General features: G+C 44.2%; 91 protein-coding genes and 1 tRNA gene. 39 read left to right on the forward strand and 53 right to left on the reverse strand.

Annotated features, from left to right (window positions below):
* The 8 genes from L2729_RS05005 to L2729_RS05040 all read right to left on the reverse strand — a co-directional run.
* On the reverse strand, positions 1-745 hold a 745-nt coding region (locus L2729_RS05005; RefSeq protein ID WP_248987265.1), incomplete at its 3' end, for a hypothetical protein.
* 14 nt (positions 746-759) lie between these two features.
* Positions 760-2,085, reverse strand: coding sequence for an HlyD family type I secretion periplasmic adaptor subunit (locus L2729_RS05010; protein WP_248987266.1), 1,326 nt, complete (start codon positions 2,083-2,085; stop codon positions 760-762).
* A complete protein-coding gene (locus L2729_RS05015; protein WP_248987267.1) occupies positions 2,078-4,195 on the reverse strand; it encodes a peptidase domain-containing ABC transporter in 2,118 nt (705 codons plus the stop codon). The genes L2729_RS05010 and L2729_RS05015 overlap by 8 nt, the downstream gene beginning before the upstream one ends.
* A complete protein-coding gene (locus L2729_RS05020; RefSeq protein ID WP_248987268.1) occupies positions 4,192-5,850 on the reverse strand; it encodes an ABC transporter transmembrane domain-containing protein in 1,659 nt (552 codons plus the stop codon). The genes L2729_RS05015 and L2729_RS05020 overlap by 4 nt, the downstream gene beginning before the upstream one ends.
* A gap of 307 nt (positions 5,851-6,157) precedes the next feature.
* Positions 6,158-7,531 carry a tetrathionate reductase family octaheme c-type cytochrome gene (locus tag L2729_RS05025; protein WP_428848225.1) on the reverse strand — a complete coding sequence of 458 codons (1,374 nt, stop codon included), beginning with the start codon at positions 7,529-7,531 and terminating at the stop codon, positions 6,158-6,160.
* Positions 7,532-7,599: 68 nt separating this feature from the next.
* Positions 7,600-9,312, reverse strand: a complete 1,713-nt coding sequence (locus tag L2729_RS05030; RefSeq protein WP_248987270.1) for a DUF3373 domain-containing protein — start codon at positions 9,310-9,312, stop codon at positions 7,600-7,602.
* Between the two features lie 174 nt (positions 9,313-9,486).
* Entirely contained in the window at positions 9,487-9,816 is a 330-nt protein-coding gene (locus tag L2729_RS05035) for a c-type cytochrome (protein WP_101089459.1), read from the reverse strand.
* Positions 9,817-10,272: 456 nt separating this feature from the next.
* Positions 10,273-10,992, reverse strand: coding sequence for an SDR family oxidoreductase (locus L2729_RS05040; protein ID WP_248987271.1), 720 nt, complete (start codon positions 10,990-10,992; stop codon positions 10,273-10,275).
* A gap of 173 nt (positions 10,993-11,165) precedes the next feature.
* Here L2729_RS05040 and L2729_RS05045 point away from each other — a divergent pair, with 173 nt between their 5' ends.
* A complete protein-coding gene (locus L2729_RS05045) occupies positions 11,166-12,065 on the forward strand; it encodes a LysR family transcriptional regulator (RefSeq protein WP_248987272.1) in 900 nt (299 codons plus the stop codon).
* Positions 12,066-12,077: 12 nt separating this feature from the next.
* On the opposite strand, the gene L2729_RS05050 is transcribed toward L2729_RS05045, so the two are convergent.
* Positions 12,078-12,284 (reverse strand): hypothetical protein, encoded by a 207-nt coding sequence (locus L2729_RS05050; RefSeq protein ID WP_102043917.1) that lies wholly within the window; start codon positions 12,282-12,284, stop codon positions 12,078-12,080.
* Between the two features lie 634 nt (positions 12,285-12,918).
* On the opposite strand from L2729_RS05050, the gene L2729_RS05055 reads away from it, so the two are divergent.
* On the forward strand, positions 12,919-14,112 hold the full coding sequence (locus L2729_RS05055) for a conjugal transfer protein TraF (RefSeq protein ID WP_248987273.1): 1,194 nt from the start codon (positions 12,919-12,921) through the stop codon (positions 14,110-14,112).
* Between the two features lie 30 nt (positions 14,113-14,142).
* Here the strand turns inward: L2729_RS05055 and L2729_RS05060 are convergent, their stop codons facing one another.
* Both L2729_RS05060 and metJ read right to left on the reverse strand, forming a co-directional pair.
* Entirely contained in the window at positions 14,143-14,871 is a 729-nt protein-coding gene (locus L2729_RS05060; protein ID WP_248987274.1) for a sulfite exporter TauE/SafE family protein, read from the reverse strand.
* Between the two features lie 241 nt (positions 14,872-15,112).
* Positions 15,113-15,427 (reverse strand): met regulon transcriptional regulator MetJ, encoded by a 315-nt coding sequence (gene metJ, locus L2729_RS05065; RefSeq protein ID WP_248987275.1) that lies wholly within the window; start codon positions 15,425-15,427, stop codon positions 15,113-15,115.
* Between the two features lie 211 nt (positions 15,428-15,638).
* Here metJ and metB point away from each other — a divergent pair, with 211 nt between their 5' ends.
* The 8 genes from metB (at position 15,639) to L2729_RS05105 (ending at position 23,438) form a co-directional block, all read left to right on the forward strand.
* Complete coding sequence (metB, locus tag L2729_RS05070) at positions 15,639-16,799, forward strand: cystathionine gamma-synthase (RefSeq protein WP_248987276.1); 1,161 nt, start codon at positions 15,639-15,641, stop codon at positions 16,797-16,799.
* Between the two features lie 15 nt (positions 16,800-16,814).
* Positions 16,815-19,208 carry a bifunctional aspartate kinase/homoserine dehydrogenase II gene (locus tag L2729_RS05075; RefSeq protein WP_248987277.1) on the forward strand — a complete coding sequence of 798 codons (2,394 nt, stop codon included), beginning with the start codon at positions 16,815-16,817 and terminating at the stop codon, positions 19,206-19,208.
* A 410-nt stretch (positions 19,209-19,618) separates the two neighbouring features.
* Positions 19,619-20,509 carry a methylenetetrahydrofolate reductase gene (gene metF, locus L2729_RS05080; protein ID WP_248987278.1) on the forward strand — a complete coding sequence of 297 codons (891 nt, stop codon included), beginning with the start codon at positions 19,619-19,621 and terminating at the stop codon, positions 20,507-20,509.
* A gap of 43 nt (positions 20,510-20,552) precedes the next feature.
* Entirely contained in the window at positions 20,553-20,666 is a 114-nt protein-coding gene (locus L2729_RS05085) for a methylenetetrahydrofolate reductase (protein WP_374702359.1), read from the forward strand.
* A gap of 352 nt (positions 20,667-21,018) precedes the next feature.
* Positions 21,019-21,612, forward strand: a complete 594-nt coding sequence (locus L2729_RS05090) for a c-type cytochrome (RefSeq protein WP_248987279.1) — start codon at positions 21,019-21,021, stop codon at positions 21,610-21,612.
* Between the two features lie 10 nt (positions 21,613-21,622).
* A complete protein-coding gene (locus tag L2729_RS05095; RefSeq protein ID WP_248987280.1) occupies positions 21,623-22,681 on the forward strand; it encodes a c-type cytochrome in 1,059 nt (352 codons plus the stop codon).
* Between the two features lie 119 nt (positions 22,682-22,800).
* Positions 22,801-23,178: a GFA family protein gene (locus tag L2729_RS05100; protein WP_248987281.1), complete on the forward strand. Its 378-nt coding sequence runs from the start codon at positions 22,801-22,803 to the stop codon at positions 23,176-23,178.
* A gap of 14 nt (positions 23,179-23,192) precedes the next feature.
* On the forward strand, positions 23,193-23,438 hold the full coding sequence (locus L2729_RS05105; protein ID WP_248987282.1) for a cysteine-rich CWC family protein: 246 nt from the start codon (positions 23,193-23,195) through the stop codon (positions 23,436-23,438).
* A 204-nt stretch (positions 23,439-23,642) separates the two neighbouring features.
* Here the strand turns inward: L2729_RS05105 and L2729_RS05110 are convergent, their stop codons facing one another.
* From L2729_RS05110 to uvrA, 4 genes are all read right to left on the reverse strand, one after another.
* A complete protein-coding gene (locus L2729_RS05110) occupies positions 23,643-25,517 on the reverse strand; it encodes a DEAD/DEAH box helicase (RefSeq protein WP_248987283.1) in 1,875 nt (624 codons plus the stop codon).
* Between the two features lie 228 nt (positions 25,518-25,745).
* Positions 25,746-26,702 (reverse strand): M28 family peptidase, encoded by a 957-nt coding sequence (locus tag L2729_RS05115; RefSeq protein WP_248987284.1) that lies wholly within the window; start codon positions 26,700-26,702, stop codon positions 25,746-25,748.
* Positions 26,703-26,766: 64 nt separating this feature from the next.
* Positions 26,767-27,084: a hypothetical protein gene (locus L2729_RS05120; protein WP_248987285.1), complete on the reverse strand. Its 318-nt coding sequence runs from the start codon at positions 27,082-27,084 to the stop codon at positions 26,767-26,769.
* Between the two features lie 18 nt (positions 27,085-27,102).
* Positions 27,103-29,943: an excinuclease ABC subunit UvrA gene (gene uvrA / locus L2729_RS05125; RefSeq protein ID WP_248987286.1), complete on the reverse strand. Its 2,841-nt coding sequence runs from the start codon at positions 29,941-29,943 to the stop codon at positions 27,103-27,105.
* Positions 29,944-30,208: 265 nt separating this feature from the next.
* Between uvrA and L2729_RS05130 the strand changes: the two genes are divergently transcribed.
* The 6 genes from L2729_RS05130 (at position 30,209) to L2729_RS05155 (ending at position 35,158) form a co-directional block, all read left to right on the forward strand.
* Complete coding sequence (locus L2729_RS05130; protein ID WP_248987287.1) at positions 30,209-31,576, forward strand: MFS transporter; 1,368 nt, start codon at positions 30,209-30,211, stop codon at positions 31,574-31,576.
* Positions 31,577-31,607: 31 nt separating this feature from the next.
* Complete coding sequence (gene ssb / locus L2729_RS05135) at positions 31,608-32,300, forward strand: single-stranded DNA-binding protein (RefSeq protein ID WP_248987288.1); 693 nt, start codon at positions 31,608-31,610, stop codon at positions 32,298-32,300.
* A gap of 351 nt (positions 32,301-32,651) precedes the next feature.
* Positions 32,652-32,993: a curli production assembly/transport protein CsgE gene (locus tag L2729_RS05140; RefSeq protein ID WP_248987458.1), complete on the forward strand. Its 342-nt coding sequence runs from the start codon at positions 32,652-32,654 to the stop codon at positions 32,991-32,993.
* A gap of 10 nt (positions 32,994-33,003) precedes the next feature.
* Positions 33,004-33,390 (forward strand): curli assembly protein CsgF, encoded by a 387-nt coding sequence (locus tag L2729_RS05145; protein ID WP_248987289.1) that lies wholly within the window; start codon positions 33,004-33,006, stop codon positions 33,388-33,390.
* A 3-nt stretch (positions 33,391-33,393) separates the two neighbouring features.
* Positions 33,394-34,191, forward strand: coding sequence for a CsgG/HfaB family protein (locus L2729_RS05150; protein ID WP_248987290.1), 798 nt, complete (start codon positions 33,394-33,396; stop codon positions 34,189-34,191).
* A 295-nt stretch (positions 34,192-34,486) separates the two neighbouring features.
* Entirely contained in the window at positions 34,487-35,158 is a 672-nt protein-coding gene (locus tag L2729_RS05155) for a helix-turn-helix transcriptional regulator (protein ID WP_248987291.1), read from the forward strand.
* 54 nt (positions 35,159-35,212) lie between these two features.
* On the opposite strand, the gene L2729_RS05160 is transcribed toward L2729_RS05155, so the two are convergent.
* Both L2729_RS05160 and L2729_RS05165 read right to left on the reverse strand, forming a co-directional pair.
* Positions 35,213-36,724: a curlin gene (locus tag L2729_RS05160; protein WP_248987292.1), complete on the reverse strand. Its 1,512-nt coding sequence runs from the start codon at positions 36,722-36,724 to the stop codon at positions 35,213-35,215.
* Positions 36,725-36,738: 14 nt separating this feature from the next.
* Entirely contained in the window at positions 36,739-37,164 is a 426-nt protein-coding gene (locus tag L2729_RS05165) for a curlin (protein WP_101092442.1), read from the reverse strand.
* A gap of 479 nt (positions 37,165-37,643) precedes the next feature.
* Between L2729_RS05165 and L2729_RS05170 the strand changes: the two genes are divergently transcribed.
* Positions 37,644-40,157 (forward strand): S8 family serine peptidase, encoded by a 2,514-nt coding sequence (locus tag L2729_RS05170; RefSeq protein ID WP_248987293.1) that lies wholly within the window; start codon positions 37,644-37,646, stop codon positions 40,155-40,157.
* A gap of 374 nt (positions 40,158-40,531) precedes the next feature.
* On the opposite strand, the gene L2729_RS05175 is transcribed toward L2729_RS05170, so the two are convergent.
* A complete protein-coding gene (locus L2729_RS05175) occupies positions 40,532-41,266 on the reverse strand; it encodes a substrate-binding periplasmic protein (protein WP_248987294.1) in 735 nt (244 codons plus the stop codon).
* A 541-nt stretch (positions 41,267-41,807) separates the two neighbouring features.
* Between L2729_RS05175 and L2729_RS05180 the strand changes: the two genes are divergently transcribed.
* Entirely contained in the window at positions 41,808-42,227 is a 420-nt protein-coding gene (locus tag L2729_RS05180; RefSeq protein ID WP_248987295.1) for a hypothetical protein, read from the forward strand.
* A gap of 41 nt (positions 42,228-42,268) precedes the next feature.
* On the opposite strand, the gene L2729_RS05185 is transcribed toward L2729_RS05180, so the two are convergent.
* The 8 genes from L2729_RS05185 to cutA all read right to left on the reverse strand — a co-directional run bounded on the left by L2729_RS05185 (position 42,269) and on the right by cutA (position 54,793).
* Positions 42,269-43,300, reverse strand: coding sequence for an aldose epimerase family protein (locus L2729_RS05185; protein WP_248987296.1), 1,032 nt, complete (start codon positions 43,298-43,300; stop codon positions 42,269-42,271).
* Between the two features lie 138 nt (positions 43,301-43,438).
* Positions 43,439-44,596: a galactokinase gene (gene galK, locus L2729_RS05190; protein WP_248987297.1), complete on the reverse strand. Its 1,158-nt coding sequence runs from the start codon at positions 44,594-44,596 to the stop codon at positions 43,439-43,441.
* A gap of 235 nt (positions 44,597-44,831) precedes the next feature.
* Positions 44,832-45,863: a UDP-glucose--hexose-1-phosphate uridylyltransferase gene (locus L2729_RS05195; RefSeq protein WP_248987298.1), complete on the reverse strand. Its 1,032-nt coding sequence runs from the start codon at positions 45,861-45,863 to the stop codon at positions 44,832-44,834.
* A gap of 67 nt (positions 45,864-45,930) precedes the next feature.
* Positions 45,931-47,355 (reverse strand): solute:sodium symporter family transporter, encoded by a 1,425-nt coding sequence (locus L2729_RS05200; RefSeq protein ID WP_248987299.1) that lies wholly within the window; start codon positions 47,353-47,355, stop codon positions 45,931-45,933.
* A 76-nt stretch (positions 47,356-47,431) separates the two neighbouring features.
* Positions 47,432-50,662 (reverse strand): glycoside hydrolase family 2 TIM barrel-domain containing protein, encoded by a 3,231-nt coding sequence (locus tag L2729_RS05205; protein WP_248987300.1) that lies wholly within the window; start codon positions 50,660-50,662, stop codon positions 47,432-47,434.
* Positions 50,663-50,769: 107 nt separating this feature from the next.
* The gene (locus tag L2729_RS05210) at positions 50,770-52,404 is read right to left on the reverse strand and encodes a cation:proton antiporter family protein (protein ID WP_248987301.1); all 1,635 of its coding nucleotides are present in this window, start codon (positions 52,402-52,404) and stop codon (positions 50,770-50,772) included.
* A 257-nt stretch (positions 52,405-52,661) separates the two neighbouring features.
* Entirely contained in the window at positions 52,662-54,473 is a 1,812-nt protein-coding gene (locus L2729_RS05215) for a protein-disulfide reductase DsbD (protein WP_248987302.1), read from the reverse strand.
* Positions 54,470-54,793 carry a divalent-cation tolerance protein CutA gene (gene cutA, locus L2729_RS05220; RefSeq protein ID WP_101092422.1) on the reverse strand — a complete coding sequence of 108 codons (324 nt, stop codon included), beginning with the start codon at positions 54,791-54,793 and terminating at the stop codon, positions 54,470-54,472. The genes L2729_RS05215 and cutA overlap by 4 nt, the downstream gene beginning before the upstream one ends.
* 329 nt (positions 54,794-55,122) lie before the next feature.
* On the opposite strand from cutA, the gene L2729_RS05225 reads away from it, so the two are divergent.
* On the forward strand, positions 55,123-55,740 hold the full coding sequence (locus L2729_RS05225) for an FxsA family protein (protein ID WP_248987459.1): 618 nt from the start codon (positions 55,123-55,125) through the stop codon (positions 55,738-55,740).
* 2 nt (positions 55,741-55,742) lie between these two features.
* On the opposite strand, the gene L2729_RS05230 is transcribed toward L2729_RS05225, so the two are convergent.
* Positions 55,743-57,545, reverse strand: coding sequence for a serine/threonine protein kinase (locus L2729_RS05230; protein WP_248987303.1), 1,803 nt, complete (start codon positions 57,543-57,545; stop codon positions 55,743-55,745).
* A 291-nt stretch (positions 57,546-57,836) separates the two neighbouring features.
* Here L2729_RS05230 and L2729_RS05235 point away from each other — a divergent pair, with 291 nt between their 5' ends.
* Positions 57,837-58,187 carry a hypothetical protein gene (locus L2729_RS05235; RefSeq protein WP_248987304.1) on the forward strand — a complete coding sequence of 117 codons (351 nt, stop codon included), beginning with the start codon at positions 57,837-57,839 and terminating at the stop codon, positions 58,185-58,187.
* A 164-nt stretch (positions 58,188-58,351) separates the two neighbouring features.
* A complete protein-coding gene (locus L2729_RS05240) occupies positions 58,352-59,011 on the forward strand; it encodes a thiopurine S-methyltransferase (protein ID WP_248987305.1) in 660 nt (219 codons plus the stop codon).
* 396 nt (positions 59,012-59,407) lie between these two features.
* Here the strand turns inward: L2729_RS05240 and L2729_RS05245 are convergent, their stop codons facing one another.
* Together L2729_RS05245 and L2729_RS05250 are read right to left on the reverse strand one after the other, a co-directional pair.
* A complete protein-coding gene (locus L2729_RS05245) occupies positions 59,408-60,436 on the reverse strand; it encodes a porin (protein ID WP_248987306.1) in 1,029 nt (342 codons plus the stop codon).
* Between the two features lie 492 nt (positions 60,437-60,928).
* On the reverse strand, positions 60,929-61,990 hold the full coding sequence (locus L2729_RS05250) for a porin (protein WP_248987307.1): 1,062 nt from the start codon (positions 61,988-61,990) through the stop codon (positions 60,929-60,931).
* 384 nt (positions 61,991-62,374) lie between these two features.
* Between L2729_RS05250 and tcdA the strand changes: the two genes are divergently transcribed.
* Positions 62,375-63,190 (forward strand): tRNA cyclic N6-threonylcarbamoyladenosine(37) synthase TcdA, encoded by an 816-nt coding sequence (gene tcdA, locus L2729_RS05255; RefSeq protein ID WP_102039606.1) that lies wholly within the window; start codon positions 62,375-62,377, stop codon positions 63,188-63,190.
* 187 nt (positions 63,191-63,377) lie between these two features.
* Positions 63,378-63,995: a superinfection exclusion B family protein gene (locus tag L2729_RS05260; protein WP_248987308.1), complete on the forward strand. Its 618-nt coding sequence runs from the start codon at positions 63,378-63,380 to the stop codon at positions 63,993-63,995.
* Between the two features lie 127 nt (positions 63,996-64,122).
* Here the strand turns inward: L2729_RS05260 and L2729_RS05265 are convergent, their stop codons facing one another.
* A complete protein-coding gene (locus L2729_RS05265) occupies positions 64,123-64,257 on the reverse strand; it encodes a DUF3149 domain-containing protein (RefSeq protein WP_248987309.1) in 135 nt (44 codons plus the stop codon).
* Between the two features lie 320 nt (positions 64,258-64,577).
* Between L2729_RS05265 and L2729_RS05270 the strand changes: the two genes are divergently transcribed.
* Positions 64,578-64,662: transfer RNA gene (locus tag L2729_RS05270), tRNA-Leu, on the forward strand.
* Between the two features lie 631 nt (positions 64,663-65,293).
* Here L2729_RS05270 and L2729_RS05275 read toward each other — a convergent pair.
* A complete protein-coding gene (locus L2729_RS05275) occupies positions 65,294-65,971 on the reverse strand; it encodes a TorF family putative porin (protein WP_248987310.1) in 678 nt (225 codons plus the stop codon).
* Positions 65,972-66,570: 599 nt separating this feature from the next.
* Here L2729_RS05275 and nrfD point away from each other — a divergent pair.
* The 3 genes from nrfD to L2729_RS05290 are packed head-to-tail and all read left to right on the forward strand — an operon-like array spanning position 66,571 to position 71,278.
* Entirely contained in the window at positions 66,571-67,467 is an 897-nt protein-coding gene (gene nrfD / locus L2729_RS05280; protein ID WP_248987311.1) for an NrfD/PsrC family molybdoenzyme membrane anchor subunit, read from the forward strand.
* Between the two features lie 9 nt (positions 67,468-67,476).
* The gene (gene dsrO / locus L2729_RS05285) at positions 67,477-68,193 is read left to right on the forward strand and encodes a sulfate reduction electron transfer complex DsrMKJOP subunit DsrO (RefSeq protein ID WP_248987312.1); all 717 of its coding nucleotides are present in this window, start codon (positions 67,477-67,479) and stop codon (positions 68,191-68,193) included.
* 4 nt (positions 68,194-68,197) lie between these two features.
* Positions 68,198-71,278 (forward strand): molybdopterin-dependent oxidoreductase, encoded by a 3,081-nt coding sequence (locus L2729_RS05290; protein ID WP_248987313.1) that lies wholly within the window; start codon positions 68,198-68,200, stop codon positions 71,276-71,278.
* Positions 71,279-71,512: 234 nt separating this feature from the next.
* Here the strand turns inward: L2729_RS05290 and L2729_RS05295 are convergent, their stop codons facing one another.
* The 10 genes from L2729_RS05295 to L2729_RS05340 form a co-directional block, all read right to left on the reverse strand.
* Positions 71,513-72,475, reverse strand: a complete 963-nt coding sequence (locus L2729_RS05295; RefSeq protein ID WP_248987314.1) for a LysR family transcriptional regulator — start codon at positions 72,473-72,475, stop codon at positions 71,513-71,515.
* Positions 72,476-72,762: 287 nt separating this feature from the next.
* Positions 72,763-73,881 (reverse strand): site-2 protease family protein, encoded by a 1,119-nt coding sequence (locus tag L2729_RS05300; RefSeq protein ID WP_428848223.1) that lies wholly within the window; start codon positions 73,879-73,881, stop codon positions 72,763-72,765.
* Positions 73,882-74,243: 362 nt separating this feature from the next.
* Complete coding sequence (locus L2729_RS05305) at positions 74,244-75,914, reverse strand: flagellar assembly protein A (RefSeq protein ID WP_248987316.1); 1,671 nt, start codon at positions 75,912-75,914, stop codon at positions 74,244-74,246.
* Between the two features lie 182 nt (positions 75,915-76,096).
* Positions 76,097-77,125, reverse strand: coding sequence for a methyltransferase (locus tag L2729_RS05310; RefSeq protein WP_248987317.1), 1,029 nt, complete (start codon positions 77,123-77,125; stop codon positions 76,097-76,099).
* A gap of 143 nt (positions 77,126-77,268) precedes the next feature.
* Entirely contained in the window at positions 77,269-78,573 is a 1,305-nt protein-coding gene (locus L2729_RS05315; protein ID WP_428848224.1) for an alkaline phosphatase, read from the reverse strand.
* Between the two features lie 18 nt (positions 78,574-78,591).
* Complete coding sequence (gene gshB, locus L2729_RS05320) at positions 78,592-79,539, reverse strand: glutathione synthase (RefSeq protein WP_101092404.1); 948 nt, start codon at positions 79,537-79,539, stop codon at positions 78,592-78,594.
* A 119-nt stretch (positions 79,540-79,658) separates the two neighbouring features.
* Positions 79,659-80,390 (reverse strand): 16S rRNA (uracil(1498)-N(3))-methyltransferase, encoded by a 732-nt coding sequence (rsmE, locus tag L2729_RS05325; protein WP_248987318.1) that lies wholly within the window; start codon positions 80,388-80,390, stop codon positions 79,659-79,661.
* Positions 80,391-80,404: 14 nt separating this feature from the next.
* Entirely contained in the window at positions 80,405-81,148 is a 744-nt protein-coding gene (locus L2729_RS05330; protein WP_346347753.1) for an endonuclease, read from the reverse strand.
* Positions 81,149-81,256: 108 nt separating this feature from the next.
* Positions 81,257-81,823, reverse strand: coding sequence for a SprT family zinc-dependent metalloprotease (locus L2729_RS05335; RefSeq protein ID WP_248987319.1), 567 nt, complete (start codon positions 81,821-81,823; stop codon positions 81,257-81,259).
* 84 nt (positions 81,824-81,907) lie between these two features.
* Positions 81,908-83,068 (reverse strand): pyroglutamyl-peptidase I, encoded by a 1,161-nt coding sequence (locus tag L2729_RS05340; protein ID WP_248987320.1) that lies wholly within the window; start codon positions 83,066-83,068, stop codon positions 81,908-81,910.
* A gap of 301 nt (positions 83,069-83,369) precedes the next feature.
* Between L2729_RS05340 and blaOXA the strand changes: the two genes are divergently transcribed.
* The 7 genes from blaOXA (at position 83,370) to L2729_RS05375 (ending at position 90,913) form a co-directional block, all read left to right on the forward strand.
* On the forward strand, positions 83,370-84,206 hold the full coding sequence (gene blaOXA / locus L2729_RS05345) for a class D beta-lactamase (protein WP_248987321.1): 837 nt from the start codon (positions 83,370-83,372) through the stop codon (positions 84,204-84,206).
* A 641-nt stretch (positions 84,207-84,847) separates the two neighbouring features.
* Positions 84,848-86,161 carry a sigma-54 dependent transcriptional regulator gene (locus L2729_RS05350; protein WP_248987322.1) on the forward strand — a complete coding sequence of 438 codons (1,314 nt, stop codon included), beginning with the start codon at positions 84,848-84,850 and terminating at the stop codon, positions 86,159-86,161.
* 204 nt (positions 86,162-86,365) lie between these two features.
* Complete coding sequence (locus L2729_RS05355) at positions 86,366-86,980, forward strand: hypothetical protein (protein WP_248987323.1); 615 nt, start codon at positions 86,366-86,368, stop codon at positions 86,978-86,980.
* A 28-nt stretch (positions 86,981-87,008) separates the two neighbouring features.
* Entirely contained in the window at positions 87,009-88,103 is a 1,095-nt protein-coding gene (locus L2729_RS05360) for a hypothetical protein (RefSeq protein WP_248987324.1), read from the forward strand.
* Positions 88,104-88,166: 63 nt separating this feature from the next.
* Positions 88,167-88,853, forward strand: a complete 687-nt coding sequence (locus tag L2729_RS05365; RefSeq protein WP_248987325.1) for a C39 family peptidase — start codon at positions 88,167-88,169, stop codon at positions 88,851-88,853.
* 8 nt (positions 88,854-88,861) lie between these two features.
* A complete protein-coding gene (locus L2729_RS05370) occupies positions 88,862-89,572 on the forward strand; it encodes a hypothetical protein (RefSeq protein WP_248987326.1) in 711 nt (236 codons plus the stop codon).
* Positions 89,573-89,602: 30 nt separating this feature from the next.
* Positions 89,603-90,913, forward strand: coding sequence for a transporter family protein (locus L2729_RS05375; protein ID WP_248987327.1), 1,311 nt, complete (start codon positions 89,603-89,605; stop codon positions 90,911-90,913).
* Between the two features lie 42 nt (positions 90,914-90,955).
* On the opposite strand, the gene L2729_RS05380 is transcribed toward L2729_RS05375, so the two are convergent.
* Positions 90,956-91,867, reverse strand: coding sequence for a LysR family transcriptional regulator (locus L2729_RS05380; protein ID WP_248987328.1), 912 nt, complete (start codon positions 91,865-91,867; stop codon positions 90,956-90,958).
* Between the two features lie 122 nt (positions 91,868-91,989).
* Between L2729_RS05380 and L2729_RS05385 the strand changes: the two genes are divergently transcribed.
* The 3 genes from L2729_RS05385 (at position 91,990) to L2729_RS05395 (ending at position 99,239) form a co-directional block, all read left to right on the forward strand.
* The gene (locus L2729_RS05385) at positions 91,990-96,543 is read left to right on the forward strand and encodes an ATP-binding protein (protein WP_248987329.1); all 4,554 of its coding nucleotides are present in this window, start codon (positions 91,990-91,992) and stop codon (positions 96,541-96,543) included.
* Between the two features lie 236 nt (positions 96,544-96,779).
* Positions 96,780-97,766: a sensor domain-containing diguanylate cyclase gene (locus L2729_RS05390; protein WP_248987330.1), complete on the forward strand. Its 987-nt coding sequence runs from the start codon at positions 96,780-96,782 to the stop codon at positions 97,764-97,766.
* 414 nt (positions 97,767-98,180) lie between these two features.
* Positions 98,181-99,239, forward strand: coding sequence for a hypothetical protein (locus L2729_RS05395; RefSeq protein ID WP_248987331.1), 1,059 nt, complete (start codon positions 98,181-98,183; stop codon positions 99,237-99,239).
* 317 nt (positions 99,240-99,556) lie between these two features.
* Here L2729_RS05395 and L2729_RS05400 read toward each other — a convergent pair whose 3' ends face one another.
* Positions 99,557-100,444, reverse strand: a complete 888-nt coding sequence (locus L2729_RS05400; protein WP_248987332.1) for a LysR family transcriptional regulator — start codon at positions 100,442-100,444, stop codon at positions 99,557-99,559.
* Positions 100,445-100,464: 20 nt separating this feature from the next.
* Between L2729_RS05400 and L2729_RS05405 the strand changes: the two genes are divergently transcribed.
* Positions 100,465-100,698 (forward strand): hypothetical protein, encoded by a 234-nt coding sequence (locus L2729_RS05405; RefSeq protein WP_248987333.1) that lies wholly within the window; start codon positions 100,465-100,467, stop codon positions 100,696-100,698.
* 24 nt (positions 100,699-100,722) lie between these two features.
* Here the strand turns inward: L2729_RS05405 and L2729_RS05410 are convergent, their stop codons facing one another.
* The 3 genes from L2729_RS05410 to L2729_RS05420 form a co-directional block, all read right to left on the reverse strand.
* A complete protein-coding gene (locus L2729_RS05410; RefSeq protein WP_248987334.1) occupies positions 100,723-100,938 on the reverse strand; it encodes a TIGR02450 family Trp-rich protein in 216 nt (71 codons plus the stop codon).
* Between the two features lie 133 nt (positions 100,939-101,071).
* Entirely contained in the window at positions 101,072-101,332 is a 261-nt protein-coding gene (locus L2729_RS05415; RefSeq protein ID WP_101092386.1) for a DUF5062 family protein, read from the reverse strand.
* Between the two features lie 587 nt (positions 101,333-101,919).
* Positions 101,920-103,122 (reverse strand): cation:proton antiporter, encoded by a 1,203-nt coding sequence (locus L2729_RS05420; protein ID WP_248987335.1) that lies wholly within the window; start codon positions 103,120-103,122, stop codon positions 101,920-101,922.
* A 122-nt stretch (positions 103,123-103,244) separates the two neighbouring features.
* Between L2729_RS05420 and L2729_RS05425 the strand changes: the two genes are divergently transcribed.
* Positions 103,245-104,135 (forward strand): universal stress protein, encoded by an 891-nt coding sequence (locus tag L2729_RS05425; RefSeq protein WP_248987336.1) that lies wholly within the window; start codon positions 103,245-103,247, stop codon positions 104,133-104,135.
* Here L2729_RS05425 and L2729_RS05430 read toward each other — a convergent pair.
* The 7 genes from L2729_RS05430 to L2729_RS05460 all read right to left on the reverse strand — a co-directional run bounded on the left by L2729_RS05430 (position 104,083) and on the right by L2729_RS05460 (position 114,822).
* The gene (locus tag L2729_RS05430; protein ID WP_248987337.1) at positions 104,083-106,671 is read right to left on the reverse strand and encodes a cation-translocating P-type ATPase; all 2,589 of its coding nucleotides are present in this window, start codon (positions 106,669-106,671) and stop codon (positions 104,083-104,085) included. The genes L2729_RS05425 and L2729_RS05430 overlap by 53 nt on opposite strands.
* A gap of 277 nt (positions 106,672-106,948) precedes the next feature.
* A complete protein-coding gene (locus L2729_RS05435; RefSeq protein ID WP_248987338.1) occupies positions 106,949-107,374 on the reverse strand; it encodes a nitrate reductase cytochrome c-type subunit in 426 nt (141 codons plus the stop codon).
* 25 nt (positions 107,375-107,399) lie between these two features.
* Positions 107,400-109,883: a nitrate reductase catalytic subunit NapA gene (napA, locus tag L2729_RS05440; RefSeq protein WP_248987339.1), complete on the reverse strand. Its 2,484-nt coding sequence runs from the start codon at positions 109,881-109,883 to the stop codon at positions 107,400-107,402.
* The gene (locus tag L2729_RS05445) at positions 109,873-110,157 is read right to left on the reverse strand and encodes a chaperone NapD (protein WP_101092376.1); all 285 of its coding nucleotides are present in this window, start codon (positions 110,155-110,157) and stop codon (positions 109,873-109,875) included. The genes napA and L2729_RS05445 overlap by 11 nt, the downstream gene beginning before the upstream one ends.
* Before the next feature lie 354 nt (positions 110,158-110,511).
* The gene (locus L2729_RS05450) at positions 110,512-111,642 is read right to left on the reverse strand and encodes a lipocalin-like domain-containing protein (RefSeq protein WP_248987340.1); all 1,131 of its coding nucleotides are present in this window, start codon (positions 111,640-111,642) and stop codon (positions 110,512-110,514) included.
* Complete coding sequence (locus L2729_RS05455) at positions 111,639-114,161, reverse strand: ABC transporter permease (protein ID WP_248987341.1); 2,523 nt, start codon at positions 114,159-114,161, stop codon at positions 111,639-111,641. The genes L2729_RS05450 and L2729_RS05455 overlap by 4 nt, the downstream gene beginning before the upstream one ends.
* A complete protein-coding gene (locus tag L2729_RS05460) occupies positions 114,154-114,822 on the reverse strand; it encodes an ABC transporter ATP-binding protein (RefSeq protein ID WP_248987342.1) in 669 nt (222 codons plus the stop codon). The genes L2729_RS05455 and L2729_RS05460 overlap by 8 nt, the downstream gene beginning before the upstream one ends.
* Positions 114,823-115,343: the final 521 nt, after the last annotated feature.

Raw genomic sequence — 115,343 nt, forward strand, 5'->3', positions numbered from 1 at the left:
TGCCAGTGCCAGTGCCAGTGCCAGTGCCAGTGCCAGTGCCAGTGCCAGTGCCAGTGCCAGTGCCAGTGCCAGTGCCAGTGCCAGTGCCAGTGCCAGTGCCAGTGCCAGTGCTAGTGGGAGCACCAGATGGGGTACCTAAGCTGTGTGGTTTATTTTGCAACGGGGTAACTTGATGTGTTGCAGAACCTGTTGTCATGGCAACGGTAAAATGAGGCTGGTTATGTTCATTGGCAGTAAACGTCAGTGACTGAGCAATGGTACTTAGTTCAGGGCCTTTGTTAGTGCTGGCATGAAAATGCGCTCCAGCGGCCAAGCCTGTTGTTTCACTCGAGCCATGAGGGCGTGTACTTGCAGATTGTGGTTGGCTATTAGCTAATGCTTCCGCTGCAGATGGTTGCTCTTCGTGAGTTTGAGCGTTTGATGGCTGATCGGGTAAATCGTCATGAGGTGAAACATTTGATACCAGCGACTCCTCTATTGTTGAGGGCTCATTGTCTGAAGCGCTTGCATCCTCTTTTGCTATGGAGTTTGTAATGCCCCAAGATTTATCCGCGACCAGATCTTTATTACCGATAGTGCTCGTTTTCCCACCGCTATCTCTGAACTCTTTGGCTTTTAAGCTCGCGACATCCTTATCGATTTGTTTAGCCTTTTGTTTGGCTTGCTGTTGCCGCTGTTTTTTCTCAGCTTCAATGGCTTCTGGTGTCTTAGCACTTGATGTGGATTTTTTATCGTCATGACTCATTATCTACTTCCTTTTTAGCGCTCACCAAAAGCTTCAGTTACGTTGGTAAATACAGGTTTCCATAAATACTGGAATACTGTTTTCTCGCCCGTCACGATGTCGGCTTCACCTGTCATCCCTGGAATGAGGGCAAACTGTCCTGGTTTATCGGAGAAGTAGGGTTTGTCGATGGCGATTTGTACTTTATAAAATACCCCTCCTTTTTCATCAGCATCGGTGCTTGGGGATATGCGTTTTACAATGCCATCGAGTGCGCCATAACGGCTGTAATCAAAGGCATCAATTTTTATTCTTACCGGTTGTCCTACTTTGACAAAGCCAATGTCTCTAGGCGACAACTTAGCTTCCATTAAGCCGGTCTTCGTCATGGGGACAATGACAGCAACAGTGCCACCAGGCTGAATAACATTGCCTGAAGAGGTTGAGGGGATTGACTGAATGATGCCATCAACAGGCGCCGTTATCGTCGTTTGCGAAACAAGAGAACCCGATGATTTCAACCGAGCAATGACCCCTAGTAACTCTGCTTGAGTTTCGGTGCGCTTCTCGCCCACCTCTTTGAGCAGTGTGGCTTGTCTCTGTATTAACTGTTGTTCAAGATTAAGTAGGTTCTTTGCCAGCACCTCTTCTTTACTTTCCATGCCCCTTAATTCACGAACATAGGCGTCGAGCTTTTGTTGCGATTCTAATATTCTTAATTTTGAAACAGCCTGCTCTGCGGTAACGGATAACATCATTTTTAGGGTTTGTTCGGCTGTTTTTATCTGGTCGGCAAGTGGTGGGATTTCCGTTTTTAGGCCATTAAGTTCGGCCTGACTTTTTGCAACTTCTGATTGTGATAATTGTTCTACTGAAACGCGCTCTTCATTCATACGTCGCAAAGAGGAGTTATGCCGTTTTACGAGCTGAGGGTATTCAGAGGCAAATTCATTAAAATCAGCTTCTCGCCTATCGATGAAAGCATCATAGCGCTCAATTCGTAGCAGTAAGTTGGCGCGTTTACTGGCAAGCTCCTCTTCTGCAGACTGGCTGTCGATGGCAATAAACCTCGCGAGTACATCGCCTTTTTTAACCACATCCCCCTCTTCTACTACCACGGAGGCAATAGTTCCTCCGGCGCGACTTTGAATAATTTGACGATGCCCAAGTGGTACGACTTGCCCTTTAGATTTAGAGATCTCTTCGACTTGCGCAAACACTGACCATAGCAACATGATCAATATCGAACCTGTGATCAAAAAGATGATGCGTTTGATTAACTTTCTTTCTGCTGGGGCTTCAATCGCATCAGTAAATTCATGCTCAGGCCATACTCGATTCGCTAGTTGACGTTTATCCATTAGGGAGGTTCTCCTGAAATGATGCTTGCGGCTGAGCTGGTTGTTCTGGAATAGGTCCAGTGTAAACAACGGCACCCTTATCTAAAATGACGACCTTGTCAGCTTGCTGGATCAACTCCTGGTCATGACTAGTGAATATCACGGTGCTTTTACCTTTGAGGGCACTAAATGTTTTTAGCAGTTGTGCTTTAGCTGCTGGATTTCGATTGGCGATGGGTTCGTCGAGAATGATTAAGCTTGATTGCTTCAGCAGTGCTCGCGCTAAACTGATATAGCTTCCTTCAACCGCAGATAACAGCGTATGGCCACGATTAAACAGATCAACATTGAGGTCGTTACCCAGTGCATTGAATAGCGACTCTCCACCCGCCGCTTTTATAGCTGTGAGCAGCTCTTCATCTGTCGCGTCCAATTTTGCTATACGCAGGTTGTCAGCTAAGGTGCCGGGAAAGAGATCGGGCTCCGCGGGACAAAACGCGGCCCACTGTCTAAAGGCTTCTGGGTCATATTGCTTGAGGTTTTTATCGTTAACCGTGACATATCCCGCTTGTGCTTCTGCCACTCCCATGGCAGCCAGCAGCATCGAGGTTTTACCGCAAGCGTTAGGCCCAATGATGGCCACATTTTCGCCGGGTTCTATATCAACGCTAACCCCTGATAATGAAGGCTCAACCTCTGCTGCATAACGCAAGGTGACGTGTTGAAAGCTTATCTTAGGTGCGGTGTGGGTGGCCGGAGTGTCGAGCCTTAGCTCGTTGTGTTCCGTGCCGGCTTGCATAAAACGGTCAAACTGTTTTATTGCCATATCCATCATGGTAATTTTCTGGCTTGATGAAAATGCTAACTGTGAGGGCCCTGTAATGCGCCAAATAAGCATGACGCAGGCTATGAGTGCACCAGGGCTAATACTCTGGTTGAGTACTAAAAAGATGCCAGTAAAAACGGTAACTAACGCGGTAAGTAAACTCATGGCGTGGGCGACGGCGGCGTTTAAGCCATTGCGCTTGGCGTAGAGGAAGTTTTGCCGACAGTTTTCTTTGCATTGCCTGGCAAACTTGGTAGTCCAGCCATCGGTCTCGCCGCTGGTTTTTAGTTGTAGCAGGTTCTTAGCGAGTTCATTAATCGAGTTTTGATAATCTCCACTAATGGTAGGCGCAGCTGATTGCGCATATTTATTGACAGCTTTCATCACTAAATAAAACAACAATAGCATTATGATAGGAACCATAACTAACCAACCACTAAGCAGTGCGATGGTGACAAAGGCGATAAGGGTAAAGGGTAAATCGACTAAACCTGCACCGCCAGGACCTGATAGCAAGGTACGTACTTTTTCCGCATTGCGCATGCGGGCCATATGGTTAGATATTCCGACTCGAGACAACACCATCAACGGCATACTCAATAACCGTCTAAAGGTGATATCTGAAAGGTCGCGTGCAAAACGGTTGCTGGTGGTGGCTAGCAGGTTGGCTCGAGTGAGGCGTGTGAACACTAAAATGGCCAAAGCCAGTGCCGAACCAAGGGCGATGGTGGGAAGTACATCTGGTGCTTGTCCGCCAATGACACGATCATAAACCGCCATGGTAAAGAGGGGCACCGCGAGTCCGGTAATACTGGAAAGTAAACTTAGCCAAAACACCGGACGGTACCACTTAGTGCGTTTGCTCATATGCGCTGCAAAGGCGCGAATATTCTGTTTGCTTGCCGGTAGACTTTCAATCACAAAAATATGCCCGACGAGGGGGAACTCTTGAGCACTTATTGCTTGCCATTGATCCCTTGGCTGATTAAACATTTCGTATTGCTCACCTCTGCGCCTTAACATGACTGCAGGTGCATTATCAGGGACAATAATAAAAGGGTGAATGGCCTGTGAAATAGCACTTTTGTGCGTCTTATAGACTGAGAAACCAATGTGATGTTTTTTTAATAGGTTAGCGAATTTTACCGTGTCGATACTCTGAATTGCTTCATCATTGAGCAGATTGTTCGCCTGAGAAAATAACCCTAGCTGCTGCAAAAGTGCCACTAAGATATCTTTTAATTCAGTCGATGCTAGTGTGCTTTCAGTCTTTTCTAGTGGCTGCGCTTGGCTCATTGAGTTCATGCTTGAACCTCCTGCGTCGCGGATAGAATTTGGCATTCGCCATGTTCAGTAATATTGATGCGTAGATCACTGTTACTAGCGAGTTCACTAAAGTGAGAAGCACATAGAATGGTCGTCTGGCCTTTATAACTATTAAGCATATTAATCAGCCGCGTTTGTGAATCAACATCGAGTGAAATCATCGGTTCATCGAGTAATAAAATAGAGGGAGATTGTACAAAGGCTCTCACGAGTGCAATAAGCTTAATGGCACCTTTGTTAAGCATTTGGCTATCGTTTACTCCAACTTCTGTTTGATATCCAGAGGGCAGCTGAGCGATGCTACGGGTGAGTCCCAGAGCCTCGGCAACTTCCATTGCGAGTGATTCTCGCTCTGGCCTAAACAGGGTCATGTTCTCCAATAAACTGCCAGCAAAAAGTGTTGGCCAAGGTGCAACGTAGGTGACTGATTGGCGATATTCGTTACTACTGTGTTCATCTTGAGCGATGCCAGCGATGGTAATTCGACCTTTTTCAGTGTGGTGAAAGGCGCCGATCACACTGAGTAATAGACTGGCGTGAGTCAGTGGGTCAGAGGTCACCGTGACGAGATTTCCTGCCGGAATAGTCAGGTTGAATTGATGTAGCTTAGCGCCGACTTGGCTGCTAGAAACGTCTTCGAATGTAATCGGTCCTAACGGCAGCTTCTGTTGATATTGCGTGGTGCCTTTAAACACTTCTTGGGGGAGTTCAGCCAGATCGTTAACGTGATTCATGGCTGTGTTGGCACTAGCAAGTCGTGATCGCAGACTAATAATGGCACTCAATGGCGCAATGGCTCTGCCCGCTAGAATCGAGCAAGCCGCCAACCCACCCGTGGTGAGATCACCGTTGAGCACTTCGAGGCAACCGATAAGTACAATTAATAATGTAGTGCCTTGAGACGCGCCCTGAATAAGCTCTTGTAACTTAGATGACAGCCAATCAACTTGTTGCTGTTGGGCAAGACGACGATAGTTAATTTCACTGTAGATGGATGATAGGCGGGACTCCATCGCGAGTGCTTTTGTGGTGGTTAATCCAGATAGCACCAATATCAACATGCGTGAGCGTTCGCTATCGGTTAATGCTAAATCTTGTGTGGCGCTAGTTAACTTTTTACCAATGAGGAAAACTAGTCCACCGATCACCGCCCAAACTGTGATGGGAATGAATACTAATGGGCCGCCGATATAAGCCACCAATGCCAAAAATATGAGTACAAAGGGAAAATCCATCAGTGCTACGAGCGCTTGGCCGGAATATAGCTCGCGCATCGCCGCAATACTGGCCAGTCCGTTGGATACTTTTCCCGTGCCGAGGCTTTCGACATGGTGATAGTCAGATTGCATCAAAGCATTAACGACTTTAGTGGTGGTTTGTAGTTCAAAATTGGCAGCTGATGAGGCCAACAACCAACTGCGGGCATAGCGTAAAAGCAGCTCTAGCAGTATCGCAACGGCGACAGCGGATACGAGCACACTGGCGGTGCCATAACCTTGGTTTGGCAATATACGGTCGTATATTTGTAGCATGGTGAAAGGCAGTGCTAAAGACAACAGGTTGATGAAAGTCGAGGAGAGCAGTAACTCAGCCTTAGCGCGATTATTGTTTAGTAAACTGAAGTTGTCTCTCATCGTTTATCACATCCTTGGACAGTCAGAAAAGGGTGTATAAATAATAGTATAGCTTTAACTAGTCAGTTCAATTTAACAGGGTATTTACATTTTTGTGTGAAAATAATGCATATTTTGTTGGTTTTTTGTTAATGATATAATTGTTGAATGGATTGAGCGAAGTCGATGTGAGTTTAACGATGGGAATGAGGTTGAATATTGTGTCGTTCAATTAAAGGGTGTCAGCCGGCAAATTTGCAGGGAACCGGCTGACGAGTAACGTCTCTATTGGGGCAATAGAGACATTAAATTTTATGATGCATGGACACTATTTAGCGTGCCTTACCCCTCCTTTGTTTTTCATCGGGTCGCCATCGTAACCTAGTGCCTTCCAATTCATGCGGGTCCCTTTTTTATGGCAATCGCTACAGTTTAGCGCTTCTGATTTTGGTGAGACCATATGGTTGATGCGCCACCACATTTCGGTTGCTGCAAAGCCATGTTCTCCACTGTAGGTTATGCCCTTTTCCGCTAGGCCTTTATTCGCTTCCATGCCTAACTTGGCCGCTTTGTCCCAATCAAAGTCTGTCCAATATCCACCTTTGCCGTAAACTTTAGCCGTGACAAATATGTTTTGTTTACTGTCATAGATCTGCTTGCCGCGGTGGACTTTAAAGGGATAGATCTTGGCCGTGCTATCGCTAATGTCACCTAATGGGCTAGTCAGTTTAGTGATTTTACTTGGATCCATTTTGTCACCAAGCATATAGGCGTCAGCGCTACCGTTGTACCAAGCGTATTCCGGTTCAACCATCTTGCCCCAGACGAAGTTACCTTTCTTCTTCTGGTAATTTTTCTTACCGTATTGATCTTTCGTTTCTTCAAGATCGCTACCGGCAGTGGACCAGTCCCAGCTCATTTTAGTCGGTTCATTACGCGCAAAAAACGGAATATGGCAAGTTTGACAGGCGACACTTGCAGCATGAGTATTGAGCTTTTTACTTTTATGCGGCGTAGCGTCATGGCAATTGACACAACCAATCGGATTCTGACCACCAGGCGAAACGCCCATTGCATTGCCGGTGATCTGATGAGCTTCGGTGGTATGGCAATCTTGGCATTGGAAGTCGTTGCCATCAGTGTCCATATGTACGTCGGTTGCGTTATCGGGATAAGACATCGATGAGTCTAAATCGCCGTGCTTAACAGCATCTCCGCCGCCACCAAAGAAGTGACAAGTACCGCAGTTATCGCGCACAGGAGCGCCGACATTTTGTGCCACTCGCTCAAGGTTTACGCTTGCTAATACTTCGCCAGCGCCTACCGGATCTTTGATGTAAGTGCCGGTGGTGTCATGGCAGACAAGGCAATCCACTTTGGTCATGTCGGTAAAGTCAAAGTTATTGTCTTTCCAACCGTAACCCGCATGACAGCTGGTACATTTTGGCTCGTTGCCTGATATTGAGGTACAAAAGTTATTGATGGCATTTTTCTTACCACGTTTAACCGTGCGTCCTGGTAGTTTTTGTTCTAACTCCCAAGTCCAGTGTGATGATTTCATAAAGTCTTTGGCATGATCTTCATGACATTCAATACATTGAGTTGTGACTTCAGAGCCTTGTGAAAAAGGCCCCTGCACATATTCACTGTGAGGATTGGCTGCCATGGCGAATTGAGTGCTGACAAGCAGCCCCAATAACATGGTTTGAATAATTATTTTTTTCATTTTTATACTCCTACCCCGGCTAATGCCGGGGGGATTATCCCTGTTTAGAATTTAACGGTGAGAGAGGCGTTGATGTCGTAAGCGGTGTCGACCACTGGTAGCATTGAGTAAGAAGTGCCCGCGATAACATCATCGACTTCTTGTGGTGCACCAACCGGGGTGCCGCTGCCAGTGTATTCAAAATCGTAATAAATCCCTGCAAGTTTGATAAACATATTAGGGTTGATATCGAACATGTAGTAAGCCTCAGCAACATGGCCACGGGTGGCTAACTTACTGCCGATAGGGTCATCTTGTGCTTGGGTAAATGGTGTCCAATATTTAGAACCGTAGTTGTACTCAAAACCGACTTTTCCGTAAGGGGCTGGGATCTGTATACCGGCGTAGATGCTGTAGCCATCTTTTGCGCCACTGTCATCGGCAGCACTTGGCATCATGATAATCTCAGTGCCATCAGAATTGAGCTTAGCTTCAAATACAGCATCACTTAACATGCCGCCAAACATACCGGCGTTACCGTTGCCATCGGCGCGAGTCCAACCACCAGAGACAAACCATTTTACGTCGTTATCTTCTTCACGAGAGAAGCCGATACCGCCGAGGAATAGGTCGCCGATGACGCCACTAGGTTGAACCCTAGTGACAAAATTAAAGTTGTCGAATTTTTGCATATCTTGGTACATGGTGGGTGCAAAAATACTGGCAAGTTGGGTTGGGAATGCCATGGTGCCTTTAAAGCCATCATTGACATCCATCGCCCCAAATAGGGTGAACTGGAGAAAGTTTTTACCATCGTTAATGGCATCAATATTAAATCCGCCGAGGTGAGTATCTTTAGTGACGATGTCACCGAATAGCTCGCCATTACCCCATTGCGACTCAAATCCTTGACCATAGCAAAAACGCACCACTTGACCTTCAACACCGGTGATATCGCCAAGGTGATAACCTATGGTGGCACCATCAAAATTGAAATTGACGAGATGACCCGACGGCGTACCACCGCGCTTTTCATTTTCACGATACTGGGTTGGCGGGCCGTAGGTTGATGGGCGGCGACCAATTGACAGGTAAAGCGGAGAGCCATTGATATTTTTCCAATCAAAGTAAGCGCGCTCAACTCTAAGCCAGTCACCACTTGGGCTACCGCTACTGGTGCCATCCATGGTAAATGAGTTCCAAGAATCAAATACTTTAACGCCGGTGGAATCGCCCCAGTTTTTAAACATCGATAAGCGACCCGCAAAACTAACGTTATCCCAAACTTTGGCTTTTAGATTAAGTCTAAGGCGAGTGGTGTAGTAGATGTCATTGTCGATGTCTTGCGTGGTTTTTTGTGCCAACGAATAGGGCATAACACCTTGCAGTTGACCGCTTTGGAAGGCTGCGGCGAGATTAGGATCTGCGGCCATCATCTTGCCTAGCGGTGAATTACCATCGGTCGGAGAGCCAAATACGCCAGACATAGCTTTGGCGCCAAAGTCACTAAAGTTGACTTTTATTGCGGGGTTCCAAGTGACATTTTGATAGTGCAGTGTATGAGCTTTAGTACGGAAATCACCAGTGATCAGCAGTCTATCTAATGCTGTATGGCGTTCGTTGCCATCGACACGATCATTAAGATCATCTAATTCGCTAGTGATGTCTTCAAGTTGTTGTTTAAGATCTGCCATTTTTTGAGCATCGTTTTCTGCAGCATAAACGCTACCAGATAAAGCAAGCGCATTGGCAACAAGCAGTGAAATTAGAGTACGCATAACATCTCTCCTTTCGAGTTTTTAACCACTTTTTATATGGTTAACCTCGATTGATGTTGAGGAACGGCCTCGGATTAGCTGATTTTTGGCAGCATTAGGCCCTGAGGCATTCCCCATTTATTTAATTTAATGTTTGGTTCTAACTTGGTTAGAAGGACTTAATCCTTCATGCGGCTAGCCACAGGTTTGTGGTTGGTCGGAATCGGCTGCATGGTCATATAGGAATTGCTGAATGTCCTTAATGTCCTTCTTTGATAGCGCATTGAACGCTTCTTGATCACCCTTGTGCTTCATGCGCTTGAAGAAGCGATCCCACTGACTCATGGTTTTTGTCATCGGGGTCATCTCTCCACCGATATCACCTTGGCTATGGCAGGCTTTACACTCTTTTTTATACAGATGTTTACCTTTTTTAGGGTTACCGCCATCAGCGGCTTGGGCTTGAAGACCTAAAGACAGAGCTAGAGCAAAACCTATTCCGATTTTTGTGATTGTTTTCATCATCATTTCCTTACTATTTTTATATTTTTACGCTGTCCTTCGCGTGGTTAACAGAATGCTTCCAAGATGCGCCTGTGTTGTTGCTTAATTTAGCAGGGAGGTGTTACTGAATAGTTGAGCTTGATCACTTTCATGATAAAAATCTAATTGATAAAAATATCATTGAAATAAATCTAATATATGGGGCTGTATTTTATTTTGTTATTGTTTTATAAGTATTTTTATATTTTTATGTAGTAGATTAATTTAAATTCAGTCATTTATATCGATTTTTTGCAACCGATTAAGATCACATTTCTGTTTTTCAGCTATCTCTAAAGTGATATTAATTCGTTAATACACGGTAAAAATAAAGCCCTGCTAACTTTCGTTAACAGGGCTTTATTTGATAGCTTAGGATGTCTGACGGTGAGGACTGTATTCACCTCTTAACAAGCATGATTACCACAGCGATAATGATTAAGGCTGTTGGCGGGTGGGGGCTAATACGATTTCACGAACACACACATTTTGTGGTTGTTCAAAGGCAAATACCGCAGCGTCTGCAACTGCTGATGGCTCAATGACACCACCCATGAACTCTTTCCACTCTTCATAGCCTGCTTTAATGTCTTCATTCGTCGTGTGGCTAAGCAGAGCTGTTTCAACGGCACCTGGTGCGATAGTAATCATGCGTACATCGTCCATTGCTACTTCTTCACGGATGTTTTCTGTTAGTGCATGAACAGCAAATTTACTTGCACAGTAAGCGGCATGGTTAGGGAACGTTTTACGGCCAGCAATAGAGCTAACGTTAATGATAGTGCCTGTTTTACGGGCTTTCATGTCTGCAAGAACAGCATGAATGCCATTAAGCACACCCATCACATTGATGTTCAACATCTGGCTCCACTCTGCAGGATCTTGTACATCAGCAGCGCCGAGTAACATAACACCCGCGTTATTGATCAAGCAGCCAACGGGGCCGTATTTTGCCTCAGCTGCTGCAATTGCCGTTTTCATCGCTGCAGCGTCAGTGACATCAACACTAATACACAAAGCATTTTCAAGCTTTAGTGCTTCCATAGGCTCAACGCGACGAGCAAGTAACAGTAGTGGGTGACCTTTAGCGTTAAATGCTTGTGCCATTGCTGCGCCGATACCTGAAGATGCACCAGTAATTACGATAAGTTGTTTCATATAAACCTCTGTAAAGATGTATTACGCCAGTCATGCTATTGAGTTGGCAATTTCGAATTGGCGCTAGTTTAGCGAGATGCTCATTGTTGATATATAATGTATAGCGAACATGATTGTTTACATTTAACGCCTAATGTAAGCTGGGATTTCCCGTTAAGAGTAGAATCGAGTAAATGTATAAAGATCTAAATCTAGCAGATGTGAGGGCATTTACCGTGATTGCCGAGCAGGGCAGTTTCACCTTGGCTGCAGATAAGCTGGCATGTTCTCGCTCACACCTGTCAAAACAACTTACCCAATTAGAACGTTACCTCGGGGTGACGTTGATTACTCGTACTACTCGGGCGCAAAGGTTAACCGATCAAGGTGAGTTCTTTTACGAGCGCTGTCAGCATGCATTGGACGTGGTGGAGCAAGCGGTGGCTCAAACGGTTGATAATGCGCAGAACTTACAGGGCAACATCAACATTAACTGCGTTGGCGGCTATATCGGTGAGGAGGTCGTTACCCGCTTGGTTAACGACTTTATGAGTGCGCAACCTAATATCAGCATTAATTTGGACTTTAGCAGTCAGCGAGTTGATCTGGTGTTAGATCATTTTGACTTGGTCTTTCGTATGGGCGAGTTAGAGGACTCAGGTTTAGTCGCGCGTAAGTTGATGGATATTAATAACTGCACATTAGCTGCACCTGGTTATCTTGAGCAAAAAGGTAAGCCTTTACACCCCAAGGCACTGAACGAGCATAGCTGCATTATTGGCACGGTTAATCATTGGAGCTTTCAGCAAAAAAAGGATGCTAAGCAAAAAGCTGACGTGGCAATTACGGGGAAGTTTCGTTGTAAAAATGGCCGGGTAATGAAAAGTAGTGCATTAGCGGGGCAAGGTATAGTGCGATTACCCGAGATTTATTGTGCAGAAGAGTTGAGTAAAGGTGAATTGGTACACGTTTTTGACGATTGGATCATTCCCGCAACGCCTCTGTACCTACTTTACAATAAAGACAAATTCCAGCCTGCCCGATTGCGTGAGTTCATTAGTTTTACTACTGCTCACTTCAATGATTATGTTTAAGCTCTATATCGGTCAGTGTTCTGCTTCTGATTGTAATAATGCTTCAACGCCAGTAACGCCAAAGTATTGCACTGAATGTTTGATGGCAATTTTTTTTGCTATGAGCTCACCGTCTTTATAGATCTTAACAACCTTCTTCCCGCCTCTATCATTCGTGCTGTATTCATACTCATCATTAAGACGAAGTTCGTCGAACTGAGATTTCATGATTAGATGCATAGTCACTCCTGTTTTTAACAGCGTGTTGACTAGGTTAAGTGTCACATAACCTATTTATGTAGACTCACAGCGGTGCTCAAAAGTTTCCACTATTGTTCAATATAGATGATTTCTGTTCGATTGCTGAATTTATTATATTAACTCCATTTAGTTGATAGGCTTGGTTAAGATTCTGCTTTAACGAATGTTTATGACCACTGTGGAAGTTTATCAATGAAGTGAGCTTAGAAAACGTTTGTAGGTTACTTATCGAGACTAACGATGGCATAGCTCATATTGCTTTAGAGATTGTTGCTAATGATCATCGTTATTTCAGTTGTCAGTTTCAGTGCTTATTTGATAACAGTCCAGTGCCATTCAGGCTATAGCTGGGTGCGAATTAAATGGCAGTAATCGTTTGCTTAATGGAAAACAAAGTCAGTAAAAATCGACCTTTGCTGCAAGTGATTGAAGATATTTGAATACTTGGATGAAACTTTGGTAATAAAAATGTTGTTTTAAGGTTAACTTTTTATCCCATAGTTGTTTTTTTTGGCTTAGAATAACTCTTAATAAGAAAAAACAATTTAGGACCTTTTTTCGATTTGGGCCGTATTGGTGTTAAAGCGTTAAGGACATAAAAAGGGCGAAATGGATGAAACTACGTAAATTAGCGCTATTGTGCGCATTAATCCCCAGCTTTTTTGCCTATTCAGGGCAAGAGTATTATGAGGCCCGTAGCGATGCTATGGGCGGCGCAGGTGTTGCCTCATCTAATAATGAGGGTGCTGCATTCGTCAATCCTGCTCTTCTCGGTTTAAATGCGCACAAAGATAATTCAGCTGTATTACTGATGCCTGTACTGGGTGTTGATATGGCCGACAGCGACAATATGATTGATAAATTCGACTCTCTTATTAGCTCCTATGATGGTTTAGCTGCTGCCATTGATGCAGGTAATAGTGCCGATATTGATATTTACAGAGATGATTTGATCCTCGATTTAGAATCACTAAAAGGCACATCAGCTTATGCCAGTGCTGGTCTTGGCTTTAGCGTGGCCATTCCGCATCAAAGAATGCCAATGGCCATTTTCTATAAAAGTTATGTTAGTGCCATTGGTGTTGCCGACATTGCTCAATCCGATATCGATACGCTGGCGAATTTAGATGCCAATAATCCGCCTGCAGTAACCGATTTAGCGTCAAGTGGTCAAGTTATTGGAGGCGCTGTTTCTGATTTAGGTATTGCGTTAAGTTTCCCGCTTTCTATCGTTAATATGCCGATCTCTGTCGGTATATCACCTAAGTTTCAACGCATTGACACTTATAACTATCGCGCTAGCGCGAACAACTTCTCGGCCAGTGACTTTGATGACGTTGAATATCGTAACGATGAAACCAGTTTCAATGTTGATGTTGGTGTGGCTATTGAACCTATCAACGGCTTAGTCTTTGGTTTATCAGGTCGAAATTTGATTAGCCAAGATGTCGATACCATTGAAGTTGAAGGGCAAAAGTTTACCTATCGTGTTGAGCCTTTAGTTACCGCGGGTGTTGCTTATGACTGGAGGCTATTAACGGTCACAACTGATGTTGATTTAATTGAGAACAAGAAGTTTAAAGAACTCGATGGCACCCAATATTGGCGCGTAGGGGGCGAAGTGCGTGCATTTGACTGGATGTCATTGCGAGTGGGCTATCGTCACGACATGAAAGATTCAACGGCTAACATCTATTCTATTGGTTCTGGTTTTGCTTTTGGAGAATCATTTTTCTTAGACTTTACTGGGATGTTTGGCAGCGATGAAGCTATCGGTGGCGTATTACAAACCTCATATCATTTCTAACGCGCCATGATTTATCGATTTATAGTTGGGTTAACTGAGTTCGATAACCGATTTAATCGTTAAGATAAGTGCACTGAAACTACATAAAACTAGGGTGAAAGCTCTGGTTTTTTGTTTATCGACCCTGCCTACCAATCTACCTGCAACCGCATAGCCCAGTATGACTGAGGGCAATAGCATTAACGATGCCCACAAATGTTCAAGCTTTAGCAGCCCTGCAAACCCCAAAATGGTCAAAGCAATCATTGAGCTGAAAATAAAGAAAGCTGAAAGGGCTGCTCTAAACTGGGCGGCATCTTTACCTGCGAGTAATATTGCCAACGGTGGACCACCAATGGCGGCAATGTTGCCAAAGACGCCTGAGAGGATCCCAGCAATAAACAGACTGACACGGTTCACGGGGATACTAAACTTCATCAAACTAAAGCCAACGGCGAGCGCTACGATAAGAGCAATTGCCAGCCCTAAAATAGGTTGAGGGGCTATTACGATAAGTGTTGCGCCTAAGATACCGCCAGGAATACGTCCAAGTAGTGCATATTGCAGTCCGTTGAACTCAAGCTGACCGCGCTCTCTAAAAAGCGTTAATACAGCAGTAGAGAATCCCATCATAATGACTGATGCTGGTACTAGGGAGGGTTCGATAATATATAACAGCGGGCTTGCGATGACGGCTAAACCAAAGCCAATTAAACTCTGTGTTAATGCACCACAAAATATAATGATTGAGGCGAGAATGAGCGTGCTTGGCTCTAACATTTGGCTACCTAGGGGTTGTTAAACTTTCGATCTTATTTTTTGTTCGAGTCTTTGTGATAAAGAATAATGATTTTAAGACCAGGTTTGAGCGATTTCGCTTAGCGAAAATCTCATAACGCATTCTTGTCATAAAAAATAGCAGCATAGAAAGGAACCCGAAAGGCGCGTTTCGTGGATTTTTATCCGAGCGAACGCAAACAAGGATCGCAAAGCGGTCCTTGTTTGCAAATACTGAGCTGGTTTACTCTAGCTCTTCCCACTCAATGCCCATTTGATCCATCAAGCGTTTAACTTCCGCAGGCATGCTATCAGGCCTATCTTTTGATAGATCACCATCATTTGGTAACGGTTGTCCTGTGTAAGCATGTAGAAACGCCTCACAGAGCAATTCGCTATTGGTGGCGTGACGTAAGTTGTTCACTTGGCGGCGTGTACGCTCATCGGTAAGCACCTTGAGTACTTTCAAAGGAATGGAGACAGTAATTTTTTTCACTTGCTCATTCTTTTTTCCGTGTTCAGCATATGGGCTGATATAATCGCCGTTCCACTCAGTCATTGACTCACCTGTAAATTTTAAAATTCGGGGCAGATTTTAACCCCTTATGCAGCACAGTCAAATTATTGCCTCTATTTTATGACAAATGCAAATAGATTTCTAAATGCTTAGACGTCTAAACGGCTAAAAGTGGTTGACTAGCATGGATTGCTTAGGTACATTTAGACGTCCAGACATCCCTAATGAAAAAATGTAGCAAGAGGAGTAGTACATGACCGAGCGTAAACTAGCTACCGTTGCTGTGCGCCAAGGCATTGAGTCCGATACCCAACACGGCGCGGTTGTCCCCCCTATCTATCTTTCTACAAATTATTCTTTTGATGGCCACAAAAATCCGAGAGATTTCGATTATAGCCGCTCAGGCAACCCTACTCGGTCAATCTTAGGTGATGCTATTGCTGAGCTAGAAAAAGGCTGCACAGGCGTTGTGACTTGCACTGGGATGGCAGCAATTACCTTAGCCACCAGTTTACTCGGACCAGAAGACCTGCTGGTGGTGCCTCATGATTGTTATGGTGGTAGTTATCGTCTCTTTACCAATCTTGCTAAGAAAGGCCAGTTTAAGCTTGAAGTGGTGGATCAGACGAATGCAGCGGCATTGGCTATCGCGATTGCCAAAAAACCTAAGATGGTGTGGTTAGAAACGCCGTCAAATCCGTTATTACGGGTTGTCGATATCGCGGAGATCAGCGCAGCCAGCCATGAAATTGGTGCACTGGTTGTTGTTGATAACACTTTTTTATCGCCCATTTTGCAACAGCCTCTGCTGTTGGGCGCTGATATTGTTATTCATTCGACCACAAAATATATCAATGGTCACAGTGATGTTGTCGGCGGTGCCGTGGTGACGAAAGATGCTGAACTGGGCGAATTATTGCATTGGTGGTCAAATACCTTGGGTCTTACCGGCGGTGCATTTGATAGTTATCTTACATTGCGCGGAATTCGAACACTTGCGGTGAGAATGCGTGAACACCAGGCGAATGCTCAGCGGATCCTTGATACTCTTACCCGTCATAGCGCCGTAGAGAAAGTGTATTACCCCGGTCTTAAAGATCACCCTGGCCACGAAATTGCTGCCAAACAGCAAAAAGGCTTTGGTGCCATGCTCAGCTTTGAGCTAAAAGGCGGGGAGGAGCAGTTAGTCGCATTCTTAAAAAATCTTAATTATTTCTCTGTTGCAGAAAGCCTCGGAGGAGTAGAAAGTCTAGTGGCTGTGCCTGCAACAATGACGCATAGAGCGATGGATCCAGAAGCACGCGCACAAGCTGGGGTTAAAGACACCCTTATTCGTCTTTCTGTTGGTATTGAAGATGCTGACGATCTTGTTGCCGATATTGAAGCTGCACTCAATGCAGCTGTCGTTTGTTAATTAAAGGGGTTTAAGATGGCACGTTGTCACTTACATAAATTTGGTGGCTCCAGTTTAGCTGACGCAGACTGTTATCGTCGCGTTGCACATATTCTCCTGACTCATGGTCACAGTGACGATCTTGTCGTGGTTTCAGCGGCAGGAAAAAGCACTAACTTTCTGTATCGATTACTTGAACTGAGCACGACTCAGCAGTTATGGCAGGAAGAGCTACAAATACTCATTAGTTTTCAACAAAAGCTGATCGAACAGTTATTGTCGAATGAGCAAGCTCGTTCGCTTAGAGAGCGGCTATCAAACGATAAAGCGCAACTGATCAGCTTGTTGTCTATAGAATCTATCAACGATTATCAAAGTAACCAAGTGGTGAGTTTTGGTGAGCGCTGGTCATCCCGTTTACTGGCGGCGTTATTACGAGAGTCTGGTGTGGCTGCATCTGATGTTGATGCGCGTACCTTGCTGATTGCTGATGAAGGGGCGGTGCCGCAGATCCGCTTGCAAGACTCGCGTCAAAGGGTGCAAACACTCATTGCAGCTCATCCAAATGAACGACTCATTATCACTGGCTTTATCTGTGCCAATGACAAGGGCGATACCTTGTTATTAGGCCGTAATGGCTCTGACTTTAGTGCCACGCTAATCGCCAGCTTGGCGGATATTGAACGGGTCACTATTTGGACCGATGTTGAGGGTGTATTTAACGCCGATCCGAACAAGATTAATGATGCCAAGCTATTGAGCAGTCTATCGTTAGACGAGGCTAATCGTCTGGCTCACTTAGGTTCGCCTGTACTGCACAATCGCACACTGCAACCCTTGTTTGATACTGAAGTGAGTCTTGCTGTTCGCTCAAGTTATGCATCACATACAGACTTTACGCTGATAGCGCCTAAAAGCTCGTCAGCCAGTGCGCCTGTGGTGACCAACCTAAACCGGGTATCACTGTTTAACATTCAGTTGAATGGGGCTTTATCTGCGTTGTTAAGTTTGCTAACTGGTTCAGGGCTTTATCCGCTAGCGCATTGGTCGCTTGCGAAAAAGCGGGTTGAATTAACCGTTACCCTTGAGAATCAGAAGCAAGTACAAGCGTTACTCGATGCTAATAACGAAGCGCTCGGCATTACTGATGTTCAAATTAGAGATGATTTCGGTCTGGTCGCGTTAGTGAGTGCTGACGCGGATCTTTATCGTCGTGGCTTTGCTCGATTACTCAGCCGTAATGCTCGCCCGCTGTTTAATGACGGCATGAGCTTGGTGACATTAGTTCCGCAATCGCAGGTAAACTTATTGACTCAAAAAGTGCATCGTCGATGTGCTGGCCCGCGTAAACGCATTGGCGTATTGCTCTTGGGTGTCGGCAATATTGGTGAAGCTTGGATAGAGCTATTTAACGGCGCGCGAGCAGCCTTGAATAAAGAGATTGAGGCCAGTGTTGAGCTTGTAGGGCTGGTTAGCTCCCGAAAAGCATTGATTAGCGATACGGGCATTGCACTGGATTCTTGGAAAACAGTATTTGAGCAAGATGCTACACCTTGGCAGTACAGTCACTTATTTGATGAGTTACAAGCACTTGAGTGTGATGAAGTTATCGCGCTTGATATTAGTGCCAGCGCTGATCTAACACTGCAATACCCGGAGTTTTTTGCCCGCGGTATTCATGTTGTCAGTGCCAACAAACTTGCGGGTTCAGGGCCACTGCCTTTTTATCGCGAACTGAAGCTACAACTGGGTAATCGCCGATTGTTTTGGCGTTATAACGCCAGCTGTGGGGCCGGACTTCCAATACAACATGCCATTAATGACCTGCACAACAGCGGTGACAGTATAGAAGCGGTAGGCGGCATATTTTCAGGTACCTTATGTTGGTTATTTGAAAACTATGATGCCGTTAAACCCTTCTCTGAGCTGGTGGTTGAAGCGCGAGGATTAGGGATCACAGAGCCCGATCCTCGTGATGATTTATCGGGCCGTGATATGCAGCGTAAATTGCTCATTTTGGCTCGTGAAATTGGCTTAGAAATCGAGCTTGAAGATATTGAGCTTAAGTCATTGGTGCCTAAACATCTTGCCGAGCTACCGTTAGCACAATTCTTGTCGCGTATTGATGAGCTTGATGACGATATGCTGCAGCAGTATTTAGCTGCGGTTGAGCAGGATAAAGTGCTTCGATATGTCGCCGCGTTAGATAGAGTTGATGGTAAATTAAAGGCCGAAGTGAGTCTGCAATGGGTTGATAATAGTCATCCGTATGCCAACTTAACGCCGGGCGATAACGTGTTTGTTATTCGCAGCCAGTTCTACCAAGACAATCCACTCATTATTCGTGGGCCTGGAGCCGGAAGGCAGGTGACTGCAGCAGCGGTGCAATCTGACTTAGCGCATATTTGCCGAGACTTACTGCAGGAGTAGTTAGAGCAAGCTGATTTATATCGATATATTTGCCGAGACTTACTGCAGGAGTAGTGCTGCAAGGCTGATTAAAGTGAACCAATAATAAATGCATGTCAGTTACACTGGGATGCATTTTTTGATTTTAAGGATTAGGCATTTGATATATCAGTCGAGACTTACTGCAATAGCCGTTTGATCAAGCTGATTAAAGTAAGCTAACTTTGATTTTAAGACCGATGTACTCGATTTACATCGGTAGCTTTAGTAGCTGAATTTAAGGGGTATTTTATTATCCTAAGAAAAAAACTCACTTGCCTGCTTTTTACACTTGACTTCAATCTCAGTTTCTCTAGTATATGGACATATAGACGTCCAAACGTCTATATTGAAAATAGTTAGACTAACGAGTTGAAGTAGAGGAAATAGAAATGGGCTTTCATCATGCACAACATGCGACATCATTGAACCAGAGCTTATCTGAGCTAAAAGATGATATAAACGTTTCTTTTGAATTCTTCCCACCTTCAACTCCAGAGATGGAAAAGCTGTTATGGAACTCTATTCGTCGTCTTGAACCACTAAATCCTAAATTTGTGTCTGTTACTTACGGTGCAAACTCGGGAGTTCGAGATCGAACTCATGGCGTGATTGAGCGGATCCAAAAAGAGACTGATTTGGTCGCTGCGCCACACTTAACGCTGGTTGATGCCAGTGATGAAGAGCTAAAAGAGCTGGCTAAGCATTATTGGAACAGCGGCATTCGTGACATCGTGGCTTTACGTGGTGATTTGCCTGATGGCAGTCCAAAGCCAACGCGTTTTGCTAATGATCTGGTACGTCTGCTGCGTTCGGTGGCAGACTTTGATATTTCAGTGGCTGCTTATCCAGAAGTGCATCCTGATGCAAGCAACGCTCAAGCCGATCTTATCCACCTTAAGAAGAAGATCGACGCAGGTGCTAACCGTGCGATTACCCAGTTCTTCTTTGACGTTGAATCCTATTTACGTTTTCGTGACCGCTGTGCTGCAGCCGGTATTGATGCTGAAATTGTGCCAGGCATTTTACCGGTGACTAACTTCAACCAAACCAAGCGTTTCGCGGCAATGACTAACGTATCCATTCCAAGTTGGTTGCACCGTCAGTTTGAAGGACTTGAAGATGACGCGACTACGCGCCAGATGGTAGGGGCTAACGTTGCGATCGATATGGTGAAAGTGTTGTCTCGTGAAGGGGTTAAAGATTTCCATTTCTATACGTTAAATCGTGCTGAACTGACTTATGCGATATGCCACACTCTTGGTGTTCGCCCTGGTAAATAGCAAACCCGTTGTAGTTTAGGAGCCAACGTTTCTGATATTGGACATGGTTAAAGTCCTATCTCGAGAAGGGGTTAAAGATTTCCATTTCTATACGTTAAACCGTGCTGAACTGACCTATGCTATTTGCCACACTTTAGGTGTTCGTCCAGGTAAATAGCCAATCCTCTTTAGTCAGCGAGAAAAAACCAATAACTTACTTGTTAGGCTATTGGTTTTTTTGTTTTTAACGGCACTCGTTTGGAGATTAACCACTAGTCTAATTAATTTATGCTTTGTGGATATAGCTTGGTGAATACAGTCTTTCTAGATGACCTTCTGGCTGTATGTTGTAGCTCCTAAAAGGCTAAAAGTAAGTATTGCTGACTTCTTATTAAGGGGGTTATGAACAACATTAATTTCTCGTAACGTGACTTCATATTTTGGTTAGATCTGTTCGTTGTATTTGATAAATGAGCAATTACTTCTCAGAAGCGCTATTGTTAAAACCATCAACTGATGGAGATATAAAAATGAAACGTGGACTGATAGCGTGTGCTTTATTGGTGCTAAGTGCATCTTCTTATGCGGCGATGCCGCCTTCGGCTGCACTGTGTGGCAGTTGTCATGGCTCTCAAGGGCAAGGTGTAGACCCTCTTGGCCCAAGATTAGCGGGGCTGTCTTCTGATTATATCGCCAAGCAGATCAAACTATTTCAGACCGGTAAAAGACAGAATGCGACCATGCAGCCTATGTCAATGACCCTCCAGGGGGATGCTGTTTATGCTGTTGCTGACTACTTTTCATCATTCGACGTGCCTATCGTCACGCCTCATCTACGGGGTGAAAAAGCGGTATATGAGGATCCAACTGAGCAGCTAGTCTATCAAGGTGATTGGCAACGAGTGATCCCAGCTTGTGTTACCTGCCATGGACCTTCAGGGCTTGGTGTGGGTGAATTCCCTCGGCTTGCGGGTCAGCAAGCATCCTACATTAAGAACCAGTTGATGGCGTGGCAGAAAGATACCCGCAGTGGCGATCAAGATGGTGTGATGGGGGCTATTGCTGACAAACTTACAAGTGCCGAAATTGATGCATTATCGAAGTATTTCGCAGAATTAAAATAAGGGGTTAACCATGAAAGTATCTCATTTAAGTTGGCTCATTATTAGCCTTAGTCCTAGCTTACTCGTACAAGCGGAAGAACTGCCGGATAAACAGACTGAGCTTGTTGCTAAGGTCAAGCAAGTTGGCCAAGCCTATTTAGTCCCTAGAGATTTAAGCTCGATTCCCCAAGGTGAATTTGGCGATAAAGTTCGCTTAGGTTATCAGTTATTTGTTAATTCACAGCAGATGCGAGACAGCTATGTCGGTAATAATCTCAACTGTTCGAATTGCCATATGGATGCGGGGCGTCATGCCAATGCCGCTCCACTATGGGCTGCATACTTTGCCTATCCAGCCTATCGCAAGAAAAACGATAAAGTGAATAGCTATGAAGAGCGTCTTCAAGGGTGTTTCACTTACTCAATGAATGGCACACCGCCAGCGTCAGGCAGCAAAGAGCTGGTCGCGCTCTCGGCTTATTCTTACTGGCTCGGCATGAGTGGTTTAATGGATCAAGCTGGGATCACGACAGCAGTCGCTGAATTATCTGATAGTGACCTCATTAAAGGGGGTAAGCGCGAAGATATGCTACTACCTGAAGCCGTAAAAACTGCAATGACTCAGCCTGAGCGTGCTGCACTGCCAGGAAAGGGATTCCCTAAAATTGCTGCACCTAAGTTGGCGTACTCACCTAAGCGCGGCAGTGAGGTTTATCAGGCTCACTGTCAGTCTTGTCATGGCGCTGATGGTCAAGGTTATGAGAGTGCAGGGGTTTACTCATTACCACCACTTTGGGGGCCACAGAGCTTCAATTGGGGCGCGGGTATGCATAGGGTTAATACCGCGGCTTACTTTATTTATGAAAACATGCCATTTAGCAAAAGTGTTCAGTTGAGTAATCAACAAGCCTGGGACGTTGCGGCATATATTAATGCACAAGAGCGCCCACAAGACCCAAGGTTTACGGGTGATATAAAGCAACTGAAAGACAAGTATCATAAGCACCAGGGCTACTATGGCGTCAGTGTTGACGGTAAACCTGAACTTGGTAGCAAAGCTTATGGGAACAATCCTAAACGCAGTGATTAATGGCTATATTGGTGGTTAGATCTCTAAGCTTAAGTTGGGATTTATTTTGCTTAGAAATGGGGTTCGTTAACGCGAACCCTTTTTGTTACATTAACGGCCAGCAAAGATAAGGAACAACGATGAAACAGACACATACAGCCAGTTGTCATTGTGGTGCGGTTAAATTGGCGCTTAACCTGCCCGATGGCATTATTGATTTGCGGCGCTGTGACTGCTCTATGTGCAGGCGTCGTGGCACCATCGTCACTTCTGCTGAGCTTGATGGGATTATGGTCGTTGCGGGTAAGGATAAACTCGCGCTGTATCAATTCAATACAGGTACCGCTAAACACTATTTTTGTAGCGTTTGCGGAATATATACCCACCATCAACGGCGCTCAAATCCAAACCAGTTTGGTGTTAATGTGGGTTGTATTGAGGGCGTTAACCCCTACGAGTTAACGGGTGTGACTCTTTGTGACGGGGTAAATCATCCCTCAGATCGATTAGTCAAATAAGCGGACAATATATTATGACGACAGATCCTTCCATTTGCCCACTATGTCAGTCCCAAAATCGATGTTCAGTATTGCAGGGTAAGAGCATTGAACAATGTTGGTGTCGTTCGCAAGCATTTCCATCTAAGGTTGTCCTTGAGCTTGCGGTAAGTACAGAACGAGTTAATCCTCTATTAGAGTCTAAATCCTGCCTCTGCCAGGCATGTATAAAGGCATTGAAGCAGCAAGAAGATACTCAACAGTACAAAAGAATCGATTAAGAGGGCTTACAGGTATAACGCTCTATGCGTAGCCACGACGGTTAATTTACTGAGACTTGATAGTAATTTGAAAACAAAAAAGGAGCCATAGGCTCCTTTTTTATGTCAATTTTCCACGGATGGATAAAATTGATTTTATGTTTGCAACATCTAGGTCAGTTTCTAATAAGTAGAAACTGACATTATTCTGTTACCTTTGCGAAATTACTCGCCAGCTGGACCTTTACGGTGCGGCTTTTTGTCACCAGAAGGACGACGGTCGCCAGCGCCAGTACTTGCACCAGCACCTGCAGGTTTACGAGGACGACGTGCTGGACGGCTATCGCCACCACCTGCAGTGTTATCGAATGTTTCACCCGCAGCTTCGCGAATATTCAATGGACGGCCACATACACGTACTTTTCTAAGATGATCAAGTACGTCTTTTGGCATTCCGTCTGGAAGGTCTATCGCAGTGACATGATCAAACAATTGGATTTGACCAATGTAACGGCTGTCGATGTTTGCTTCGTTCGCAACAGCACCCACAATGTTACCAACGCCAACGCCATTCTCACGACCTACGTCAATGATATAGCGGCACATCTTAACATCTGGGTTGTCCTTCAATGAATCAGCTAGACCGATACTAGACGGTGTAGGGCGAGATTCACGACGTGGACGATCTGGACGGTCACTACGTTCACGAGGAGCGCGGTCACTACGATCATTGCGGTCACGAGTGTTACGCTCATCACGGCTATCACGCTGACGTTCGTTAATTGATGGCAATTGTAGAGGACGATCTTTCTGAACTTGCTGTAGCAATGCTGCTGCAAGTAAATCAGTATCAACTTCTAGCTCTTGACATAATTTAGCGACTGCACCTTTCATGAAGTCTAAAGAGTCTTTAGCGATCAGTTCAGAAATTTGCTCACCTAAGCGAGAAAGACGACGCTCGGTCACTGTCTCAGGGCTAGGTACGTCCATTGGTGAGATGCGGCTATTAGTTGCACGTTCGATAGTGCGCAACATACGCATTTCTCTGTGTGTAACGAAAAGAATCGCCATACCTGTACGACCAGCACGACCAGTACGGCCGATACGGTGAACGTAAGCTTCAGTATCATATGGGATATCGTAGTTTACTACGTGTCCAATACGCTCAACGTCAAGACCACGAGCTGCAACATCGGTTGCAATAATAATGTCTAGCTTGCCACGTTTAAGCTGATCAACTGCACGTTCACGTGCTTGTTGATTCATATCACCATGTAGTGGCGATGAAGCATAACCGCGGGCTTCTAACTTTTCAGCTAGTTCAACACAACTGTTACGAGTACGAACGAAGATGATAATACCTTCAGTCTTCTCAACTTCTAGAACACGTACTAACGCTTCTAGTTTGTTGTGTTGTGATACTTGTACAAAACGCTGTTCAATTGTTTCAACAGTAGTTGTTGTTGTCGCAATCTTAACGTGTACAGGTTCAGTTAAATATTTGCCCGCAACACGCTTAATTTGCTCAGGCATAGTGGCTGAGAATAATGCGAGTTGACGTTGCTTAGGTGTGTGCTCAAGGATCCATTCGATATCATCGATGAAGCCCATTTTTAGCATTTCATCGGCTTCATCAAGCACCATCGCTTTAAGCGAGTCTAGCTTAAGAGTACCACGACGCATGTGGTCCATAACGCGACCTGGAGTACCCACAATAATTTGTGGTCCACGACGTAATGCCGTTAATTGCTGTTGCATGCTTTGTCCGCCGTAAATAGGCAGAACGTGCAAACCTTGGATAAATTTTGCATAACTTGCAAAAGCTTCAGCAACTTGCACTGCAAGTTCACGTGTTGGTGCAAGTACCAAAATTTGTGGAGAATTAGTCTTTGGGTCAATGCGGTTCAGTAGAGGTAGTGCAAATGCACCTGTTTTACCTGTACCTGTTTGTGCTTGACCTAAAATATCTTTTCCGGCCATGAGAGGATCGATACTCGCGGCTTGGATTGGCGTTGGTTTTTCATAACCGAGCTCGTCAAGAGCACGCAACAAAGGCTCGGAAAGACCGAGTTCGCGGAAAGTTTTTTCATTGGATGACATGGGTTGTAGCCTTGTGGAATAGCGAGCGCAATATTTACGCCTGGGTTTTTATAGACAGAAAATCAACCCCGTGTCGACTTCCCGCACCGAAACATTTATCAGTAAGCCGATTATTATAGCAGGGTGCAATTGGTATTACCATTTTATGCTGCTATTTTTATTGATTACTAAGCAATTTGTAGGCCAATTAGTGGTTTAACTAGGCATGAAAATCAATAATCATCGTTTCTAAGGGCTATTTTGGAGAAGTAAACTGTCAATAATCAGTAGTTGGTAAGCAGATTCAGCTACAGCAGCAACAAAACTAATATCTATTTTATCCGCTGTATCACTCGGTTGATGGTAATCCTTATGCGTGGGTACCCCAAAGTAAAGCCAAGGGATGTTTGCTTTATGCAAAGGGTAATGATCAGATGCCCTTAAAAAATCAACACTGATAACACTGCCATCAAATGATCTCGGATGTCTGGTTTTAACGCAAAGTTGGTTTGACTGCGTTATAGATTGTTGCATGAGTTCAAATGAATCAAAGCGCCTTGCCCCTTCAATATAGATAGCATAACGTCTATCGGGGCGTCCTATCATGTCTAAATTAATGGCAAGTTCTATTTGGGATATTTGGGGTTGGGTATTAACTTCTGCAAACTTATCAACTAGCGCGTAGGCGCCGTATAAGCCTGGCTCTTCTGCATCCGTGGCGACGAAGAGTAGATTGATATCACTTGCTTGAGTGACCGCGTGCTGAGCTAATTGCAGTAAACCTGATACTCCGGAGGCGTTATCATCGGCACCGTGATAAATTCGCGATCCTTTGCTGCCCAGGTGGTCGTAATGCGCCAACACAATTCGCCATTGGTTTGTTGGTGTTTGCGCTAATACTACTCCAGCAATATTAATCCCAATTTTGTCAGAAAAAGAGGCTGAGTAACTAAAGGGATGCTGGTAGTCGCCTTGCCATGGTGTAAGGCCAATCTGTTGAAAGCGATCAATGAGATAGCGCCTTGTTAAGGCTGCACCCTCTGACCCCGTATCTCGTCCTGCAAAATCATTTGAGGCCAGTTGTGTTATATCGGCGCTGATTTGAGTATGGTCAGCCCAACGAGATTGTGGATGCTTATTGCAGTGAGGGACACTGGTGCAAGCAATAAGAGTCGAGCAAACAATCGCCGCTAATAAACACCGCATGCAATTTCCCTATGCCAGTCAATATAAACATTACCTTGCCGTTTACCCTACATATATCGCTTTGCTATAGCGACTTTTTTTTATCGCTAGCTTGCTCATTGAGTAACAACGGAGGGGTGGAGGTTAACTTGTATTCGCTAGTACCTGAGAATAGGCGCTGTTTTACCCCAACCTGTACATGCGATTCTTCCTCTAAGTTACCTACTGGTACACGTGCGACTGAACCATTAGGCAGTGCGATAGTACTGGTTTGATGATTACTGTTAATCACTCGTGCTTTGATAGATTTACATTGACCAAACAATGGGTCAACCACAGCCAAAATGAGCAGGCCTAGTGTGAACACTAGGCCTGTGGCTAATAAAATATTACTACTTGGCATTAAGCTAATGAGTCTCTTTTACTTTGCTAAAAGCGGCTTTAAAAAGCGGGCAGTATGGGATTCGGTATTTTCAGCGACCTGTTCAGGTGTACCTGCGACCAAAATCGTACCACCACCAGAACCTCCTTCAGGACCGAGATCGATAATCCAATCTGCGGTCTTGATAACATCCAAGTTGTGTTCAATCACCACAATGGTATTGCCATGCGATTTAAGGCGGTGCAATACATCAAGCAATAATTGGATGTCAGCAAAGTGCAATCCAGTGGTGGGTTCGTCCAATATGTACAGCGTTTTACCGGTGTCACGTTTAGAGAGCTCTTTTGCCAATTTTACGCGTTGAGCTTCGCCGCCTGAGAGCGTAGTGGCACTTTGTCCTAAACGAATATATGACAAACCAACATCCATGAGAGTTTGTAGCTTACGCGCCACGGCAGGAATGGCATCGAAGAAAGGTCTTGCTTCTTCTACCGTCATTTGTAGCACTTCGTGAATGTTTTTACCTTTAAAGCGTACGTCTAAGGTTTCACGGTTATAGCGTTGAGCTTTACAGTCATCACACGGCACATAGACGTCGGGTAGAAAGTGCATCTCTACCTTAATCAGTCCATCACCTTGGCAAGCCTCACAACGACCGCCTTTAACATTAAATGAGAAGCGTCCTGGTAGGTAACCTCGAGTACGTGACTCTTGTGTCGCCGCAAATAGCTCACGAATTGGGGTGAAAATACCGGTATAGGTTGCGGGGTTAGAACGCGGTGTGCGGCCAATGGGGCTTTGATCAATATCAACCACTTTATCGCAATGATCCATACCGACAATACTCTTGTACGGTGCGGGTTCATCAACGGTAGCGCCGTTTAACTCTATATGGGCAATTTTATAAAAAGTGTCGTTGATTAAAGTCGATTTACCTGAGCCGGAAACCCCGGTAATACACGTGAATAGTCCGACAGGGATCTGTAAATCAACATCTTGCAAGTTATTACCTGAGGCACCAAATAGCTCGATGATTTGCTCAGGATCGAATTCGGTTCGCTCAGTTGAAATGTGGATCTGTTTTTCACCCGATAGGTATTGGCCAGTAATAGACTCTTTACACTCCAGCAGATCTTGCAGCGTGCCTTCGCCAATAACTTGTCCACCATGTACGCCTGCACCAGGACCGATATCAATCACATGATCGGCCATGCGAATGGCATCTTCGTCATGCTCAACCACAATAACCGTATTACCGAGATCTCGCAGATGAATTAGCGTTTGCAACAAACGTTCATTATCACGTTGATGTAAGCCAATAGAGGGTTCATCTAATACATACATAACGCCCACGAGTCCGGCGCCAATTTGACTTGCAAGACGAATTCGCTGAGCTTCTCCGCCTGACAGCGTATCGGCAGAGCGCGATAAACTAAGGTAGTTAAGGCCTACGTTGACTAAGAAGCCTAAACGTTCACGCACCTCTTTTAAGATCTTGTCGGCGATCTGAGCGCGCTGACCTGTTAACTCAAGATTGTCAAAATAGTTCATGGCTTCGCCAATAGACCAATGTGTTAACACCGGCAGATTGAGCTCATTAATGAAAACGTTACGCGCTTCTTCACGCAGACGTGATCCACCACAGCTTTGGCAAGACTGAGTATTAACAAACTTGGTGAGTTCGTCGCGTACCGCATTGGATTCTGTTTCGCGGTAACGCCTATCCATGTTATTTAAAATCCCCTCGAAAGGGTGATTCCTGACTACGACATCGCCGCGGTCATTGATATATTTGAACGCGATGCTTTGTGTTCCAGAGCCATACAGCACAATATTTCTGACATCATCCGTGAGTTGCTCGAAGGGCTTCTCAATATCAAATTTGTAGTGATCGGCTAATGAGGTGAGCATTTGGAAGTAATAGAAGTTACGTCGATCCCAACCTCGAATGGCACCGCCCGCAAGTGACAGTTCAGTATTAGTTATCACTCTTTCGGGATCAAAATACTGCTGAACGCCAAGACCATCACAGGTTTGGCAAGCTCCTGCCGGGTTGTTAAACGAGAATATACGCGGTTCAAGTTCAGCCATGGAATAGCCACACACAGGGCAGGCAAAATTAGCCGAAAAGACATGCTCTTCTGCTTTAGCTTTACCTTCTACAGGGTCCATACTGGTCACTTTGGCAATACCACCAGAGAGTTCCAGTGCCGTTTCGAATGACTCAGCTAAGCGTTGTTTAATATCATCACGGACCTTAAAGCGATCCACGACCACTTCGATAGTGTGCTTTACATGTAGGTCGAGCTCTGGTGGATCGGTCAAATCCCACACTTCACCATCAATTCGAGCACGAATATAACCTTGTGCCGATAAGCCTTCGAGTAGCTTTACGTGTTCACCTTTACGGGCGTTAACCACTGGGGCAAGTAACATGAGGCGACTGCCTTCTGGCATCTCAAGTACTTTGTCGACCATTTGGCTGACAGTTTGCGCCGCCAATGGTTCGCCATGAGTTGGACAACGCGGTTCACCGATCCGGGCAAATAACAGTCTTAAGTAATCATAAATTTCGGTAATCGTACCCACGGTCGAGCGTGGGTTATGAGAAGTTGATTTTTGCTCGATAGAAATAGCGGGACTTAAACCTTCGATGTGATCAACATCGGGCTTTTCCATTAAACTTAAAAACTGACGAGCGTAGGCGGATAATGACTCTACATAGCGTCGTTGCCCCTCAGCATACAAGGTATCGAATGCCAATGAGGATTTGCCTGAACCTGATAGCCCGGTGATAACAATTAATTTGTTGCGGGGTATGGTTAGGTTGATGTTTTTAAGATTGTGGGTTCGAGCGCCACGTACTTCAATATATTCCATCTAGCGTTCAGATCTCAAAGCCGAAAAAAGTGGTTAAGTATCTCACAAATCCGAGCGAGGCAATAGACAAAGTGAGTTATCAATTGTAGGAGACATATATCGATTTTGCAGGAAAAACAAAGGAAACCAAGAGAGCATGCGGCTTTGCTGTTAATGCTCAAAAGGTGACTTGACTATACATCTTTTACTTTTCCTTTTGGGTTAATGAAAAACTTCGTGGTAAACTGCGCGACTTAATTAGAGTTCACTGATCAGGGCGGGGGCAATGGCCAATAACGGACTTTCCAAGACTGAGAAAAAAGTCGCGTTTTCTTTAGCGAGTGTATTTGGATTACGCATGATGGGTCTATTTATGATCATGCCTGTCTTCGCACTTTATGGACAGCATCTAGAAGGCTTCTCACCATTATGGGTGGGTATTGCTATTGGTGCCTATGGCTTAACGCAAGCAATTCTTCAAATCCCTATGGGGATCTTATCTGATAAATTCGGCCGTAAACCCATTATCTTAATCGGGTTGCTGGTCTTCGCTCTAGGTAGTCTGGTTGCTGCTAATGCAGACACTATTTATGGCGTTGTTGCGGGGCGAGCCTTGCAAGGTATGGGCGCTATTGCCGCCGCGGTGCTGGCGTTAGCCGCCGATTTAACCCGCGATGAACAACGTACTAAAGTGATGGCCATTATCGGCATGTGTATTGGATTCTCCTTTGCATTATCACTCTTAGTCGGCCCCATCGTTGCGCAGCATTTAGGCTTGTCAGGCTTATTCTTTATGACCGCAGGCTTAGCTGTTCTAGGCATGTTGATCGTACAGCTATTAGTGCCAGACCCTATTTCACAAGCCCCTAAAGGCGACACCGTCGCAGCACCTGAAAAGCTGCGTCGTATGCTGGTCGACCCGCAGTTATTTAGACTTGATGCTGGCATCTTTATTTTGCACCTGGTGTTAACCGCGGTGTTTGTTGCACTCCCTTTGGATTTAGTCGATGCCGGGCTTGCCAAAGAGGAACATTGGATGCTGTATTTCCCTGCATTCATGGGCGCATTTTTCTTAATGGTGCCGCTGATTATTATTGGTGTTAAGCGTAATAATACTAAAGCAACGTTTCAAATTGCACTGCTGATCATGATGGTCGCATTGGGTTCGATGGCACTATTTGCCGACAATCTGCTGGTCTTGAGTATTGCAGTGGTCCTGTTCTTTACAGGTTTTAATTACCTTGAAGCCTCTTTGCCAAGTCTGATTGCTAAGTTTTGTCCTGCTGGCGACAAAGGTTCAGCCATGGGCGTATATTCTACTAGCCAATTTTTAGGCGCATTTTGCGGTGGTTTATTGGGTGGTGGTGCCTATCAGCTTGTGGGCGCAGAAGGGGTCTTTGCGGTTGCATTAGGCTTAATGTGCGTTTGGTTTGTCCTGACTTTTGGTATGAAAAATCCAGTGTTGCTGAAGAGTTACACCCTAGAGGCAGAGGTCAGTGACAGATCTGGTGCAAAAGCAATGGCAACAGAATTGTCAGCGTTAACCGGCGTTGTTGAGGCCATAGTCGTACTTGAAGAGAAAGTGGCTTATTTAAGAGTAGATGACCATTTCGATTTGAGAGAAGCCAGAGCTGTGTTACGCTCTGTCGATTAGTAAAAATTTATAAATTTAGCAGGAGATTTCAATGGCCAGTCGTGGTGTCAATAAAGTAATTTTGGTAGGTAATTTAGGGCAAGATCCTGAAGTTCGTTACATGCCGAACGGCAATGCCGTAGCCAACATTACCGTGGCGACAAGCGAATCTTGGAAAGACCCACAAGGTCAAAAACAAGAACGCACAGAATGGCACCGCGTAGTGATGTTTGGCAAGCTAGCCGAAATCACGGGTGAATACTTGCGTAAAGGCTCTCAAGTTTACCTTGAAGGTAAGCTACAGACGCGTAAGTGGAAAGACCAAAGTGGTCAAGATCGCTACAGCACTGAAGTTGTTGTTGATCAAGGCGGTCAAATGCAAATGTTAGGTGGTCGTGGTCAAGGTCAAGCTCCTGGTGCACCAGCACAAGGCGGATACCAGCAACCTCAACAAGCACCTCAGCAGGGGGGTTATGCACCTAAGCCACAGCAAGCGGCTCCTCAGCAAGGTGGTTATGCACCTAAGCCTCAGGAAGCTCCTGCACAAGGCGGTTACCAGCAACCACAACCACAACAACAGCAGCAAGCACCTGCGCAAGGCGGCTACCAAGCGCCACAACAAGGTGGTTATGCGCCTAAGCCTCAGGCAGCCCCTGCGGCACCTCAGCAGCGTCCTGCTCCACAGCCACAGCAAAACGTGACTCCAGATTTGGATGATGGTTGGGATGACGATATCCCATTTTAGATCCCTGTAATTACAGTAATGTAAGAATAAGCATCTAAATCATAACTAACCCAGCATTTTTGCTGGGTTTTTTAATGCTTAAATTTCCCTTATTCCACTATCAACACCCTACCTAAAAGTACTACTCCTTTGTGTTAGTTCTTCGTTTTGACTGGCAATTCGTTCTGTTTGAGACATCAACTATCACCAATTGCTGGTAGGGTAGAAAAATGACACAGAGCTGCCAGTTCTCAAACACGAATCAAGTCAAATTAACGGTGATCGACTGCAGATTATTCAACAAGGATTGTGCTGAATATGCGAGGAATATTACTGGTATTGCTATTGACTATTAGTAGCGCGATACCATCGATGGCGGAAGATAGTGACATTGAAATCAGTGGTCTAATGATTGACCGTACATTAACTCGCTTCGGTAAAGATTTTGGCTTTTACTACGCAAGTTATTGGCGTGATCTGCCGTTTACCCAAGGTTTTAATGTCACACTTTACGAAACTGTTTTCCCTCAGGCCGGTACGTTACTTCGCTTAGAAGTAAATGGGGTAACAATTTATAGGACTCACTTTGGACGCCGAGCTAGCCCGATAAAGGAACGAGCAGAACAAGCCATTTTGCTGACAATTGATTATTTAGCTCAGGTAAGAGCAAATGCAATTACAGCTGAGTTTGCTGATAATGCTGACGGATATTAGGATAATAACAATGAATAACAGGATGTTAATTCTCGCTACTTTATTAGTAGCGAGCCCTCTTCAAGCCACTGAATTAGTTTATACCCCGATTAACCCTAGTTTTGGCGGTTCAGCATTAAATGGCTCCTACCTGCTGAATAAAGCCAATGCACAGAACGACCATACTGCAGAAAATGCTGAAAAAGATTTTGTCACTCGCTTTAAAGAATCATTAGAGCGAAACATCATGAATACCATTACTCGTGGGGTTGCCAGTGGAGAAATTACCGATGGTACTTACGATACTGGAGACTTTAGGATTGAAGTTGCCTCAATAGGCGGTGGTGTGATGTTAACGATTACCAATCTACTGACAGGTGAGGTCACCGTGATTGAAATGCCTTCCTACGGAGGATAACGGATGAAATTATTAATTAGCCTATTGTTACTCACCAGCTTATCTGCTTGTAGTCTTATTCCCAAACCAGAGTTAAATATCAGTGAAGCGCAGTTAAATCCAACCAGTGAAACGATGCGAAAATTAGTGGCAAAACCAGGCCCAAAGTACCCTATTCCTGTAGCGGTATATTCATTTAGAGATCAAACCGGGCAATATAAACCACAGCAAAACGTGAGCTCCTTCTCTACTGCGGTAACTCAGGGAGCGACATCAATGTTGGTGCAAACATTATTGGACTCTAAGTGGTTTACCCCAGTGGAACGAGAAGGGTTACAAAACCTGTTAACTGAACGGAAAATCACCAAGAAACAACCCAAAAAACCTAAAAAAGAGGATGTGCCACAACTGACTAATGCGAGGTTGTTGTTAGAGGGTGGCATTATCAGCTACGAAACGAATATCAGTACCGGTGGGTCGGGAGTTGAATATTATGGTATCGGTGCATCTGAGATGTATAGAGAAGACCAAGTGACGATCTATCTCCGTGCTGTCGATGTTCATACAGGTAAGGTTATGATGTCGGTCTCGACCACTAAGCGAGTATTTTCTCAGGAAATGCGTGCCGGACTGATTCGATTTACGAGCCTAAATCGACTAGCTGAAGCAGAAATTGGCTTTACAACCAATGAGCCGGTGCAGTTTTGTGTCTTGCAAGCTATTGAGTTAGCTGTATTTGAACTGGTGGAAAAAGGGCTTGAAATGGGCTATTGGAATTCGGCTGAATTGATCGCAAAAGAGCTTACTCCAGTCAATTCATAAAGAGTCTTATTATTGGTTTTTATGAGTAGCGGTAAAATTTATTTTGCCGCTAACTTTTGCGTTTTATGCGATTAAGTTGTTGATATAAAATGATTTGGTTGTAAGTGTGGTGTAGTTGCATTTGTATGGTGTTTTCGGTTGCAGGGGGCTTTTTATATAGCTATTAGTACTGATTTGTTGTATTAATGTTAAATCCTCTTGGGTGACCTAGAGTATAAAGAGCATTCATTCATAAGGACGAGTATGGGTGGTTCATCTATAGCGTTAGATGATTTCATTTCAGGGAGAGAACTCAATGAGTAAAATAGATGAACTAGTCTTCATCCACCAAGTTGCAGCGCCTTGCCACTTGGCCATATTAGCGGATTCTATTGGTATTAAAACCAGAGTAATCAAAAAGCCTTCTGACCTGGTTGTTGCAAAAGACTGCAATCGCTTTTATATGGTAGCCCAAAAAGGCACGGCGTTAGATAGCAAAGGCATTCCGATCGTTGCTGCTCGATTAGTGTCGCAGTTCCCAATCGCATTATATCAGGTAGAACGAGATTCTTTAGATCCTAAAGCAGCACTACTGCTAGGAATAAAAGGCCTTTTATATGCCGATCAAGGCATGGACCTGTTATTGACAGGACTTAAAAAAATGGTCGCGAATGAGCTTTGGTATGAACGGGCTTTACTGAGTGAAATGTTTAGTCATTTGGTGAAACGTTTAGATAGCAGTAACGAAGTGGTTCAAGATCAAGATACGATTGCTATGCTACAAATGCTGACCAACCGAGAAAGAACCGTCATTCAGTTAGTGTCCAGTGGTGCACGAAACAAAGAAATTGCACATCAACTATGTATAAGTGAACACACAGTCAAAGCACATATATCTTCAATATTTAGAAAGACCCAGTCGCGTAATCGAGTTGAGTTATTGCGCTGGGCGCAAACCTATCAAAGCCAATTTGAGTTATGTTCTTAATATAACAAGTACAAAAAAAGGGAGCCTAAGCTCCCTTTTTAATGGATGAATAATTTAGTTTTGCATTACTGTCGCACTGTTAAAGTCACCAGTTTGGCTGACTGAAATTGCATTATTGGCACCGGTTTGAGAACCACTTACGAAGTTATCATTACCTGCTTGTGCAATCGTTAGGCTATTGTTTACGCCATCAACTAGGAACGCTTCTTCAGATTCGCCACCGACCCAGTTGCTGTCGCCATTTTGAGTGATCAATGCGCTATTTTCATCGCCAACAATAATCAAATCAATCAAGTTAAGGTCACCATCTTGAGTCATCTCAACATCAGTATTGTCAAAACCTACCACAGTTACTAAGGCTTCGTTTTCGTTGCCATCTTGTTCGATATCGACTTCGTTATCAAAGCCTGTCACGTCAGCATAGCTGTAGTTGTCATCACCTTCTTGTGAGATCTCAATTTGGTTGTCATTCAGAGTTGTAAAGGCAACAGCGGTGTTATTGTCACCATCAGAGATGATGCTGATGTCGTTATCATCGCCATAAGCGGCGAATGTAGCAAAGTTAGTTTCGCCTTCTTGATCTAAAGAGATGTTATTTTCATCTCCTAGGATTTGAAATTCAGCACCATTATTATTACCATCTTGGTCTACACGTAAGACATTATCACTACCTTGAATTTCAGCAGTTAAGGAATCACCAATAGTGTTAGTGTTACCGTCTTGATTCACTTCAATGTCATTGTCATCACCAGCGGTAAAGGCAAAGTATGCCGTATTGCTATTACCAACTTGGTCAATCTCAATCTCATTTTCTGAACCCACCAGCGAATATACAAAACCTGTGTTGTTATCACCTTCTTGAGAGACTACAAAATTGTTGCCGTCACCGGCCACACCTTTCACAGCCCCTAAGTTACCATTACCCTCTTGGAAGACTTCAACATCATTGTTATAACCCACGTTTGGCGTAATGTTTAACGACACTAAACCGGCAACGTTGTTATCGCCCATTTGAGTGATGTCACCATCGTTACCATTGCCTTCAACTCTAAAAACACCAAAGTTACTGCTACCCTCTTGGTTCACAATACTCGTGTTTTCATCTCCTAAGAGCTCAACAACCGCTTCATTTTGAGCACCGTCTTGCATCACGTGGCTCGTGTTGCCATTGCCAGTGATATCAGTGGTGCTTTCGTTAAAGAAGTCGAGCTGCATGACAGTTGCCTTGTTGTCATTGCCATCAATATTAGTGGTACTTATATGCCAATCATCAGCTTGTTCAACGTCAACAGTGTTGCCATTACCCTTAGAGTCAACATAAGCTTCTATCCAAACTCCATTCTGGATCACGATTGCAGATTGATCGTCACCTTGTTGGTTGACGTCTGCGGTATGTAAGTCACCTGTTTGGATCACAGTGGCGTCTTGACCCACGACATTGCCAGCGGTAACAGTAGTTTGTGTAATTGTGGCTGTGTTTGATGTGTCGGCAAATGCATTACTGCTAAGGCTAAAACTTGCAGTAATAGCTAGTGCAATCATGGTTTTTTTTGTTTGCGATCTCATTAGATGCTCCCTGTTTAGTATTGAGTAATTGTGATTGCTGCGCCGTCTGCAATCTGTTCAATCGAAAAGCTGGCACTTCCTAACTGATTAATCTGCACTAAATTATCATTACCAATTTGGGTGATGTTAGCTCGGTTATCAGCTCCAGCTTGTAAAAGTTCAACTTCATTATCTTGACCATACTGGATAATGTCAGCGTGGTTGTTGCTACCCATTTGGATTAAGTTTGCTCCATTACCAGCGCCTGATTGACTCAGATTTGCATGGTTTAGAACACCTAATTGAACGAGGTTAATAACATTTTCTCGGCCAGTACTTTCAAGCAGTGTTTGTAGTGTTATTGGTAGCTCGGTGCTCTGATTGTTGAGTTCAGTAGCGCTGGTAGGCACTGAGTGCAGCAATAGCGCAATGGTGAGTCCAATCGTTTTAAAAACTGACACTTAACGCCCCTTCGGTATTGGTGTAAATAGGGATGAGTAACTTAATGTTTAAGTTACTCATCCTGCTTTACGGCTTGCTGGTAAGGGACTGTATATGACAGCTCTCGCCAGATAAGTGACTCAAGCTACAGTGCTGATTTTTTGCAGCAATCAGAAAAAGGTCTATTTATTCAACGTAGGCCAGCGGCATTTAAATTTGTCGATTTTGGTAATTGTCTGTTGAAAAATAGAGTGTTTATCCCTTTATTCTACTTATGTAGAAGAGAATGCTAATGCCTTGGGATTAGTAGTTAAGTGTTAAAGGACGGGTGGGCTCTTTTAAAAACAGACCGGCTATGGCAACAATCCTTACGTTAATAATTTCCGGATATGCGCAAAGTGTTATCGGCGGTCAGTATTTTATGTGGCTATGGATGGCACTCAGAGCATTTGCAGTACCGGTTCGGGGAAATTTAAAGGATTAATAGGAAGACTGTTATATGTTTAAGAAACTGACACCACTTGCTTCGGCAATCGCAGGCATTATTGCCGTATCATCGGCACCGGTTTATGCAAAAGTACCTGCACAGCATGAAATAGTGAAAGATTCACTTATTGTTGTTTATAAAGATAACACTACGATGAACGAACGTGCTTCAGCACAGCGATTAGTACGAGGCTCTGTTCGCGATATGAATGCCGATGGCGTTGACGATCGTTTTTCAAACTTACTTGGCGGCAAATTGGCTCGTCTTTCACTGCGATCAGGCTCAGATGTTGCGAAAGCAATCAAAGTGATTAGTCGTCATCCCGCGGTAAAGTATGCAGAGCCAAACTATGTATTAAAAGCGATTGGCACGCCTGATGATCCTGATTTTGTTTCACTTTGGGGACTTAATAACGCAGGGCAAGATGGCGGAACCGCTGATGCCGATATTGATGCAGTAGAAGCTTGGGACATCACGACTGGTGATACCAATATTGTCGTGGGTGTTATTGATACGGGTGTTGATTATAACCACCCTGATTTACAAGCCAATATGTGGACTAACCCTAATGAAATAGCCGGTAATGGCATTGATGATGATGGTAATGGTGTTGTCGATGATATTCACGGTTTTAGTGCTGTTAACAACAGTGGGGATCCGATGGATGGTAACGGTCATGGTACTCACGTATCAGGTACTATCGGAGCGAAGGGGAACAACGGTGTTGGTGTTGTGGGAGTGAACTGGGATGTCAGCATTATAGGTTGTCAGTTCCTCGATGCTAGTGGCTCAGGTTCTACAGCAAATGCCATAGCATGTATCGACTATATGACAGATCTTAAGTTAAACCATGGGGTTGATATCAAGGCGACAAACAACTCATGGGGAGGCGGCGGGTTTAGCCAAGCAGTAAAAGACTCTATCGAAGCTGCTGGTGATGCAGGGATATTGTTCTTTGCTGCAGCGGGTAACGATGCTGTCGATAACGATGCTAGTCCGCATTATCCATCCAGCTATGATTCTGATGTTGTGATGTCAATTGCCAGTACTGATCGAAATGACAATATGTCAGGCTTCTCACAATGGGGTTTGACGAGTGTAGATATGGGAGCGCCTGGTTCCGCTATTTTATCTACAACACCGGGTAATACCTATTCGACTTATTCTGGTACTTCGATGGCTACCCCTCATATGACGGGAGCAGCGGCATTAGTTTGGTCTATTAATCCTGACTTGACCCCGTTAGAGATGAAGCAGCTGCTAATGGATTCTGGCGATGTGAATGCAGGATTGACGGGAAAAACCGTTGCAGGAACACGATTAAACGTAGCAAATGCGCTTGATCTTGCCGATCCAGAACCAAGCTATCGCTTTAGTGTTTCTCCTACGGCACAAACTGTTGAAGCTGGCAGTGCAGCAAGCTTTGACTTTAGCGTGGGCAGTGTCGCGGGTTGGGATGGTACCGTTGCATTGACAGTAGATGTGAGTCCGGCTTTGGCAGGAGTGTCACTTTCAAGCAATAGCGTAATGACAGGTGATAGCTTTACCGTTGATGTTGCCACGGTTGCTGATGCGTTATGGGGAGATTACACCATTACAGTATCGGGTGACGATGGCAGTACAGTGAAGAGTAAAGCAGTATCACTGACGGTATTACCACAAGGTATTCAGGACTTCACTTACGTAAATGATGAGTCAGCAGCCATTCCAGATAATGATCTTACAGGTCTGGTGAGCACGATTGTGATTACTGATGATGTGCAAGTCTTTGGGGTGAATGCAGACGTTGATATTTCTCATACTTGGATTGGTGATTTAGCCGTGACATTAACTTCACCAGCGGGAACCGAAGTTGTGTTGCATAACCGTGAAGGTGGTAATGCTGATGACATCGTTAAGAGCTGGGACTTAAGTGCTTTTAATGGAGAAATGGCGACAGGTACGTGGACATTAGCGGTTAATGATAACGTTGGATCCGATACTGGTACCTTAAATAACTGGGGAATGGTGATCTCTGGTATTGGTGAGGCAGCGCCGCAGGCGCCAGTGGCAGACTTTAGTTATGCCATTGATGGTTTAGATGTCACCTTTGCAAACGCAAGCTCAGATATGAATGACGATATTGTCAGCTATAGCTGGGACTTTGGCGATACTGGAACATCAACAGATATAAGCCCTGTTCATGCCTATGATACCGCGGGTACTTACACTGTATCGATGATCGTTACAGATGCAGAAGGCAACAGTGATTCTGCGACCATGAGTGTCGAAGTGTTTGAGCATAGCATTACTGCTGGAGTGGCAAGAGCTAAGTTATCTCGTCGTGGCAGTGCATTAGTTGACTTAACATGGGATGGCGCATCTGGTGAGTCAGTGGTGATCTATCGTGATGGCAATGCCATTGCAACAACCGCAAATGACGGTCGTTACCGCGATCGTTTCAGCGATGCTGCAGCATCAGTTGAGTACAAGGTTTGTGAGGCTGGCAGTAGCTTGTGTTCAGACCCTATCGTTGCGACTTTCTAACTAATCATTAGTTAACTTGTTTTTTGGCGGTCTCCGGGCCGCTTTTTTTATTGCTGTTAACTTTAACGATGAGTGAGTCGTTAGTTGAAAAAAGTAAATTATAAAAAATAAAGAAGTCACCTCGAACAACTTCAGGTTTTTGTGTTGATATTTACGAAACCCAGTATGCCTTCAATAACATCAGCGGCGATTGCTCACACTTGGTAGTGGTCAATATGATCGCGAGCGTAACTTGTCTCATGGTAAAGCAGCAGGTGATGTGACCCACACTGAATTGATCCAATGCATGGGTGAAAAATCTTTTAAATAATAATTTTAATAGATAAAACAGAGTCTAACAGTTCGATTTTTTATGAGCATATGGCGTTTCTAGGTTACCAAGGCTTGATATGGTATTTTTCTAAGATGGCTTGATATTGGCCAGATTGCTTGATGTTTTCTATCCCTTCGGCAAACTTATTTTGGTAGTTTTTCTCAAGATCTTTATGACTAAATCCAACATAGAGAGGCGTATAATGCCCTTCACTACCGGCAAACTTAATATCCTTCGAGTAGCCAAATATCTGCGCAGTGTGCTCTATCACATAGCGGTTTCCCAACAACACATCGACGCGATCTTTTTTGAGCAGGTTTAAATTGGTATTTAATGGTGATTCACCTGAAGCATGAAAAGTGATGGGACTTTGTTCTAGGTATTGATTTAATTCGTCACCATAGTCATATCCTAAAATACTGGCGACCGCTTTCTCCTCAAGATCAGCCAATGTTGAATATTGCCAGTTATTGGAAGTATGCACGTAAAAATCATTAGTATTCTGGCCTAATACTATATTGGAAGTTTGTAATTTACAGCGCTTAATAGACTCTGACGTGACTGCCAGCACGGCATGAATTCTATTCCTTTGTGCGAGCCGTAAGGCTCTTTTGAATGGAATGGTCTCAAACTTAGCCGTAACTCCCACCGTTAAAAATGCTTGCTGAGTGAGCTCGACTAAATATCCCGAATTGTCCGTGCAGATATAGGGGCACCAGATATCTGACGCGATAACAATCTGTTCTGCTTGGACAGGAAAGCTCAAACACAAAATGGTTATTAATTTAAGCTTCAAAATAATATCTGTAGCACTTTTGTATGAAAAATTATTTTGCAGTCTAGCAAATAAAAGCTTAAGACGCAGGTAAATTAACGAGGTCTAATTTACATGGCGCTAGATGCTCTGCTTGAGAGGGGATAAAGCGTTTCACACTGAGGTTGAATTTAGTGACAGGTTTTCCGCCTAACATCATTCTGTCATGTTATCAGAGCACTATGCTCTCTCGGATCAACTTAAATATACCATTTCGAGGTTATGGTTAAGCTACTGATATAAAGTTATTTTTTATTTTTAATCGCATTATTACAATTTATTCTCTGATAAAAACTTGAATAACGACGGCTTTGAACTAAATTCGATTATAGCAATAAAAAGCATGAAATGTTTTTCAAATTATTGATGATAAACCTATAAGTTCTACTACTGAAATATAGACAGTAACGGTAAACATAAGGCTAACACCTCAGTGGTATGTCATTGAGTAAACCGAAGTAAATGAAAGCAATATTTACTTTATATCTTTTGGGTATGTGTTGATTCAAGGGCATTGGCATCGATGTATAATTCATCAAAAAAACCAGTTTGGTACGGTGAACTGATCACCTCACGTGGTAATACAGTCGTCATTTATGACACACAATTTCCCGAGGCTCCGGCGGGTAGAGTCTACTTTTATAACACGACGCGTGACGCTATTATTGAGTATGAGGAAGGGATTGTTAAACCTCATTTGCATGAGCTATCGGCTGCGGCATTAGCGACCGCGGAAGCCAATTACGGAGCTGCGTGGAATGTTGCTCGAGAAGCATTTATGGAGAAGCATTCGGGCTGGGTAGAAGCGAATAATCCTAAGGCAAGCGTGACTAAAAAACCAAAACTTGAACCCATTATTGAGCCAGAAGCAGAGTTAGAGACTGAATCAACTAATGACGAAGATTTTGATCGTGGTTGGTCAAATGATGATTTGGATGACTAACATCATACGCCTAACGAGAAACAGCACTTTAGCGATATTTCTTAAGCTTCGCTATCAAATTGATAACGGCTGATATGATGATAAATTTCGCCTGGTCTCGTTAAGCCGTCACCTGCGATTTCGGGTTGGTTAGGCGCATCTGGTATTTGTTGAGGCTCTAAACATACGGCTTGATATTGCGATAACCGTTGTTGGTTTTTTCCTATCGTACCCTGCAAAAAGTTAGCGCCGTAGACCTGAACGCTCGGCTGGTTAGTGTAGAGGGTCATACCACGGCCACTTCCTACTGAACTCAAACGGCCAAATCTTTGCAGCTGCGGTTCGGTTTGGGGTAATAAGTAACAATGATCAATCCCTGAGGTGGCAGTAAACGCTTCTGCACCTATAAACGACTGTAACAGTGTGGCTTGATGCAGATCGAGGGCACTATTGACGGTTTCACAAATTTGAGTGGGTACACCAACATCATTCATCGCCAGATACAGGTTTGAGTCTACTTGCAGAGCGTGTTGTAAACTGCTGTTGCTGCCGTCTAAGTTAAAGTAACTATGCTGTGTGAGGCTTATTGGACAGGTTTTATCGGTACTTGCTAGCATCTCTATGTAGAGATTATTTCCCACAAGGCGATAGTCTAATTGAACAGTGCACTTGCCGGGAAAACCCATGTCGCCATCGGGACTCACCAAGCTTAAGCGAACCCCATCCGGCAGTTGGCCTAAATGCCAGTGTTTACGATTAAAACCCTCTTTACCACCATGTAGACAATTGCTCGCTTGATTGATATCAAGTTGATATTGCTGTCCATCTGCTGAGAATTGACCGTGGGCAATGCGGTTGGCATAGCGCCCTGCAATAGCGCCTAGATGTGCATCTTGCGCTAAATAGTCACTGACCGAGTCACAACCTAAAACGATATTGCCGCGCTCGCCATCTCGGTCTGGGGTCCACAATGAGCGAATGATGCCGCCTAAGCTCATAACCTCTAACGCGAGGGTGCCGTTGTCAATGATAACCCGTTCAATTTGGCCCCCGCGAGGATCGCTCCAAGGGTCTAGAGGGCGAAAGCGTACCATGGTTCATCCTTGTTAAAAACGAAGTATTACAGCGTGCTATGTTGCGGTTAATATTCTGATTTAGCGAGATTTATACGTATCAATCTCGCCAGCGGTTAGCGCCTAATTACTGTGCTAATTGTTGAGCTCGTTAGCCTGTTAGTTATCGAGTCGCTTAGCACCATCAGATGCTGAACATAAATAGATAGTGGCTTCTATGCCTGTTTTATCCAAATATTGTTGTTCAACGATTTCGACGACAGCATCGGTCAATTCATGATCGACCAAGGCGACGACACAGCCACCAAAACCGCCGCCAGTCATACGTACACCGCCTTTTTCGCCGATGACACTCGATACTATCTCAACCAGAAAATCAATTTCAGGTACGGTGATTTCAAAATCATCACGCATAGAGATATGTGACTCGGCCATTAATGTGCTTAACTGCGAAATATTACCGGACTCTAGCGCCCACGCGGCATTTTGAGTACGACGGTTCTCGGTAATGACATGTTTAGCACGTCGGTAATTGGCATCGCTGAGCTGGTCTTTTGCCGCTTCAAGGTCGGCGAGTTCAAGGTGACGTAGCGAGTCTAGTTGGAAGTGTGCTGCCACTTGTTCACATTGTTCACGGCGCAGGTTGTACTCCGACTCAACCAGACCCCGTTTAACATTAGAGTTGATAATAATCAGACTTAAATTTTCGGGGATACTGACAGCCTCGCTATCGAGATCAAGGCAATCGATTAATAATGCGTGATCTTGCTGACCAAGCGCACTGATCATTTGATCCATGATGCCGCATGCACAACCCACGTAGTGATTTTCACCACGCTGAGCCAATTGGGCAATGGCCAGAGGTGACAGTTGTATTTGGTTAGCGTCATTAATCGCTGTCCCAAAAGCAATCTCTAGCGCGGCAGAAGAGGAGAGGCCAGCACCGAGAGGCACGTTACTCACAATCGCTAAGTCCATCCCTTTGGTTGCGAGGCCTGATATTGCCATAGCCGAGCTAAAGCCTTTAAGGTAATCGGCCCATTCAGGTGATTCTGGTCTATTACCCTCTTCTCCGAAGGTCCACTCTTTCATCTCGCCAGGAAAGGCATCAGAAACTGCGCGAAATTGACTATCTTCACGACGTTTTATAGCAATGATGGTGTGAAAGTTTATCGCTGCTGGCAACACAAAACCGTCATTGTAATCGGTATGTTCGCCTATTAAATTGACTCTTCCGGGAGCAAAATAGAGCGTATCAGCTAAGGTGCCGAACGTTTGTACAAAAAGTTTATTGGCTCGTTGAGCTGGATTGGACATGGTTTACTTTTCCGAAAGTTGTCATTCTGTTGAAAGCAATATCTGCTTTAGCTTATTAATAACCGTTTAATGCTTAACAAGCTGTTTGAGCCTAGCGGTCTTTGTGGCGATATAAAGTTACTTGCTATTGAAAGTGAATAAACCATTTACTGCATTACTCTGCCCGTGAGCTGTAATGTTTATTTACACTTCATCAGCTTTATATCACGACTTTACCTGATATGTAACTGAGTTTTTATTGATTTTCATAGTGAACTTCGGACTGAGCTCTTAGGAGGCTTGCGGCTTGTTCAGGCGTTAGGTCTCGCTGGCTTTCAGCTAGCATCTCGTAACCCACCATAAATTTCTTTACATCGGCACTGCGCAATAGAGGAGGGTATATATGTCCATGCAACTGCCATTCAGGATGAATCTGTTGGTCAAATGGGGCTCCATGCCAGCCCATGGAGTAGGGGAAACTGGTGTTGAATAAGTTGTCGTACCGTGTCATTAACGACTTCATTATGGCCGCTAAGGAACCTTGTTGACGGGTCGTTATCTTGTCTAAGTGAGACACCTCAAAACGCGGTAGAATCAGAGTTTCAAATGGCCAAACCGCCCACCAAGGCACCACCACTAGCCAGTCATCATTACTTATGACTACACGCTCCGCGTTGACGATTTCTTTGTTGGCATAGTCGAGTAACATTGGACGTTGGTGGTTTTGATAATAGGCTAATTGAGTGCGTGATTCTGTGACGGCCTCGTTAGGCAACTTGCTTACCGCCCATATTTGGCCATGGGGATGCGGATTGGAGCACCCCATGGCTGCGCCTTTATTTTCAAATGCTTGCACCCAAGGATAGTGTTTGCCTAGCTCACTGACTTCCTTGGCGAGGCATTCAAATACTGCGCTAAGTTGTGCAATAGAAAGCTTAGGCAGAGTTTGACTATGATCGGCAGAGAAGCAGATAACCCGACTGGTGCCAGTCACAGATTGCAAAGTAAAAAGTGGATCATCTTGCTGTGCGGGGGGCGTATCTGATGTGAGCGCTGCAAAATCGTTCGTAAATACAAACGGTGAGCTATATTCTGGATTTTGTTCACCACTTATTCTTTTGTTTCCAGGGCAAAGATAGCATTCAGAATCGTATTTGCTGGTGGTTGCCACCGTGGTTGATTCCCTTTGTCCTTGCCAAGGACGTTTTGCTCGATGTGGGGAAACCAATACCCACTGCTCGGTTAGCGGGTTAAAACGTCTGTGGGGGTGGTCATCACGATCAAACATCTCACTAATCCTTTATATTATGTTTTTAACAGGGGCAGTAATGCACAGCCCCTGCGATTCTTTTTGCCTATGAGTTAGCCGTCAGCGGAGTGATGTCTGTTTGCGCTGAGAACACAAATCGACTTAAAAACAGTGTCATTGAAATAGTGACAACGAGAGTGATGGCCATCATGTGGATAAAGTGGAATGGGCTCCAAATAAAGGTAAACACCGCATAAACCAACACCCCAAATACTAAACCGACTTTAATCGCCTTGGCACTGACATTCTTAAACACCAGCGCACAGATAAATGCCGCCAACACTGGCATGGAGTACAAGCCATTAAGCTGTTGCAGCAAAGAGATAATGCTCTTAGATTCTGCAAATACAGGCACCAATGCCACCGATATTAGGGTAAAGACGAGAGCAACCCGAGTCCCAATTTTTTTCACATTAGCGTTTGGGTTGATATAATTTTGGTGGATGTCGCAGGTATACAATGCGGCTGCTGAGTTCAAACATGAATTGAATGAGCTCAATACCGCACCTGCCATTACGGCGGCAAATGCGCCAGACATCCAACTTGGTAGTATATCGCCGACTAATCTACCGTAGGCCACATCACCTACGTCTCCGTATAGTTTGTAAGCCACAATGCCGGGTAACACGACGATAATTGGAATGATCAGTTTCATCACGACGGCTGCATAGAGGCCTTTTTGGGCTTCTTCGACAGACTTTGCCGCTAATGCCCGCTGGGTGATCACCATATTGGTACCCCAATAGAATATTTGAATAAAGATCATGCCGGTCAGCAAGGTATGCCATGGAATATCAGATTGGTTATCACCGATCAGTGTCAGTCGCTCAATGGGGACACCAGAGAGATCCCAGTTGACGGCGTTTAATGCGAGATAAGACACCACAATACCCATGAGTATCAAGCCAATGCCATTTAAACTATCGGATATCGCAATCGCGCGTAGCCCGCCGAAAATGGCATAGATGGCTCCCACAATGGCAAAAATAATGGCTAGAGCGATGACTGAAATGGATAAGCCAAACATAGACTTCATAAACAGTGAACCGGTATAAAGCACCACAGGAAGCAAGATAAAGGCATAGCCAAGCATAAACAGCACAGAGACCATTGCGCGGATCCCTTTGTCATTGTACTTACGCTCAAGTAACTCGGTCGTAGTGGTGCAGTTGTATTTGTAGTAGATGGGGATCAGCCACTTAGCGAGAATGATTAAGCCAATTGCTGCGGAAATTTCCCACCAGGCAATCAATAGCGTTTGTGCGCCATTCATGCCCACAATCTGCTCGGCACTGATATTGGTCATCATGAGTGAGCCAGCCACGACGAACCAGCTTAAGCCGCCGCCAGCAAGAAAGTAGTCTTTACTGTCGCTGCTACTCCGCACTATTTTACGGCACTTCAGATAAGTGATTAGGCCGACTAATGCTGTTAACCCCAAAAATATGACCAGCTGAATAACTTGTTCCATGTCTATCCTTTATTATCAATATCTTCACCCTAGGTCCAATTAATAACTGACTTTAGGTTCGAATTATTCCCTGTGATTAAGGTTTTGTTCTTGCTTGGTGTTGAATGTCACTGTTAGCAGCCACAGGCTCAATACTAAAATTGAACTGCATCGGCTGGGCCTTAATGCGATAAGGCTGATGAACTTGCCTGCCCCATGACGTGTCCCCACCTACGCCCATCTGCTTATAATCAATATTCCAAGTGACAAAATCCCGAATAGGGATCTCTGCGCCATGGTTAGCGGTTACGGGCACCAGTCCTGATGCTGAACCTGAGGCATCGCCTTGTCTAAAGTCGATATCAGCTTGGGCAAAAGGCCACAGACTGGTTTGTAATGTTTTGCTTGAGTAACTCGCTTTTGCCAGCAAGCCATTACCGTTAGCATCCGTTACCGCCACATAGCGTACGTCGGTTCTTTGGCCCGTTTCTTGGGGGCGAGAATAGCGGTGAAAGGTGTTATCAATGGGCAGAGCAAACCAACTCACAGGGTTGCCTGACTTTCTATCGGCATAGGTCTCTTCAGGACCACGGCCAAAGTAATGCATAAAGCGCTGACTGAAAGGCAACTGTGTTTGAAAGCCAAAGCGCGGTAGATCGGCAAGCTCAATATCGCCTGGAATGAATTTGCTCTGTACTAGCAGCTGTTTATCAGTGCTGATTTGGTAGCGGGTACTCAGTGTGAAATCGAGCGAAGGATGCTGCTGTATCACCTCAATGCTGTATGGATCACTGCGTTTAATCGAAATCAGTATCAGCTCTTGAGCGGCATCTTGCCATGCGCCAGCCCACTTAGGCATTTGGTTACCTAAGTCGTTGTCAGTAGGGGCGCGCCAAAAGTTAGCCATTAATGGCGCGGTTAATTGCGATTGGCTATTTTGCTTAATATCGGTGAGCCAACCGGTTTTTTTGGAGATTAAATAGCGTGTCTCATTGCTGCCTAATTGCCAAAATTGGTCATGTTCAGTGATGACTTGAGCTAAGGTTTGCGCCTTAGTGGTTGCTTGTTGCAGTGAAAATTGGGCAAAAGCGATGCGATGGTCGGTGGGCAGCATGGGTTGTGGCTTATCAACGAGTACCTCTAATAACACAAGGTATTCATGCTGTTTATTGAAGCGCGAGCGGTCAATGGGCAAAGTGACGAGTTTAGATTGCCCCGCTTTAACCATAGGCACCGCCATTACGCCGCTGCTAAACTCACTACCATCTTGCTCAACAGTCCATTTTAAACGCAGCCCTTGAGTGTCTATAAAGTCATAGCGATTTTCGAGCTCGAAGCTCATTGTCTTCGTCGCGGCTACAAATTGATTGAAACGCAGTGGTTGGTAGACCTTTTTGACTTCACTGAGGTGCGGGTGTGGATTGCGATCGGGATCCACCAGACCATTATTGAGAAAATTACCATCGGTTGGCATATCAGGATGATAATCTTTGCCATAAGCCCAATAACGCTGGCCGTTTTTGTTGCTGAACGCCAAAGACTGATCAACCCAGTCCCAAATAAAGCCGCCTTGTAGCTGCGGGTAGCGTTCAATCACATCCCAATAGTCCTGTAGATTACCCACTGAATTACCCATAGCATGAGCATATTCGATCATTATCAGCGGGCGATCTGTATGTTCCTTGGCATATTTTGTCAGCCGTTCAATGGACGGATACATAGGGGCGACAATATCGGTATAGGCATGTTGTCCCGCGGGCTCATATTGCACTGGACGACTCGGATCGCGCTGTTTCACCCAATCGTATAGTGCTGCGAATAAAGTGCCTTCGCCGGCTTCGTTGCCCAAAGACCAGATGATAATCGAAGCATGGTTCTTATCTCGTTCGACCATGCGCTTTACCCGTGCTTTATGGGCGGGTAGCCAGTTCATGTCATTACCTAGCTGCGTGCTCTCATCAATCGCCAGAGGGTGAGATTCGATATTGGCTTCATCAATGACATACAGCCCATATTTGTCGGTTAAGTTGAGCCAATAAGGGTCGTTAGGATAGTGGCTGGAGCGCACAGCATTAATATTATTTTGCTTCATTAAGCGGATGTCAGTTTCCATGCTGGCACGGCTGACAACATGGCCATGGTCTGGATCAGTTTCATGCCTATCGACACCGCGGATGGTAATGGCCTTATTGTTAACTAACAGCTGACCTGATTTTATCTCGACGCGGCGAAAGCCTACTTTTTGACTGCTTGCTTGTAGGATCTGTCCGTCAGCCGTTTTAAGGCTCACTAGCAGTTGATAGAGTGCCGGTGTTTCGGCGCTCCAAAGGTTGGGCTGCTGCACTTTGAAATCAATAATTTGGTTATGATGTTCATTAAATGCTGAGACAGCTTGATTGCCTTGTTCGATGCTAATGCCTTGTGGGGAAATCAGTTGATAGTGAAGGCTGAGCTGCTGCGCCTCTATGGCCGCTTTTGCATGGTTATTAAGTTTAATGTTAATAGCCATATTGGCGTTAGAGAGATCAGGACTGAGTGTGTAGCTGGCATCAATATCAGAAATACGTTGTTTCTCGGTGGCGTAAAGATAGACATCTCGTTCAATGCCACTGACGCGTAACATGTCTTGGCTTTCAAGGTAGCTGGCATCGCTCCAGCGTATTATTTGCAGCGCAATGAGATTGTCACCCTGCTGAAGGTAGGGGGTAAGATCAAATTCAGCTGGGGTTTTAGCACCTTGGCTATACCCGACTTCAACGCCATTAATATGCGCACTTAATGCCGAACGTGCAGCACCAATATGCAAGAATACCTGTTTGTGTTGCCAAGCCTTAGGCAGCTCAAATTGACGTCGGTAGCTGCCTGTCGGGTTATGCTCTTCGGGAGCATCTGGCCAAGTGGTAGTAAAAGGGTAACGCTCATCTAAGTAGATGGCGTGACCAAAGCCTTGAGTTTCCCAATTACCCGGCACCAGAATGCTTTGCCAATCCTCTAGGTTAGCGTTTATTTGTGCAAAATCCACGGGGGTTGAGAAGGGGTTCTTGGCGTAATGAAATTGCCAACGGCCATTAAGATCGAGGAAGTTACTACTGGCTTTGTAATCATCATCGAGTGCTTTTGAGATTGATGAATAAGCAAAAAAACTGGCGTGGGGAGCTTGTTTGTTTTGTTCGAAAACAAGGTGGTCTTGCCATCGCTCAGCTTGAGCTTGTGAGAATGGGCTCACTAGGCTTAGCATCATTAACCCAATCAACTTAGCGTAAAAATATTGTGTGCTTGGCTGACGAGTTGAGGCTATAAACGCTTGATTGTTATTTTTGGTTGGCATCGTATGTTGTTTGGCATTATTTTTATTGTGCCAAACAACATACGTGATAGCGGGAATAATGTATACAATATATCTAGCGGTATACTTTATTAGCCTGTAAAGGTGAGTTAACGGTCACTTCGAGGATGATTCACAGCTTCGGGGTGATCAGGTGCTGCGCCCTGAGGGCTGAGCAACTCTTTGACCACATGATCAACAAAACCCGCACCCGCCGCTTCGTATAGGTTATAAACACTGTGCACACCTGATGCACTCAGGACATCAGCATCTTCTTTATACTGCACGATAGCACTCAGTTTACCTTGGTAATCTAAGCGCTTAAGCTGCTCAACGGCAAATAGGTTACCTACGTGGTGCGGCATCGCCAATAGCACTAGTTCTAGATTCGGGGCTTTATCCAGTTTCTCCCAAAAGTCGGTATCAGAGGCATCCCCTTGAACCACATTACGCCCTTGTTGGTGGTGAAAGTCGACCAACTCTTGCTTGTGTTCAATGCCAAGGATTTCACCCTCATATTGCACTCTTAACTCGTCATATGCACCGGAACCAATTCGGCCCATGCCTAGAATAAGAAATCTTGGATTACCTACGAGGATAGGACGGTCTTCTGGATGTAACGGGTGTTTCTCTAGTCGTTGTAATCGACGTTGGTATTTTTGATAAAGTCGATTAGCAGCAATATTTAGCGGTGCAGAAAACAAAAAACTAAAACTTAACGCAACGGCCAAAATGACCATCCATTGCGATGGCAACCAGCCTTTTGAGGTGGCGACAGCAGCAACAATTAAGCCAAACTCACTGTAATTACCTAGGCTAAAGGAGGTTAGTAGCGAGGTGCGTGAACGCAATTTAAAGTGCGTTAACAGATAGAGGAATAACATGATTTTTATCGGTACCACGAGTACCAATATCGCCGCTAAGCCGATATCTGAGAAGGAGGGGAGACCATTGAGACCCACGGTAAGGAAAAAGGCGACTAAGAAGAGTTCTTTAAAGTAAAACAGTGATTTTGCCAGCTCTGATGACTTTGGGTGTCCCGCCAATAGAATACCAATAACCAGCGCGCCGAGATCTGGCTTTAGACCGACTATTTCAAATAACCATGCGCCCAGCACTAACGCCATGACTAAGCCGAAAAGAACCAGCAGTTCACCGTGGCCAACGCGGTCAAATAACTTGTAAATTAGCGGTCTTGCTAAGGGAAGTAACAACAAGCCTAGCGCCCAATATGAGGGGATATCTCCTTTAGAAATTGTTAAAAAAGCCACGGCAAAGATATCTTGCATAATCAAGATACCAATCGCAACGCGTCCATAAAGGGATTCCATATCACCTTTATCTTCTAAGATTTTTACTGCAAGAATGGTACTCGAAAAACTCAAGGCAAATGCCAACAACCCGAGCTGGTTGAGTCCAAGACCTGTTAGCTGCTCTAAGCCCAATAATCCTAAGAGTTTTAACAGTGGAATGAAAAATAGCATGGAGCCAAGCAGGTGCAGGCTGGAGCCAGCCCAAACTTCTACTTTAAATAAACTGCGAATATCCAGTTTAAGGCCAATGGCAAACAAGAGTAGGGTGACGCCCAAGTTAGCCAATTGTTCTAACATGGGTAGGCTGGATTCTTCAATCCCAAACAGAAACAACACAAATCCCGCTACTAAATAGCCGATCAATGGGGGCAGTCCCACACGGCTAACTAACATGCCGCAGGCTAAGGTGATAATGAGTATCGCGGGTTCCATGGTGCTCCTTGCAAAAGGGTATATTAATGCATCATTGTACTAGAACTTTATGACATCGGACTGAAATTTAACAATTATTTTATTGCGAGTTATCAGTGTTGTTTTACTGCTAAATGCAAGGGGGTAATGGGGTAAGTAAAAATTGAAATGCAAATTATGGATATAAAAAAGCCTCTGTCGAATGCACAAATGAAGGGCATTTCAATACAGAGGCTTAAGCTTGTGCCGTAGGTGACTAAATCACCCGTGCATCACGATTACTTCACAAGATGATCTAGATGTTCTGCGAAAGCTTTAGGGCGCATAAAACCAGTGACTCTTAAGTCGTCTCTTATGGCGCCGCTTTCATCGAACATGAGCAATGTTGGTAAGCCTAAAACGTCGTAATACTCTAGTAGGGCAACATCGATATCATCGCTTTTAGTGACGTCAGCTTGTAGCAGTACCATCTTGTCCATACGTGCCATTACTGCAGTATCTTTGAAGGTGATAGCCTCAAATTCCTTACAAGCAACACACCAGTCAGCGTAGAGATCTAACATCACTGTTTTGCCTTGTGCTGAAGCAGCTGCAATCTCACTGTCGAGATCTTCAAGCGACTTAATACGCTTAAATGTATGGCTTTGCTGCGCTGAAGTTAGGTTAGCGTTGGCATGAGACGTAAAGCCAAAATGATTCATAACAGCTTGCATACCATAGGAGAAACTCCCAAGGAAAATAAGCAACAGTAGTACTGCTCGGGTGGTTTGTTTCCAGCTAAATTCCGTTAGCTTATTTTGATGCATTAGGTAACCGACAAAAACAACGCCCCAAAGTGACCATAAGACATCGGAGATAAAGTCTGGCCAAATTCGCCCTAGCATGACGATAGAGACCGCAATCAGTAGGAAACCAAAAATGGTCTTGATGATATCCATCCAGCGCCCGGCTCTTGGTAGGATTTTTCCGCCAGAGGTACCAATAATAAGCAGCGGTATGCCCATGCCCATGCTCAACACATATAGTGCTAAGAAGCCTTGTAGTAGATCGCCAGTTTGTGCCACATAAATGAGTGCACCTGACAGTGGCGCAGTGGTACAAGGCGAGGCGACCAATCCTGAGATAACGCCCATCAAGAACACACCAATGACGTTGCCGCCTTTTTGGCTATTCGATATTGAATTCATCTTCTCTTGCCACTTCGATGGCAGTTTAAGATCGTACAAGCCAAACATTGATAAGCTTAAAACGAAGAATAATATCGCCAGCACAATCAGTACAGCAGGGTGCTGCAGCGCCGCTTGATATTTCATACCGGCGGAGGCAACAACAAGCCCAACTAGCGAGTAGGTGATTGCCATACCTTGGACATAAACCATCGACAAGCCAAAGGCTTTAGCGGTAGAGAGCTTTTCTCCTTGGCCGACAATGATGCCTGACAAAATGGGATACATCGGGAACACACACGGCGTTAATGCCAGTCCAATGCCCAAACCAAAGAAGATCACCAAGGTCCAAATAAGGCTGTCGCCTGCAAGCATCTGGCTTAAGCTATCTTGTTGTGTAATTGGGGCAGCGTCGGTATCGCTAGCCGCAGTGGCCTGGCTACCGGGGAGATCGAGTATGCCGTCATTGGCACTAACATCGGTTAGCACTGCGGTGCGCTTGGTCGGTGGGAAGCAGAGCTTACCTTCGGCGCAACCCATAAAGGTGACGTTGAGTGTGTCTCCCGCCGCCGCTTCTTTTATGGCAACCGGCATTTCGACATAAGAGTAATAAACTTCTTGCTCGCCAAAGTACTCATCATTGTGAGACTTACCTTTAGGCAGCGCTATTTCGCCCAGTACTGCGCCATCAGCTTCAAACTTGAGTTTGTCGCGGTACATGTAGTAGCCGTCGGCAATAACCCAGCTAATTTTGACTTTATCGCCTTCCTGTTTAAAGTCGAAAACAAATGCTTGATCAACAGGCATCAGCTCTGGTTCGCCGTCTAAAAAGGAGAATTTATTAGTATTGAAAATATTTTCGGCATACGCTAATGGACTAAGCAGTAGCAGAGAGGCTACAAAAAGAGTAATGATTTTTTTCATGGTTGTGTGGTTTCTTTTATCCAATCAAAATAGGCTGGCAATCCCTGTGTTACAGGTACTGCTATTAGCTCGGGAACATCGTAGGGATGCAGTTCCAATACTGCAGTTTCAATCGCTGCGTAGTGCTTGGCGAGACACTTAATCTGTAAACAGAACTCTTTTTCTTCACAAATTTCACCTTGCCATTCATATACGGATGTCATCAAGGATGAGATCTGTACACATGCAGCAAGTTTGCCCTGTACTAGCGTGTGAGCTAAAGATTTAGCCAACGCTTCGTCTGGGCTGGTGGTCATTACCAGTAAGAATTCATTGTCCATTAAACACATCTTTCCTGTTGATGGCTTGCTCAATGTGCACTGCACAGATTAAACCTGCTTTAAGGTTATTGAGGTAAGCTTGTTGCTGCGATTACCACTAACGGTACTTTACGTGTTTTGCCTAATGCATGCATTAAGGCATTGCTAAAATAGTGATACCAGTAGTTTTTGCTTACAAATGCTTAGGCATTTCAGCTGAAACACTAGCGATTCACCTGTTTATTGTCATAATTCAACCCTGTATTAGGCGAGAGTTGGCTATGCGACTTGAAAATAGACCGACTAACCCCAATTTAGTTTTCATCACCACAAAAAAATGTGAGGTCAGTGTGTTTTTTATTTTGTTAATAATTTTTGTTTTAGTGCCTGTAATGGAGCTATCTGTACTGATCCGAGTGGGTGAAGCCTTCGGCAGTTGGACCACCGTGGGATTGGTTATTTTTACCGCCGTTGTAGGCGTGTCGTTAGTGCGAAGTCAAGGTATTAGCACCTTGATGCAAGTACAACAAAAGATGGCTCGTGGCGAAGCGCCAGGGCAGGAAATTGTTGAGGGAATGATGTTAGCGGTCGCGGGGCTACTGTTGCTTATTCCCGGTTTTGTAACCGACTTTCTTGGCTTGATTTTGTTAACCCCCTTTACTCGAATTCCTGTCGCGGGTTATTTCTACAAGCGGATGCAGCTTAAAGTTAAAGCCAATGGCGGCTTTCAGAGCGGTTTTGGTCCAGGCGCTGGTATGGGCGGCCAAGGCAATCCATTTGGTCAGCAAGGTGGCCAGCCACCCTTTGATGATAACAACACTTTTGATGGTGACTTTGAACGCAAAGTGGATCCTAGTGATAAGCGCCCTGAAACCCACCAAGTCGAAAGTGCACTTGATGAGGACGACAAACATCCAGCTGATAAAGCAGAGCCTAAATCTAAACCAGAACCTAAATCTAAACCATAGCGTTAGCCCTGTTTCGGATTTCGCGGATAAAAGAGATCCGGTTTACGTTCTACATGGTTAAATTTTCGGGTGTTTTTATAGGGAAGTTTCATAAATCCTGACACCCCTTTGCCTTGTATTTTATCGACATGACTTAAAATGCGGTCTAAACAGCCGCGAAACGCCGCTTGTTTTCTTGGGTTAAGCAAGCGTAAGTAGCTGTGGATCTTCATGTGGTTAGGCAGTGCTTCGAAGATGATGCAGCCGGTATGATGGATCTGGTTGATTATCGCAAGTTCAGTCATGATCTCTTTTGGAAGTTCTAAATTTTCCTCTGGATCGCGACCATCTTCAAAGTAAGAGTGCAGTCTGGAGCGATCTTCCAAAGAGGGCACATCACCGACTTCAAAAGGGAGCTGTTGTTCGCACCCCATGATAAAGGGTTGCTGACTGTCTTCCCGCTCAATATGCAGAGTATCTCTGGCGTTAAAGAAACAGGCTTTAAATACCCCGATACGGTGAATGCCGCAGGCCAGAGTGACCATGTTATTGACCGATATTGTTAACGCTTTCTTCTGACTTTCATTATATAACGCAAGATTAGAATCAATAAATACCCCGTTTTCTCGCCAATGAATAGCCAAGCCACCGACGATGTCATATTGCGCTAATCGACCAACTGCGGCGATAAACCCTTTTTCAGTATCGCCCATACCTGCCATAAAGTTACGGTAGTATTTCTCTAACTGTAGATCATCCATTTTGGCGATGGGGTCATCCGCGTTGTGCTCTTTTAGAAAGGCTTTACGTGAGCTATAGCTTACCGTTTCAACTTCTTTATTGCTCGCCAATACCCAGACAGGGATCTCAGCGATAAGCGGCCCTGTATTGATTTCTGGCAGGTGCATTCTATGGCTATGAGCCATGCTTTTGACAAAGTAATCACCCGCTTTCTTTCGTTGAATAGGATCTTCACTCAACATGCCATCCAGCGTTTTGGCAAGTTCAACGGGTAAGCCAATGCTGGTGGCGGGAATGACTTTACTGCCAAAGCGACTGGCTTGACCGGAGGCTAATGCATAGAGTGTTGCAGCGACGCCTTGCTCATCAAATCGTGGACTCGACAGCGCGCCATTCAATTGCTCTTCACCGATAAAATACACGTCACCCATACGAGCATTAGTATGTTGATGATCGCTTGACATTAAGTCCATTACATTGCCGTTTACGGGATTACCGTCATTGTCGCGCTGGGCAAATACCGCAGAGCCCCAATCAATTAAAGACAGATGTTGGCTTTTCAGATCATAAACCAGATTTGACGGTTTAATATCGCCATGGATAAGCGGTCGGCCGTTATGTAAATACTTGAGGATCGCCGCTAATTGGCGTGCAATGTTCATTACTATTGCCACAGGCAGGGCGCCAATACGTAAACAGAGTTGCTCTAAGTCCTCTCCTGGTGCTCTGGCCATCACCAGAATACCTTGCTTACCCACATGCTGAAATTTGATTGCTGGGGGCACATTGGGATGGATGACCTGAGAGAGCATAAATGCTTCCTCTTCAAGCCTATCCTGCACATGCTGCGGTAGCGTTAAGCGAGAGAATTTAAACACATGGGCCTGACCTTGTGCGTTAACCCCGGCAAATACAAAGCCATAAGCACCTTTACCCACTAACTCGAACTCTTCATAGCCGAGCTTACTGAGTTGCTGCTTACAGAGTCTTATCCACGCGCGATGCTTGCGTGCATCATTCGCTGCAAGCAGATAGATCGATTGCTCTTCAGATATATAAAAGTGCTGTAGTTCGGGCGTTTGCAATGCTCACTCCTTGTTATACCAATTCCCACTGAATGAACAGATACTTAATGCAATTGATATTAATGCTCCTTATTAAATCAACATTAGCCGCGATAGTCCAAGCTGATTGAATCAGATGAAAAAATTTGCTGTTTAAAAGGGAGGAGTCAGTCACACCTAACTAATTATTTCGGAAGAGATATTGATGTACATCAATTCTGTAACAATAAGAGAAAGGTAATCTTGAAGTCAGTACTAATATGGAAGATATAAACTTAATTGAGTAAGTGCAATCTGCACAAAGGTGATTATATGTCAGGGTTAGATAAGTCGCGGTTGATCGAGTTACTCGAGTATCCTAGGCAGCGTATTCTTCAGTCGATGGAGTTGAATCAATGTCCACATGCGGGATTTTTTAATCATACCGACATGCGGTGCATCAATTGTCATCAAGGGATGGAATGCACGTGGATGAATCACAATGATGAAACCATAGCTGTCGATCAAAAAACCGAAGAAGAGATTAAGCAGCAGTTACTCGTCGCTGTCGATTTTATTGATTCGAGCCTAAGTCCACACCATTTGTCTCGTCGTCATTGTGAATGTGAAAACTGCACCTGGCTTAAAAATGTACAAAAAGCGTTAAATATTTCTGCTAAATAATCAGCTTTGTTTTCCTTTTGCTAATCTAGAGTGTTGGCTTTAAAGTATAGGTAAGCGTGGTATACCAAACTTGAAATATCGCTAGGCGGTGGTTTCCCTTCTGTTTTACGATAAATATATCAAGTCTTAGGATATACCCTATTTAATACTTTAGGACCTTCGCTATGCAACCAAGCTTTTGGCACGACAAATGGGATGCCCAACAAATCGGGTTTCATCTCAGTGCCGTAAACCCGTTATTAATTCAGTATTGGCCCCAGTTGCACCTAGCCGCAAGCGCCCAAGTGTTTGTGCCTTTGTGTGGTAAATCTTTAGACATGTGTTTTTTAGCTGAACAAGGCCATGATGTGCTGGCTTGTGAGTTAAATGACCTGGCAGTATCGCAGTTTTATCAAGATAATGACCTACCTTATAGTGTCGATAAAACGGCTGAACATCAGCGTTACCACACCGAACAGATCACTATCTATCAAGGTGATATTTTTACTTTGCACAGTGCAGAAATGGCAAACACCGTAGCTTTTTATGATAGAGCGGCGTTAATCGCTTGGCCTGAAGAGATGCGAGTTAACTATGCAAAGCAACTTGCTCACTTGATCCCTATTGGGAGTGTTGGGCTATTAATTACCTTAGATTACCCGCAAGCAGAGCTTAATGGTCCGCCATTTGCGGTATCGAATGGTTGGGTCATGGCAAACATGAGTGATAAGTTTGAGATTGAATGTTTAGCGACAAATGATGTGTTAAGTGACAACCCACGCTTCGTGAAAAAGCAGGTGTCTTCGTTAACTGAGTCGGTTTATAAGTTAACGAGAAAAGGGTAGGAGGCGATTAAGAGCCGGTAGAAGCCGAACAAAGACGGTAGAAGCTGATTAAAGCCGAACAAAGTAGAAGCCGAACTAAGACGATAGGAGCCGATTAAGAGTCGATTAAAGACGGTAGAAGCCGGAAAAGATAGTCGTTGATCATCTTTTATCTTTTGTTTTTTACCGTAAGCGAAGCGTTCCGTAAGTGAGCCTGTGAACGTTCTGTAATCTTTAATCTTTAATCTTTAATCTTTAATCTTTAATCTTTAATCTTTAATCTTTAATCTTTAATCTTTAATCTTTAGCGCAACGTTCGTCTTGGCACTTTTCGTCGCGACTCTTAGCCATTAAAAAAGCGACCTAAAAGGTCGCTTTTTTGCTTTCAATCGTTAGGGAGTCTTAAGACTCAATCGATTAGAAGTTGTAACGAACACCAACAGTGAAGATATTGTCATCTTCTAGGTCATCTTTACGAGCTAGAGTGCTGTAATCACCTTCGTACATAGCGTAATGGCCATATACCATAGTTGACTTAGAAACCTTGTAGTCAGCACCGATAGTGATAGATGTGATATTTACATCAGTAGTTTCTGTAGTCTGGATTCCTGAACGCTTAGCGTATAGACCAAGACCCGCTTCATCTTTACCGTACTCAGCTTTAAGGTTAACGCCGTTCAGGTTGTAAGCCACGTTTACAAAGTAAGTGTTACCTTCAAGATTTGGCTTACTGATGCTTTCAGAGTTCTGGAACAGGCCGCCTAGCTTGAAGTCACCTAATTTAACTTGAGCCACACCACGGTAGGCATCCATATCAGCTATGCCTTTATTGTAAGCACCGGCTACATAAAAGTTTTGTGCTTTAAGCTTCTTGTCACCGATAGTCGCACTTAATGCGTACTGCTCATCGGCGTCTGTAACACCAGCTTGGTTGTTGTCAGTCATCAGATAAGTCGCGTTAAGCGTTACCAGATCGGCAATCTTTGGCGAGTAGTACCAGATACCATCAGCAGCACGAGTCTGTGCACCGACCAAACGGTCGATATCGGCGTTTGTGTTACCGAATGCGTCAACACCACCCTCAGCTTGCTTGAATACTGTGTCGTTACGACCAACAAGTACGGTACCGGCAGTTGTCTTAAGACCTAGGAAAGTGTTACGAGCCTTGAAAACATCGCCTTTAGAAGAGGTATTTTCAACCTGAAATTCCATCTGGTAGATCACATCAATGTTGCTAGATAAGCTTTCGCTACCTTTAACACCTACGTGAGAGAAGTTATTCTCTATAACAGTGCCTTCTTTATTTTCTCGAGAAGTTAGACCTGTGTCAGAGTTCGTTACAGAAAGGTCTAAACGACCGTAAAAGCTTGGACTTTCGGCTAGCGCGCCGAATGAAGCTAGGGTTAAAACTGATGCCACTGATGCAGAGATAAGTGTCTTTTTCATTTCATTTGCTCCCAGAACCTAAGTTCTTATACGTTTCTTATGGTTTTTTACATAAACTTTTGTTTTTGTTACAAGCATCCGAGCTCATAACAATTGTGGGAGCAAATATTACAGTTTTATGGCTATGAGATTGTGGGCTAGATCAAGTTTTTAGTTTTACACGATAGAATTGCTGCTTTTTTGTGATAATTAAATTGTTTTGGTTGCTTAAATGCTCATTTAGATAAATACGGTCTTAAATTAGTATCTCTAAAGGAGTACTGGTGTGGCTTTTGGTAAAACTTGTTGATGCTGTATTAGTGAGTTTGAAAGGCTTAATAGCGAATATTTATGCTAAAACTAAAGGTTGAAAAATTGTTGTGAGCAGATTACAGCCAGAAAGGTGGGTTAAGTAGCTTAAATGTTACTTTTGTGTTGCGGTTGGCTTTTTCATCATCAGCGGTAATAAAAAAGGCAGCTATCGCTGCCTTGATTAATTAGATATTTTTAATGCTAGAAATCTAAACGGAAACCAACAGTGACGATGTCGTCACTTAAGTCTTGTTTTACGCTACTTAGCATCATGTCGCCATCATATTTAGTATAGTGACCGTAAACGAGCATGCTTTTGCTTAGACGGTAGTCTGCGCCAACACTGAATTGCTGTATATCAACATTGCTAACCGTTTCCAGTGAGCCGTCATTGCCACCAACATAGTTGCTAACATACTTACCCAGACCTGAGTCATCGCTACCGTACATAGCTTTAAGCTTTAAGTTGCCCATTAGATAGGCAACGTTTACAAAATAAGTGTCGCCTTCTAGGTTGTCATACTTACTGTCAACATGTTCACTGTTTTGGTAGAAACCACCAAGAATGACATTTCCAAGCTTAACTTGAGCTACACCACGGTAAGCGGTTACATTTTCAATGCTGTCATTATAGGCAGCTGATACGAAGTAGTTTTGCGCTTTAAGGGCTTTATCACCGATGGTAGCGCTTAGGGCATACATATTATCAGTGTATTTTTCTTCGTCAGCAGCATTAAGCTGATCGTAGTTGTCGTCCATCAAATAGGTAGCGTTTAAGGTCACAAGATCGGCGATTTTTGGTGAGTAGTAAGTGAATCCATCAGCACTACGTGTTTGGCCTGCGGCTAACCGATCGATATCTGAGTTAGAGTTACCAAATAGGTCAAATCCACCTTCTGAAGCTTTAAATACAGTATCGTTACGACCAACAAGAATGGTACCAGCTGCAGCAGACTGAAGGCCTAGATATGTATTACGGGCGCCGAATGTGTCGCCAGTATTATCAAAGTTACTGACACCAAATTCCATTTTATAAACAACGGCTAAATCATCATTAATTTTTTCAGTGCCTTTAACACCTATCCAAGAGAAGTTATTCTCGATAATTGTGCCTGATTTTTGATTTTGAGTTGCAACACCTAGATCAGAGTTAGTCATTGCAAGATCAGCACGGCCATAAAAACTAGGGCCATCAGCTAATGCTGTAAAAGAGGTGGCGGCTAGTACTGAAATAATCGTGGCGGAGAGAACTGTTTTATTCATTTTTCATCTTCCTGTAGCGTGTTGCTATTCTAAGTTTGGGCTTGCAATCTCGGCTATTTGATTAGTTGAATAACCAAGCTGAAGCTGTATTTTCGGCCAAAATATACATTGAAAGAAAAGTTAGATGCGTGATCTTGGTCATGTTATGCGGATCATTCGCGATACTGGTCATGGTTGTTTACTTATATTAAACAAGTATTTAATTCAAATGAGACGAGTAGTTACAATGATATTTCTGGTTTGCCTTTTTTGGTCAAAACTGTTCACATAGCTCTCATTGTTGATGGTAAAACTTTAGAGTTTTACGCAGATTTGAGATAAAATCGACCATCGCGCTCTATCTATTACATCTCCCAATTGAGTATTACCTTGAAAAATCAAATGTTGTCAGACGCCTACTTAAATCGTTTTGCTGGAATTGGCCGTTTATATGGTCAAGAAGCACTGCATTACTTTGCGCAATCTCACGTGGTTGTCGTAGGAATTGGTGGTGTCGGCACTTGGGTTGCTGAATCACTGGCAAGAAGTGGTGTAGGCCAAATCAGCTTGATCGATCTTGATGATATTTGTGTTACTAACACTAATCGTCAATTACATGCGTTAAAAGAGACTATTGGTGAATCTAAAGTCGAGGTTATGGCACAGCGCTTAAAGCAGATCAATCCAGAGTGTATCGTTAATGAGATTGAAGACTTTATTACCGTCGACAATTTGTCAGCCTATTTTCAAGGGAAGAAGGCTGGTGGCGATTTGGACTACGTTATTGACTGTATTGACGCGGTAAAACCCAAGACAGCACTAATAGCCTGGTGTAAACGCCAAAAGTTACCGATTGTTACCGTGGGTGGTGCGGGTGGACAGTCAGATCCGACCCAAGTGCAGGTGACAGATCTTGCGAAAACCTATCAAGACCCTCTGCTGGCTAAGGTGCGCAATTTACTGAGGCGTGAGTATAACTTTTCAAAAAATGTCGCTCGTCGATTTGGTATTGAAGCGGTATTTTCTACCGAGCAGTTAGTTTACCCACAAGCTGATGGCTCTGTTTGCAATACAAAGGCTGCGGCAGATGGCAGTATGCGTATGGATTGCGCTTCTGGATTTGGCGCGGTTACCGTGGTGACGGGCACCTTTGGTTTTGTGGCTGTCAGTCGAGTACTGACTAAGCTAGCAGCTAAAGCAAAGCTCACAGAATCATCATAATCATTATATAGTCATCATAGGTATCTAGTTGATGATACCTATTCTCTTCCTTACGGTCAGATGCTGTCTTTCTGGCGGTGAACCGTTTTTGCACTAAATAATTTGATCCTTGTTGTTTTGAAGCGATCTTTGGCATATTTTTTGCTTTTATCTAGCTAATAACAGATTTCTGACACTGGGTTTAGCTATGCAAAAAATGAGTTTCGCTGCACTTTCTTTTAAAGGGGTATCAATTAAAACATTGATGTTTAAAGCAATGCTGTGGCTTTCATTAGCATGTGCGGCACTGTTATTTAGCCCTGTCACATTATTAGCATCAATTAAGCTTGCTGAATTTTCAGAGCGTAATGCACATTTTATTGGCTTAGGCTTGATTATAGGCACAGCCTATTTATTGACGCAGATCCTCAATTATTTTCTCGACGAAGCGATTAGCTATTTAAGTGACAAACGATCAGTTGAAGTGATTGAAGAGAAGGTTAAACTGCTCGACCCTATCGAGCGTGCTTTACTGAGAGAATTCTTTCTACAAGGTGAGACGATTTTAACCTTGCCTGAAGCAGAGCAAGCCGTTAAAAGTTTATCAACAACAGGTATTTTGGAGCGTCTTGGTAACCAGAAGCACTACGCTATCCAAGGTTCAACTGCAGACTTTAAAATATCGATGCGTGCGCGAGAGCATTTAAATCGTCAAGTATTACGTTTCCCTATCGGTGAACCAAGCCCTGAAGAGATGAAAAACCTGATTAAAGCCCGTCCGCAGTTTATCAATAGCTTTGTCACACCGCGTAAACACGCCGCATAACGGTTGGTTACGGAAATAGAAATAGATAAAAACAGCCAATTATTGCTGAAAGGCACTGTGCTCTGATGTAAAAACAGCACAAAAAAATGGGGGCAAATAGCCCCCTGCATTAATAGAACGTTGGAGATTAGTTCTCAGGATCCGCAGACTTGGTATAGAACATCCACATTAGATAGGAAGCGATGCCTATCGTACTAAAAATAACAATCATTGATAGCAAGCCGATAGCGTTGCCAAACATCAAATCTAACCAGAATGCCATGTGCGAAATCCTCTTTCTTATTAATTCATAGCCAAAGTACTCCTGTCCTAACGAGCAGTAATTGATCTTGGTCAAGTTAGCGCTCTGTTATTAGATATTTGATGCGTTATTGTTAATAAGGATGGTGTTGATCACGTTTCGCTAATTATCTTATTCGCTAAAGTAAGTTTTTTAACGCCGATTAGACGCAATCTACCGCCCTTGAGTCTGAATTTTGTTCAGTTGATGAGAAAGTCAAAGCAAAGTGCTTGCCATTCCTATATCCACAGGTATAATCCGCATCACTCCTTGAGGTTCACCTCTCTGAGTACAGTAACAAAGCCTGAGTGGTGGAATTGGTAGACACGTCGGATTCAAAATCCGATTTCGAAAGAAGTGACGGTTCAAGTCCGTCTTCAGGTACCATTTCTCTTAAAGAGAAATAATCAAGCCGACATTAAGTCGGTTTTTTTGTGTCTAAAATTTGTGGTTTTACTGTAATTCCCTTTTGTTCGTCATTCCTCAAGGCTAGATGTTTTCCATCTAACCGATGCAGCGCAGTCAATCGCTCGTACACTATGTCGATAAGCTAAAGCGCCGGTGCTGATTATTCATAGAGAGAATGATCATCGGGCCCATTTCGAGCATGTGCGGTTACTGCGGGACGCTTTAGATGAGGCTTAACATCCTGACGAGTGGTTGGTTAAAGTAAGAGGATGTGGTTTCTAGAAGGAAGAGAACATTATTGAGGCTAATCTATAAGATATTGGCCTTTCTAGATAAGTACATCGGCCACTAGCCTCTGATATTAAAAAAGGCATTCGTGATGAATGCCTTTTTTACTAAATAAGTGATTATTAACTGTTTAGGATCTCTAAGGGTAGCGCAAGCATACCATCACTGTTATATAGGTTTTTTTATGACTTAAACTTGTATTTATTCACCCGTTATACCGCGGGTAATGATGTTTTAATTTAAGTGCTAACTTACCCTAGGTTAGATATTTTTTATGCAGATTGCAGCTACGGTTTCCGACTGCGTGACTTAATGTGGAAAGTTAGAAATTATATGCTAAACCAACCATGTAGTGGTCATCGTTAAACTCGTGGTAACTGGCTTCTAGCATTAGATCCAACTGCGACAGTAGCGGATAACTGTAACGCAGTGCGATATCGTAGGCTGTATCAGCTACTTTGCCATTATCATCAAACTCATAGGCTTCGGCATCAGTAAATAGACCCGCATGTGCTACCAGATTACTGTTATTAAAGAGTGGGAATGAGTAATTTAATTCGCTATACCAGGCTTCTAGATCCTGATCGTAATTAACCGCCAGATTCATTGCCTGATAATCTACCGATAAAGCATATTCGACGCTATAACCTCCAGCCCCGTACGTGTACTTCATGGCATTAAAACCAAAACCTAAATCGTCGTTAACCATGTGATAATAACCGCCATAGTAGTCGATCTCATAGTCGTTTTTGACATCATTTTCATCCTCATAACGATAGGTCTCAAATGCGGTTCCTAAATAAAACCCGCTATCATGTTCGACCATAAGATCGGCTTGAAGTGATGGCTTATCATCGCTAATTGTCTGCCCACGCCAGAGGTAGTTGCTCAACCCCATCATCACTCCTGATGTCGTAAACGGGCTCTCTTCGGCTGCAACTGTCTGACTGGCACTCATAGCCATGGCTATAATGCACGAGGATAGTATTAATTTTTTCATCATTAACCCTTATATTAAATGTTTTTATATTTAATGTTTATTATATTTATTTATTACAAGTCACCTTGTAATGTTTAATTATTCACAGTCTACTTTACAAGCTTTTAGTTTGTTTTGATAAATTTGATTTTAAAAATATAGGAATGATTACAGTTTTATATTTGTTTGTGATTTCTGTTTTGATTTTTACATTGTGATAAATGCTTTTCTTGTTTTACTAAATATCACCTTTAAATATAATCACTTTTCCTTTTTGACCTTTTATTTGCAGTGCTGCTTTACCTTGTTGTTTTTAAACTTATTTTTACTGCGGTTGTCTTTATTGCCTTTCGGGAATTGTATTTTTCGGAATGTATTAAACATGGTTGAAGTCTAGTTATATAAATTGAATCAATGCGTTTATAACATTGTGTGACTTAGTGCTGTTTTCGTTTTGATTAATATTATGTATTATTTTGCCAACGGTCAGGTTTTAATTTAAGTAGTTTATCTTTTTATTTTAAATCGGGCCTTGATTAACTGTAATTGTCTTTGGTTGTCGGTTTGATAGGCATAAGCAGTCGTCAATAAATGTATAAATATTATAATAAGGGATATTTATGAACGAAGTTCATTGGGGGTTGTTAGTCGCAGCCTATCTGTTTTTAGCAGGAGCAGGAGCTGGAGCACTTTTTATTAGTGGTTGTCTCGTGCTCTCTAATAAAATTGAAGTGCCGCATCACTTAGATACGGCAAAAATAAGTGCCATTCTGGGGACACTGTTACTCATTGTTGGTACGGGAATGATCGTATTCGATCTGACCTCATTCCAATACGGGATTGCTCATGGTGATATGAGTAAATTCTTCCGCTTCTATCGCCTGTTTATGACCTTCGAGCCCAGTTCAATGATGAGCATAGGCACCTGGTTGCTGACTTTGGCGATTATCTTTGCTTCGCTCTTTTGTCTCTCATTTAGAGCGAAAGCAAATCAGTCTGGCTATAGCCGACCTTTTGCCGCGATTAATGTGATATTGGCTATCTGTGTTGCTTCATATACCGCGTTACTTATTGGCGATATCAGCCATAACTTGGTTTGGTCAAATAGTATTCTGGTAGTGATCTTTTTACTGTCAGCTCTATCCTGTGGCGCAGCGGTGGTGTTAATGGTTAAAACTCGTCTCAAGATAGTGGATACCAATCACTCCTTCGCAAAATCTGATGCTGCACTGTTGGCGCTCGAGTTACTGACAGTATGTGTGTTCGCCTACTCGATTCGAAATATCAGTATATTTAACGGAGTAGACAACCTGCTTTCGATTTCAAGTGGTGCCGGTGCTATTTGGTGGATAGGCGCAGTTTTAATCGGATTAATAATGCCGTTATTACTGAACTTAACATCAATCATTGGCAAGACTGCTGCATCTCATCGCAAAGAGTATCTGTTAGCAGTGTTGATATTAATGGGTGCATTTTGTTTGCGCTATTCGGTTTTACTCGCGGGTCAGTATTATTAGGAGTCTACGATGCTAGATAGAAGAAGAGCCCTTAAACTATTGGCTGGTGGTGCAATTGCTACAACTGGGGTCATGTTTATGCCTGCGGGCAACGCGATTGCCGCCATTCGTCAACAAGGTAAAAAGCGTCTGGCGATGGTGATCGATCTTAGCCGATGTAATGGCTGTAAAGCCTGTGTTGTCTCCTGTGGCATGGAAAATGGCACTCAACCCGATGAACATCGCACCCAGGTGATCCAAACCAGCGCGGAAATTGGCGACAAACAGTACGCATTCAACCTGCCAATCATGTGTAACAACTGTGAGCAACCCTCATGCGTGTCAGTTTGCCCAACGGGTGCGACATTCAAGCGTGAAGAAGACGGTATCGTCGTCGTAGATTCTACGCTTTGCATCGGGTGTAACTACTGCATTCAGGCATGCCCATACAGCGGAGTACGTTTCACTAACTCAACAACGGGTACTGTAGATAAATGTAACTTCTGCATTCAACGTACCTCCAGAGGCTTGCTGCCCGCCTGCGTAGAAACCTGCACCGGTGGCGCACGTATTTTTGGTGATATTAATGACGTAAACAGTGAGGTATCCAAACTGCTTAGTCAGAGTAACCCTATGGTGCTGCAGGCAAGTAAACAGACTTCACCTAATGTTTTTTATATTGGCTTGACGCAAGAAGAGAGCAACACCGCGTTCAGTATACATTCTCCTCAATTGTGGCAGAGGTAGCATCATGGATCGTAGACGTTTTTTAAAGGCGGGATCGGCCGCCGCAGTGATGACAGCAGGTGCAGCAAGTACCCAAGTTATGAGTTCGGATCGCAGTAAAACAAGTGATGCAGATATTAGTAAATATGCACCCACTTCATTAACGCCTGAGTATCGCTTCGATGCGGACAATAAGATGATTGAAAACCAGGAACAGCGCTTCGCATTTTCAAAGTGTTATGGTTGCTTCAATGTCTGTGGTGCACGGCTGAGTATCGATAATAAGACCGACAAGGTGTTACGCGCCGTGGGTAATCCCTACACCTTGACTAATAACGCTGGTCAACCAATGACAATGGAAACATCGCCTAAAGATGCCATGTTCCAGCTTTCTGCGGCCAGTGGTTTAAGCCAAAGTAATCGGGCCACCCTTTGTGGCCGTGGTAATGCGGTTCCCGATGCGTTTGATGATAAACACCGAATTACCGCTTGTATGAAACGTGTCGGTAATCGTGGTGAAAACAAGTGGAAAACCATCTCTTATGAGCAAATGCTGAAAGAGGTCGTTGATGGAGGCGATCTCTTCGGTGAGGGACATGTTGAGGGGTTGAAGGCGATTCACGCTAATCCAGCATTAGCTAATCCGGCTTATCCTGATTTCGGTCCGGTAAAAAACCAGTTACTGGTTTCAACGTCATCTGAACAAGGTGCGCGCGCCGATTTTATGCACCGTTTTGTTGCTGAGGCATGGGGGACACCCAATATCGGTACTAAGGATTCCTATTGCGGTCACCAACAGGTTGCAGGCTGTGCCTTAGGTTGCTTCGACGCTGTCGATGAGATGGCACTGCCTCAAGCCGATTATGAAGAGTCAAAGTTTGCTATTTTCATAGGCACTAACCCTGGGACCAGCGGTAATGGCTTGAATGTAGGCTCTCGTCGTTTAGCCAAGGCTCGTACTGATCGTGATGACTTTAAGTATGTGGTCATCGATCCTATTTTGCGCTCATTGACCTCAGAAACGGACACCGCAAATGGTGAGTGGTTACCGATCAAATCCGGTGGTGATACTGCGTTAATGTTCGCCATGTTGCAGTACATTATTAATAATGACCGCTACCGAGCAGCCTATTTGGAGGCACCCAGCCAGGCAAGCGCAGATGCCATTGGTGAGATGAATTATACCAATGCCACCTACTTAGTCGTAAAAGATAAAAAACATCCTCTTTATAACCAGTTTCTGACTGCCAAAGCCTGTGGTTTAGGCAACGCGGAAGTGAAGATGGTGATAGATAAGCAAACCGGTAAACTGGTCACGGGTGACAGTGAGCTGGCGGCAGCATTATTCTATAAGGACGGCGTAACCTTAGGCGATGGTTCACAAGTACAAGTTGAAACGGCGTTTTCGCTGCTCAAGCAACGCGTCAATAGCCATTGCATGCAAGCGCTTGCAAAACGTTGTGAAATACCGGTGGTGAAGATAGAAGAATTGGCCAAGGAGTTTACCTCCCATGGTCGCAGTGTCTCTATTGAAACCAATACCGGCTGTAACGCTACCGATGGTGGTCAGTTCGCCTTCGCGATGATTATGTTGGCGACAATGGTTGGCGCGCATAATGCTAAGGGCGGCATGATGCATATGGGGGGAGTGGGATATGCTGCCATGTATGATATCTATGACGGCCCACTGTATAACTTAATGGACTTCGAACACACTGAAGTGGTCGGATTTAATGCCGAGCGCTCTGGCGATTATGAACAGAGCCATGAGTATCAGCAGAAAGTGGCAAAAGGGCTTAATCCATATCCGGCAAACGAGGCATGGAACAACACCTTTGTGCAAGATAACAGTGGCGAATTGCTGGTCGCCCATGCGAATAAAAACCCGTTCAACTTTAAAGCGTGGATCACCTGGTCAACGAATCCGATTTACGGCTGCTCTGGCTTGCAGGATCAGGTTGAAGATTCCATCAAAGATCCTAAGCAACTGGGTTTGATCATTGCGCTTGACCCTTACATCAACGAAACCAATGTTTTCGCCGATTATATTGTCCCAGATACGCTTCAATATGAGGCATGGGCAAGCTCACGTATGTGGGGTAGCGAATATATTGGTGATGTGGCTTGTGTTCCTGTTGTCGAAGCGCGCACCGCTAAAACCGTCAAGGGTGAGCATGCCAATATGGAGCAGTTCATCATTGACGTCAGTAAAGCAATCGGCTTAAAGGGGTTTGGCGATAACGCATTTACTGATGTTGCAGGTCAATCATATCCTCTGAATACGCCGGCTGATTTCTATGTCCCGTTATTTGCTAATATCGCACATACTGGCACTGTATTACCCACGCCGACGGATGAGGACATTAAGTTCACTAGTGTTGATCGTGCTTTGCCTATGTTCGAAGCGCGCTTGAAGCCGCAAGAGGTTGGGCCAACGGCATTTATGCTGACTCGTGGTGGACGTTATGAGCGTGTCGATGAGCGTTATGAAGGAGAATTTTTTAATGCAGCAATGCGCATGGATACTCAATTTCAAATCTATAACGAATCATTAGCCAGAGTAAAGGATTCCTATACGGGTGAGTTCAATGATGGTCAGCCTGTTTATGATGTTGATCGTTTCTGGGATGGTTCAGCAGTTAGAGATCATTGGAATGAGAAAGACTATCCGTTTAACTTCTCTACCTTTAAGTTGCATCTGCGTAGCCCCTATTCAGTCGCTTTACCTCGCATTACGGCGTTAGGAAGTACAAACTATATTCAGTTACATCAGGATGATGCCGTCAAATATAACCTTAAGTCTGGCGATAAGGCTCAGGTTCTGTCCCCTAAGGGAAAATATCTAGAAGGGATTGTTCAGGCGGATAAAACGGTTGCTCGGAACACCATCGTCGTTGGTATGGGTTATGGCCATACCGCGTTTGGTGCCAGTGCTGTTGAGGTGGATGGTGTGGTACGAGCAGGGATCAAAGAGCGCGGGACTGGGATCTGTCCCAATGCGTTCAACGTCGTTGACCCAACCCGTAAAGGGGCGAGTCTTTATCGTGACAGAACCTTCGGCTCGACGGCTAGGCACGGTGTTCCCGTAGGACTGAAGAAGGTATAAAAGTGATTGATTAAACGATTGGTCCCTCATTATTGATAATGGTAATGAGGTTGGCCTGAATCTAGTTAGAATTAATACTTTTGCTACATTGAGGAGTGAGTTGTTGTACGCTTAACTGACGGGAACGTTGTTCCCCTCATCCCGTTGGTTCTTCGACATTTTTTATCCTATAGCCTCTATTTATCTGATCAAACGATAAGTAGAGGATTTTTTATGCCGCTAGCATTTGCCGGCTTAAGACTTCAGTGCCAGATACCATTCGTCTCTAATGTTGTTAAACAACTGCTGCTTGAGCCAGTGGTGAGTCGCTGACTGATTTATTTCGGAGTAAATTAGATAGTTTCCTACTCTGCGTCCTACGTTGATCATATCAAGCAATTGTTCGGTCAGTTCTTGGGGGAGCGTACAAGTTTGTATATCTGAAATTAAGTCATAGTACTCTCGGGTAAAGACATTACAGCTCAACGAAATTGAATTGGTATCGATAATGTGACGACTCAGAGCGGCGATATTATCAGTCGCACCAACTATTTGAAGGCTCTTTCCCTGTTTTTTTGCTATCTGTTCCAGTATTGGAGAGCAGAGGTCATTAAAATTATCTAACGCAAAATATCCATATTTACACAGGTTATCGACAGTAAGTTCATCATCAAATACAGGATGACCAGTCTTGGCGATTAAAAACAGCTCCTCAGTCGGGGAGAGCATTTCACTGATGATTTTATGATCTTTAAAATTTTCGTATACCACGGCAAAATCGATTTCACCTTGTTCGATGGCCCGGCTGCAGTCACTGGATAAGGTTCTTATCTCGAATGTTAAATTTGGAGCCCGTGGTAACACAAATTCATTGACGACTTTATTTATGACGTAGGTAAATTCGTTGTAGGCATAGATCTTAAAATGCCCTTTAGCGGTTAGCGGATTAAATTGAGTATGGTTGTGCTTGAGAACCTGATAACCATGTAGTAGCTGTTTAACGCAGGGTAAAACCTGTATCGCTTTATCGGTTAATACAAAACCTTGGGCTCGACGAATAAACAATACGTCTTTAAAGATGTCCCTTAATATACCGAGATGCCGACTTACCGACGAAATACTCATGCCTAATTCGTTGGCGACTAAGCCTGCATTCAAATGCCGGCTGACGGATTCGAATACAATTAAAGAGTGATAATCTAGCCGTTCAATATTCATGTTTGATACAAAGTAGTCCCTTTGTTATTTATTATCATATGATTCGGGTGGCGGCAAACATGGACTGTCAAATTTGAGCTATAGCTGGGTTTTTAGGACTTTGGATCAATTATATGATGCTTTCTGATAGGGAATGATGATCTAGACAACTCGTATACACACCAATCAGAATGGGGACTCATGTCGGTGATGATTACATTTTTTGTCATAATCGGACATTCGTCTCTGATGATAACCATTAAAAAAGGCATTCGTGATGAATGCCTTTTTTGTGAAATAAGTAATGCTTAACTCTTTAGGATCTCTAAAGGTAGCGCAAGCATATCGTCACCGCTGCCAGCAAAATACCAGATGATGCCAATCAATGCGCCGACAGTGACGAGGTACCACACCGTGGAAAAAATTTGACCGTAGCGATCGAGTGGTAACAAATGACTTTGGTGCCGCGCTTTCCATTCAAAAACAATTTCAGCACTACCGATAAGCAATAGGAATCCTAATAGGGCTAAGCCTAAGGTGTAACTGATATACACACCCACCGCAGCGCCAGCAATACAAGCAACCAATCCCATCACGCTGTTCATTGAAAAGCTGATGCTTTTTAAAATATGCCCACCATCGAGCGGTAAGATTGGCAGTAAATTAAACAGGTTGAGTAAGGCGTTAAATGCGGCCAATCCAGCGAAGAAGATGTTACCTGTCACCCAGTAGGCAACTAATGCCGCGATAGACATCAATAGGCCAAAAGTGGGTCCCATTATCGAAATCACCACATCTTGCCAGCGAGTATTAATCTTTTCATCGCTGAGGGCTAAGCCCCCCATAAAAGGGATAAGGTAGATACCTTTGGTTTTCATACCAAAGTGTTTCATTGCACGAATATGGCCATATTCGTGAAACACCAAGCACGCGATTAACGCGAGTGCAAACTGCAATGAAAATAACCAAGAGTAGGCAGCAACACTCGCCCCCGCGAGAACAACTTTAATCACCTTGGCGCTTTTGAGCAGTTTGAAACCTAGCGACGCTAAGCCAACCATACTAAATTGCTTTTTCTCTGCAATGGCGACTGTCGGTACTTGCTGCTCAATGTCTTTACTGTTGCGTTGGCCGCTATTGATAAGCTGCTCATTGTGTAGCAGGCGATAATCGATGACAAAAGGCTGCCAGCGCAGATCGGTCTCTAAGGTGATCTTTAGTATTTTCTGTTGCGGTGTTTCAAGCGTATCAGTTGCGCTCGGCGCTGCAGTGTTCAATTCGAAAGTATGGCTTTTAACGCCTTCATTCTCAGTACTTGCTTGGATCACTGAGACTAAGGTATCGCCCCAAAAGAGTTGTTGCCAGCCTGCCATTGATCCCTCTAAGCGAAGAGGTTTTCCAAGGCAGTCAATGTTCAATAATTCCACGTCATATCTCAACGATTTAAAGTAACGTTATTATGCCGTCAAATAGGGTTATACCCAAGCTACTTCAACATGCTCGTTTCAGAGATCCCGAAGTGCAAGGCGAGAAGCAACATTTTGCTGCGTTCTCTATTGATAAGAAATAAATATTGAGTTCTGATGACATGGATGCAAATGGTGGAGCGAAGCATGACTGAATGGTCTATTTTGTTCCATACAAAATAAGACATTTCCACCTTCCTTGGCGGTCAGATTCAGAAAGTAGAATAACGCAACCGACCTTGAACTCTGTCACTTTTCGACATGCTGCATCCGAGGTCGTTCAGGTATATAGACAATGGATCCTAGTTTTACTTTGCAGTTAGTTACTTTTTAAGGCTGTAGTCGAAGTTAATCTCTTGATTGTTATTGGTGATGCTACAAGGACCATGCTCTCGCTGAGTACGGTTAAATGCGCCGCCAATATGGATCTCAATATTAGCAAAAACATGTTTTAAGGCATCAACTCTATAGTTTTTATAGTAACCCGCTATCTCTTGCTGAATGGTTTCAAATTCAGCTTGCTCTTGCAGTTTAGTACTGGCAATTCGACGTTTTTCCTCAAGCATCACTTTGACTTGTTCTACCATCATTTCATCGTCTTGCCACTGAGCTTTGGGTGGCAGATTTCCGAGTTGGCCTTCAATGTTTGAAATGGCCACCATCATGGAGCTAATACTGTCTTTAAGTTGTACTAAATCTTGCTTGAACTCACTGATATTCATAGCACAGAATATTTCTGTCTTAGTCCCCGCAGTAGCACCAATAGCGACCACTTTTAAGCCTTTATCAACCTCAACTTTTCCGCCGACTAAATCGCCACGGCGGCCGCTACTATCGCAGACTGTTAGCTGTTGTTTAGTTTTAGCATGGCTGTGAAGTAATTGCTTAGTGACCAAGATATTACCCATAGCTTCAAGCGTTGAATATTGCACAAACTGAGCGCTGATCTGACCTTGTGCTTTTAGAGTCGTGGAGAGTGCGCCCTCTTTTAATTGCCGGCCTATAACGCCTTTGCTAACGGTAATATCACCTTGGGCAATGAGGGTTGCTGAGTCGACAAATCCCATAACGGTGATATCGCCTGAACTTTTTACCACCATGCCTTCGCCAACGTCGCCAGTGATCAATACGCTGCCTTTAAAGTCGACATGTCCGTAGCCGACATTAACATCTTTTATTTGTAATACATCATCAACCTGCATCCCCTGTTTGTTTTCCACGGGTTGTCCTGCGGCTGCAGCGATTAATAAGTTGGCATTGTTATCGCAAAATTTGGTGCCATTGCCAGCAACGAGTTTGAGATCTTTGCCGGGTTTGGCAAGCAGCTTATTACCACAAACATTGTAACCATCGACGCCTGTTGTGGCAGGGTGTTTCAATATGAGTGCATTGCCTGGTTTTACCGTGATCACAGCCCCCAGATTACGCATATCGACACTGCCGTCGCTATTCTCTTGGGGTTGCAATAGGCGTTCTCGGGCGAGTAGTACTTTTCGCTCTAAACGGGCTGACTGTCCTTGTACTGCAGTGCGGCCTTGGGCAATGATATTGTTACATTGCTCACCCGGTTGTAGTGATGAAAATTGGGTTAATGAGAGATCGATTTTTGGCTTGCTAAGGCCGAGCTTTATTTGCTGTAACTTTAAGTTTTGCAAAATATCTTTGAGGGTGACGTCTTGACCGCCGTAGGCTGCGGTTAAGGTCATTGATGCTTGCATCTTGTCTTCTGAGAGCTCAAAACTAATGCTGGCATCACGGCGCTGTGCAATGGCAAAAAATAGCTCATGCTGGCCATCATCTTGGCTACAAAGTTGATTGACTTGAATAACGGCTTTGCTGATGATCTCTTTTAGCGGTAATAGATTGGAAAAACCAGGCAGCGCTAGCAGTCCCATCAAGTCCGTTTCAGTAATAGGACCATGGGTGTTAGGGATCAACTTTAATTCGGCCTTTTCACCGTCTGCGCTTAATTCTATGAGCTCTGGGTGCAGCATGAAGATCCCTATCGTTTATGCATTATTATAAAGAGATTGGGGTCGAGTATAACCATATAACACACAGCCATGAAAGTATAAGGCATATAACCTGAGACTAAACTCACAGCTAAGACGTAACAATGATATTGGTATAAATATTCAACGAGTTAAATATTTATACCATACTTTTATATTTTGTTTTAGCGTTTCAAGTTGGAGTAAATTTTGTACCGGCTATTTTCAGCTCCGACGTTAACGCTACCGAATTTTTCATTTATACAGTCTGAGTAAGGGAGGTGTCGATTAGCGACAATATGGAACATTCCACCTTTCGCTAAATTTGCTGCACTGGCTTTAACAAAATCGATGGCTATAGTGGTGAGGCGGTTTAAGCCGTCATGAAAGGGTGGATTGGAGATAATGCCGTCGTAGCTCTTGGTGGTTTGTGCCATACCGTCAGATGCAAATACTTCAGCTTCAAGCCCGTTGGCCTGCAGGGTGAGCTCGCAAGATAGCAACGCCATCGCATTGATATCGACACATTCAAGTTTGAGTTTTGGTTGGGCGGTTAATAATGCCGCGGCAATGACGCCTGCACCGCAACCAAAATCAAGGACTGTTCCGCGCATATTGGGTAAATTATCGAGTAATAACTTAGTGCCTTCATCGAGTTTTTTCTCACTAAATACACCGACCATATTGCAAATAGTAATTTCACCTTGAGGTGTTTGCACTGGGTACTTGCTGCACCAGTCTTGTATTTTTATTTCTGGCGCTTCGCGATCGAGTTCACTGGTAAATACAATACAGTGGCGAGCGTTATCGGCTTTAAAGGCTTTGTCGAAGTAGTCTGGCAGCAGCTTAGGCAGTGACTTTATTCCACCTTTATTCTCGCCAACCACTATTAGTTGCCCTTGTAGTTTAAGATGCTTGGCCGCAAGGTTAAACAAGTAAGGCGCTAATGCTTTGGCTTTAGGGAAATACACAATAACGCTATCAAAGCGTTCTTGGTTAGGGAGCTGGTGGCCAAAATACAACTGTAGATTAGTCGCTGCATGTGGCTGCATTATAAGGTGATGATGGAAATCTAAGGCTAAAGCGCTCACGCTCGAGGCACTGTCTAATAATGCTTTAGGTAGAGTATCGCCTTCATAATTGAGTACTAAAACAGAGTGGCCGTTAACTAAATCACTATTTCTAAGAAGGGCTTGCGAAGCATTGGTTAGCATGAGTTTTCAAGGTCTGGTAACAAGTGAGTGTAATTATACCCAAACCACCTAAATATGCACTTTTAACTCGCCAATAAAAAGCCACCCATCAAACTTTGAGAGGTGGCTTAAGTATATCGACAACCTGAGTATATCGACGAACATCAGTTAACTTTCGGCAATAAGCTCATCATTTTTTCAGCAATGTGGGTATTGTCTTGATTACCTTTGAATAGATCTGCAGCAGGACCCATCGCAAAGACTTGGACGTCAACACCAGTATGACCGCTCGTTGTCCAACCGGTGTAACTGCGAGTATCAATGATTTTTTTCAGGGCGACTTCCAATGTACTTTTTCCCTGCATACGAGCATTTGTTAGTTGCTGTAACTCAGTGCTATTGACGTCGAATCCAAGCTGTTGGTTCACACCAGCTTGCCAATCGTCAGCGGCAATAGCGTGTGTGGCAATGCTAGCAGGGCTCGCGCTTATGCCTTTTAGCAGCTTGGTGTCCCACTGATATTCGCCGTTCGCGCCAATAGATAAGCCGCCAGTATTATGATCTGCTGTGACCACTAATAACGTATCTGGGTGTTGGCGAATATACTGTTCGACCACTTCAATGGCATTGGCAAAACCTTGCATTTCAGCCATTGCGGTGGCGATATCATTGTTGTGTCCAGCCCAGTCAATCAAGCTGCCCTCAACCAGTAACACAAAGCCTTTTTCATTTTGAGAAAGCAGATCCAATGATTTTTGGGTTAGCTTGCTCAAAGTATTGGCATCAGTATCATCAATCACCCAAGGCAGCTGCACTTCAGCAAAGAGCCCGAGTACTTTAGGCTGAGTAATACTGTCGAGCTGCGCTAATTCAGTAATGTGTTGGTAACCTTTAGCACTGAACTGGCTTAAAAGAGCTTCAGAGAAGTACTTTCGTCCACCGCCTAAGATCACGTCAGCATCAGATTTAAGCATATCCGCTGCGATGGCTTCATAATTTTTACGGCTTTCGTTATGCGTTAAAAAGGCGGCGGGAGTTGCATGGTTCACTTGAGCCGTCACTGCTACGCCGGTAGACATACCGCGCGCTTTAGCCATCTGCATGATGGTAGTTAAAGGGCGTTTATTGATGTCGACAGCGATTGCGCCATTGTAGCTTTTAAAGCCGGTGGCAAGTGCCGTTGCAGATGCCGCTGAGTCGGTGACATAGCCGCTCTCTCTGGCGGGGTAAGTTGACGCCATACCCACAAGTAAGCGGTCAAACACCGTCTGCTCAATCTCTTCGGTATCAGGGTTGTCCTGAAAATAACGATAGGCGCTAGTATAAGCAGGGCCCATGCCGTCGCCGACCATGATAATCATGTTTTTAGGGCGCGATGGCGCCTGATGCATATCGATATTCGCAGTCGCATACAGTGGCAAAACGGCAAGGGCACTAAGGACCCAAGTAAAGGTGTTTCTAAAAGTCATACCGAGTCCTTGAACTGATTATTTGTTGATTCTAGCTTCAATCGAATCCATCAACATGCCGGTGATATCGACATCAAAAGCCGCTTCAATCTCTTTAATACAGGTTGGGCTAGTGACATTTATCTCTGTAAGCTTATCGCCGATAACGTCAAGCCCAACAAAGATAAGGCCGCGCTTTTTGAGTTCAGGGCCAATAGTGCGTGCAATATGCCAATCAGATTCAGATAGTGGCTGCGCGACGCCGCGACCGCCAGCGGCTAGATTGCCACGAGTTTCGCCTTTTTGAGGAATGCGTGCTAATGAGTAAGGTACTGGCTCACCATCTACCACCAAAATACGTTTGTCACCGGCGGTAATGTCTGGAATGAATGCTTGTACCATTGCATATTGTTGACCTTCGTGGGTCAGGGTTTCGATAATGACACCTAAGTTTGGATCATCCTTTTTAACTCTGAAAATAGAGCTGCCACCCATGCCGTCGAGCGGTTTAAGAATGATGTCGCCTTTCTCTTTATGGAAAGCACGAATGCGCTGCTCATCACGAGTGACGATTGTTTCAGGAGTAAATTCAGAGAACCAAGCGGTAAATAGTTTCTCATTTGCATCGCGTAAACTTTGCGGCTTATTGACGATAAGCACACCTTGTTCTTCAGCGCGTTCTAGCATATAAGTCGCATAAATGAACTCAGTATCAAACGGCGGATCCTTACGCATTAAAATAACGTCGAGATCGGCCAGTGGTGTATCAATAGCATCTTCTAATTGATAAAAGTCCTGTGGGTCTTCTTTTACCGTGAGTGCACGCATGGTTGCCATTGCTTGACCATTAACCATGGCTAAGTCGTTCATCTCCATGTAAAACAGCTGATAACCACGGGACTGTGCTGCCATTAACATGGCGAAGCTTGAATCTTTCTTGATGTTTATTTCGCTGATGGGATCCATCACGATACCGAGTTTTATCATGGAGCGTGTTCCTTATTCTGTGTTCGTTTTTGCTGCTAACATGAAGCCTGACCCGTATTTTTATAGTCAAACGCCATTAAACATATGCAGTGTTGATTGAGATGTCGCGACAGCTAATATTAACCAATATCGCCAAATTTTAGCTGCAAGGCACTTATTGTCGTGAGCGCTGCGGTTTCGGTGCGTAATACTCTTGGTCCGAGCAGGACATCGGTAAACTTGTGTGTTTCCGTCATGCTAATTTCAGTTGCAGATAAGCCGCCTTCAGGACCAATAACCAGTCTGACTTTATTGTTGGGCAGGCTTAAACCGTTAACACCATGAGACGCTCTAGGATGCAGATTCAGTTTAAGCGACGTTGTCTCTTCTGCACACCAGTCGATGAGCTGCATGGCTGGGCGAACTTCTGGGATGACACTTCGACCAGATTGCTCACATGCGCTAACCACAATTTTTTGCCACTGTTGGATTTTTTTCTCTAAACGTTCACCGCTCAGCTTCACCCCACAGCGTTCTGAAAATAATGGGGTAATAGTATTCACGCCAAGTTCGACCGATTTCTGAATGGTAAAATCCATTCTGTCACCGCGAGAGATAACCTGACCTAAATGCAGATGAAGTGGCGATTCACTGTCATTGCTTTCACAAGATAAGACCTTCACAGCGACATTTTTCTTACTGGCACTAACGATTTCAGCCAAATAATTATGGCCATCACCGTTGAATAAACAAACTTGCTCACCCGCAGCCATTCTAAGTACGCGGCCAACATGCCCAGCAGCTTCTTCGTGAAGTGATACCGTTTGTTCGATTGCCAGTGAAGACGCTTGGTAAATTCTTGGAACTCTCATGGTACGGTTTAGCCTTATTCTGCGATGTTCGTTGCTGAAATTAACTGCTTACATTGCGCTTGCACAAAGTCGTTGTGATTACCTTGTACCTTTGCAATTTCTTGATCTCGCTTGCACTCAATAGTATCAACTGGATAGCTTTTATCCCATGCTTTAAATAACTTTAATTGGCTAGGGGATATTTTCAAAGAATATACGCTTTGCATGTAAAGATAAGTTCGCGCTATTTTGCCTCGGGTGTAGCTCGGTGGCTCGACTTTACGCGCTTTAAAATCAACGCTCATTCTGCATTGACCATATTGTACAGGCTGAGCATTCCACTGACTAAATCGATAGTTACTGCGATCACCGTTAACTTCACCTACTGCGGGCACAAGGTTATGCAGATCGGATTCCATCTTTTTAAACCGTTTATCGTTCTTGCCGCAGTTTTTTCGTCCACCTTGTTGCCAGCACTGACGTTGATGGCCAAACTCCCAAGCCGGAACAACATGTTCCCATTCTATTCTAGCGGCTCTTTTTTGCTGCTTGCGCACTTGATAACCACAGCGATTAAAATCAGTTTGCCATTTTTTGCCGTTAATTTTAATGTCACAACCACAATAAAAACTGGTAATGGGTAACGATTCTATATAGAGCTTTTTAGCGAGCCTTTTAGCTTGGCTAAAACTGGTTGGGTGTTTTGCGTTAGCGTAGCTAGGTAGCGGCGCGAGCCATATAAGACTAAGCGCTAGTATGAGCGCTTTGAATATCGATATTTTCAAACGTAATCCCTAAAATTAATCCCGGTAACGAAACTGATGCTCGTTTGGACAGATTGTAAGGGACGCGTGGATTCGGGGCAATGTTGTTAGTGGAAAATGGGCTTACTTTTTAATGGCATCACGCAGGTTTTGGCCACATTTACGGCAACGGTATTGAGTATCACCACGTAGTACTTTGTTGTGACGGCGAATGCTGAGATTGACGCTGCCGCAACCACACAAATATTCGAAGGTTTTACCCTCAACAGACTGCGTATTAAAGCTGTGGGTCGTGCGAGGTTGGCGATCATAGAGTTGACGCATTAAATGCTGCCATTGCACCCCGTGAGGTTTTACTCTGCCATAAAGTTGGAAGCTTAATAGGTGGCAGATCTCATGTGGTACAACATCGTCGATAAAAGCTTGTTGGTTATCTTGTAGGAGTAGCGGATTAAAACGTAGCTTATTAAGCTGTAAATGAGCGGTGCCCGCACTTTTTCCGCGCAGTTTAAAGTTGATCTCAGGGCGTGGGAATTCCTGCCCTAATGTTGCTTCTGCAACCTGATAACAATGCTCCACTTGGTTGGCGATACACTGTTGCAGTGGATCGGCAAAAGGCACTGCCGGGTGGTTGGCAGGTTTTGCGGCTAATATCCGCTTGGACTTAAAAGGGTTAAGCGTTTTGAACATTAAATCGGTAACTCACGATTGATGAACTCGCAAAGCGCGAGCCCATCAATGTTACCTGAGTGCATAGTGCCATACCAGAAAAGGTTATAGCGTTGTCGCTGCAGCCTCTACCATGGAGGTGACTTGCTCAACAATATCATGTTCGATTTTAACGTCATAAGCGGCTATGCGAGGGGTGTGAATGTGACCGACTGGAATAGCACTATTGAACTGCTTTTGTAGCAATATGGCGCGGTAAGATATCTCATTTGATAGATAACCACCGCCAGAGCCTTCAACTGAGGTTGCACTTTGCAGCTCAGCTAACGACTTCGCCTGAAACTGGCCTTTTGCTAGAGTGGAAACGGTGTGGTTGTCGTTCACTGTCCATGGACCAGTAACCGTTTGCATCGCTGCTATAGGTAATGAAAATTCAACAAACTCAGGCCCATTGAGTGTGCCACCATTAAACAGCGGTGCCATGGGGGCTTGTTTGTTTGCGCCTGTCAGTACGTTGAGATTATCGGGAGCTGCTGCGCTGCGATTGCGGCCAGGAAAACGTTCAATATCAAATTCATCGCGGCCCATGCTGACGGTAAAAATCATATCAACACTGTTGTCACGATAAAGGGGGGTTAATATGGATTCAATTAATCCTTCGTCAAAGTCGGCAAATCGCACAGGGATCATGACGGTTTCTATTTGGGCTTGTTTGCCATTGACCTTAAAGCGATAGCCATCAAGTGCTAAAGCGACCAGCCCAGACGGATTGCTCTGGTCGATATGACGGTCTAGGAAAAAAGGATCGAAGCCAGTGAGCAATATTTTAATCTCGACATCATCTTTAAACTGAATATCACTTAAGCCACGAGAGGATTTTTCGACAGCCTTGATAAGAATATCTCGTTGCCAAGTTGCTATTTTAAAATCAGGATCTTGAGTCTTTAATAAGTCACGCATGGCGAGACGGTTCCAATAAAGAGATCGATCGTCTAGATGACCTGATTGCACATCTCTAACAGCTTGCTGCCATAAGCGTAGCCCTTGATGCGCCACCATTTGGGTGATTTTTAGCTCATCAGAGTGTTGGACATATTTTTCAGACAGGTTAGTCACAAAAGCTTGATAACGGTTAACCACTTCTGGCATGGCTGCCGTTGCTGCGGGGAGTCGAGCCTCTTCAACATCGACTTTGGCATAGGCGGAAGTTGAGCTTAGACCGATTAATAGCGTCGTCGCTATTAATGCCATGCTAGGTGTTCTCATTGCGATATCCTTTCTTATTATAAGCTGCTTGAGTCACGGGCGAGTTAACGTTAAAAAAAACAGCATTTAGAGGCTATTAAATTACGGTTTTTAGTATGCCTTAGCGAGAGTTACATTGAAAGCAATGAGAAAATGATGATTTAAACATCGTTAATATTGCCACTTTTTGGCCACTATTCATCCTGTTATCGCCATAAAGCTCGAGCGTAGAACCGCTATGATAAGAAACATGATGGCGCCGTAATGATAATGCTAATGAACGGCCCAAGTAATGACTTAAAACAGGGAAAGGACAGAATAAATGGCTAGGATATTTTTGTTAGGTTTACTGATTGTATTAGCGGCAATAGCGTTAATTGTTGATGCTAACGATGAGATCTCTAACGAAGTACTGTTAGGTTCGGTGGTGGCAGAGCCTGAGTATACTGCTGATTGGGAACCCATATTCAGCGACAGCGATGTTCGCGGCGTATTGGTGTTATTTAACGCTGAAAAACCGCAGCTATTAACCAATAACTTGTTAAGGGCACAAACAGGCTTTATTCCAGCGTCTACCTTCAAAATCGCCAACGGCTTGATCGCGCTAGAATTGGGCGTGGTTACCGATGCCGAGGATCAATACCGTTGGGATAAGCAACCGCGTTCGTTTAATTCATGGAATCAAGATCATAGCTTCTCTAGTGCATTTCAATACTCAGTGGTGCCAATATTTCAGCAGATTGCTCGTGATATTGGTAAGCAGCGAATGGCCAATATGTTAGCAAGCTTAAACTATGGTAATGAATCAATAGGCGGGGGGCTTGATAGGTTTTGGTTAGAGGGTGACCTTCGAATTAGTGCTATTGAACAAATTCAGTTTCTGCAGCGTTTGCATGGCAATACGTTGCCCTTAAGTGTGCGTTCACAATCGATAATGAAGCAAGTGATGCTAACAGAGTCTGGTGACCATTATGCCATCTATGCCAAGACAGGTTATGCGAACAATGGCGCAACTGATATCGGCTGGTGGGTCGGTTGGGTGGAGAAAGATGCAAGCACCGTCTTCTTTGCGCTAAATCTAGATCTAGCGAATATAAAGCAAGCTTCTCTTAGACAAAAGCTAGTGAAACAGATCCTGCAATTCGAGCAGATCATTTAGGTTAATTAAAAAAGATTTAAAACAGTGCCTAAAGCTAAAAAAAAAATTAGTCAGAGTCAATCTTGCTATTCAAGTCGTACTAAGCGCCATTTCTGCAGTATCTTTACTCATCCCGTCGATATCAGTCTTTTAACTGCTGCTTTTAAGTAATTGGTTTTATTTTTAATTCTGCAAATATCACGATGACGGCTATCAAAAGATAAATGATACTCACGCAGTCCATTAATAAATCCATGACTGAATCAATCCTTAACATATGACTCGCTAGCTATGTAACAGCATTACTTTGCAGTGAATAACTCCATCTAAATGACTACTAGTTACTATACTAACTGTTTAGCGCTGCTTTATTCATACGAACACACCCATGGGCTTACTGGGGTGTGTACTAAAGGGCTGAGGTGCTGGTTTTAGGTTTGGGTATTGTCACGGAAAAGGAATGTTAAGCGCCCATATGAGCGATAGCATATAAATCAAGCCATCCTTAGAGCAGGATTGAGTCGTTTTTGATAAAAGAAACCTGAATGATTACTGGTATAAGAGTTGTTAGCGTGAATGCTCTGGTAGCACTTATTGTCGCTTTAGGGTTAGGTTTACGCGAATGAAATTCATAATGGAGTGAAGTACTGAGAGGGAAGGCGATGAAGCATTTGAGCATGATTGGGTATAACTATGATGACTACTTATGTGAGCAATTAAAGAGAAAGGAGATATTTGTCGATTATTTCGATGTTAATAGTCGCACTGAAATCGATCTAAAATGCCAGCTGCTTTTATTGGATTTAAGAGGAAGCAACTGTGTTGATTGGGCGAACTCTCTGATTAAATCTCTTGATAAAAATGCACTCATTTTAGTGCTAATTGAGCGCCAACAGCTTAAATCTCCTGCAGTCCCCGTATTAATTGGTCAACACGCCTGGGATTACCACACTGCACCATTCGAAATGGATCGATTAATGAGATTGTTAGGCCATGCAATGGGGATTATCCGGATTAGGCAGCAATGTACAGCAAAGCTCAATTTGCCCTACGAAGAACCCGTTAGCACCTTGAATTCAGCGGTCATGCAGGTGTTAGATAAACAAGTTAAGCGTGCTGCACCAACAGAGATCCCTATCTTAATACGAGGCGAAAGCGGCGTAGGTAAAGAGCTCGTTGCTCGTAGAGTCCATCAACAATCATCACGTGCCAATGGCCCTTTTATTGCTGTCAACTGTGGTTCCTTAACTTCCGGCGTAGTGCAGTCTGAGCTATTCGGTCATGAAAAGGGCGCGTTTACAGGTGCGGTGACGCAACATAAAGGCAAAATAGCCCAAGCGGATGGTGGTACCTTATTTTTAGATGAAATAGGTGATTTACCATTAGAGCAGCAGGTCAATTTATTACGATTTTTGCAAGAGGGTACGTTTGATTTAGTTGGCGGCCATGCTCCTTGCTCTGCAAATGTACGCATCGTTGCCGCTACCCACATTGATTTAGATGTTGCCATTGAACGAGGAGAGTTTCGCTTAGATCTCTTTTACCGCCTGAATGGTCTAACGGTATTTGTGCCTTCATTGCGAGAGCGAAAGGAGGACATTATTGAATTGGCAATGCAATTTTGCCAACAATATGCGGGTGAGTATGGTGTTAAATCTTGTCAGTTTAGCCAAGAAGCAAAGCAAGCGATGCTTGAGCATAGCTGGAGCGGCAACGTTAGAGAGCTTATTAATCGCATCCGACGCGCTGTATTGTTATGCGAAGATGGCTTGATAAAATCGAGTGATTTGGAATTGAAAAAATCTATCGTGCAACCTGATTTTGCTCAAGGTCTGAAGTGCTTAAAGGACTCTGTAGAAAAGAAGGCACTATTAAATGCAATTGCACGGCATGATGGAAAAATGGATTTTGTTGCCAGTGATTTACAAATTTCACGAGCGACCTTGTATCGCTTAATCGACAAGCATGAATTGTAAGGGACTAAGCGAGGTTTCTCATTAATGAGAATAGATGTCGCAATTTAAAGTTATGTTAAATCAATGAATTATATTTTATTGTCTCAGAAATAAGATTTAAGAATTGCCATGTATAATTAACCTATTGAAAAATAACAATTTAATTTTTGGCTTGAAGATTGCTCATAGATAATACCTACTTAATTTTAATGTGATTGGTGTTTCATGAGAGCTCTGTTAAGCCTTACGATTAGTTTCCGTACTTGCCTCTTGTTGTTGTGGCTATCCCCCAGCTGCAGTTGGGCAAGTGATATTACGGAAGTTAATGTACACAACACTTCCTCAATCGAATCACAATCCTTTCTTAACGTTAGTGGGCGCTTAGGCCTAAATCAAAGCGCGGGTGATTATAACCTGCAAACAAACTCACATGCTTTCGGTAGTCATGTTGTCATCGTTAGTGATCAAAAGAATCCTTACCTAAATTCAACTTCCAATAAAGCAGCCTATAACGTAACGGCTATTGAAGAATTGGCTTTTGAAGGGGCGCAGGGATTAATCAGTATCAACCAAGTTAGTGGCCAAGGGAATATTCAGGCAAATCTAGGCGCAATCGCGCTGCAGTCAATATCAGGGTTGGGCATAGAGGACTCGGCTTTAGATAGTGTTGCCAGTCCTACTAATGTGATCCCTGTATTTGGCAGTAATGGCAATAACGTCTCAAGCATTGCAAATGACAGCTTTGTAAATGCACAAGGGATTATACAAATCAACCAAATTTCTGGCGATGGAAACAGCGCCATAAATCAGTTCTCGCTGCAGTTACCAAGTGGGAATTAATCATTTAAATGGAGCAATGGAGATGGAAATGAAAATGAATAAATTAACCCTAGTAATCTGCATCGGTGCAGCACTCAGTGCTAACGCGTTTGCAAATGGTAATGACAACTCAGACTCTAATTCAGAGTCCAATAGTAGCGTTGAACTCAATAAGAAGATCACTGTAGAGAAAGATATTACAATTAAAGGCGGGGCACTGGTACTTGGTGTGATTAAAGTTGATGCTTTAGGTATGGCGGTGGTCGACAACGTACAAACTTCTGGTGGTAATTTGACTGGAAATTCCTATGTCGAAAACTCTGCATCTATCTCTGGATCAGCATTTAACAATGCCAGCGGTAATATTGGAGTGAACCAAGCGGCGGGTGACTTTAACATACAGGGTAATTCAGCAGCTTTAGCTTCAATAGATCAAAGTTTTGCTTTTGGCTCTGGTGATGCTGAAATCTTCAGTACACAACGTGGTTCGTTTAACGGCACCATGAATTATGCAACGACGAACAGTGCATCTATTGCTGATGGGGCTTTCCAAGGTGCCTCAGGTAATATCGGTGTCAATATCGCATCAGGTGGTAATAATGTGCAGGCCAATAATATGGCGGCATCTTCACACAAGGGCAGTTTGGGAGAGGCGAGCGTGTCGAACTCACAGGTTTCTGCTCATAACGGCATTAGCAATGAGAGTGTGGTGCAAGATTCAGTTGAGTACGCCGATGTTTCTCTAGGTTTACGAGCAAGAGGTGGCTATAGCGGCACTTCAGATCAAACTGGCAGCTATTATCCAGAAATTTGGCAGGATGATGGCGAACATGAAAGCGGGGATAACGCCGTGTTATGGGGTCATATGGATATGGATACTGAAAATCCAAGCGGTGATGGTGGCCTGAGTTTTGAAGAGGAAGGTACCCTTGGTTTACGTGGTGTTGTGAGCGGTCAACTGCCGTTCTTTATTGAAACTGTGACTCAGAAAACCACCAATACTGCGTCTCTTAGTGGCAGCGCATTTCAAAATGCCTCTGGTAATATTGGGGTTAATATGGCATCAGGGAATGGTAATTTGCAGTCAAATAACCTATCACTTACTAGCATGACAGGAGGAGCGATCGTTTCTGAAGCTCCATAAATCTTACTTTGGTATCCGCTGCAGCCTGGGCTTGTCTCGGGCTGCTCTATACAAGGATGTACCATGATGAAATATCTACTTCTCTGGGTAACCGTTTTTTGTTCACCTGCGTTGTTTGCTGCTGAGATTATGTTGACAGGCATGATCCCTGGTATGGGTAACTACAGTAAAAACATTCAAAGTATCAGAGAGCGAAAGTTTGAATTTGTTGTACAACAAAAAACAGACTTTTCCTGCGGCGCTGCAAGCTTGGCGAGCATTCTTAAATATGGATACGGTAAAGAAGAGATAACCGAACAGCAAGTATTATTGGGAATGCTAAAAGTTTCCGATATGAAGGTGGTACAAGATCAAGGTTTTTCCTTGTTAGATATGAAGCGATATTTAGGTGCACAAAATATGCGAGGGCGAGGGTACCGTGTTGGGGTAGAAGAGCTTCAACAATTAAAAATTCCCGCAATCGTACTTTTAAACGACGGTGGATATAGCCATTTTGTTGTGATGAGAAGGTTTACGGAAAACCAAGTGTATCTTGGTGATCCCGCTCTTGGTAATCGAATTCTAAGTTTTGACGAATTTACGGAAAAGTGGAATGGAATTGTATTTGTAGTTATAGGTAACGAATACATAAAAGATAACCCACTGCTTCAACCTCGAGCCAAGCTAACTTACAACATATTAAGCCCTATGCAGCCGTTATCAGATGCTGAACTGTTAGAGTTCGGTTTTGAGTATGCAGATATGCTCTAGGAGGCAAAATGCGATTTTGCTTAGTTACAGGGATATTACTGGCTAATTCAGTGTTTGCGTCGGATGCACCTTTAGAGGTTTTTGAAGGTAAGTCGCCGCTCTTGGATGAAGAGTTAGCAGAGTTAAGAGGTAAATATACTGAAAGTGGCCAGGACTTTTATTTTGGCTTACATATGCAAACACAATATATCAACCAACAAGGAGTAACACAGCAAGTACAAATGCAAATTGAAATGTCTAATAATAGCAATGGTCCTGCAATGCGTATTAGCGTGGCTGATAATGTGTCTGACGCAGACCATGGTATTAATTTATCTGCTTCAGGGCAGCAAAGAGGCCTTCAGCAAACCATTCAAATCGCGGGTGATTTTAATCAGGTGAAGAATCAGCTAGATTTTGAACAAGGTAACTTAACCCCTTTAGCGAATGGAGTGGAAATTGTTATTGGACAAACATTGGTTAATAGCAGTGGCGATGTCGTCTACTCAACCGCAAATGGCCAATTAGGCTATCAAGTCGGTATGTCATCGGGCACCTTTTCTCAAGGGGTGACCTCACAAGGCGGCAATGGCCAGTTGGTTCAATCGATTCAAATTAGCGGTGCTTTTCACCAAGTGACCAATAGCTCTCTCATTCGCTATCAAGGGATTGATCTTGGCGTTAAAGAGCGACAAATATTGGGGCAACAAGTACGCGATATTATTGGTATTGGTCTATAGTTTTTTTAAAGTATAAAAAAGGAACTATCAATGGATTTTAAATGGACTAAAGTGGCTTTATTGGTTTCCATTTCGTGCGTGCACTTTTCTAGTTTTGGGGCTGATGGTGTACCTGTAAAGCAAGCTCAAATGACAGAGGCTGAAGAGCTTAATCTGTTAAAAAGACAGCTTATATTATTGAATCAACAACTGCAGATGCAGCAAAGGGCTATTAATCAAATAGCCCAAAAAGTCCTATCTAAAGAGGCGGTTTTAAAGCAAGCCGCAGCGGGGACATCGGTCGCCAATACGACACAACAACAGAATACACAGTCAGTCGAAAGACCTGCTCAACAATCTACCCCAGTAGCCACTTCACAAGCTGTCGCCCAAACCACTGTAAAAAAAGAGCCTGAGCGCTCTCGTAGTACAGAAGATGTATTACAAGAAGCCCATAACGTATTTGACCGAAAGCTCACTATTGAACCTTCATTGACCTATAGTTATTACAGTCGTAAAGACCTTATCTTGCGTGGCTTTTTAGCTCTTGATGCTATCTTCCTTGGTAACTTGAATTTAGACCGTATACGTTCGAATACGGTGCAACTCGATCTTACCACCCGTTATACGTTGAACGACAGTTGGCAGTTTGAGATGGGCATGCCTTATGTATATCGATTGAATAAGTACGAGTCTGTCGGTGAAGGAAACTCGAGTCAGCTTTATGAGTCAGCCTCCTCTGAGGGAGGGCAAATTGGTGATATGAGTGTGGCTGGGTATTATCGTGTTATGACTGAGGGCGATGGTTGGCCGGACTGGGTATGGAATGTCAGAGTACGAATGCCAACAGGGACAGATCCATTTGGGATTAATTTGCAATCATCTGAATCAGGCAATCTTACTTATCCAGATCAAATCGCGACTGGCGCTGGTGTTTGGGGGGTATCAACCGGGTTTAGTTTAGCCAAGACCTATGATCCCGCGATTGTGTTCTTTAATCTTAATTACGGTACCTTCTTACCGGAAGAGTATGGTGATTTAAGTGGTTTACCTGGCTCTACACCGGGAGAAATTGATCTGGGGGATTACATCGATTATAGCTTCGGCTTAGCATTTGCGGTGTCTGAAAGAATGAGTATTGGTATGAGCTTTAACCAGCGGTTTTTCACCAAAACTCAGCAAAAACCATTGGGTGGCGAGTGGCAAGATATTGCTAGAACCGATACCAATACCGCTAACTTAGGCTTAGGAGCCACGCTGGCCTTAACTGAAAACTTCTCTATGGTGACCAGCATTGGGGCGGGGCTAACAGAGGATTCACCGGATTACCAAATAAGCTTGCGCTTCCCTTATCGTTTTTAAAAACTCAGGGGCATGAGCAGTCATCAGGGCAACGCAGTGCTATTACATCATTAGAGATTGCAGTGATTCTTGACTGGTAAAACGCTTATGAAAGAAGTCTAAGAAGACGCTGATATTGGTCGCTAGCTGACGACGACTGGAATAGACACCGTACACTTTAAATGCTTCCATTGGCCACTCTTGTAAAATAGGCACCAGTGAGCCACTTGCTAATTCGTTTTTACAGACGGAATTTGAGAGCATCGCAATACCAAAGTCATCCATGACGAACTGCTTGACCATTACCGCGCTGTTGACTCGGACTTTTCGTTTGAAGTTAACCATGGTTTTTCTGGCGCCTTTCCCCAGCGGCCAAATTGGGGCTGAGCGAGAGGTCCCTAGCAATATACCACTATGGGCCGCTAACTCTTGCGGGTTCGCGGGAGTACCGTGAGTTTTTAAGTAGCTAGGACTTGCCACCAATATGGGTTGGCGTTCAAATAGCAGTCTTGCGACTAAATCGGAAGATTGTAATGGACCATACTTAATCGCAATATCGTAACCTTCACCCACCAATCCAACGTCGTTATCGGTAAATTGTACGTCGAGTTCTACGTTAGGATAGAGCCGCATAAAGCCACTGCAAAGGTTAGCAATGAGTTCTTGGCTGAATGAAACGGGTATCGCAACGCGCAACGATCCCGAAACATCATTGTGAGTGTTTTCGATAGTCGCTTTGGCAGCTTCTATTTCATCGCTTATACTGGTGCAATGCTGATAAAAAAGCGCGCCAACCTGAGTTAAGCTCAGATTACGGGTATCTCGCTGTAAAAGCCGAACCCCTAGCTGCTCTTCAAGCTGGGCAACCTTACGACTAATGGTTGATTTTGGCATGCCTATTTCGCGGGCGGCTTGAGAGAACCCCTTAGCTCTAACTACCGCTGCAAACAGCATCATACCGTTTAAATCTGGCATGTTATCTTCACTGTCTCAAAAATGGAACAAAGCGTCTAGTGCAGTTTAATAGCATTTGACCTGATAACAAAGTTATATTTACGGGCTAAAAATTTCAGAGGCTAAACGCAGAGGATCTTTCGATGACCAGCAAAAATCAGCCCGTTAACATGACTCAAGCCCAAAGTGCAGATCCGCTTTTTCTAAAAGCAGAGCATTTGGCAAAAGACTTTTCTTTGTTTCCTGAGCACAGTAAACAGACATTATCTGAGGAGATAAAAGGTCTTCTCGGTGACGATACTATTCAAGCCAATCTAAAAGATTTGGCTGGATTAGACGTCGATGGTTATGTCACTAAGGTGATCCAACCGACGCAAGATAAAAACCGCCCTGGTGCTAAACGCATGATTGCGGATCTTAAAGGTAAGCTTATTACCGAAACCCACAGCGGCCCTTTTTATAGTGCAGAGATTGAACTGAATTTTGGATCTCGTACTCGCCGTATCGGTTTTATTGCACAAGAGCGTACAACGGCCAACGGCGCGTGGATGCCTGAACATCACTTAGCGTGTTGTAAAGCGATTCGTCATTTTGCCGAATTGTCTATGCCTATTATCTACCTTATCGACACTCCAGGTGCTGATGCAGGTGAAATCGCTAACAGCCAAAACCAAGCTCACTCAATCTCTAAAGCGATTGCAGAGAGTGCCAATGTTGACGTACCTACAGTAGGTATCGTGATTGGTGCTGGTTACTCTGGTGGTGCTATTCCACTGGCTGCTGCAAACATTCTATTGTCACTGCGTGACGGTATCTTCAACACGATTCAGCCACAAGGCCTACAAAGCATTGCGCGCAAGTACAACCTGTCTTGGCAGGAATGTGCAAAATCTGTGGGCGTCTCGCCAGAAGAACTGTACACATCGGGTTGTATCGACGGTATCGTCGATTTCTCGCCATCAGACAAAGATGAGCGCCAACATAACCTACGCCGTGCAATTATCAGCAGCGTTGAAGCTGTTGAAAAAGCCGCAGTGCAGTTTGTGCGCGAATCTGATGACTTGCGTGAGCACTATGATCGCAGTTTAGCCCGCTTCTTAGACCCGTCTAAAAACTTAGCGGCACTAGAGGTCAATGCGGAGCTTGCGGTTGCTGACAACCCAACCATGCACTTGAACCTGTTTGGTAGCACCTACCGTTACCTGCGTTACCTAACGCTGCGTAGCCGTATCCATTCTATCTCACAAGAGCAGTATGGTCGTCTCTCTAAAGTCAGTGTGCCTGAAGGTGACTTGCTAGCGCGAATTCAGCAAGAACAAGATAAAGTTTTCCAATCTTGGTTATCTAACCCAGATAAGCTGGTTTATGACGAAGAGTTGAATAAGCTTTGGGGTAACTTCATCGCTAAGCGTGATGATGTGTCTACCGAACGTAATATGCTAACGCGTTTGATTTTGGGTGAACCAAAAGAGAACTATAAGAAAGCGCGTAAAGCCCTTATCTTTAACATCAGTTGGTCGCTCTTTCACCGCTGGAAAGGTAATGCTGAAAACAACTTCAAGGGGCTGATTAGCTACCTTGAGACATTGCCTCCAGAAGTCACTCAAGCGGATTGGCCTGAGCTAAATCAACTTAGCGTTCTCGATGTTATTATTCATGACGAACTGCGTGAAGACTTTATCTGGCAATGCCACAATATTTTGGTATTCAACGCACTGTATGACAACGTAGTAGGTAACTTGGCGTCAATCGCGAAAGAAGCGATGATGTCTAAGAGCTTGTCTCGTAGTTCAGTTGATAATTTGCTACATGATTCAATCGATAGAGCATTGTCTACACAAGATGTGGCTAACGATAAGAGCAAGTTCTACAAGTGGCTTAAGTATTTTATGTCGCAATCAAACCGCGCAGAACTACTGACTCGTACAGAGCAGTGGAAGAGCGTTGGTTTCCCGCAATTGAACGACAGTCTGTTTGTTATTTTGACTTACTTCTTCGAGCGTTTACTCCCAGAGTATTTCGACAGTGAAGAAGAAAACAGTGAATACACTGGCGCCATCAACCCTGTCCGTATCGGTCGTCGTAAAGACTTCTGGAACCGTTTGACTATGGGTTACCAAGATCTACTGATCCAAAAAGTACTTCGCGATGAAAAACGTGCAGGAAAAATGGGTTGGGATGCGATTATTGCTAAGTTCTTCTCTGAGTTTGAAGAGCTTAACGGCGATAAAATGTCAGCTAACTTGCTTAACTTTCCTGGCTTCCGTCTTTCTATTGAAGATGCAATCGACAAAGGTATTCGCCCTTGTGGTTTGATCACCGGTCTTGCTGACTTTGAAAGAGATGGCAAGCCAATGCGCGTCGGTGTTGCGGTATCAAACACTGCATTCCAAGCCGGTGCATTCGATATGGCAGCCGCTGAAAAGTTCAGCGCGTTATTAATTGAATGTGCTAAGCGTAAGTTACCCGTTATCTGCTTTATCAGCTCAGGCGGTATGCAGACTAAAGAAGGTGCAGCAGCGCTATTCTCAATGGCTGTGGTTAACGACCGTATCACTCGCTTTATTCGTGACAATGAGTTGCCAGTATTGATGTTTGGTTATGGTGACTGTACCGGTGGCGCACAGGCAAGTTTCGTGACGCATCCTCTCGTACAGACTTACTATCTGTCTGGCACCAACATGCCGTTTGCGGGTCAAATGGTTGTGCCTGCATACTTACCTTCGACGGCGACACTGTCTAACTACTTGTCTAAAGTCCCCGGCGCGATGAATGCCCTCGTTGAAAACCCATTCACTACCACGTTGGATGATCAGCTAAGTAGCATCGACCCATTGATGCCGAAGCCGACGGGTAATATTAACACCATCATTGGTAATGCCCTGTCGACGCTTGTACCTGAAATGTCTGTTGAAGATGAAGAGATTGTTCAGAACGATCCTCGCGCACTCATGAAGCCAATCAATAAAGTATTGATTCACGCTCGTGGTTGTACCGCGGTGAAGCTTATTCGTAAAGCACACGACAACAAGATTGATGTCGTGTTGGTTGCATCAGACCCTGATATGACATCAGTGCCTGCTGACATGTTAAAAGCGAACGACAAGCTAGTTTGTATTGGTGGTAACACCTCTGATGAAAGTTACCTCAATGCTTATTCAGTGTTGAAAGTGGCTGAATACGAAAATGTTGATGCATTGCACCCTGGTATCGGTTTCTTATCAGAAAGCCCGCAGTTTGCGGCCCTTTGTGTTAACAATGGCGTTAACTTTGTCGGCCCGAGTGTTCACAGCATGACGACCATGGGTAACAAGTCGAATGCGATTAAAACTTCGCAAGACCAAAACGTACCTGTCGTTCCTGGTAGCCACGGTATTTTGACCAATGCAGAGCAAGCGGTAAACGTTGCCACTGAAATTGGTTACCCAGTATTGCTTAAAGCAGTACAAGGCGGTGGCGGTAAGGGCATCCAGGTTGTCGAACGTCCTGAAGACATGATTGAATTTTTCCAAAAAACCTCGACCGAAGCCGCAGCGGCCTTTGGTAACGGTGACCTTTATCTAGAAAAATATGTGACTTCACTACGTCACATTGAAGTCCAATTGCTGCGTGACCAGTTTGGTAACACTAAGGTACTTGGCTTACGTGATTGTTCTGTCCAGCGTAACAACCAGAAAGTGGTTGAAGAATCAGGTTCAACGATGTTGCCTGAGGAGCTAAAACAGCGAGTACTGGAATATACGCGTTTATTAGGTGATGCAACCGATTATATGGGTGCGGGTACGGTAGAGTTCATCTATAACTTAGACGCAAATGAAGTCTACTTTATGGAGATGAATACTCGTCTACAGGTAGAGCATCCAGTAACAGAGGCCACATCAGGCATCGATATTGTCAGTGCCGGTTTTGATATTGCCGCAGGACGCTCCATTGCAGATTTAGAACCACAAAGCATCGGTTATGCGATGGAAGTGCGTGTCACGGCTGAGAAAGCAGCGCTTGATAGCAATGGCATATTGCAGCTAATACCAAACCCAGGTTTGATTAGCGAATACAAGATGCCAGAGCGTGATGATATTGAAATCATCTCTATCGCGGGTGAAGGTAAAGAAGTATCACCTTACTATGATAGCTTGATTGCACAAATCATCTGTCGTGGTGAAAGCCGTGAAGATGTCATTAACAAGCTTCATGACTACCTTGCAAACGAAGTTGTTATCAAGGGCATCGCGACTAACATTCCATTGTTAACTCGCATCCTTAAAGATGGCACCTTCAATGAAGGCGTTTACGATACCAACTACCTACCACGTTTTATGGCTGAGCTTGATATTCCTGAGCTTATCGCCGAGATGGAAGCAGCAGCAGAAACCGTCGGTGTTGATACTGAATCGCTACGTGTTGGCGAAAGTAATGAACTTAAGGTTATGGCGCAAGGTGCAGGTATCTTCTATACCTCTCCAGCACCTGGTGAAGCAGACTTCGTTAAAGAAGGCGACATTGTTACAGTGGATCAGACTTTAGCGCTTACAGAAGCAATGAAGATGTTCTCGCAACTAACACTCGCAGGCTTTAACCGTAAGAACGCTGTGCTGTACCCTGAAGACCAGCAGTACCGTATCGAGCGTATTCTTAACAGTAATGCCCAGCAGGTTTCACAGGGTGAATTACTGTTTGTAGTATCGCCAGTCGTGTAAATATTGAATGTAAAATAGTGCACTGAATCCTAGTGCGTTGTTTTAGCATTTAAAAACCGTTTGAATACCCACCTTAACGTGGGTATTTTTTTACCTTATTTTTACAGCTAGTCAGTCGATAGTACTAATAAGCTTGTGTTTAACAAGCGATGACAGTAGTTTCAATGATTGAATAATAAGCATAAGGGCTCAATTGATGGGGGGCTGAATCGCTGACCTCATCAGTATTACGATTAATGAACCAAGCTAAGACTGAACAAGCCGAGCTGCAAAAAATGCTTGGCACTCTGGAACAAGAAAATAATCAGCTTAGAGATGATCAGGCTGAGCTTGTTCGACAAAATGCTGTATTGCAAGAAAAGCTCAATGCGGCGTTAGATGGCACAGGTTTGTGTTTATGGGAACAACATATTCCGTCAGGTAACCTCACCATGTTCAATATGGAATGGGGGTCGTTATTGGGGTATACCATCGATGAACTTGCCGCTCATGTCGACAGTTGGAAGGGTAACTTGCACCCAGAAGATCGTGATTGGGTTGTCGCCAACTTTGAAGACCATGTTAAAGGCAAGACAGACTCCTACCAAGTGACTCACCGAATGTTACATAAGGATGGCAGCGTTAGTTGGGTGTCAGATCGCGGCCGAATTGTTGAATTTGATGCACATGGTCAGCCGATTAGAATGATGGGAACTCATATCGATATCACCCAAGAGAAGCGTTATGAACTGGGTTTAGCTGAACTGGCACACAAAGACCCTCTAACCGGTTTATTGAACCGCAAAGCGTTAATGGAGGCCTTTGAGCTGTCAAAATTACAACTGGGTGCTGGTGGCGCGCTACTTTTTATCGATCTTGATGACTTTAAAGCCAACAATGACCACTATGGTCACAAGTTTGGTGACAGCTTGTTGATCCGTATTGCTAATACTTTAACTTCATATCTAGGGTCGACAACCGATATTGCCCGCTTAGGAGGCGATGAGTTTGTGGTGCTATACCCATCAAAATCCAGAGTTCAATTAGAAACAGTGGCGAATGCAATGCTGCAGTTATTTGCACAGCCCTTAAATATCGAAAATCACAGTATCAAGGTTGGCTTGAGTATCGGTATTGCCGTTTTTGGTAAAAACGAGCTGTTTAGCGATGTGTATGAACAAGCTGACAAGGCTATGTATCAGGTGAAACGCCAGGGGAAAAACTGTTTTAAATTATGTTCCTAACGCTTCCGCAATACCTAGCGAGTATGTTTTGCAGTCAGTGCCAAGGCGCCGTTGCCCCATTGACTTAATACGGCGCTAACATCACCAATACTGCCATCAATCATCACTAATTTTTCATTTTTAACTATTGAGACTGTAAAGGTCGGGTAAACAAATCGCTATCAAGACACTGTAGGCTTGATTCAGGAGTCGAAATAATGCTATTAAGTTCGTGGGCATCCCTCAGGGGATGACCCCACTTATTTTAGCGACACCTAAATCACAGTAAGACGTATGCAATTAATGTTGGGTGCGTATTTTTTCAATTCATACTGTTTCCACTTACTATTTTAGTGACATACCTGTAAACTCCTGATAACTATTCACAAACAAACAAACAAACATCGTTATTATAGTTGGCAACGGAGCTGCGACATGAATTTTGTAAAAATTATATCTCTACTAATAGCTGTAACTACTATCAGTGGCTGCACATCCTCTGCACAAAAACAAAAAATGAAAGATATTGAACGTCTCAATTATGTTAATTCTGAGATGATTATCAATAAGGAGTTTGTTCGTAAATACCTAAAGACTGGAAGGGGTTCACCTACTACCACGGTAGCGTCTTTATGGGAAATCACTACTGAAAAGGTTAATGGCAAGCATGTTATCGTTGGGATCACCCTTCCATCAGTTGACAATAAAGGTTCTCGAAAAATAACAACAAATCGGCGAGAGGGTCAAAAACTGACTCACAAACATTTCCCTATTGGACATTATCCTAGCCATGAAAACAGCGCCTCATTAGCCGAAAAAGAAGAGCTAGTCAGAGCAATGATTGATATTAGGCCTGAGTTCATTCGTTTACTAAAAATGCTTTCAGACGAGAATTCATTCAAACAACGCTATGAATTGATTCCAAAGATAAGCAAATCCTACTCTCGAATGAGTAGAGGTGCAATTTCATATGGGATCATTCTGGGGAAAAAAGACATTTATGATAGGCTTTTTTATGTAGCTCATCCTATTAAATCTACTGGGGTCGCTACTTTTAAAGGCGTAGATGAATTAAAAAAAGGACTGAATTCACCTGAGCTTCTAGGTAAATACCAAGCACTAATAGATTACAATTTGGCGGCCTTAAAGAAAGCTAAAGATTCGGTTTCATGGATAGACACGGAAAATCATATCAACAGAGATCACTGGAATAAAGCTACAGCAAAAACTCAAAAGCTAGAGCGCGGAGAAAAAGTTTGCGACTACCAAAACAACGTTGGTTACGTAGAAAGCCTAACCGAAACCAGAGCTAAAGTGGGATGGTTCGCTTTCATCATGGATCAAGAAGGTGGTTTTTTCTTTGGGAACATAAAGCACTCATCCGCAGATCATGAAAACCCTACTCAAATGACATATAAATACACTTATGGAGACCAGAACAGGACAACTTGGGTTAGCAGAAAAGAAATCGCAACATGTGTTTTCAATGGTTAAGTAAAATTGGCATCCTCTACCTCCTAAAAAGGACGGACCCCTCACTCTAACCTCGCTAAAATGCTGAGGTTTGCGATCCATATCACTAAAACGTTCGAGGTCGATGATAATACTCATCTGCCATTAGCTATAACAGCTACAAAGGCAATTCCAGCAGAGAATCGGCCAAAAGGCTGGTTTGAACTAAGGTCATTAATTTTCTCATCTCTAACTCCGCAAATTATTTTGGTGAGACAGAATCTGTCCAATGCGGCGATGACATCTAATATATCGAATAGCAACACGTTACTAACTATTCGATATTGTGGTAGTTGGTTTTAGTTTGCACTTAACTCTTTGCTTAGTTTTAAAAAAGTTGATGCGGCAGGTGTCAGGGGTAAATTTTTTCGCCAAATAAGTGCTAGATCCCATGTTAGTTGCGGCGAGAGAGTTTTATAAATAAGATTTTCTGAAATAACTTTCTGGCAGATAGGTTTAGGCAAAATCGCCACGCCCATCTTGGCTTCAACCATGGCGGCAATAAAGTCCCACTGGCCACTTTGAGCGGCAATATTAAGATCGACATTGGCAGCGCGACTTAATCGATAAATAAGCTTCGTCAGTGAAAAGTCATCGTTGTATAAGATAAATGGGTAGGGCGCTAGATCTTGCCAGCTAATACTCTCATTTTTAGCTAATAAGTGATCTTTTGGCATGCAAGCCAGCAAGGGGTAACCCTTAAGATCTAAGCTGTTAAACTCCTGAGCGTGTGTCGTCGGTAATGCGGTAAAGGTCAAATCTAAACTGTCATTTAACAGTGCCTGCTCTGCACCAAAGCCGCCGAGCTCTTGAATACTGAGTTCAATTCCGGGATATTTCTGCCGAAAATGAGCGACTAATTCGATGATCATTTCGCCCATCATTGGGCATACTCCAAGCCTAAGTTGGCCTGTTTGTAATCCATTTAAACTATTGAGATCTTCCCTAAGTCGGTGCCATTGGCCAACGATTTGTTGCGCAGTGCACACTAAAGCTCTGCCAGCTTCGGTGGCAATCACCTTTTGATTATTTCGGATCAGTAAAGGCTGGCCGAGATTCTCTTCAAGGCGTTGGATCATCTTCGTTAAGGTCGGTTGAGTGAGATGAAGCTTCTCTGCTGCCCGAGTATAATTACCCATTTCGACTAGGGTTAGGAAGCAGTGTAAGCTTTTTATTTGTATGTTCATGCTTATATAGAATCTAGTTGATGGCTATTATTCATTTTACTAATAGTCCGAACAAGATTACTTTGACCTCAAGCACACATCCAACCAATTATTCATCTTTAGAGGTCGTCAACATGAAGTCATACCAAGGTTTATTCGCCCAAGCATTATATTTAGCAGCAATGCCACTTGAGCAAGATTGTGCTCAAAAGAAACAAGCTAAAAAAAATGAGCAGCAATGTTCAGTTGAAGAACCTAGTAACGAAAAATCATAAGTGATTTGGCGAGTATCACGTCACTTACTTCCAGCCAAATATCCAGCAGCTATCGTCGGTTAGCTCGCGCCAATTAGTGTCATATTGAGTGCGGGTTAATACCGCTTCAATCACGCATCGCTTTACATCACCCACTTCATCAAACTCCATTTCAGTGACTATAAAGTGCTTCTGTTTCTGCATGGGTTTCAGTGCAGTCCACTTACTGTGCAGTAGTTTTTTTGGATTTATTTTATTCATAAAAACGAATACGTAAAGCGGCTTTGAATCGATCAACACCTAGGTATTATTTTTGAGGTTGTTGGTGACGTTGTGGGCGAGATTAGCGGGGAACCTACCGCATTAGATGCGACAGGTTCGATTGCGGAATATATTAGTTCAGTAATTCGTGGTTTTCGGGAAGTTGACGGCTGATCCACAGCACTAATTTGTGCTTCATATTTGGACCATCTTCTTTGTCTTTTGACAAGGCTTGAATCAAGTTGTCTTTTACTAATAATCGGTAAATACATTCCACTTTGTCTTTGGGGGAAATACCTTGACCAAAGTCGGCAAAGCCTCTTTTCTTGGCGTAACCTACTCCGATTTCCATCGCTAGCTTAAGTAGCTGTACATCATGTTTACCAGACTTCATATAAGCGCTTCTTCTTTCGATTGATATAACTCTAACGTTACCTGAATCTAGAGCGAAGGCAAGAGACATTATGCTGAATAAGGCTGTTTAATAAATTGAAATCAGCAGCTATTGTCATTGAACAGAATCATGTTCTGGCTATTTATACTATCGCCTATATACCGCAGTGATATGGCAAGTGGTTGGTATCGAAAAATTATACCAGTTGCATTAAAAGTTTGACCATTCAGCGGGAATTCAAAGCCCTGTAGGCAAGATGGGGGATTGAAGCTAATAGTTATTCTATATCCAAAGCCCACAACGAAGCTTAAAGGGCTTTGAAAGCCGCACTACGTGAGCGCCTCAGATTTTCCACTTCTGCTTTGCATTGGCTTAAAAGGGAATAACCCTTTTTTCACCAATGCGCCTTGAATTGAAAAATCTGAGGCGCTCTGAATTGGTCAAATACTTAATGCAATTGGTATTAGTATTCAATGTACTTTTTCAAAGAGTCTCGGTCTTCCTCTTCGACCGATTATTGAGCATTAACATCTTGATGAACGGTTAACTAGAATAATCATTTATCGTCGACGGACGAACGGACGGACTTACTTATGGATCAATCTCTGTCCTTTGAGTGACCACTTTAGCATGAGTGGTCCGGCGATGGTCGTGACAACAATAACCATGACTAACTCGGTGAATAGCTTAGGCGAAATGATACTGGCTTGGCGACCCATTTCAGCAAACACTAGACCTACTTCACCGCGAGGAACCATTGCACAGCCAATGATGAGTTTTCTTCGCCATGATCCCTTTGCGGTTAGACCCGCTGCGAGTTTAGTCAAGATGGCGATCAGTGCCAGCCAAAGTAGCAGCAGTAAGCCAGTTGTCGTGAGTTCCAGCTGGCTTAGATCAACGGTAATGCCAACATAAACAAAAAATATCGGCGCGAAAATATCGATGAGTGGCTTGGTCGACTTTTCCAGTTGATGAGTAAAATGAAAAGGATTGCGTAGGTAACGGTTTATCGGTGAAACGAACTGCTTAGATAACGCCATTCCAACGGCAAAGCCACCTAATAGTGCGGGCGCACCGAATAGGTGAGCTAACCATGCAAATAAACAGATTAGAGTGATCACGATAAAAACAGCGTAACCGGATTGGTTAAACTGAGGCTGAAGGCCGCGTGCTAGATAGATCAATACGCGCGCAAAGGGTGGAGCGATAAGTAAAAAACCGATAACTTTAATGGTTAATATGAGTATCGAACCGACGCTTAAACTGCCTGAATCATGAAAATTCAATAATATGCTCAGTAATATTACCCCTGCGATATCATCTATCACTGCGGCGCCCAAGATCACTTGACCCTCAATTGTTTGTGTTTGTTTTGCTTGAGCCATCACGCGTATTGATATTCCAATGCTGGTGGCCGTTAAGGCACAGCCGAAGAATAGCGCAGTAAATGAGGGCAAATTCAGCCAGTATGCAGCGGCAGTACTGGCGACCACTGCAGGCACTAAAATACCGCTTAATGCTACCCAGGTTGAGTGTCCGCGAGCATGATATAGACGCTTAATGGAAGTATCACAGCCGATATCAAATAGCAGTAAAATCACCCCTAATTCAGCTAGAACCGACAGAGTATTATGCGGACTAACCCAGCCCAGAATAGAGGGGCCAATCAGCAGTCCCGCCATGATTTCTCCCACAACGGCGGGGGAGCCTAATCGGCGAGCAAGCTCTCCTAGCAAGCGACCAAAAAGTAGAATAAGAAAAATGGAAATTACAAAGCTATCTATTGCCACTGTTGCCCCCTTATTTGGTTAATAACAGCGCTTTGATCTTGATCATGTATATGGGTCATCCAGAGGCGAGGACGCATTTGCTTGTCTAAGCTAGAGTAAGGTAATAATGGCAGGAGTAAACCATGGACAAGGTGTTTATTATTTCGCAAAGAGAGGAATCTCATACCGATGCTATTGCGACGGGAATAGAGTTGGCAAACGCATTGGGTAAACGTGCCGAAATTTTTGCTTATAGCTTCGAATATTTTGGCAGTGCAGAGTATTACAACCCTCGCTTTGCAGCTGTAGCGCATAAGAATATGATGAAGCAGCGAGAGGCGAAAGTGGAAGGCGAACTGGAAAAATTGCAGGCAGAAGATGTCCCCGTCCATAGCGTATGGAGCAAAGATTTGTCTGAACATGCCTGTTATCATTCTATTCGTCATGGTTTCGATCTCATGGTAAAAGCGGTACATCATGCGGATCACTATCTACCTGTTGATTGGAATTTGATCCGTAATGTCAAAATCCCATTAATGTTACTGACAGATAACCCTTTGCATAGGGGCAATGCCGTCATGATGGCAGTCGATCTGGGTAGTGATAAGCCGATTAAAAAACAACTTAATAAATTGGTCATTAAGCATGGTAAGGCACTAGCCAAAGCTAAAGGCAGTAAACTACATCTAGCCTTTGTCATTAGAGTACCTAAGTTGATCCGCGATTTGGACTTGATCAATACCAACACATTAGTCAAAGAGGCTTATCAAAAATATCAACATCAATTAGCTAAGCTAGATCTCGATCCTGACTGTATTCACATTACTGTTGGCGAGCCTGATCTTTGTCTTTATGAGCTTGCCTGCCGTTTTAAGGTGCGAGACTTAGTGCTTGGAGCATGTCAGCGTCGCGGTATTTTCGGTTATGTTATTGGCAACATGGCTGAGTCCATTATCAGCCGTGTTCGCAGTAACGTGTTGGTTATTCCCGCCGATGATCAGCTATTGGGATCACCAAGCTCGGATGATGTTTAATACGCCAGTACCTTTTATGTACCTCGTCCACAATAAAGAGCACTGAAGCTGTGGCGAGTAAGATCAACCAATGACCTAAACTGATGGGACTAAGCTGCAGTGCATCATTTAGTCCCGGCGTATACATGGCGCCAATATGGATCCCTTGTGCCGCAAGAATGCCGATAAGCAGGATAGGGTTACTGAACAAAGGGATCTGCAGTACCGATCGGTGTTCAGAGCGGCTATTGAGCGCGTGTACATTTTCAAATAGCACCATCAACATAAGGGTGAGGTTGCGAGCTTCCACTTCATCAGCGCCCATGTTTAGCGATATAGCAAATAAAGCAAACGCTACCAAGCCCATTGTGAGTGCACTGGTCACCACTCTTTCGAGCATTAAACGATCGAAAATGGGTTCCTTTGGCGAGCGTGGTGGTTGAGATAGTTCCTTGCCTTCAGCGGGCTCGAAGGCGAGCGCGACATCCTGCACCCCATTCGTGACAATATTGAGCCAGAGGATCTGTAGCGGAAACAGCGGGATTGGTAGTGCAAACAACACACTGAGAATAAAAAGGAAGATCTCTGCTGCACCGGTGCTTATGAGCAAATAAATTACCTTACGAATATTGTTATAGACGATGCGTCCTTCGATGATCCCTTTAACAATCGAACTAAACTTATCATCGGTGAGTACCAGTGATGCGCTTTCTCTGGCGACATCGGTTCCTCTAAGCCCCATGGCAATACCAACATGTGCGTGTTTGAGGGCTGGGGCATCATTAACGCCATCTCCAGTCATGGCAACAAACTCACCCTGCCTGATAAGTGATTGAGTGATCTCCATCTTCTGTTTAGGTTTAACTCGGGCAAACACCCTGTGACTGCCGACGAGTTGATCAAAATCAGTTTCACTCTGATGCATTGCTTTTTCGAGAGCTTCACCGGTAATGGCACTGTCATCTGCGGTGGCAATCTTTAGCTGTTGTGCCAGGGTTAACGCAGTGGCAGGATGATCGCCAGTGATCATCGCCACTTTTATCTGTGCAGCTTGGCAGGCTGCAACCGCCTCTATGGCATCGGGTCTAAGCGGGTCACTCATGGCAACAAGCCCTAAGAACTCAAGCTCACTAAAATGATCATCTACGGGTTGCCCTAAGCCATGAGCTAATGCCAATACCCGATATCCCTGCAGTGCCATTGAATGCGTTTGGCTGAGAATGCTTTGCTGCTGTTCAGTGCTGAGCAAACACATAGGGATAAGCTTTTCTACCGCCCCCTTGACTGAGATTGATGGGCCTAGTTTGCTATCATCAATGCTGGCACTGAAGCCTTTTTCTGATTCATAGGGAAAAAGGGTCAGCCGTTTCTGCCGTAGGGTGGTAGAGGGCAGTTTGAGTTTGTGACCTAGTATGAGGAAAGCCAAATCAACGCCATCACCATCGGCGTGCAGCTCATTTGTTTCAAATACCAAATGCGCTTCATTGGCGAGCACACCCGCAGTGGCTAACTGTTTGAGTGCGGGGTCCAGCGTTAAGTCAGCAGGGGCCTTGTTATTCTTAGATTGGACAATACCTGTCGGGCTCAATCCCTCTCCCGTCACCTGATATCTCTGCCCGTTCGCAAGCCATATTTGTCCAATCGTCATCTCATTGACCGTTAATGTGCCGGTCTTATCTGAGGCGATAAAGGTGCAGGAACCTAGCGTTTCAACCGCCACCAATTTGCGGACGATTACGTTGGCTTTTGCCATTCGTTTCATGCCGATAGCGAGAGCGACAGTGATCGCTGCGGGTAACCCTTCAGGGATCGCAGATACGGCCAATGCCACGCCGAGTAAAAACACATCAGAGAGGGCGGCACCCCGCATTAAGGTTAGGCCAAATATGAGCGCAATAATAATGATGATGGCTATCGCTATGCGCAGTGTGAACTGATCGATTCGTTGCATCAGTGGCGGCTTAGTTTTGCCGCCCTGATGGACCAAGTCGGCGATCTGTCCAATCTGAGTGTGGGTTCCTGTTGCGAAGACTTCTCCCTCGGCTCGGCCATGGGTGACTAAGGTGCCGGCTAAAGCCTGTTTCTTATTACTAACAGAAGCGGATTCACCGGTGAGAGCCGACTCATCGACCTGGAATTGACTGGATTGTTTAAGATGGATATCAGCACCAATACGGTCACCGCCATTGAGGATAACCCAATCACCAGGCACCAAGCTTTCACTGTCAACGAGTACAGGGTGGCCATCTCGGAGTACTCTACTTTGCTGCGGCACCATATGCGCTAATGAATCGGCCGCTTGTTGTGCTGAGTATTCTTGAATGGCGCCAATGAGGGCGTTAAGCAGTAATACTACCGAGATAAAGAACGCATTAATAAGCTGGCCAAGCAGCAAGCAAACAATAACCGCCACCAATAACACATAAATGAATGCGCTACGAAACTGGACCATAAACAGTCGAAAGAAACTATTTTTTGGCGGTTTAGGCAAACTGTTTTCACCATACTGCCCCAATAGCATTATCGCCTGCTTGCTCGTTAGCCCCGGAGTGTTCACATCACCTCTCACTATCCAGTTTTGTGTTGTCAGTTGATCTATAGTCAATAATGATAGAGCAAGGCAGTTAATTTGGATGTTAATTGACCAGTATCAAGGCTTGGTAGAGCTTTTATGTCTAGAGCTGGATTAGGTCGACAAAATAACAGCTGTTATAGATTTGATGGTTAATTTTATGGAGCGGGGAGGTGAGGGTTAAAGATGAATTTTACCGATAAAAAAACCACCTCATTTGAGGTGGTTTTTAATTTTCAAGCTCAGTAAATAACTTACTGGCCTAGTTGTTTGAGAATGTGTTCTCAACCAATTCGGTCTTGTTCTCAGCTTGCGGTGTGTGACACTGAGTACAGTTGTAGTAATGATCGTTCAGCTTGGCATCGGCAAGCAGATGCGACGGATCGATCTGGGTCGCTTTCATGCGTTTTGCTTTTGCTGGACTATGACAACTCATACAGCCATTTTTCTTCAGTGTAATTGGGTATCCCGCTTTGTGTGGGATCATCGGTGGTTGATGTACAAAAGTACGTTCAATCGACTTACCACGTTTGGGATACGTTGCAGCAGGGTCTGCTGGACGAGTATCGGTGATAGCAGACTGTCCAAGTGAATTGATGTTAACAGGCTCTGCTGGCGTATTTGCTTGCTGGCCTGAACATGCGCTGAGCGCCATCACTAACGCAGCTGCAGTCAATAATTTTTTCATTAGTTTATCTCCGCTTATGGGTTAGTTATGCTTTAGTCACTTTAACTGGACACTTCTTGAAATCTGTCTCTTTTGACAGAGGATCAGTCGCGTCGAGTAACAACTTATTGACCAGTTGGCGCGCGTCGAAGAATGGCATAAACGCCACGCCTCTTGGCGGCTTGTTACGGCCTTTAGTTTCTACTCTTGTCTTCACTTCACCACGAGGCGAAGCAACAATCACTTCGTCACCGCGTTTTACGCCACGTGCTTTAGCATCTTCTGGATGCATGAAAATTTGTGCATCTGGGTAGGCGCGATATAGCTCAGGTACACGGGCTGTCATTGAACCAGTATGCCAATGCTCTAGAACTCGACCGGTTGATAACCAGATATCGTACTCTTCGTTTGGTTCTTCCGCTGCAGGCTCATAGGGTAGTGCAAAGATAACCGCTTTACCGTCTGGTTTACCGTAGAAGTTAAAGCCTTCACCTGGTTTAACATACGGATCGCTGCCTTCAACGAAGCGACGTAGCGTCTCTTTACCGTTAACCACAGGCCAACGTGCACCGCGGTTCTCATGGTAAGTATCGAAATCGGCTAGATCGTGACCATGACCACGTCCAAACTGGGCGTACTCTTCGAATAGACCTTTTTGAACGTAGTAACCAAAGGCGTCAGACTCATCATTAAGATCCGCTTTACACTCATCAGCTGGGAACTTATCGACAACACCGTTGGCAAATAACACCTCATAAAGCGTCTTGTCAGCGTATTCTGGTTTCTTAGCAATAAGTTCAGCAGGCCAAACTTCAGACACTTTGAAGCGCTTAGAGAACTCCATTAACTGCCATAAGTCAGACTTAGCGCCTTCTGGTGGTTTAACTTGTTGATGCCACATGTGAGTACGACGTTCAGCGTTACCGTAAGCACCTTCTTTCTCAACCCACATCGCGGTAGGTAGAATCAAGTCAGCAGCCATCGCGGTGACGGTTGGGTAGGGATCTGACACTACAATGAAGTTTTCTGGATTACGGAACCCTGGGTAGATCTCTTCATTGATGTTTGCGCCGGCTTGCATGTTGTTGGTACACATATTCCAATAACAGTTCAGCTTGCCATCTTTAAGCATACGCGTTTGTAACACCGCGTGATAACCCGGCTTTGGTGGAATAGTGCCTTCAGGCAGCTGCCATAAATCTTCGGTGATCTTACGGTGCTTAGGATTCTTAACGACCATGTCTGCAGGTAGGCGGTGTGAGAATGTACCCACTTCACGCGCAGTACCACAGGCTGATGGTTGACCCGTTAGTGAGAACGGGCTGTTACCCGGAGTGGCAATCTTACCTGTCAGTAAGTGGATGTTATAGAGCATGTTGTTAGCCCAAACACCACGAACGTGTTGGTTAATTCCCATGGTCCACAAGCTCATTACTTTCACTTTTGGATCGGCATAAGCCTTAGCCATTAATTCAAGTTTTTCTGGCTCTACACCACTCATTTCAGCAGCGTATTCAAGCGTATAAGTGCTAACGAATTTAGCGTATTCGTCGAAGCTAATCGGCGCTGACTTACCGCTACCTGGATTCTTAGCTTTTTGCTCTAGCGGATGCTCTGGACGCAAACCGTAACCAATATCGGTAGTACCGAGTGCAAACTTAGTGTGTTTAGTGACAAAGTCTTTATTAACAGCATCATTTTGGATGATGTAGTTAGCGATGTAGTTCAATATCGCTAAGTCAGACTGAGGACGGAAAACCATGGCGTTATCGGCTAAGTCGAAGCTGCGGTTTTGGTAAGTTGACAATACATGTACGCGGCTAGTCGGGCTGCTTAAGCGGCGATCAGAAAGACGAGCCCAAAGGATTGGATGCATCTCTGCCATGTTAGCGCCCCAAAGGACGAACTCATCAGCGGCTTCAAGGTCATCATAACAACCCATTGGCTCATCGATACCGAAGGTACGCATAAAGCCACCAACAGCAGAAGCCATACAGTGACGAGCGTTAGGGTCGATATTGTTAGTCAGGAAGCCCGCTTTGTGTAGTTTAGAGGCAGCGTAACCTTCCCAAATAGTCCATTGGCCTGAACCAAACATACCGACTGCAGTTGGGCCTTTAGTCTTAAGTGTGTGTTTCCACTTATCAGCCATGGTGTCTAGTGCGGTATCCCAGCTGACTGGAGTAAATTCACCTTCTTTATCATATTTGCCGTCAGTCATGCGTAAAAGAGGCGTGGTTAGACGGTCTTTTCCGTACATGATCTTAGATAGAAAGTAGCCCTTAATACAGTTAAGGCCTTTGTTCACAGGGCTTTCAGGATCGCCTTGAGTCGCGACGACTTTGCCATTTTCTGTGCCTACAAGAACACTACAACCTACGCCACAAAAACGACAAGGTGCTTTGTCCCACTTAATGCTATCTTTTTGCTCTGCAGCTTCGACTATCTTCACTGGCAGAGTTACACCTACGGCTGTTGCGGCGGCAACTGCAGCGTTGGCTTTTAGAAACTCGCGACGGCTAATGCTCATGGTGTTCCTCACTCTTCTGTTCTACTGGATCGATTGGATCGACTTGATGGTAAATTAGGCTACTATTAATAACGCCTTCAAAGGCATTAATAGCTTCAACGTTATCGAGGATAGAGCGTTGTGTTTCACCTTCTAAGGTGACCACAAATTTGCCTTCATCGGTAACTGCATGGATTTCGGCGCCTTCAAGCGCAGATAAGCGCTGGGTGATATCTGCAACAGACTTACTCGCGGCGTGCACAACTAAGCTGGTGATATGAAATTCTTTGCTCATCTTTTTACCTTCTTCGTTTCGGTAAACAACATCGCATAAAAATGACTGGCTACTTACCAAGATTTATACTGAGTCTAGACCTCAAATAAATTGTGGGTATACCTCACAAGGGGTAATGAGGTTTTTTATCGACCAAGATCAACTTTTTCTAGGTGATCTAGTTCTCAAATTAGTGAATAAAGATTAGAAGCTTGATTGGTTTTTGTCCATTTAGAATGTTAGCTTGCGCTACATTAAATAATGAGTATATTCAAAAGCTTGATTAATGATAACCATTCTTATTTAAGGTTTGCTTGTCGCGACAGTTGTTAGCTGTAGCGGGCCTTTATGTAGGCCCAAGTAGAGATTTGATGCTTAATATCCAGTGAGTTCCATATAACCCATTCCATTATGGGTGCCGCTAATATTGATAGGACCCTCCCAATAAGGGATAGAGAGCGGCATACTGGAATCATTATTCAGCGGGGTGGTCGTAATATCGATATTTTCCGATGGGATCTGGATATGCCATTGGACAGGGTATCTGCCCGATGGTGTTTGCTGCCATGCAGTGGCTGTCATGGTAATTTGTTGATTACTGATATTATGGCCACGGCCATCTTGGTACATGCGTCTGCCACTGTAAAAATGAGATTGCTCGCCAGTGTCATCCCTAAGCTGAAACAGCATTAGGGTGCTGGTGCTATCCAATCTAATCGCAAACCAGTCCCAGCCTTGCTGAGTTTTCGATAGAAACTGTGAACTCCACTCTCTGTCTAACCAAGCATGCCCACTGACCTTTTCTCGTTTACCATCTCTTACCAGGCTGCCTGTCACCGTGATAAACGGCTGGCTATAATAGTAGGAGGCGACGCTGCCAGCGGCATTTTTTACGCTATAACCGTTATCGCCTTGCAGTTGAAAAGGTGCAGTTGTATCCAGTTGCAGTTGATAGCTGAAATCTGAACTTGCTACATTTAATGTGGCCGGAAATAGCTGTTTGCTTTGACTGCGCCATTGCCAATCATCTTGACGGATGGTTAACGGCTCTGCTTGTGTACCAGCAATACTCTGGTGACCTCGAGACCACTTCTCTTCTGCCTGATGTTGGGTCTGGCTAGTGATGGCAGTATGGGACATGTACAGCTGCTCAGTTTGCCAAGGTGAGCTATCGATAGCGCTATTGGCTAGCAGCTGTCTATCTGTTTGTTGAGCCGATGGTGGTGAAAGCGCGATACGAAACTGAGTCCACTGGAGTCCTACTTGTTCTTTCGATTCTGTTTCCAGGTTGGCGGTGAGGTACCACCACTCCTGCCTAAAATCATTATGTGCCATATGATCGGCAGGAAACTGCAAACTGACATTTGGCGTGACGGGAGTATAACCTTGGGCATTGCCATTGAGTAACTGTCCCATGCCTGTTGAAGGCGACGCCGCAGGCGAACAGGCAGTAATGAACACGGTAATGAAGCTTATCAATAAAGCCGAGGGTAAGACTCTGTTCATAATGCCTCCTGCTGCAAGCTGGTTATCAGCGGTTTACGGGTCTGCCAATAGAGCGGCAGCAGCACTGCCAGCGCACTCGCCCCCAGCGCGATAAGCACAACTTGAAAATAAGCATGCCAGTCCCACACCATGGCGATACTCCAACCAAAGGCCTGCAGGGTCACTTTGTTAATCAACAGGTAGCCAAGCAGTGCGCCTGCGGGTAATGCGAGTAGACACGTGAACAATACAATCAACAGCATTTGCAGTGATACGATGCCGCGCAGTTGATTGCGGCTGACGCCAAGTGCATAGAGTCGAGCCAATGGTGCTTGTCTTGCCTGAGTGAGCATCAAACAGGCGCTGAACAGCCCGATGGCGGCAACCATCAGTGTTAGGCTGTTGAGCACTAAGGTTATTGAAAAAGTACGTTTAAAGATCTCCAGTGCGCGTTGCTTTATCTTGGCTTGGTTATACATCTGCGCTGCCGATAACGGTATTTGCTGTTGTAAAATGTGCTCCAGTTCGGCTATCTCTCCTGTGTAGCTGGCGGCGATGCTCGTGGGGCTGCTCGACAATGCTAATCGCTGCCACGTATGTTGGCTGACAATCACTTGCCCTAACGGATTACCGTAATCATAAAAGATCGCCCCGATAGGTAAAGGTGGCTGTGAGGCATTTTTGAATTCAGGCAACGAGACAAGATCGCCGACCTCAAGTCGATACTTAATCGCCATTGGCTCGCTGATCATCAAGGCACTGCCTTCAAAAAACTGCGGCCATAAGTTATCGACTTGTGCCTTCATTTGGTTACTGTTTCTGAGTGAGTGAACATCTCGTGTCATCAGGCTGATGGGGGCATTCTGATAATGACTTTTATGCACCCATTGGCCATAAACGGCGCTGACCTTAGCCTGTTTGGCTAACAGTGTTTGGGTCGCCTCGATTTTGTCATTGGGTGGGCGAATATAAATATCGGCATATAAGCGAGCATCTAACCAGTTCTTAAGCGTGATTTCAAAACTGCCCACTAAGGTGTTCATCGATATGTTGGCGGTGAGTGCGAGTAACATGGCCATCATTGCTAATGACAATGGCGCAATCAGCTCTTTACTTTCAGCCACTGCGTATTGCCACAAGCCATTACGACTTACACGTGTGGCGACAGACAAGCAAAGTTGCAGTGATAATGGCAGTAATAGAGGGATGGCAACCGTCACAACACCCAACAGGATTAAGCTATGTTGATAATCGCGGCTAAAGGGAAAAAGTGTTGCGGCTAGTGTTAGTAAACCGATTGCCGTTACAAACAGTATTCGTTGATATTTACCCGCATGGCGTTGCTGCTCAAAACGACTGCTACTGCGCGCGAGTGGTTGCTTAGCCAGAGCATTAAACAGCGGTAAACATGCGCATATGGCCGCGACAAAAGTGAGTCCAATAGCTTGATAGAGCCAACTCCACTGCCATAAGCCCGGTAACAGCCTTGCCCCATAAAGTTGCTCCAGTGTTAACGCTATCATAGGTTGTAGCCAATGACTTAACTGTAGGCCTAAGATAAAACCGAGCACCGACCCTATGATGACTAAGCCAAACAGCTCCAGAAAAAGTGCAATTAACAATGCGCGTTGCGGGACACCTTGCTGCTGCAGTTGCACTAACAGTTTTTGTCGTTTTAATAAGCTATAACGTACACCGTTATAAGCGATAAAAAGTCCCACCACAAAGGCGAGTAAGCTCATTGCCGTGAGGTTTAAATGAAAACTGCGGGTCAAACTTGTGAGTCCTTCTCCCTCATCTTGTTCGGCCAGCTCAAACTGCTTAATGCTTTGCTGACTAAATATTTGACTGACTTTTGCGGTTAATTGACTGGCGTTGCCAAAGAGCGCTATATAACTCAGTTCCCCTGGACGGTCGAGTAATTGCTGTCCGAGGGAGATATCCATTAAAATGGCATTCCCTAGACCGAATTCGTCGCTAACTGAAATGACGGATAGCATGACGCCTTCGAGTTCGAGTATGCCTTTTGGGGCAACTTGCTCAGCATGACTTTCACTCATGAGTATATAGGGTTTACCAGAGAGCAATTTGGCTAGCGGAATACCACTTGAAAGCATTGAGACTTTGGCGGGTTTTGCGGTGTCATTGGATTTGCTCTGATATTGTTGTATTGAGAGCGCCGCGATGAGGTCGCTGGCTTGAATATCCCAGCGCTGGCCTTTGCTATCAGTCACAGTACCTGCTAACACCGCCAATGATTGGGTTACACCAGCTTGACGCAGTCTGATATAGACCGAATCAGCGATGACTTTTTTACCTGCGACGGGCGCTAAAATAAGTTGTGCACGTTGGCTTAACAGTTCGGTTGCTTGTGAGTAGCTGCGCACCGCATTTTCGTTAGTGGCACGTACACCAATCAGCAGCATTACTGCTAAAATAAAACCCAATAAAATAGCGCCTGCTTGTAAGGGAGCTTTGAGGTAATGCCGAGCAAAAACAGCCAGGCTGAGTCGAACGGTTAAGCCTAATTGGCTACTCATTGATGCGGCCTTGCTCTAAATGCCAGCGTCTTTGCATGAATGCCGCGCACTCAGCGCTATGCGTCACCATCAGAATACTGGTATTTGATTCGCGAGCTAGTTCGGTAAGCAGTTGCATCACTTCTCTACCGGCTTTTTCGTCAAGATTACCCGTGGGTTCATCGGCTAACAGTAATTTGGGCTGATGCGCTAAGGCGCGAGCGATAGCAACGCGTTGTTGTTGTCCGCCTGAAAGCGTTTCAACATGACGATGTTTCACCGTGTCTAAGCCTAACTGCTTGAGCAGATGATCGCACCATGGTGACCATTGCTGGCGATTAAGTCGTAGCGAAAATGCAATGTTGTCTTTTACATTGAGTGGGGTGAGTAGATTGAACTGTTGGAAGACAACGCCTAAATGGTGACGCCGAAATTGGCTCCACTGCTTGTCTTGCCATGGGGTGGTGTCATTGTCGAATAGCGAAAGTGTGCCACTATCGATAAATTCAAAACCACCGATAATGTTAAGCAAGGTGCTTTTTCCGCAGCCGCTGGGCCCTGTTAGTGCAACTGTGTCTGCACTTTCTAGTTGTAGGTTAATATCATCTAACACTTGATGATATTTATCGCCGTCATTAAATCCTTTAGATACCGCTTTGAACGCCACGATACTGTTACCCATAACAACTCCTTTATCGACCCCGCACGGCATAAACTTGCGAAGTGACATCCATGGTTTTGCTCAAAAACTATTTATTTGGTTGCCTGCAACTAATCTAGCACGCAATCCAGTGTAAATACGCATCAAAGTTACATTTAGATCGCTGATTATTAAACCCATTTATTTAAGTCCTGTAGCGCTAAACTCTTCAAGTCTACAAATATGTGCTGGATAGGTGAATGTGCTTAATTAGGTTGCCAGAATGTAAGCGAGGTGTAGGTTAAATGATTTGTAGTCCAAATGAACAACTGTTATGTTGAGTCTAACAGGTTATTTGTGAGTGAAATTTGTACTATTTTTACTATTCATCAAATGGTTAGCATCATCAAAATGTTATTGATGTCTTTTTAGGTACTGGCTCCAAGTCTTGTCTACACTGTGGATATTGATCTAGCACTGACTTCCTCTTTTTAATTAACTTACTACGCATGAGTATCAAAAGTAATAGTAGCTTCAGCTACAATATTTTTACCTGGCTCATG

Source organism: Shewanella gelidimarina (assembly GCF_023283945.1).
In the GTDB taxonomy this organism is placed as follows: Bacteria; Pseudomonadota; Gammaproteobacteria; order Enterobacterales; family Shewanellaceae; genus Shewanella; species Shewanella gelidimarina.

What these genes read in the sequence shown, in the direction of transcription:
- L2729_RS05010 (WP_248987266.1), bottom strand. Translation starts at nt 2,085, where the DNA reads ATGGATAAACGTCAACTAGCGAATCGAGTATGGCCTGAGCATGAATTT.
- L2729_RS05015 (WP_248987267.1), bottom strand. Translation starts at nt 4,195, where the DNA reads ATGAACTCAATGAGCCAAGCGCAGCCACTAGAAAAGACTGAAAGCACA.
- L2729_RS05020 (WP_248987268.1), bottom strand. Translation starts at nt 5,850, where the DNA reads ATGAGAGACAACTTCAGTTTACTAAACAATAATCGCGCTAAGGCTGAG.
- L2729_RS05025 (WP_428848225.1), bottom strand. Translation starts at nt 7,531, where the DNA reads ATGTTATTGGGGCTGCTTGTCAGCACTCAATTCGCCATGGCAGCCAAT.
- L2729_RS05030 (WP_248987270.1), bottom strand. Translation starts at nt 9,312, where the DNA reads ATGCGTACTCTAATTTCACTGCTTGTTGCCAATGCGCTTGCTTTATCT.
- L2729_RS05035 (WP_101089459.1), bottom strand. Translation starts at nt 9,816, where the DNA reads ATGATGAAAACAATCACAAAAATCGGAATAGGTTTTGCTCTAGCTCTG.
- L2729_RS05040 (WP_248987271.1), bottom strand. Translation starts at nt 10,992, where the DNA reads ATGAAACAACTTATCGTAATTACTGGTGCATCTTCAGGTATCGGCGCA.
- L2729_RS05045 (WP_248987272.1), top strand. Translation starts at nt 11,166, where the DNA reads ATGTATAAAGATCTAAATCTAGCAGATGTGAGGGCATTTACCGTGATT.
- L2729_RS05050 (WP_102043917.1), bottom strand. Translation starts at nt 12,284, where the DNA reads ATGCATCTAATCATGAAATCTCAGTTCGACGAACTTCGTCTTAATGAT.
- L2729_RS05055 (WP_248987273.1), top strand. Translation starts at nt 12,919, where the DNA reads ATGAAACTACGTAAATTAGCGCTATTGTGCGCATTAATCCCCAGCTTT.
- L2729_RS05060 (WP_248987274.1), bottom strand. Translation starts at nt 14,871, where the DNA reads ATGTTAGAGCCAAGCACGCTCATTCTCGCCTCAATCATTATATTTTGT.
- metJ (WP_248987275.1), bottom strand. Translation starts at nt 15,427, where the DNA reads ATGACTGAGTGGAACGGCGATTATATCAGCCCATATGCTGAACACGGA.
- metB (WP_248987276.1), top strand. Translation starts at nt 15,639, where the DNA reads ATGACCGAGCGTAAACTAGCTACCGTTGCTGTGCGCCAAGGCATTGAG.
- L2729_RS05075 (WP_248987277.1), top strand. Translation starts at nt 16,815, where the DNA reads ATGGCACGTTGTCACTTACATAAATTTGGTGGCTCCAGTTTAGCTGAC.
- metF (WP_248987278.1), top strand. Translation starts at nt 19,619, where the DNA reads ATGGGCTTTCATCATGCACAACATGCGACATCATTGAACCAGAGCTTA.
- L2729_RS05085 (WP_374702359.1), top strand. Translation starts at nt 20,553, where the DNA reads ATGGTTAAAGTCCTATCTCGAGAAGGGGTTAAAGATTTCCATTTCTAT.
- L2729_RS05090 (WP_248987279.1), top strand. Translation starts at nt 21,019, where the DNA reads ATGAAACGTGGACTGATAGCGTGTGCTTTATTGGTGCTAAGTGCATCT.
- L2729_RS05095 (WP_248987280.1), top strand. Translation starts at nt 21,623, where the DNA reads ATGAAAGTATCTCATTTAAGTTGGCTCATTATTAGCCTTAGTCCTAGC.
- L2729_RS05100 (WP_248987281.1), top strand. Translation starts at nt 22,801, where the DNA reads ATGAAACAGACACATACAGCCAGTTGTCATTGTGGTGCGGTTAAATTG.
- L2729_RS05105 (WP_248987282.1), top strand. Translation starts at nt 23,193, where the DNA reads ATGACGACAGATCCTTCCATTTGCCCACTATGTCAGTCCCAAAATCGA.
- L2729_RS05110 (WP_248987283.1), bottom strand. Translation starts at nt 25,517, where the DNA reads ATGTCATCCAATGAAAAAACTTTCCGCGAACTCGGTCTTTCCGAGCCT.
- L2729_RS05115 (WP_248987284.1), bottom strand. Translation starts at nt 26,702, where the DNA reads ATGCGGTGTTTATTAGCGGCGATTGTTTGCTCGACTCTTATTGCTTGC.
- L2729_RS05120 (WP_248987285.1), bottom strand. Translation starts at nt 27,084, where the DNA reads ATGCCAAGTAGTAATATTTTATTAGCCACAGGCCTAGTGTTCACACTA.
- uvrA (WP_248987286.1), bottom strand. Translation starts at nt 29,943, where the DNA reads ATGGAATATATTGAAGTACGTGGCGCTCGAACCCACAATCTTAAAAAC.
- L2729_RS05130 (WP_248987287.1), top strand. Translation starts at nt 30,209, where the DNA reads ATGGCCAATAACGGACTTTCCAAGACTGAGAAAAAAGTCGCGTTTTCT.
- ssb (WP_248987288.1), top strand. Translation starts at nt 31,608, where the DNA reads ATGGCCAGTCGTGGTGTCAATAAAGTAATTTTGGTAGGTAATTTAGGG.
- L2729_RS05140 (WP_248987458.1), top strand. Translation starts at nt 32,652, where the DNA reads ATGGCGGAAGATAGTGACATTGAAATCAGTGGTCTAATGATTGACCGT.
- L2729_RS05145 (WP_248987289.1), top strand. Translation starts at nt 33,004, where the DNA reads ATGAATAACAGGATGTTAATTCTCGCTACTTTATTAGTAGCGAGCCCT.
- L2729_RS05150 (WP_248987290.1), top strand. Translation starts at nt 33,394, where the DNA reads ATGAAATTATTAATTAGCCTATTGTTACTCACCAGCTTATCTGCTTGT.
- L2729_RS05155 (WP_248987291.1), top strand. Translation starts at nt 34,487, where the DNA reads ATGAGTAAAATAGATGAACTAGTCTTCATCCACCAAGTTGCAGCGCCT.
- L2729_RS05160 (WP_248987292.1), bottom strand. Translation starts at nt 36,724, where the DNA reads ATGAGATCGCAAACAAAAAAAACCATGATTGCACTAGCTATTACTGCA.
- L2729_RS05170 (WP_248987293.1), top strand. Translation starts at nt 37,644, where the DNA reads ATGTTTAAGAAACTGACACCACTTGCTTCGGCAATCGCAGGCATTATT.
- L2729_RS05180 (WP_248987295.1), top strand. Translation starts at nt 41,808, where the DNA reads ATGTATAATTCATCAAAAAAACCAGTTTGGTACGGTGAACTGATCACC.
- L2729_RS05185 (WP_248987296.1), bottom strand. Translation starts at nt 43,300, where the DNA reads ATGGTACGCTTTCGCCCTCTAGACCCTTGGAGCGATCCTCGCGGGGGC.
- galK (WP_248987297.1), bottom strand. Translation starts at nt 44,596, where the DNA reads ATGTCCAATCCAGCTCAACGAGCCAATAAACTTTTTGTACAAACGTTC.
- L2729_RS05195 (WP_248987298.1), bottom strand. Translation starts at nt 45,863, where the DNA reads ATGTTTGATCGTGATGACCACCCCCACAGACGTTTTAACCCGCTAACC.
- L2729_RS05200 (WP_248987299.1), bottom strand. Translation starts at nt 47,355, where the DNA reads ATGGAACAAGTTATTCAGCTGGTCATATTTTTGGGGTTAACAGCATTA.
- L2729_RS05205 (WP_248987300.1), bottom strand. Translation starts at nt 50,662, where the DNA reads ATGCCAACCAAAAATAACAATCAAGCGTTTATAGCCTCAACTCGTCAG.
- L2729_RS05210 (WP_248987301.1), bottom strand. Translation starts at nt 52,404, where the DNA reads ATGGAACCCGCGATACTCATTATCACCTTAGCCTGCGGCATGTTAGTT.
- L2729_RS05215 (WP_248987302.1), bottom strand. Translation starts at nt 54,473, where the DNA reads ATGAAAAAAATCATTACTCTTTTTGTAGCCTCTCTGCTACTGCTTAGT.
- cutA (WP_101092422.1), bottom strand. Translation starts at nt 54,793, where the DNA reads ATGGACAATGAATTCTTACTGGTAATGACCACCAGCCCAGACGAAGCG.
- L2729_RS05235 (WP_248987304.1), top strand. Translation starts at nt 57,837, where the DNA reads ATGTCAGGGTTAGATAAGTCGCGGTTGATCGAGTTACTCGAGTATCCT.
- L2729_RS05240 (WP_248987305.1), top strand. Translation starts at nt 58,352, where the DNA reads ATGCAACCAAGCTTTTGGCACGACAAATGGGATGCCCAACAAATCGGG.
- L2729_RS05245 (WP_248987306.1), bottom strand. Translation starts at nt 60,436, where the DNA reads ATGAAAAAGACACTTATCTCTGCATCAGTGGCATCAGTTTTAACCCTA.
- L2729_RS05250 (WP_248987307.1), bottom strand. Translation starts at nt 61,990, where the DNA reads ATGAATAAAACAGTTCTCTCCGCCACGATTATTTCAGTACTAGCCGCC.
- L2729_RS05260 (WP_248987308.1), top strand. Translation starts at nt 63,378, where the DNA reads ATGCAAAAAATGAGTTTCGCTGCACTTTCTTTTAAAGGGGTATCAATT.
- L2729_RS05265 (WP_248987309.1), bottom strand. Translation starts at nt 64,257, where the DNA reads ATGGCATTCTGGTTAGATTTGATGTTTGGCAACGCTATCGGCTTGCTA.
- L2729_RS05275 (WP_248987310.1), bottom strand. Translation starts at nt 65,971, where the DNA reads ATGAAAAAATTAATACTATCCTCGTGCATTATAGCCATGGCTATGAGT.
- nrfD (WP_248987311.1), top strand. Translation starts at nt 66,571, where the DNA reads ATGAACGAAGTTCATTGGGGGTTGTTAGTCGCAGCCTATCTGTTTTTA.
- dsrO (WP_248987312.1), top strand. Translation starts at nt 67,477, where the DNA reads ATGCTAGATAGAAGAAGAGCCCTTAAACTATTGGCTGGTGGTGCAATT.
- L2729_RS05290 (WP_248987313.1), top strand. Translation starts at nt 68,198, where the DNA reads ATGGATCGTAGACGTTTTTTAAAGGCGGGATCGGCCGCCGCAGTGATG.
- L2729_RS05295 (WP_248987314.1), bottom strand. Translation starts at nt 72,475, where the DNA reads ATGAATATTGAACGGCTAGATTATCACTCTTTAATTGTATTCGAATCC.
- L2729_RS05305 (WP_248987316.1), bottom strand. Translation starts at nt 75,914, where the DNA reads ATGCTGCACCCAGAGCTCATAGAATTAAGCGCAGACGGTGAAAAGGCC.
- L2729_RS05310 (WP_248987317.1), bottom strand. Translation starts at nt 77,125, where the DNA reads ATGCTAACCAATGCTTCGCAAGCCCTTCTTAGAAATAGTGATTTAGTT.
- L2729_RS05315 (WP_428848224.1), bottom strand. Translation starts at nt 78,573, where the DNA reads ATGACTTTTAGAAACACCTTTACTTGGGTCCTTAGTGCCCTTGCCGTT.
- gshB (WP_101092404.1), bottom strand. Translation starts at nt 79,539, where the DNA reads ATGATAAAACTCGGTATCGTGATGGATCCCATCAGCGAAATAAACATC.
- rsmE (WP_248987318.1), bottom strand. Translation starts at nt 80,390, where the DNA reads ATGAGAGTTCCAAGAATTTACCAAGCGTCTTCACTGGCAATCGAACAA.
- L2729_RS05335 (WP_248987319.1), bottom strand. Translation starts at nt 81,823, where the DNA reads ATGTTCAAAACGCTTAACCCTTTTAAGTCCAAGCGGATATTAGCCGCA.
- L2729_RS05340 (WP_248987320.1), bottom strand. Translation starts at nt 83,068, where the DNA reads ATGAGAACACCTAGCATGGCATTAATAGCGACGACGCTATTAATCGGT.
- blaOXA (WP_248987321.1), top strand. Translation starts at nt 83,370, where the DNA reads ATGGCTAGGATATTTTTGTTAGGTTTACTGATTGTATTAGCGGCAATA.
- L2729_RS05350 (WP_248987322.1), top strand. Translation starts at nt 84,848, where the DNA reads ATGAAGCATTTGAGCATGATTGGGTATAACTATGATGACTACTTATGT.
- L2729_RS05355 (WP_248987323.1), top strand. Translation starts at nt 86,366, where the DNA reads ATGAGAGCTCTGTTAAGCCTTACGATTAGTTTCCGTACTTGCCTCTTG.
- L2729_RS05360 (WP_248987324.1), top strand. Translation starts at nt 87,009, where the DNA reads ATGAAAATGAATAAATTAACCCTAGTAATCTGCATCGGTGCAGCACTC.
- L2729_RS05365 (WP_248987325.1), top strand. Translation starts at nt 88,167, where the DNA reads ATGATGAAATATCTACTTCTCTGGGTAACCGTTTTTTGTTCACCTGCG.
- L2729_RS05370 (WP_248987326.1), top strand. Translation starts at nt 88,862, where the DNA reads ATGCGATTTTGCTTAGTTACAGGGATATTACTGGCTAATTCAGTGTTT.
- L2729_RS05375 (WP_248987327.1), top strand. Translation starts at nt 89,603, where the DNA reads ATGGATTTTAAATGGACTAAAGTGGCTTTATTGGTTTCCATTTCGTGC.
- L2729_RS05380 (WP_248987328.1), bottom strand. Translation starts at nt 91,867, where the DNA reads ATGCCAGATTTAAACGGTATGATGCTGTTTGCAGCGGTAGTTAGAGCT.
- L2729_RS05385 (WP_248987329.1), top strand. Translation starts at nt 91,990, where the DNA reads ATGACCAGCAAAAATCAGCCCGTTAACATGACTCAAGCCCAAAGTGCA.
- L2729_RS05390 (WP_248987330.1), top strand. Translation starts at nt 96,780, where the DNA reads ATGAACCAAGCTAAGACTGAACAAGCCGAGCTGCAAAAAATGCTTGGC.
- L2729_RS05395 (WP_248987331.1), top strand. Translation starts at nt 98,181, where the DNA reads ATGAATTTTGTAAAAATTATATCTCTACTAATAGCTGTAACTACTATC.
- L2729_RS05400 (WP_248987332.1), bottom strand. Translation starts at nt 100,444, where the DNA reads ATGAACATACAAATAAAAAGCTTACACTGCTTCCTAACCCTAGTCGAA.
- L2729_RS05405 (WP_248987333.1), top strand. Translation starts at nt 100,465, where the DNA reads ATGGCTATTATTCATTTTACTAATAGTCCGAACAAGATTACTTTGACC.
- L2729_RS05410 (WP_248987334.1), bottom strand. Translation starts at nt 100,938, where the DNA reads ATGAATAAAATAAATCCAAAAAAACTACTGCACAGTAAGTGGACTGCA.
- L2729_RS05415 (WP_101092386.1), bottom strand. Translation starts at nt 101,332, where the DNA reads ATGAAGTCTGGTAAACATGATGTACAGCTACTTAAGCTAGCGATGGAA.
- L2729_RS05425 (WP_248987336.1), top strand. Translation starts at nt 103,245, where the DNA reads ATGGACAAGGTGTTTATTATTTCGCAAAGAGAGGAATCTCATACCGAT.
- L2729_RS05435 (WP_248987338.1), bottom strand. Translation starts at nt 107,374, where the DNA reads ATGAAAAAATTATTGACTGCAGCTGCGTTAGTGATGGCGCTCAGCGCA.
- napA (WP_248987339.1), bottom strand. Translation starts at nt 109,883, where the DNA reads ATGAGCATTAGCCGTCGCGAGTTTCTAAAAGCCAACGCTGCAGTTGCC.
- L2729_RS05445 (WP_101092376.1), bottom strand. Translation starts at nt 110,157, where the DNA reads ATGAGCAAAGAATTTCATATCACCAGCTTAGTTGTGCACGCCGCGAGT.
- L2729_RS05450 (WP_248987340.1), bottom strand. Translation starts at nt 111,642, where the DNA reads ATGAACAGAGTCTTACCCTCGGCTTTATTGATAAGCTTCATTACCGTG.
- L2729_RS05455 (WP_248987341.1), bottom strand. Translation starts at nt 114,161, where the DNA reads ATGAGTAGCCAATTAGGCTTAACCGTTCGACTCAGCCTGGCTGTTTTT.
- L2729_RS05460 (WP_248987342.1), bottom strand. Translation starts at nt 114,822, where the DNA reads ATGGGTAACAGTATCGTGGCGTTCAAAGCGGTATCTAAAGGATTTAAT.